Origin of the sequence: Bradyrhizobium huanghuaihaiense, from assembly GCF_025200885.1 — a bacterium.
Lineage (GTDB): Bacteria > Pseudomonadota > Alphaproteobacteria > Rhizobiales > Xanthobacteraceae > Bradyrhizobium > Bradyrhizobium huanghuaihaiense.
This window is the reverse complement of sequence record NZ_CP104172.1, coordinates 7146652-7260304: the sequence shown is the minus strand read 5'-3', so window position 1 is coordinate 7260304 and position 113653 is coordinate 7146652. Positions and strand designations below refer to the sequence as shown.

The window sequence follows — 113653 nt, the reverse complement described above, 5'->3', positions numbered from 1 at the left end:
TCGAGCCGATCACGTCGTCCTCGCTGCGCAAGAGATCGCGCCGCCCGTCGCCGTCATAGTCGACCGCGTAGTTGACGTAGTGCACGGGCAAGAATTGCGTCTGGCCGAGCTCGCCGGCCCAGGAGCCGACCATCTCGTCGGGCGTGAGATCGCCGCGGTCGATGATCTTCAGCGCGGCGATGGTCTCGTTCACGAACATCTCCGAGCGGCGGCAGTCATAGGCGAGCGAAACCAGCGATTTCAGCGTCGGCAGGTTGCCCATGTTGGCGCCGAAATCGCTCTCCAGGCCCCAGAAGGCGGCGATCACGGCCGGCGGCACGCCGTATTCCTTTTCGGCGCGCGCGAAGGCAGAGGCGTGGTTCTTGATGTGCTGCTGGCCGTTCTGCATGCGATAGGGCGCGGCCATCCGTCCCGCGAACTCGGTGAAGAGCTGGCCGAACACGCGCTGGCCGCGGTCGCGGTTGACGATGCCCTGGTCGTAGACGAGGTAGGGCGAGGCTTCCGCGATCGTCCGCTGCGAGACGCCGGCTGCGACGGCTTGGCTCTTCACGTCGGCGAGGAAGCGATCGAAGCTCGCGCCGCTATGGCACGAGGCTGCGCGCGGCGACGGCGCGCTGGCCTTGGGCGCCGCGGGTCTTGCGGGCGCCGGTGCGAACTGGGCAGAGGCGGTGGCGGAGCATGCGAGGAGCGCGACGGCTGCGATCGCAAATCGGGTCTGGTGCATAGGGGTTCCGGCGGGGAGGGCAGGCGTGGATTCGCCCGAAGTCTAAAGCATGATCCGGAAAAGTGCGAAGCGGTTTTCCGAAAAGATCATGCCTATCCGAACAGCCGCATCAGCAGCGCTTTCCCGACCGGAAGCGCCCTGACGCCCTGATAGGCGCGAACATACTCGCCGGCATAGAACGCCCTGATGGCATGCACGCGCGTGTCCATGCCCTCCTCGAAGCGCACCGCGAATCCGTCCGTCGTCCGCCGCACCACGATCGCGGCGATCGCGCGGCCATAGATCCGGCATTCGATCGTGCTGCCGGCCGCCGGCGGATCGGGGTCGACCAGCCGGGCGCCGGTGATGGAGATGTCGGCGAGCCGCGCCAGATGCGACCTGCCGTCCTGGCGCAGCAGCACCGGCTCGTTGCGATGAAAGCGCTCCGCCTTGCGCTTGCGCGGCTGCTCGATGCAGACAAAGCAGACCACGGTGAGAATGAGCGCGTTGTAGAGGCTCCAGGCCAGCGCCAGTCCGCCATAGGCGATGTTCTCGCCGCGCAGATGCAGGATGAAGGCGTAGGCGATGGCCGCCAGCGTGATGAGAAGCGCGCTGCCATAGAGCCGCAGCAGCGGCCATTCGACGAACCGCCGGTCACGGTCGCCGCCTTTCGCGGTAACCTTGAACTTATGTCCTTTCGGCCTCAAGAGGCCGGTTGCCACCGCCATGAGCACCGCAGGCGCCGCGATGAGTTGCGACACGTCCGTCATCATGGCGAGCGAGCGGCCGCGCGACAGCCAGGCCATGGTGAGACCGTGCCAGACATAGAACGGCAGAAAATAGCGCAGCAACTCGGTGAGGTCGGCCCGGACCGCCTTGATGCCGAACAGCAGGAACAGCCACGGCACCACGAGGCCGGCCACCTTCGAGGTGTAGACCGCGGCCCAGCTCATGAAGGCATCGGCCAGCGAGAGGCGGTCGATGAAGGAGAGCTTCGACGTCCGCGACAGCGGTCCGCTGCGGCCGCGCACGATCTGCATCAGGCCGAGGCACCAGCGGGCGCGCTGGGTGATGTATTCCTTCAACCCTTCCGGCGCGAGCCCGATCGTCAATCGCTCGTTGAGATAGATCGTTTTGAGGCCGCATTCCTTCAGGCGCAGCGTGACGAGATAGTCCTCCGTCACCGAGTCGGTCGGAAAGCCGCCGATCCGCACCAGGCCGGCATAGCGAATGAGCGACGAGGTGCCGCAGCAGAAGGCGACGCCCCAGGCGTCTTTCGCCGGCATCAGGATGTCGAAGAAGAAGCGCTGCTCGTCGGGCCAGACGTCGGTCGCGGCAAGGTTGGTCTGGATCGGATCGGGATTGATGAAGTGCTGCGGCGTCTGCACCACGCCGACCGAGGGATCGTCCATGAGCGAGATCGTTCGCGCCAGGAAGTCGGGCCGCGGCACGAAGTCGGCATCGAGGACGGCCACGAAGTGCGGCGGCTCCGGCAGCGCGCCGACATGCCGGAGCGCGTGATTGATGTTGCCGGCCTTGGCGTGGCGGTTGTCGGGCCGCGTCAGATAGTGGCAGCCGAGTTCGCCGGCGAGCCGTCGCAGCCAGGGCCGCCGACCGTCGTCGAGCACCCAGACGCGATAGTTGCCGTACTCCATGCCGGTGGCGCCGATGATCGTGCGCTCGAGGATCGATCGCTCCTCGTTGTAGGTGCAGATGAAGACGTCGATCAGCGGTGCGCGCGGATCCCTGGCGCGGCCATCGATCCGGGCCGCCTTGGTGCGGTCGAGCGTGCGGCTCAGGAACAGCAGCGACAGTGAGACCGCAACGAGCGACGCCGCCTCCAGCAGCATGAAGGGATAGCCGATCACGGCATCCGCCGTCAGGTGCGGCGGCGGCAGCGTTGCGGTCAAACGCCAGTGGAGATAGCGCAGCAGCAGAACGAGCGACGCGATGGCCAGAAACGAGCGGGCCATCGTGCTCTCGCGCCGGAGCAGCGGCACGATCGCCATGAAAGCGCCGAGCGCGATCAGGCCGGGCGTCAGCGCGCTCGTCACGGCGCGGTCTCTTGCCTTGCAAACACGACGCGGCCGGTGCGCCCCACCGTGCAGCCATGGGCGGCGGCATCGGCCAGCGCAACGGTCACGCGATACGGCTCCTTGCTCAGCGCGTCGGGATTGATGGCGAGATTGGCGGGCGCGCCGGCGGCGCCGGTCAGATTGACCACGGTGCCGGAGATCGGCGCACCGCCGTCGTTCGGCTCGAACGTCGCGTGGTCACCGAGCTGCAGGCGGTTGTAGACGTTCTCGGTGACGTTCGCGGTGATGACGGCGCCGCTGCAATCGAGCACCTTGAGCAGCGGCTGGCCGGCCTGCACGTCCTCGCCCGGCGAGGTCATCATCTCCCAGACACGCCCTGAGACAGGCGTCGTGATGTTGGCCTCGGAGAGATCGGAGAAGCGGACCTCCTCGATGATGATCTCGTTGGCGAGCCAGGCGATCTCGGTGTCGATGCGTGCGAGGTCGGCCTCGAGATCGCCAGCACGCTGGCGCATCTCCTCCTCGCGCTGCACCGAGCTTGGGCGGTCGTTGTAGCTGTCGCCGAGGAAGGAGCCGCTCCGTGCCGCGGTGAGCTCGACCTTGGCGGCGTCCAGGCGCTTGCGCGCACCGAGCTCGGTCTGCTGCGACACCGAAAGCTCGCGCGTCAGCCGCGCCAGCTCGACGGTCGAGACATTGCCGGTTTTCGCCAGCGAGGAGGCGCGCTCGACGGCGGCGCTGGCCTCGTCCCGCCGCGCCGCGGCCGCTTCGATCGAGGTCTGGATCTCGGCGATGCGGGCCTCGAGCTGCAGCACGCGTCCGTCGCGGAATTGCGCGGCCTGTCGCGCCAGGTCCTTTTGCGCGGCTTGCGCGGAGGCGAGCTTGGCGGCGAGGCTCGGCCGCTCGTTCTCCAGGCGCGATTTCTGCCGCCGGAGGTCGTCGAGCCGGGTGCGATCGCCGCGCGAGTTGACCACGCGCAAGACCACGGCGCCAGCGTCTAACCTGGCCTGGTCGGTCAGGCGCTGGGCGGCTACCACGCGCCCGCCGATCGGCGTGCGCAGGGTGACGAGGCGGGAATTCAGCACGGCCTCGACGCTCGAATATTCCCATATCGCGCGCAGCGGCAACCAGCCGAACACGGCGAGGAGGGCAAGGCCGATGGCGATCTTGGCGCCACGTCGCAGATGCGGCCAGCGCGGCTGCGATTCCGTCGTGGTCTGCGCCTCTGGCGAATGATCGGGCTCGTCGTTGGCGAACAGCTGTTCGTGCAGTGCCTCCTGCAATCCCTTGGCGTCGCCTCTGGCGTCCTTGGCGTCGTGAGGCGGGGCAGCGGATGCTGGATCGGTGGAAGCGGCGCGAGAGCGATCGATCATGACGGTCACCGTGCTGACGCAATGTCAACGGAACCAGGTCAATGCACGACAACCGTGCGGTGTGCCCGGTTACCGCCAATTTAGCCCAGGCTGCACTTTCCAGGTTCCTAAGCCTCCGCGTGTGTTTTTGCGCAAATCCCGGTCAAGCTTTAACAACGCAGGAAAGGCTGGCCGCGCATCCAGGAATCTGCGGCCCGGCGACGCACGAACCTTGCAGCGGCTGCCTGCATTCATACCTCGGAGGTGCCGGCCGGAGGCTTGCCCGCGGCCGCTCCAGGAGACGGCCATGAACTATCTTCGTACCGCAATGCTGCTTGCAGGCCTCACCGCCCTGTTCATGGGCGTGGGCTATCTGATCGGCGGCGCCTCCGGTGCCATGATCGCGCTCGTCATTGCTGCCGCGACCAATCTCTTCACCTACTGGAACTCCGACCGCATGGTGCTGCGCATGTACGGCGCCCATCAGGTCGATCGCGCGAGTGCGCCGGAACTGATCGGCCTCGTTGCGGAACTTGCGGGCCGCGCCGGCCTGCCCATGCCGCGCGTATTCGTGATGGACGAAGCGCAGCCGAATGCATTCGCGACCGGCCGCAATCCCGAGAATGCCGCGGTCGCCGTCACCACCGGCCTGATGCAACAGCTCAGCCGCGAGGAGCTCGCCGGCGTGATCGCGCACGAGCTCGCGCACATCAAGCATCACGACACGCTGTTGATGACGATCACCGCGACTATCGCCGGTGCCATCTCCATGCTCGCCCAGTTCGGCATGTTCTTCGGCGGCCACCGCGACAACAACAGCGGCCCGGGCATCGTCGGCTCGATCCTGCTGATGATCCTTGCCCCGATCGGCGCCATGCTGGTGCAGATGGCGATCAGCCGCACCCGCGAATATGCAGCGGACAATCTCGGCGGCCGCATCGTCGGCCAGCCGATGTGGCTCGCCTCGGCTCTGATGAAGATCGAGGGCGCCGCGCACCAGGTCCCGAACTTTGAGGCCGAGCGCAATCCCGCGACCGCGCACATGTTCATCATCAATCCGCTGTCGGGCCAAGGTATGGACAATCTCTTCACCACCCATCCCTCGACGCAGAACCGCATCGCGGCGCTTCAACAGCTCGCCGCCGAGCTCGGCGCGCATGCGGCGCCGTCGCTGGGCGCCAACGAGAACTATCCGCCGCAAGGCCCGTGGGGCCGCTCGTCCTGGCGCGGTCCTTCACGCGGTCCGTCTCGCGGTCCTTGGGGCTGACGGAACCCTCGGGTTTTACGCCGGGGTTTGTGACCTGGCGCACACAGGATCGTCGCGGCGGGTGTTAACACCTCGCCGTGAGATTTGCTTCGAAAGGGGATGCATGGCCGGCCCTCAGCCGGCCAGCGTCGAAGATGACCAGAATTGCCGTACCATTGCTGATCGTCCTGGCCGTGCTCATTGGCCTGTCCACGCATATGGTGGTCAATTGCGGGGACGAAGACGATCCCGACATCTGCGCGGCCGTGATCGGCTTCTCGCCGCTGCGCGGCTCGCTGATCGCCTTTGCTTATGAGGGCCGCGGACGGATCGCGCTGCGCCGCGGCGACTTTCGCCGGGCGATCGCCGATTTCGACGAGGCCATCCATCTCAATCCCAACCGCGCCTCGCTCTATCGCGACCGCGCGCTCGCACGCCGGCAGAATGGTGATCTGGAACTGGCCATCGAAGACTATGACGAAGCGATCGCGCATGATCCCAAGCACGCCGCGCCCTATCACCAGCGCGGCCTCGCGCTCGCGGCCACCGGCGATCTCGATCGCGCCATCCTGAGCTACAACACGGCGGTGCGCCTCGATCCCTCGGACGCACAAGCCCGCCTCGATCGCGGTCTCGCATTCCTCGCCCGCGGCCAGATCGACGACGCGCGCGCCGATTTCGAAGCCGCCCTGACGCTGCCGGCCGGCAAAGACGTCCGAACCCGCGAAGCCGCCCGCGCCAAGCTCGCCGAACTCGCCAGTGCCGAGCCGACCCGGCTCACCACGCCAAGGCGGTGAGGGAAGGTCTCTCTCCCTCTCCCCGCAAGCGGTGGGGCAATCGCAGATGGCTTCCTGGTGACGGGCAGAGCAAGCGCCTCGTCCTTCGAGACGACCGCTTTTGATGAGGCTCAGCGGCATTGGCCCGTTGAAATTGCCGCCGCGCACTCCGCCCTCATCCTGAGGGCCCGCCATCGGCGGGCGTCTCGAAGGATGGGCTGCGGGCGAGCTATCTGCCACACTTCTTCATATGCGATAGCCCTGCCGCAAGCGGGGAGAGGTGAAGCGCGCGAGCCGCGCCTACTTCGCCTTCTTGGTCTTTGCCTTCTTCGCCTTGGCAGCCTTCTTCGCCGGCTTCTCTTCCTTCGCCTTCTTCTCCACCTTCACCGTGACAGGCGTGCTGGCGGCGAGGCGCATCGCGCGGGCATAGCTGTCGGCGACGTTGTCGGCGGACATCTGCAGGCGCTTGGCGGCGGCGGTGGCCTGCTCCATGGTGGCCTTGGCCATCATCTTGAAGCGGTCGCCGGTCTCCTTGCCCTTGGCCTTGGCCGCGAGGCCATTGAAGCGATCCCGCCGCTCCTTGGCGCGGGTCATCAGGCCCGTATGCAGCTGTCTGGCCAGTTGCCGGATCACGACATCCAGGTCGGCGTCCGCCATGTTCTTCCATCCTCTTGAAAACAGGTATCGATGCGGGCGGGACTATGCAGATCGGGCCCCACCTTGGCAATTGGTGGCCGCCCGTCATCCGCAGCTTCCGGTACCCAAAACAAGAAAGCCGCGCATTTTGCGCGGCTCTTGTGTGTCCGGCGGTGTTTCCGCCTCACTTCAGCGAGGCAACCGGGCCGCTCGACGCTGCCGGGTCGGGGTCGAAGCCGAACACGCCCACCAGGTATTTGTAATAGTCCGGCATCTTCTCCTTGAGCACCTCGCGCGACTTGGGGTCGTGGAATTCGCTCTTTCCGGAGAGGAAGATGCTGGCGGTCACGGCGAAGAACTCCATCGGGTTCTTCATCGCATAGGATTCCTTGGGCAGCATCTCCTTGGACTTGGCCAGGGCATAGTAGCCGATGACGCCCTTGTTGGCGTAGCCGTCCGGCAGAAGCCGCGCGTGGAAGGCGTGCAGCATCTCGTGCAGCAGCACGGCCTCCTTTTCGTAGCGCATCATATCCGGCCGCAGCATGATCACGCCGAGACCGGAATCGACCGCGAGGTCGACGGCATTGGGATTGCTCCAGCGCTGCTTGGCGGGATCCCAGACCGTCAGGGTCCGGGGCGCGGTGCGCTGCATGTCCGGCGTGACCCGGCCGTAGCAGGCGGTGGCGGCGCCCTCGTCGAGGCAGGCGAGCTCGCTCGCGACGATCGGAACGGTGTGGAAGAAGCGCAGCACGCGCGGGGAGAGGCCGACGCCTTCGACGACGTCGATCTGGCTCTTCAGGTTCTCGGTGAGCTTGTCGACGTCCTTGCGGTCGCGGTTCTCGGAAATGTCGAACATGTAGCCGCGATAGCTCTGGAAGCCCGGCGGCAGCGCCTGCGCCGCGTCGGCATCGAGCGAACCGGCATTGGACGGATTGGCAAAGAGCGCGCCGACAATGGTCGCGGTCAGCAGCAACGCAATGCGCATGATGAACCCCCTGATGTCACTTCGCCCGGCAGGATAGGCCGCCGTTGTTTGCGAAAAGTGAGTGGGGCGAGACTAAGGCAGCGATGTTGAGGCGTGCTTAACCGTTGGTTGCAGATCGCGGAGGCGGATTAGGGCCGGGTTAACCAAGGAGGGCCAGCTCGAAGTGGCCATTGGCGAGACCCAGCAAACTGTTTCCCCGTCATCCTGAGGTGTGAGGCCGGTGATGCGGAAGCATCGCCGGCCGAGCCTCGAAGGATGCACGGCCCGGCTGCTGCACCCGGGCCCTCCTTCCTTCGAGGCTCACTATGGGGCGCTCTGCGCCCCATAGTGAGCGCCTCAGGATGACGGGGTTGGCTATCCGGTGTAAATTGACGCCACCAAGCTTCAGACAGCCGGAAGGGGAGGATGCCATGTATGCCGCCATCCGTCAGGCCAAGGCGAAAAGCGGGAGTGCGGAAGAGCTGACGCGCCGCATCAAGGACGGCGCCGTTCCGATCATCAGCGATGTCGAAGGTTTCCGCGCCTATTACGTCGTCTATGCCGGCGACGACACGGTCACCGCGATCTCGATCTTCGACAAGTTCGAGCAGGCCGAGGAGGCGAACAAGCGCGCCATCGCCTGGATCGAGAAGGATCTCGGCCCGCTGCTCGCCGGCGACGCCCGCGCCGTGGCGGGGCCGGTGATCGTGCATACGCTGGCGTGATTTAAGCGCGAGCTATGTCCACGAGTCGTCCCGGCGAAGGCCGGGACCCATAACCACAGGCCGCGGTTTGGCGAAGATAGGTAACTCCGAACTCGCGCCACAACTTCCGCCTGGGAGTATGGGTCCCGGCCTTCGCCGGGACGACAGTGAGTTTGTGGTGAGCGCCTTCCGCCAGACGCACATCGCCTCACAACTCCCTGGCATTCGAGAACGCGAAGCTCGACACCCTTCTCGTCGTCTCATCCAAAATCAGCGTGCGGGTGATCGGCGGTTCGGCGCGCTGGGCGCAGTTTTCTCGCTCGCAGAGGCGGCAGTTGACTCCGATCGGCGTGCCCTCTGTTTTCTCCAGATCCATGCCGGCGGCGTAGGTCAGGCGCGCGGCGTGACGGATCTCGCAGCCGAGGCCGATGGCGAAGCGCGGCTGTGGCAGCGGATGCGGCGCGACCGGGCGGCGCACCATCTGCGCGATCGAGAAATAGCGCGTGCCGTCGGAGAGCTCGATCACCTGCTTGAGCAGGCGGTCCGGCGTGTCGAAGGTCGAATGCACGTTCCAGAGCGGACAGGTGCCGCCGAATTTCGAGAACGGGAACGTGCCGGACGAGAAGCGCTTGGAGACGTTGCCGGCATTGTCGACGCGGAGCAGGAAGAACGGAATGCCGCGCGCGTTCGGCCGCTGCAGCGTGGTGAGGCGGTGGCAGACCTGCTCGAAGCCGGAATTGAAGCGTTGCGCCAGCACGTGGATGTCGTAGTTGAGCGCTTCGGCGGCCGCGAGGAACGCGGGGTAGGGCATCATCACGGCGGCTGCAAAGTAATTGCCGAGCGTGATGCGGAACAGCCGCCGCGGCGCATCGTCGAGCGGGCCGGCGCGGCCGATGATTGTCTCCAGGGCTTGCGCGCATTCGCCAAGCCCGAGCTGGAAGGCGAGCTGGAACGCGCGGCCGGGCGGGTCGACCAGCTCGGAGATGAGGAGCTGCCTGCGGTGCCGGTCGAAGCGCCGTAGCGTCTCGCGCATCACATCCACCGGCATGATGCGGGTCTGGATCGAATGCTTTTCGCGCAATCGCGCAACGAGTGCCGCATAGAGTCCCTCGGCCGGCACGTTCAGCTCGTCGCGCAGGTTTTCCGCGGCCTGCTCCAGTTCCGGAAAATAGTTGCGGTTGGCTTCGATCAGCTCGCGCACGCGCTCGACCGGATTGGCCTCAAAGCGGGTGCCGACGTCGCGGTCGGCCATCTGGGCGGCGGCCAGCGTCTCGCCCTGGCGCGCCTCGGTATAGGCGGCGTAGAGCCGCTGCAGCGCATGGGTGACGCCGGGACAGAGCTCGGCGAGGTCGCGCAGTTCCTGCTTGGGAACGTCGATCTGGCGGAACAGCGGGTCGGAGAAGATCTCGTTCAGCTCGGCGAAGAAGCGGTCCTCGTCCGCGGTGGCGAGGTCGCGCAGGTCGAGGTCATAGGTCTCGGCCAGCCGCAGCAGGATCTGCGCCGTCACCGGGCGCTGGTTGCGCTCGATCAGGTTGACGTAACTCGGCGAGATCCCGAGCCCCTCGGCGATCTGGGTCTGCGACAGCCCCAATTGCTGCCGGATCCGCCGGAAGCGCGGACCGACGAACAGTTTCTTCCCGGATTCGGCGGGCATGTTTCAGATCTCCTGACGCATCAAGGACAGTCTTGCTGACCTATATTTTTACAATTTACAAAATAACATCTGTTACATGTTCTGATGTTACATGACATCACCAATAAAAAACAAGCCATCTATACGAAGTTTCTGTTTTCGCGTTTAGCTCCTGACACGCATCTCGCAATGCATTGTCAAGAATGTCGATGGCCAGCCATCGGTCATCGTCAGCGAAAGGATAGGCACATGAATTACCAGCCCCGCGGCATCAACGCGCTCCAGCGCCCGGCCTCGTATCAAGACGAGATCAAGGCGGCTCAGGCGCTCCTCGAGACCAAGCCGACCTGGAACGGGGTGTCCGCCGAGGCGGTCGCACGCATGCGCCTGCAGAACCGCTTTAAAACCGGCCTCGACGTTGCCCGCTACACCGCGGCGCTGATGCGCGCCGACATGGCGGCCTATGACAACGATCCGACCAAGTACACGCAGTCGCTGGGCTGCTGGCATGGCTTCATCGCGCAGCAGAAGCTGATCTCGGTCAAGAAGCACTTCGGCGGCAAGACCGATCGCACGTATCTGTACCTCTCGGGCTGGATGATCGCGGCGCTGCGCTCCGAGTTCGGACCGCTGCCCGACCAGTCGATGCACGAGAAGACCTCGGTGCCGGCGCTGATCGAGGAGCTCTACACCTTCCTGCGTCAGGCGGACTCGCGCGAGCTCAACGACATCTTCCGCAGCCTCGACAAGGCGCGCAAGGAAGGCGACAAGAACCGCGAGAAGGAGCTGATCGAGAAGATCGACAACTTCCAGACCCATGTCGTCCCCGTCATCGCCGACATCGATGCCGGCTTCGGCAACGCGGAGGCGACCTATCTGCTCGCCAAGAAGATGATCGAGGCGGGCGCCTGCGCGCTCCAGATCGAGAACCAGGTCTCGGACGAGAAGCAGTGCGGCCATCAGGACGGCAAGGTCACCGTGCCGCATGAGGTGTTCATCGCCAAGATCCGCGCCTGCCGCCACGCCTTCCTCGAGCTTGGCGTCGAGGACGGCGTCATCGTCACCCGCACCGACTCGCTCGGCGCTGGCCTGACGCAGCAGATCGCCGTCAGCCACAAGCCGGGTGATATCGGCGACCAGTACAACAGCTTCCTCGATTGCGAGGAAATCACCGCGGAGAACGCCCGCAACGGCGACGTCATCATCAACCGTAACGGCAAGATGATGCGTCCGAAGCGGCTACCCTCCAACCTCTATCAGTTCCGTCCCGGCACGGGCGAGGACCGCTGCGTGCTCGACAGCATCACCTCGCTCCAGAACGGCGCCGACCTGCTGTGGATCGAGACCGAGAAGCCGCATATCGAGCAGATCGCCAAGATGGTTGACCGCATCCGTAAGGTCATCCCGAACGCCAAGCTCGCCTACAACAACTCGCCCTCGTTCAACTGGACCATCAACTTCCGTTGGCAGGTCTACGACGCGATGAAGGAGGCCGGCAAGGATGTCAGCAAGTACAACCGCGCCGAGCTGATGAAGCCGGAATACGACGATACGCCGCTGGCAATTGAAGCCGACGAGCGCATCCGCACCTTCCAGGCGGATTCGGCCAAGCGCGCCGGCATCTTCCACCACCTGATCACGCTGCCGACCTACCACACGGCTGCGCTGTCCACCGACAACCTCGCCAAGGAGTATTTCGGCGAGCAGGGCATGCTCGGCTACGTCAAGAACGTCCAGCGCCAGGAGATCCGTCAGGGCATCGCCTGCGCCAAGCACCAGAACATGGCCGGCTCCGACATCGGTGACGACCACAAGGAGTACTTCGCGGGTGAAGCTGCCCTGAAGGCGGGCGGCGCTCACAACACGATGAACCAGTTCGGCTAACGCACCACGCAGTTCGAGAGGAGACTGACATGACCAAAGGCAGCAATTTCTGGGTGATCGGCGGCGAGTTCGGTTCGATGAACTTCCACAAGCTCGTGGAAGGCTCGGCCCAGGTCAAAGGTCCGTTCAAGACCCGCAAGGAAGCCGAGGACTGCTGGCGCGAGGTGTCGGAAGAGAGCCGCCACAAGGCCGGCGTCCGCTTCTCGATCGTGGAAGAACCGTCGCGCGTCCCGGCCTGAGGGCCGACCTGCCGACCTGAACTAAGAAGACGTCCAAGGACGGATGGTCCCATCCAGGCTCTGCCTGGGTGGGATCGTCTGTTTTTGGCACAGGTCACGCGCCTGTGGGCGCCGTAAGTATTTGGAATTATGGGCCCTTTGCGCAGGGTTTGGTTGCTGATAGGTTAACGGGAATAAGTCGAGGACGAGGCCGACAATGTCAGAGCCCGAGACCAGCGGGACCCATCCCAGCCAGCCGCGCCCGGTGCGGCTGCGCGATGCGCTGCTGCGCGCACGGATCGAGGCCGCGGACCGGACTGGCGTCGTCGTCGACCTCCGCGACGCCGAGGTGGCGCGGCTCGAGATCCTCAATGACGCGCTCGATCCGCTGTTCGCCCAGGTGCCGGAGCAGATCGACCTGTTCGACCGTGGCATCAGCCAGGGCGATACGCCGAGACTCTGGATCGACGTCGTCGCGCACATCATGATGGGGCGCGACAAGCGGATGTACCGCTTCGTCCAGGACACCCGCTTCGGCCGCATCGTGCTCGCCGAATCGCACGATACCGCGGTCATCGTCGAGGCCGTCACCGACTATGTCGCCCGCCGCATGATCGAGCGCGAGCATGCGATGGTGGTCCCGCCCGAGCCGCAAGCCCCAGCCGCCGAGCAGCCAGCCCGCTCGCGGGTCTGGCCGTTCATATTCGGCTTTGTGCTCGGTGCTGCTGCCTTGTTCGGGGTTGCCGCGCTGGCGGTCTTGCGGAGCTGGTGAAGGTCTTTCCGTCGTCATTGCGAGCGCAGCGAAGCAATCCAGAAATGTCTCCGCGGAGGGAGTCTGGATTGCTTCGCTGCGCTCGCAATGACAGCGAACTAGATCAACCTCGCCTGCTTGATCTGCCCGATCTGGAATCCCGCCCCCAGCGCCCGCACCGTCTGCTCGCAGCGCCAGCCCGCATTGTCCTTTTCGATCCTGAATAGATTGTACGCCGCCGCCGGATAACGTCCGTGCGCGAGCGCCGAGGCCGAGGGCACCCCCAGCGCGGGAATGTTGCCGTTGGGCCCCTCGAACCACATCGTCGAATGAATGTGGTCGTGTCCGTGCAGGATCAGCTCGACGCCGTGGCGCCTCAACAGCGCCAGGAGATCGGCAGAATCCGTCATCCGCTTCTGACGCGCAGCCGACTTGAGGGGATGATGCACCAGCAGCACGCGGAAGACGTCTTCGGCCGCGAGCCGGTCGAGAACTTCGGCGAGCGCGGCGAGCTGATCGCGCCCGAGCGTGCCCGTCGCCATCAGCGGCAGGGTCGGCACCGCCGTGGACAGGCTGATCAGCGCCAGCGGCCCGCGCCGGCGCAACGCAGGAAAACCGATGCGGCCGTCGTCGCCCGCGAGATAGGGTGCAAAGGTCTCGCCGAAGCGATGAAAGGTGGCGCGGACATAGGCGTCGTGATTGCCGGGAATCGTGGTGACGCGATCGGGCGGCCCGACCTCGTCGAGCCAGGCGCGCGCCGGCGCGAACTCGGCTTCCAGCGCCAAATTGACGAGATCGCCCGTCACTGCGATGTGGTCGGGCGCCTGCGCCTTCATGTCGGCAACGAGCGCGTCGAGTACCTCGCGGCGCTGGTATTTGTGGCGGTTGCGCGTCCAGTTGACGTAGCCGAGCGCGCGCTTGCCGGCGAGTTCGACCAGCCGCGGCTTCGGCAGCGGTGCTAGATGCGGGTCGGACAAATGGGCGAGCGTGAAGGGGGCCATGGTGCGCGATTGCCTCGCTATTGGTCCACTGTAATGGCAAGGTCGCGAGGACTGTGCAAGCGTGGCCCGGACAGGGGCCTGTTGGGAGCCTGATGGGGGATCGTCTGAATCGCGTTCGACGCAAATTCGAGCCGCTGCTGCGGCGGATCTTCCACGCCTATTTCCTGCTGGTGCGCGGCATGACCCTCGGCGTCCGCGCCGTGGTGCTGGACGCCGACAACCGCGTGTTCCTGGTCAGGCACAGCTACATCAGCGGCTGGTATCTGCCCGGCGGCGGCGTCGATCTCGGCGAGACCATGGAGCAGGCAATGCGGCGCGAGCTCAAGGAGGAGGGCGACATCGATCTCACCGGCGAGCCCGTGCTGCACGGCATCTTTTTCAACAGCCACATCTCCCGCCGCGACCACGTCGCGGTCTACGTCGTCAGGCATTTCCGGCAGGACCGGCTGCCTGAGCCCAACCACGAGATCGTCGAATGCGGGTTCTTCGCAATTTCCGCATTGCCCGAGGGGACCACGCTCGGCACAAGGCAAAGACTCGCGGAGGTGCTGGATGGCCGGCCGCTGATTGCGACGTGGCGGTGAGGGCGGCCTGTGCTAGTAGTCACTGCGTACGCGGTCTCGACGTATGGACGGGGGATGGAGATTGTCTGAAGCGACGAGGTCATGGCCATTTCGGGTCGCCGTGCTGGTCCCCTGCTACAATGAGGAAGCCGCCGTCGCGACGGTCATCGCGGATTTCCGCAAGGCACTGCCTGCGGCCGAAGTCTACGTGTACGACAACAACTCGACCGACCGTACCGCGGCGATCGCGCGCGAGGCCGGAGCGATCGTGCGTAGCGAATGGCGCCAGGGCAAAGGCCACGTCGTGCGCCGCATGTTCGCGGACGTCGAGGCAGACATCTACGTGCTCGTCGACGGAGATGCGACCTACGATGCGCCGAGCGCGCCGGGTATGATCGACAAGCTCCTCGATGAGCATCTGGATATGGTTGTGGGGCTGCGTGTCGATCGATCGCAAGCGGCCTACCGGCGCGGTCATCGCATGGGCAACCGGCTGTTCACCGGTTTCCTGGCATCAACCTTCGGCCACGCCTTCAAGGACATGCTGTCCGGTTACCGCGTTTTCTCGCGCCGCTTTGTCAAATCATTTCCAGTTTTGTCCGACGGTTTCGAGATCGAGACCGAATTTGCGGTCTATGCGCTGGAATTATCGCTCCCGGCCGCCGAGATCGAGACGCCCTATTACGCGCGCCCGGAGGGTTCCTTCTCCAAGCTCAATACCTGGCAGGATGGTTTGTGCATCTTCAATATGATGCTGAAGCTCAACCGATCGGAGCGGCCGCTGCGCTTCTTTTCGGCGATCGGCATCGTCCTCGCGCTGCTGTCGATAGCTCTCGGACTGCCCGTCGTAATCACCTTCCTCGAAACCGGCCTCGTGCCGCGCCTCCCGACCGCCATGCTTGCCATGGGTCTGATGATCATGGCGCTGCTTTCGGCTTCGTCGGGGCTCGTGCTCGACACCGTGACGCGCGGCCGGCGGGAAATGAAGATGCTCGCCTATCTGTCCCAACCGCCGCTCGGGAGGAACTGAAATTGCCTCTGAGGCGGGCCTAATCCCATGGACCACCGCCCTCCGAGGTGATATCCCGCCCACGCCGGTCGACCATTTTTTCCCGACGTGAACCGATGACTCCGCTTGAAGACGCATTGAGGCGATGAACGATCTCTCACTCACCATCCTGCCGGAAGCTGCCGGCGATGCTCAGGCGATCGAGCGGCTGCACGAACGCACCTTCGGACCCGGCCGCTTTGTGCTGAGCGCCTACCGCATCCGCGAGCACGTGGATCACGTGCTCGAACTGTCCTTCACCGCCCGTATCGGGACGTTGCTGGTCGGATCCGTGCGGCAATTGCCGATCTGCGTCGGCGATACGCCGGCGCTGCTGCTCGGGCCCCTGACGGTCGAACCTCCGTTCCGCGGCCGCGGCGTCGGCCGGCTGCTGCTCGAGCGCGCGCTGAAGGATGCGAAGGCGCTGGGCCACCGCCTGGTGCTGCTGGTCGGCGACGAGCCCTATTACAGCCGCGTCGGCTTCAAGCCGGTGCCGAAGGGACGGGTCACGATGCCGGGCCCGGTCGATTACGCCCGGATCCTGGTCCTCGAGCTCGTCGAGGGCGCGTTCGAAGGCGTGTCTGGGCCGGTCGGTCCGGACTGGAGCAAGACGCCAACCTGACGCGCCATCGCTTTGCAGCTCCCGTGGGGTAACGTAGTGCCGGTCGATCAGCAATATTACCGGGAGGTGGCGTCCGGGAGCACGGCGGAAAAGCTGCTCATCACGGCGCGCGACCGCATATACCAGGATTTCATCGCTCACATGCAGCCGTCTGCGTCGGACGAGGTCCTGGACGTCGGCGTGTCCGACGTGATCAACGACGGCGCAAACGTGCTGGAAAGAAGCTACCCACATCAGCACAAGATCACGGCCTGCGGGCTCGGCGAAGGAGTCGGGTTCAAGGCGGCTTTTCCGCTTTGCCGTTACGTGCAGATCGAGCCGAATACACGGCTGCCGTTTGCCGACAACGAATTCGATGTCGCTACGTCCAATGCTGTTCTCGAGCATGCCGGCAGCCACCAAAATCAGATGCTCCTGGTCAAGGAGCTTTGCCGCGTCGCGAGGAGGGTATTCATCACCGTGCCCAACAGGTTCTTTCCGGTCGAGCACCACACGGCCATCCCGCTGGCGCACTACCTGGACGGCACTTTCAGGATCGCCTGCATGATCACCGGCAAGTCGGAATGGACCGACGAGCAGAACCTGATCCTGATGACGCGGAAACGGCTGCTGGCGTTCACCGCGCTGATCGCCAAGTCAGCGGCGGTGGGTTACACCGGCTTGTCGCTCGGCCCGTTATCGTCCAATCTCTATCTTGCATTCCGCTGAAGCGGAGCCAGCCTCCCGCCGCGGCATGATCCCAATGAAGCGAAACGGCACGAGCAAAGTCATCTTCGCCGTCTTGTTTATCGCGGTGCTGGTCGGCCATTTCTGGACCATGTTGCGATGGAATGAGGCTCGCGGCGTCTACGACGACATCTGCTACCTGCGGCAGGCGCATCTGTTTCAGAGGTTCGGGCTGGCGGGAGGCTTCGACACCAACCTCGCCCTCGACGACGATGACTATCTGAAAGCAAAGCTGAAGGAGATCGACTACCCGAACTGGGACGATACGACCGATGCGCCCTGTCACAACTTGATGCCGGCCACAGGGAAGGTCGTCGTCCAGTACCCGCCGGGTATCGGCCTCGTGTTGGCGTTATTTCCGAGAGGTCACCAGGTCGTACCCATGTACATGATGGCGACCGTTGTCGTCTTCGGGTTCGCGCTGTTTGCCCTTTCTATCGCGCGCACCGCGAGATCGATCCTGATGGCTGGAACGTTCGGCTGTCTTGCAATCTACCTGATGGTCAATCCGGTCAAGGCGAGCTATTCGATGGCCCCGACGGTCGTCGTGTGTGCGCTTGCAGGATGTCTCACGGCGCGATGGTTGGCGAGCCCGCAATCTCAACCGAGGATCGGGCTGTTGGCGTCCGTCGGCTTCCTGCTCGGATTGACGGTCGATTTCCGGTTGGCCAACCTCTTCCTGGCGTCCGGCTATGGCATGTTCCTCCTCGTCGCGTTCCTTGCGGAACGCACGATGTCCCGGTTCTTGCAGGGGGCCGTGTTCGGCATTGCGTTGCTGGCCGGTGTGATGCCGACCATCGTCTCTTACGCCGTCAATGCCGGCAGTCCTTTCGCGTCGACCTACGGCAACAACCCCGATGTCAGACCACTCGATTTTTCGTTCGCGGTGATCCGGGACTACCTCGCCGACCCGCTCCAGACGTTGTTGCTCATCATCGGAATTGCGGGATCGATCTGGCTGTTGCGGCAGGCGAATGGCCTCCGCCGTGTCGCGCAGCTTACGATCACCAATCTGGTGATGAATCTCGCCTTTTTCTTCACCTATCCGATCGCGACGCCATACTACACCATTCCCATTTCTCTCCTGACGCTGTGGAGCCTGTTGTTTGCCTTCCTTTTTCAGGAGGAGGCAAAGGATGCTCCCGAAGCGGCCGCCGCTTGGGCCAAAGCGCGATGAATTCAGCCTGGTCAACGCGCTTCGGCTTTGCTTGAGTGATCGTCCCGGAAGACTGGTGCGTTTCCGGATCGTGCCTGGCACTTGAAGTCCGTAGCCCGGATGAGCCAACGGGTCGGCGCGAAGCGCCGCCCGATGACAGGCTCCGCGATATCCGGGAAACCTGTCACGCAGATGCACGCCCCGGATGTCGCTTCGCTCATCCGGGCTACGACCCTCTCATACGGAGTATCGCCAATGCAGGTGCGTCCCGCTGATGCCGGTGAGATCGATCATCTCGCGCAGCTCTGGCACGATGCCTGGCATGGATCGCATGCCTCGCTTGCGCCGCCCGAACTGGTCCGCCTCCGCACCCTCTCGAGCTTTCGCGACCGGCTCGCGGTCATGCTTCCCACGATCAGCGTCGTCGGTCCAGCCGGTGCGCCGCTCGGCTTCTGCGCCATCAGGGGCGATGAATTGTACCAGCTCTTCGTATCGTCGCAGGCGCACGGCGCGGGCGTGGCGGCCGCGCTGATCGCCGACGCGGAGGCACGGCTCGCCGCGGGAGGTGCGGAGCTGGCGTGGCTTGCCTGCGCCGTCGGCAACAACCGCGCCGCGCGCTTCTACGAGAAGAGCGGCTGGCGCAACGCCGGCACGTTCGTGATGATGTCGGAGACGTCGAACGGGCCTTTCCCGGTCGACCAATGGCGCTTCGAGAAGCGGCTGATGCGAGCGGCGTAAGTTGGAAGCGCAGCGGCGTCACCTCATACTCCGTCATTGCGAGCGCAGCGAAGCAATCCAGAGTCTTTCCGCGGAGGGATTCTGGATTGCTTCGCTTCGCTCGCAATGACGGAACTGGTCGGGGCCCGCAGGCGCGGGCCCCGACACGATCGTGCCTAGAACTTGAAATTCGCGAATGCCCTGACGCCGATGCCGGGCATCAGCACCTCGTCCTTGGTGTAGGACACGGAGTTGCGGATGCTCTCGTTGAGGAGATTGTTGCCGACGATGCCGGCAATCATCTCGCGCGCGCCGAACCGGCTCGGATCGAGCTTGGTCTTGTAGCTCACCTCGGCCTTCAACAGATTGTAGCCCGGCGTCGGCGTCTCCGCGATTGCCGCGATGTTGTTCTGGGCGAAGGCGTGCAGCAGGTTGACGCGCATCAGCCAGTTGTCGTCGCGCCAGAACACGCCGCCGCCCAGTCGCACCGGCGGAATCCGCGGCACGTTGGTGCCGTCGGTGAAGGTGGCGCGGACGAAATCGAGCTGGTTCTCGATGCCCCAGATGCCGCCCTGGAATGCGCCGACATCGAGCTGCGACTGGAATTCGCCGCCGCGGAAGTTGGCATTGCGCTGCGAATAGACCGCCTGATTCAACTCGGCACCGGGCGTGCCGCACGAGGCGAAATCGTCATCGCACATCACGCCGGTGAGGCGGCGAAAGATGAAATTGTCGAAATGCGTGTAGTAGACGGTCGCCTCGAAGCGGAACGGCCCCGTCGCCTTGCGCACGCCGACCTCGACGGACTTCGCGGTCTCGATGGTGAGGTTGGGATTGCCGATGTCGAAGGTCGCGGTCGCATCATGTGCGCCGCGGGAAAACAGCTCGGCCGCCTTCGGCGCGCGCTCGACATATTGCGCGGTGATGCTGCCGACCATGCCGCCCGGCAGGTCCTGCAACAGGCCGATGCTGCCGCTCTTCGGCGTGTAGGCGGGATTGCGCGCGATCGCCACCTGCGGCGTGCCGTCGGGCAAATAATCCGCCGGGAAGTTCGGCGTCGTGCCGTGCAGCTCGACATGCTCGATGCGCCCGGCGATTTGCGCCCGCGTCTGTTCAGTGAACTTGAACTCGTTGAAGGCGTAAGCCGCGACGCGGGTGTTGTTGTTGGGGTCCCACAGGCCGTTGAACAGCGTGCCGGGATTGTCCGGGCTCGGCGCGCTCAATTCCTGATGGCCAACCTGGAAGCCCAGCGCCGTCGTCACCTCGGCGAAGCGCGCGTTGAACGGCATCAGCTGCACCTCGGTGCGGATCTCCTGCTCCTTGTTGGTGAAGGTCTGCCGCACACCGTCGGTGTTGGGATCGGTGGGATCGGCAAGGCCGATCTCGTTGTGCCGATAGTCGGTCGCGCCGGCCCAGAAACGGACGGCGTCGATCGCAGCGCTGTCGGGATGGTACTCACCCTTGACGTTGATCTTGGTCTGGTGCGCGTCGATCCGGGTGTTGTGGTCGGCGCCGTCGATGCCGGGGATGTGGTAGAGCGAGTCGTTCTGCGTGATCGACGCGCCGATATAGCCGCCCTGGAAGAAGTACGAGCCGCCGATCGATGCGCCGTCCGATCGCGTCGCCGAATTGGGCTGGCGCCCGTTGGCGACGGTCCGCGTCTGGTCATTCAGATACGGGTAGCTCGGGATGCCGTAGTCGGTGGTGTTTCGGCCGTAGACGTCGGCGTGGAACGCGAAATTGCCGCCGCCGGTGTCGAGCAGCACGCCGCTCTCGACGCCGCGGTCGACCGAGCTGAACGCGCTACGCGTTTCGGCGGTCACGCAGGGCGTCCCGGCGCCTGCGAGCGGCGCCTTGACCGGCAGGCCATAGCTCTGGAACGGCTGGCCGCCGCAGTTCGGCAGCGCGTCCGGAATCCGGTTGTTGGTGGCGCTGACGACGCCGCCGATCGAGGTCGAGCCGTAGCGTAGCGCAGCCGGCCCGCGCACCACCTCGACCTGGTTGGTCGCGAGCGTATCGACCGGGACGAAATGATCCTCGCCGAGATCGGATGCGCCGTTCGAATTGGTGCCGTTCTCGACGATGCCGACGCGGTTGACGTCGAGACCCCGGATGATCGGCCGGCTGGAGGCGCCGGGCGCGAAGCTCGATCCGGTGATGCCGGGCTTGGAGAACAGGAGATCGCCGAGCTGACCGCCGCCCTCGCGGCGGATCTCCTCGTTCGGCACCACGGTGACGGTGGCGAACTGGTTGGTCACGATGGGCAGCACGCCCTGCTGAGGCGCGGCCGCCGCAGCCGCTGCGGGCGCTGCCGGCGTCGCTTCCGCCGTGCGCTGCTGGCTGCGCGAGCGTCCGGTGCGCGCGACGCGGACCGGGCTGCGGGTCGGCACCACCCTGCGCACGATCGGGCTCGGCGCCGTCACGGTGACGGCGGGGATCTCCGTCGACGACTTGTCCTGCGCAGGCGCTTGTGCAGGTGCCTGTGCAAGCTCTTGGGCGAACGCAGATGTGGCGGCGGCGCCGAGCAGGAGCAGGCTCGCTCCGCCCAGACGCTGCACGCGTCGCAATTCAAATGACATGGTCCTGATTCCATCAGGCGCCGTCCGCATGTGGGTGTGTTGATCGGACGCGGCCTGCCGTCGCAGCGCGACGGAATTCGACTTCAACTTCTCCCGGCCGATCGCCGGCGTGCGGCGGGTCCGGGCGTGATCACGAGATGTTGGAAGTCAGGACGCAGGAGGGGCGCGCGGCTGGAACGCCGTGCCGGCCGAATTCAGGTGGATGAATTCGGCATCAGTGGTGCGGTGGAGCAGCTCGATCGCCTGTGGCAGCTGCAGAAGTGGCGGCGTCGCGAACAGGACGGTGCCCGCCATCGCGACCAATGCGCAGATCGCGCAATTGTCGTCGCCCGGCTGCTCCCGGTCGGGGGCGGAGGGCGATTGCTTCTGGACCGCGGCGCGGTCGGCCGAAGCGATGTCCTTGCCGCTCTCCGTCTGCTGGAGCGAGGACTGGGCGAGGGGAGCGGCCTGGGCAAACCAGTGGCTATGGCCGAAGGTCAGCGCGAATTGCACCAGCATCGCGAACAACGCGAGCCGTGCACCGTGCCTGATATGCGACCGGAACCACTTCATCTGCAGACGCCACCCCGCATCGCGAGGCGCCAATCCGCGGCACCTGCGATGTTATAATGTAACATCGCAGCATCGGTCAGTGGATGTCAACGGCGGGCGGCCCCGCGAGCGCAGGCAGCCGGCCCGATGTGTCGTTCGGGCAACTAACGCCTGATGGAACGGAGGTGCGCTCCCTCTCCCGCTTGCGGGAGAGGGGTGGGGAGAGGGTGTCTCCGCGTCGGGATTGTCGCGGATCGCGGAGGATGTCCCTGCGTGGCGAGAGCCCTCACCCGCCGCGCTCCGCGAGCGCGTCCGCCTCTCCCGCAAGCGGGAGAGGCGGAGCAAGCCCGCGGACAGTCCTCGCGAGATCCGTTTGCGATCGCCCTCCCGCACCATATGGAAGGAAGGGCGAGAGCGCTGCCGGCGACTGAAGTCGATCCAACAGATCGCGCTTTAGCGCCCCTCGCGCGCCCAGGTCGCCGCAAACGCGCCGAGCAGCAGCAAGAGACCGATCAGGCCGGCGAAGATCGGCAGCACGCCGACGCCCTTCACGACGCTGGCGTCGCGCATCCTGACGCCCATCCAGCCGTCGCCGGCGAAGACGCTCGCCGAGCGCGACGGCACGATGCGCGGCAGCTCGACGGTGTTGCCGTCGACCACGCGCACGGCATTGCCGCCGGTCGCCTGCGTCAGCGGCCTCAATGTCTCGGTGGTGGAGGTGACCTCCGAAAACTCCTTCGGATTGGTCGGGCCGACATTGATCAAGGCCTTCAGCGTGCCGTCGGTCGCCTGCCACAGGCCGAGCTCGTTCGCCGGCAGGCTGGCGCGCCACTCGCCGGGATCGCCGGCGCTCAGCGTCAGGTCCTGCGACACGCCCGACGGCGAGGTCACGCTGACAGGCTGGACGCTGTCCGCCATGGTCTGGCGCACCACGACGAGGTTCTTGCCCTGCACCTGGAGGCGCAACGCCTCCTCGTCGAGGTCCGGCTGCTTCATCAGCCAGTGCGACATCCGCCTGAGCAGATCGAGATGCGGCCCGCCGCCCTCATAGCCGCGCGCCCACAGCCAGATGTGGTCGGACAACAGAAGCGCGACGCGCCCCTCGCCGAAGCGCGACAGGAACAGCAGCGGCTTGCCGTCGAGGCCCGTCATCACCGGCGGGTTGACGGAATTGCGGGTGTCGACGGTACGGAAGAAGCGGCTCCAGTGCGGCGGCTCGAAGGCCGAGCCTTCCAGCCCGCGCGTGACCGGATGCCGTTTGCCGATGTCGGACAGATGCGCATAGAACGGCTTCTCGGTCACGCCGACCGGTTCGGCCGGCAGCACCGAATCCAGCGGCGTGCGCCAGATGCTGGTGTTGGAAGCATAGTCGGGCCCGGCCGAGACCAGCACCGCGCCGCCCGCGCGCACATAGCGCGCGATGTTGTCGAAATAGGCGATCGGCAGCACGCCCTGGCGGGCGTAGCGGTCGAAGATGATCAGCTGGAATTCGTTGATCTTCTGCTGGAACAGCTCGCGGGTCGGAAACGCGATCAGCGACAATTCGTTGATCGGCGTGCCGTCCTGCTTCTCCGGCGGCCTTAGAATCGTGAAGTGCACGAGGTCGACGCTGGCGTCGGACTTCAGGAGGTTGCGCCAGGTGCGCTCGCCGGAATGCGGCTCGCCCGAGACCAGCAGCACGCGCAGCTTGTCGCGCACGCCGTCGATGGCGACCACGGCGCGGTTGTTCACCGGCGTCAACTCTCGCTCGAGCGGCGAGGCCTCGATCTCGACGATGTTCGGCCCGGCATGCTTGATGTCGACGTCGACGCTCGCGCTCTGCCCGCTCGAGAGCGTGCGCTCGTTGATGACCTCGCCGTCGCGGCGCACCGTGACCCTGGCGCGCTCGCCGGTGACACCCTGGTCGTCGAGCCGGTAGGTGATGGTCTGCATCTGGCCGACGATGCCGAAGCGCGGCGCCGCCGTGATCGCGATACGGCGGTCGCGCTCGTCCTTCTGTCCGGTGATCAGCGCATGCACCGGCGCCTGGAAGCCGAGCGCGGCGGCGCTCGCGGGAATGTCGTGGACGCGGCCGTCGGTGATCAGGAATGCGCCGGCGACGCGGTCGACCGGCACGTCCGACAGCGCCGAGGCGAGGGCGCCGAACAGCCTCGTGCCGTCGGTCTCGCCGTCGGCTTGTCCGGCCTCGACGACGCGGACGTCCAGGCCCTTGATCTTCTTCAGGCCGTCGACCAGCGCTTCCTGCGCCTGGGCGGCCTCGCGATTGCGGTTGCCGAAATTCTGGCTCGGGCTCTTGTCGACGACGATGGCGGCGACCGAGGTGAGCGGATCGCGGTCCTCGCGGGTGAAGGAGGGATTGGCGAGCGCCAGCAGGAACAGCGCCAGCGCGGCCACGCGCACGGCCGCACCGCGCGCACGCGCCACCGCCAGCAGAAGCGCGATGACGACGATCGCAGCCAGCGCCAGCCAGAGGACGATCGAAGGAACAAGCGGCGTGAACGCTATGCCGTAATTCATCAGACTGACCTATCAACGTCATTCCGGGGCGCCTCGAAGAGGCGAACCCGGAATCTCGAGATTCCCCGGTGCGCAGTGCGCACCTGTGGTCTGGTCCTTCGGACCATCCCGGAATGACGAGGCGTGTGGCTCAAGTTCGTCACGCGCATCTTTATTGCCCGAGACGTTCGATCAGGGCCGGTGCGTGCACCTGGTCGGCCTTGTAGTTGCCGGTCAGCGTGTACATCACGATGTTGGCGCCGGCGCGGTAGGCGAATTCGCGCTGGCGGGGGTCGCCGCTGGTCACCGGCAGCATGTACTGGCCGTCGGGGCGCACGGCCCAGGCGCCGGCAAGATCGTTCGAGGTGATGATGATCGGCGAGACGCCGTCGCCGCCGCGCGCCGGGCGCTGCGCGCTGTCCTCGTCCTCGTCGCGCGGCAGGGTCTCGACCCAGGTCTGGCCAGTGTTGAAGCGGCCGGGGAAGTCGCGCAGCAAATAGAAGGTCTTGGTCAGCACGTGCTCGCGCGGCACCGGCTCGAGCTCGGGCACGTCGAGCGAGGACAGGATTTCGCGCAAGGCCCGCATGCCCGGCGTCTGCGAGGCGCCGTTGTCGCCCGGCGGCGCCTCATAGGCGTCGCGGGTGTCGAACAGCACGGTGCCGCCCTGCTTCATGTAGGCGTCGATCTTGTTGATGGCGTCCTGCGGCGGCTTGGGCGCGCCGGGCACGATCGGCCAGTAGATCAGCGGGAAGAAGGCGAGCTCGTCGCGCGCCGGATCGATGCCGACGGGATCGCCAGCCTCGAGCGCGGTGCGCTGCGCCAGGAACAGCGTCAGTCCGGTGAGGCCGGCCTTGACGATGGAATCGACGTCGGCATTGCCGGTGACGACATAGGCGAGGCGGGTCTGCGACACCGCCTTCATCGCGAACTCGTCGGACGCGCTGTCGGCGCGCGACGGCGTGGGCGACAATGCGACGGCGCCCGCAAGGACGAGTCCGAGGACGATCATCGCCGGCGCGGCGCGGCGGCGCAGCAGCGCGGCGAGGCCGCCGCCGAGCAGCGCGACGATGATGGCGTCGATCAGGAACAGCCCGAGCGCGGTGGACAGCAGCCAGCCGCGCAAATCGCGCGGCTCGGCATTGGTGTAGGTGGCGTGCCGGGCGCGCAAGCTCGCGGTGCTCAGGGCTGCGATGCGGTCGGCGCTGGCAAGCGTGTTCACGGCGAGCGGTCCTTCTGCAGGACCATAGAAGCCCGGCGGATGATCTGATGTGGCGCGGTCGCGGTAATCCGCGGGCAGCGGCTTTGCGGTGGCCGGCGGCGGACCGAAGGCACCGAAGCCGTCGAGGATGTGCAGCGGCGCCACCGTTTCAGTGGTCGCCTCGCTGGCAACGCCGGGGCCGGGCTTGGTGGTGTAGCCGGACATGTCGACGACCCGCCGCAGCATCTCGACGAAGATGCCCGACATCGGCAGATCCGACCAGCGCATGTCGGCGCTGACATGGAACAGGCTGACGATGCCCTTGCCGCGATGCTCGCCGGTGACGAGCGGCGTGCCGTCTTCGAGCGAGGCCCAGCTCTTGGTGGCGAGCACGGCGTCGGGTTCGGCCAGCACCTGGCGGCTCACGGTGACGTCCTTGGGGACCACGACGCCGGCGAACGGGCCGTCGGCGGCGAACGAGGCGAGATGCTGCGGCTTCTCCCAGGTCAGGCTGCCGCCGAGTGTGCGGCCGCCCTTGCGCAGCTTGACGGGCACGAGATCGTCCTCGGCCTGCGCCAGGCGGGGCCCTGCGAAGCGCACCAGCACGCCGCCCTGGTCGATCCAGGCATTGAGACGCTCGCGGATTTCAGGGGCGATGGTGCCGACATCGGCGAGGATGATCATCGGCAGCTTCTGGTCCAGGAACTGCGTGATACCCTGCTGCGGCGAGCCCTTGTCGGCGAGCCGCACGTCGGCGAACGGCGCCAGCGCGCGGGTGAGGTAGAAGGTCGGCGCCAGCAGCGGCTGCGCGGTCTCGCTGGTCGCCCCCGAGACGATGCCGATGGCGCGGCGGCGCCAGCGCTTGTCGAGCAGCTGCACCGCGCCGGCGGAGCGCTCGCCCGAGATCTCGAGCCGCGTGATGTCGTTGCGCAGCTCGACCGGCAGGTCGAAGGCGGCGTCGGTTTCCTTGTCCTGCGGGCCGAACGAGAAGCGCGCCTCGCCGATCGGCGAGGCCTTCTGGTCCAGCGCGCGCACGGTGCCGGCCGCAATGCCGCTGTCGGTGCGCAGCACCTTCACCGTCATCTTCGCCGCGGCGTTCTCGGCCGCGACCAGCGCCAGCGGCGAGGAGGTGCCGCCTTCGAAGATGGTCAGGCTGCGATCCCCTAAGGTCTTGCCGAGGCCGGCCACGAACTCCTCGCCGCGGCCGGTGTCGACGCCGTCGGACAGCCAGGCGATCTCGCAATCGCCGGTCGCTTTCAGGAAACGATCGACCGCAGTGAGCGTGTCGACGCGGTCGATCGAATAGGGCTTTGGCGCGAGCTGGCGCAGCGCGACGCGCGCGGCACCCGCCGGCATCAGGGTGATGTCGCGGTTCGGCTCGGACAGAGGCACCAGCGCGATGGCGCGGCGGTCGTTGTCGGCGTTGGCGATCAGCTCGTCGGCGGCTCTGATCCTGATGTCCCAGTTCGACGCCGCGCTCCAGCCGTCGTCGAGCATGATCATCAGCGGCGCCTTGCTATTGGCGGCACCGACCTGCGGATTCCAGATCGGCCCGGCGGCGGCGAAAATGACGAGGGCCGCAGCCAAAAGGCGCAGCGCCGTCAGCCACCACGGCGTCCGCGACGGGGTCTCCTCGCGCGGTGCGATGTCGAACAGCAGGCGCGTCGGCGGAAACTCGATGCGGCGCGGCCGCGGCGGCATCACGCGCAAGAGCCACCACAGCACCGGCAGGCTGACGAGGCCGATCAGGAGCAGCGGTTCGGTGAAGGCGAGCGGCAATCCCATCATGCGGCCGGCCCCACCTTGATGGTCGTGGTGCGCGCGCCGGATTTGCTCACCTGCATGCCGGCGTGCAGATACAGCAGCAGCTCGGCGGCGGAGCGGTCGGTCGCATGGGTCGTGAACAGCCAGTCGAGCCTCGAGGTCTCGGCGCGGATCTGGTCGCGATGCAGCGCAAGGCGCGCGGTGTAGTCCTGCGCCCAGCTCTCGGCGCGGCCGGCGGTGATCACGCCAAAGCCCTCGGGCTCGACGAACTCGATGCGGCCGGAATAGGGGAACGATTCCTCGGCGGGATCGACGACCTGCACCATCGTGCCGTGCGCGCCGGAGCCGGAGAGCCCGGCGAGCGTCGCGCTGATCTCGGAGATCGGCGACCAGAAATCCGACAGCACGATGATCTCGGCCAGCGCGGACGGAACGAACGAGGGCGGCAGGCTGAGGCGGTCGGCGTCGTCATGCAGCATCACCTGCGCCATCTTGTCGATGACGCTGCGGCTCGCGGTCGGTGCCATCAGCCCGGGAATGCCGACGCGTTCGCCGCCCGACACCAGCAGCTCGGCCAGCGCGAAGGCGACGATCAGCGTGCGCTCGAGCTTCGACTCGCGCGCCGCCTTCGAGGCGAAGGCCATCGAGGGCGAGCGGTCGGGCCAGATCCAGACCGTGTGCGATGCCTCCCATTCGAGCTCGCGGACATAGAGATGGTCGTCGCGCGCCGAGCGGCGCCAATCGACGTTCTGCGCCGGCTCGCCGGAGACGAAGCGGCGGTATTGCCAGAAATTCTCGCCGGATCCGGCGCGGCGACGGCCGTGCAGGCCGTGGATGACGTTGGCGGCAACACGGCGGGCTTCTAGGACAAGGCGCGGCAGCGAAGCGGCGAGCGTACGGCTTTCGCCATCGGCACGTCGAATCGCGATGATCTCCTTCGCTGCGTGCCCGGTCTCTGCGGCCATCAACCGATCCGTGTCTTCAATTGCCGGATCACGTCCGGAATCGTGCGGCCTTCGGCGCGCGCCTGAAACGTCAGCGCCATGCGGTGCTTCAGAATAGGTTCGGCGAGGTCGAGCACGTCGTCGATCGAGGGCGCGAGACGCCCGTCGATCAATGCGCGTGCGCGCACCGCCAGCATCAGGGATTGGCTCGCGCGCGGGCCGGGGCCCCAGGCGATGAACTTGCCGGCTTCGCCGCTCTCCTCGCCCGGACGGGCCGAGCGTACCAGCGACAGGATCGCCTCCACCACGGAATCGCCGACCGGCAGGCGGCGGACCAGCCGCTGCGCGGTGATCAGCGCATCCGCGGTCATCGAGCCCTTCGCCAGCGTCTCCTCGGCGCCCGTGGTCTCGAACAGGATGCGGCGCTCGGCCTCGCGGTCGGGATAGTCGACGTCGATCTCCATCAGGAAGCGGTCGAGCTGCGCTTCCGGCAGCGGATAGGTGCCTTCCTGCTCCAGCGGGTTTTGCGTGGCGAGCACGTGGAACGGTTTCGGCAGATCGTGACGCGCGCCGGCCACGGTGATGTGCTGCTCCTGCATCGCCTGCAAGAGCGCCGATTGGGTGCGCGGGCTGGCGCGGTTGATCTCGTCCGCCATCAGGAGCTGCGCGAACACGGGACCGGCAATGAAGCGGAACGCGCGCCTGCCGGCGGTGCTCTCATCCAGCACCTCGGCGCCGAGGATGTCCGATGGCATCAGGTCGGGCGTGAACTGGATGCGCTTGGCATCGAGACCGAGCGTGACGCCGAGCGTCTCGACCAGCTTGGTCTTGGCAAGGCCGGGCACGCCGATCAGCAGCGCATGGCCGCCGGAGAGGATCGTGACCAGCGTGTTCTCGATGACGCGGTCCTGGCCGAAGATGACGGAGCCGATTGCCTCCTTCGCCGCGCGAATCTGGGCCGACACCTGCTCGGCCGAACGGACGATCCCATCCTCGAGTTTCTCGACACTCTCCGCCATTTCGCTCGCTCCTTCAGCCTGCCATGCGGCTTGCTTGCGCGGTCACTTCCTGCGTCGTCGCGCCGTCACATGGGCCCTATGCTAGACTTGCAGGAAGGCCATGTATTCGTTGAATTAACCTATCCCCACCTTATCGGCTTAAGGGTATGTAGGGCATCACGAAGTGGCGACCTCCACACCGGACTAATCCGGGGTGGAACCGAGCACCAATCGACAACGTAGACCTGCACCAATCGTGCCAGATGACAAAGTCAGGGCAAACCATGGCGAACCAAGGGCAGAGCGCCGATCGCGGTCTTGAGGGGCTGACTGCCGCCGCCAAAAGTGCTGCCAATGCCGAAGGCGCCAAAAAGGGCCTGCCGCCGGTGCATCTGTGGAATCCGCCGTTTTGCGGCGATCTCGACATTCGAATCGCCTCGGATGGTACATGGTTCTACATGGGGACGCCAATCGGGCGTCACGCCCTTGTGCGCCTGTTCTCGACCATCCTGAAGCGCGAGGGCGACAAGCACTTCCTCGTGACGCCGGTGGAGAAGGTCGGCATCCGCGTCGATGACGCGCCGTTCATGGCCGTTGAAATGCAGAAGGACGGCGAGGACAACCATCGCGTGCTGAGCTTCCGCACCAATGTCGACGACTGGGTGAGATGCGATGCCGCGCACCGGCTGCGCTTCGAGCAGGCGGCGGACGGCGGGCTGACGCCTTACCTGCATGTCCGCGCCGATCTCTGGGCCAAGGTAACCCGTGCGCTCTACTACGATCTGGTTGACATGGGCGAGGAGCGGATGGTCGATGGCCAGCCGATGTTCGGCGTCGAGTCGGCCGGCGAATTCTTCGCCATGGCCGACGCGGAGCAGGTGAGGGCCGCGCTTTGAACAAGCCTATCCCCGATAGCAAGCCTGAGCGCGAACCCGTCGCGCTGGGAGCTACGGATTTCTTCGCCCGCTCGCGGGCGCGGCTCGGCTTCGACGTGCCGGCCGGCCTCTACGATCCCAACATCATTCCGGCCTCGGGCTATCCCGGCACCGACAAGATGCTGGAGATCATCGCGCGCGAGCAGCCGGTGCGGCCGGCAGCGGTGCTGATCGCCGTGGTCGACCATCCCGAGCCGACCATCCTCTTGACGCAGCGCTCGGCCCATCTCAACGACCACGCCGGCCAGATCGCCTTTCCCGGCGGCAAGATCGATGCGACGGACGCCTCGCCACTCGATGCCGCGCTGCGCGAGGCCGAGGAGGAGGTCGGCCTGTCCAGAGACTTCGTCGAGCCGATCGGCTATCTCGATCTCTACGGCACCGGCTTCGGCTTCCGCATCCTGCCGACGGTCGCAAGGGTCAGGCCGGGCTTTGCGCTCACCATCAACCATTCCGAGGTTGATGATGCGTTCGAGGTGCCGCTATCCTTCCTCATGAACCCGGTGAACCATCAGCTGCACAGCAAGGAATTCCGCGGCATGGAGCGCTTCTACTACGCGATGCCGTTCGCGGAGCGCTACATCTGGGGTGCGACGGCTGGAATGCTGCGTGTGCTGTATGAGCGGATCTACTCGTCATGATCCGGACGGTCCTGACCGAGATCGGAATTTTCCTCATCCCTTTTGCCGTCTATGCGTTGTTCCTGGCCGCCACCCGCTCCGGGCTGTTCGCGCGATCGTCCTGGCCGGTCACGATCGTCTCCCGCCTCGCCCTGGTCGCGCTCGCGCTGGTGATCGCGGGCCTGATTGGTCTCGCACAATTCTCCGGCGGCGGACCGGATTCGACCTACGTTCCCGCCCATATCGAGGACGGCAAGTTCGTGCCGGGCACGGAAAGATAGGGGCGGGACGATGAGCGCGGAGCCGATCCTTCCGCCGATTCTTGCCGATGCGCCCTGGCTGACCGCCGGCGGGACCGCGCGCGTCCTGCAATTGCTCGGCGCTGATGGCGAAGAGGCACGGGTGGTCGGTGGTGCCGTGCGCAACGCGCTGCTCGGCCTCGTGCCCGGCGACATCGACATCGCGACCACGGCGCTGCCGGAGGAGGTGATCCGCCGCGCCAAGGCCGCCGGCATCAAGAGCGTGCCGACCGGCATCGAGCACGGCACCATCACGCTCGTCATCGACGGTCACCCTTACGAAGTGACGACGCTGCGCGAGGACACCGAGACCTTCGGCCGCAAAGCGAGGGTCGCGTTCGGCCGCGACTGGGTGAAGGACGCCGAGCGGCGCGACTTCACCATGAACGGCCTGTCGGTCGACGCACGGGGCGTGGTCTACGACTATGTCGGCGGCATCGCGGATGCGAAAGCGCGCCGCGTGCGCTTCATCGGCGATGCCGACCAGCGCATCGCCGAGGATTATCTGCGCATCCTGCGCTTCTTCCGCATCCACGCCGCCTTCGGTGCCGGTGAGCCCGACCGTGACGGCTATCTCGCCTGCATCTGCGGACGTGCTGGGCTTGCCAGCCTGTCGGCCGAGCGCGTGCGCATGGAGATGCTGAAGCTGTTGGTCGCGGGCGGCGCCTCCGCGGCCGCGCTGGCGATGGCCGACGGCGGATTGCTGCAAACGCTGATCGGCGGCGTCGCCTATACCGGCCCGCTGGAGACGATGATCGCGATCGAGCGCGAGCTTGGCCTCACCCCCAGCGCCACGCGGCGCCTCGCCGCGCTGACGGTCGCCGTGACCGAGGACGCCAAGCGCGTCGCCGCGCGCCTGCGGCTCTCCAATGCCGAGGCCAAGGCGCTGGACTCGATGGGCCATCGCTGGTGGCGCTTCGCCGCCAAGGACGAGGCCCATGCGCGGCGGCTGCTCTACCGGCTCGGCCCCGAGCGCTATCACGATCGCGTGTTGCTCGGCTGGGCGCGCGCCGCCGGCGAGGTGCATTCGCCGCGCTGGCGCGCGCTCGCCGAGCTGCCGCAGCGCTGGACTGCGCCGAAATTCCCGCTGCGCGCCGCCGACTTCATCGCGCGCGGGTTGGCGGAAGGACCTGCGCTCGGACACGTGTTGACACTCGCCGAGGACGCTTGGCTTGCGGCGGATTTTCCCCTAGAGGAAGCCGCGCTCGCCTCCATCGCCGATCAAGCTGCGGCACGCGTCAGCCGCGACGGGAAAACGTGACCATCGTTTCAGGCTTCGCCGACATCTCGATCCTTCAGCTTTTGCCGGTCGCGTTGATGGCGTTGTTTGCTTCGATCATCGGTGGTCTCGCCGGCTACGGCACCGGCGCCTTGATGCCGCTCGTGCTGGTGCCGCTGGTCGGCGCGGAGCCCGTGGTGCCGATCATCGCGATCTCCGCGATGCTGACCAATGCGAGCCGCGCCGTCGCCTATCTGCGCTATGCCGATCGCCGCCGCGCGCTGATCGTGCTCGCCTGCGCGGCGCTGACGACCGCGCTCGGTGCCTACGGCTACACGCGTCTCACCAATGCCGGCGCAGCCCTCGTGATCGGCACCATGCTGATCCTGAGCGTGCCGCTGCGCCGCGTGCTGCGACGGCGCGAGGTCAGGATCGGCGACACCGGCCTTGCCGCCGGCTCGGTCGGCTACGGCGTGCTGGTCGGCGGCACCTCCGGCTCCGGCGTGATCCTGCTCTCGCTGCTGATGGCCGCGGGCCTCGAAGGCGCCGCCGTGATCGCGACCGACGCGATGATCTCGCTCGGCACCGGCCTCATCAAGATCTCGGTGTTCGGCCTCGCCGGCGCCGTCACCGCGCAGGTGCTCGCCTTCGCGCTGCTGATCGGAGCGATCGCGATCCCCGGCGCGTTTCTCGCAAAGGCGTTCGTGGAGCGGATGCCGGTGCACATCCACACCGCGATCCTCGATGTTGCGGTGATCACAGGCGGGCTGGTGATGATCTCGGCTGCGGCAAAGCAGCTGATCGGATAACGAGGATCGAAGCCTGTCGGGCGTGTACGCACAGACGTCGGCTTTCGATTCCCAGCCGGGACGCGTCAGCAGCCCCGGCACACGCCCTTCAGCCGGTTACGAAGACTGATCTCATCTCGTAGGAGGTCACAACTTCGCTTAAAGTCTTGCTCTGTAACATCAGGCGGCCTTGCGAAGACAAGCAAGACTGCCAAGCTCAGGTCACTGTCGGGAAGTTCGGGAGGCGCGGGAGGAAATGGTTGAGCGCTAATCACCGCGGCCAAAGCTGCAGCATCAATTGAAGCGACCCCTGACCCGCTCAGGAGCCTGCTGGAAATCACTTTGCCGGAACGATCAAGAGCGAAGCCCAATTTCGGTTCACCGCTCCGACCGCACGCCTCTGCCGGAAATCGCGCATGGGACTTCAGTTGGAGATGAACTTTTTGCTTCCACGCGCTTATCGCGTCCGACTGTCCCCAACAGGGCGGGCTAACGATCGCCAGAAGCAAGAGCCAAGGCCCCAATTTTTTCGTCAATCGACCACGCACCAAAAAGCCCCGTCCCAAACGACAAACTTCATATCACAACTGTTGGTCGGTGTCGCCTTCCGGCCTATACCCGAGCAGCATCGTCAGCCGAACGCGACTATTGGGCGATCGATTTGCGCATTGAATCTGGTTAACTTACGCAAATACTGGCGCCTGAAGAACATGAAGAGCATCGACGGCCTGCCGACCGAGTTTGCTCCCGACAGCATGGTTCCGCCTGGCTGACAGGCCGGGGATTGCGCGCCATGCCGGAGCGGGCTGGCCTTGCGGGCGATAGCAGCTCGGCGGCTATTATTGTCGGGCTTCCAAGTCTCCCGCCCGAGGTTTACGCTGCTGTCGTCAGTCCAAACCAGCAGGGGCAGCGGTGGTCACGGCGCGCGTTGAGAGGCGGTTGGCGGCGGTGCTGGCGGCGGACGTTGCCGGCTATTCGCGGCTAATGGGCGCTGACGAAGTCGGCACGCTCGAAGCCCTCAAGGCCATCCGCCGCGAAATCGTCGATCCAGCCATTGCGGAGCACAAGGGCAGGATCGTCAAGACGACTGGCGACGGCCTCCTGGTCGAATTCGCCAGCGCTGTCGACGCGGTGACTTGCGCCGTGGCTGTTCAAGAGAAGATGGCTGGCCGCGAAGCACAGATTGCCTTTCGCATCGGCATCAACATCGGCGACATCATCAGCGACGAAAACGACATCTTTGGTGATGGCGTGAATGTCGCCGCGCGCGTCGAGAACGAGTGCTCGCCGGGGGGCGTGTGTTTGTCCGGAAGTGCGTTCGAGCAAGTCAGGGGAAAAACGAAATTCGAGTTCGACGATCTCGGTGAACGATCACTGAAGAACATTGACCGGACGGTTCGACTGTATGGCGTCAAACTTGGCAACGCGCCGAAGGCCACGATTGCGGACAGCAATCGACCGCTGCCGCTGCCGGAGAAAGCCTCGATCGCAGTTCTGCCGTTTCAGAACATGTCCGGTGACCCCGAGCAGGAGTATTTCGCCGACGGCATGGTGGAAGACATCATCACCGCGCTGTCCCGTTTCAAATGGCTGTTCGTGATCGCCCGCAACTCGACCTTCACGTACAAGGGGCGGTCCGTCGACATCCGGCAGGTTGGGCGCGAACTGGGTGTTCGTTACGTGCTGGAGGGCAGCGTGCGACGGGCAAACGATCGAGTGCGAATCACTGCGCAGCTCATTGACGCCGAGACCAGGGCTCATATCTGGGCGGATCGCTACGATCGCGCCGTCGACGACATCTTTGCCTTGCAGGATGAGATTACCGTGAGCACGGTCGCCGCGATCGAGCCCAGCCTGCGTCAAGCCGAAATCGAACGGGCGAAGCGCAAGCGCCCTGACAGCCTCGACGCCTACGACCTTGTGCTCCGTGCGACGCCTCTGGTGGATACCGGGATGCCGGAGGGCGCGTCGCAGGCCGTGCCACTCCTCGCGCGCGCACTTGAACTCGAGCCGAACTACGCGCTAGCGCACGGACAGACAGCGTTTTGCAATGAAATCCTGTATCTCCGAGCGGGCAGGCGTGAAGAAAATCGCGCAGCTGCGATACAGCACGCGCACACTGCAGTGGCACTCGGCCCCGACGATGCCCCGGCACTTGTCTACGCCGCGATCGCTATCGGTCTTGTCGAGCACAACCGCATGCTGGCTCTCGAAACGTTCGAGGCTGCGCTTGCAATCTCCCCATCAGCTGCCTGGGCATATTCCTGGGGTGCGTTGATCTTGGGCTGGGGAGGCGAAGCCGAGCGTGCCATCGAATGGGGCGAGCGAGGTATCCGGCTTAGTCCGCTCGATCCGTGGATTACGGCGGCGCTGCATGGCATCTGCATGGGCCATTTTCTTCGCGGGCGCTATGAAGAAGCTGCGGCGGCGGCACAACGGGCCATTCGGAGCAAGCCAGGTTTCAGCGTCTCGCACATGTTTCTGGCGGCAGCGCTTGCCAAACTCGGACGAATGCAGGATGCGAATGCGGCCGCCGAACGCGTCATGCAGCTTCAACCCAATTTCAGCAGCAATGGTCAGTGCTCCGCCATCGGTTGCGTCCCGGTGCTTGCAGCGCCTCTTATCGAAGCAATGCGCGCTTCAGGTCTTCCGGACTGATCGGGATCGGCCACCGAACGAGCTGACCTCGCGGGCAGCCTGTTCCTCGTCGAACAGGCGCGAACGGCGATAACGGTGTCGCATTTTGGTGACAGTCAGCTTCGCTAAAGCATCGGCGTGACCACCTCGCCTTGGACAGCGGGGAATATGCGTGTAGCTTTCTCTTGGGAACCCTGCCGCGGAGTTGGGGGCAATGAAAGCCTTGCAGGCCGCCTGCATCGTGGGTGTCATTGCATTCACGGGGATGATTCATCGCGCCGTAGCGGAGATATCTGCCGCACCCGGAGCGTCGCCTGGAGCAACGCGCGGGCCGGTCTCCAGGGCGGCTTCTGGTCGGTCACTGGTCGCCCAAGCCAAAATCGATGACGATTCCAGCGCGACGAAAGCGAACGCAGTGGACCACATTGATGCTGCGCAGCCGGTGCCGGCAATGCGCGATGCATTGGATGATGCGTCCAGCCCCGCGCCGGTGAGCCAGGATTTCCGGTATCTGATCTATTACATTTGGTCAGAATATCCGCCCGCAGAGAAGCCGGCCGATATCGTGTTGAGGTCGCTCAAGGACACCCTGGTCGGAACGCCGATCGAGGAGATCAAGCGCGCGTCCGATGCGTTCGGTCTCGATTTCAATTTCATGAAAGCGGTCGCGAAGGTTGAGTCCGGGTTCGATCCCAAGCAACGCACCGGGTCGTATATCGGCCTGTTCCAACTGAGTGAATATGAGTTCAACAAGTTCGGCTCGGGGCAGATTCGTAGTCCCCGCGACAATGCCGTAGCGGCGGCCTACAAGGTCATTACCGAAGGCGTGCTGTTCGAGTGGGTGACGCACCAGAAGCCGACCTTGAGCGATCTTTACTTGATCCATCAACAGGGCTGGGAAGGCGCCGCCGAGCACATCAGCCAACCTGATCGCATCGCCTGGAAATCAATGTGTGCCACCGGCGAGGGCAAGGAAAAAGGCGAGAAATGGTGCAAACGTGCGATCTGGCGGAACACTCTTCCGGCCGTCAAGCAGGCATGGAAATCGGTCGACAAGCTGACATCCGGAGCGTTCGTCGGCATGTGGCGCGCGCGGATTGCTGAACTCTATTCGAAATATATGGCTACGGCCGCCGCCGAAGGGCCGAAGCAGTAACTTTCGTTGAGTGGTCGGCTGCAGACAGTGTGAGCAATTCAAATGACGATGGAGCTGAGAGGCGCGAGAGGCGAGGGATTTGCGACGATTGCCGCTGACGGTCGCGTGTTGGATTCCTGGTTTCTTCAGCTGAGCCTGGTCGAGGAGGCCGGCAAGGCGGCAACGGTGCGGCTGACGACGGACGAGATCATTGGATCGTTGGGTGAGCCGGCGGACGGATATGCGCGACACGACGACATTCGCAATGTCGACATCGTTCCAATCCGCACAGAGATTGAGTCTCTCGCGTCTGCGCCGACTGATGTCCACGACGCGTATCTTCGACTCCATCTCCTGAGCCACCGGCTCGTCCAGCCCAATTGCCTGAACGTTGACGGAATTTTCGGTCTGTTACCCAACGTTGCCTGGACGACCCTCGGTCCCTGCGAATGCTCTCGTGTGCCGGAAGCGCAAATGGTCGCGCGAAAGCGGGCCCTCGCGTTCGAGGTGACGGGCGTGGACAAGTTTCCGCGCATGACTGACTATGTGACGCCTGCGGATGTGCGAATTGCGGATGCGGATCGCGTAAGGCTCGGAGCCTATTTAGCGCCGGGCACGACCGTCATGCATGAAGGCTTTTGCAATTTTAACGCAGGTACGCTCGGTCCCTGCATGGTCGAAGGTCGGATCAGCGCCGGTGTGGTCGTGGGACGTGGCAGCGACGTTGGTGGCGGGGCCTCGATCATGGGCACGCTATCAGGAGGAGGCAAAGAGAGGATTACGGTTGGTGAGCGCTGCCTGATCGGAGCCAACGCCGGTATCGGCATTTCACTGGGTGACGATTGTGTCGTCGAAGCGGGCTGTTACGTCACGGCAGGCGCGCGCATCCTTTTGGAGGACGGCCGAGTGCTGAAAGCCAAGGAACTTTCAGGGCAAAAGGGTCTTCTTTTTCGCCGCAACTCCCAGAGCGGCGCTCTTGAGGCAGCCAGACGCACATCCAATTGGGACGGCCTCAACTCGCAACTTCACGGCTAGGCAGCGCCAGCGTCGGCGCCTGCCGAGTTTGAAGCGGCGGGCCGATTGAGTGCGCCGTCACGCTGCGTCACACCGCCGCTTGCGACCCAACTCGGACATCGTTTGCCGGGAGTTTGAACGCTTGCACGACACAATTAGGAACTGAAGCGGGACCAGCCTGTTGGTTCGATCAGCCAAGCGGAGTCTCGCAATGCGGATCATTCTGATAACGGCGGTTGGCTGGGCGTTGTCGTGCGGATTTGCGACGGCACAGACCGATCCCAAGGACATGACAACTGGACGCTCGGCACCTGAAGAAAAAGGTCAATTGCAGCCACAAGGTTGGACCGGACCGCTCGACACGAAGTCGGGTGGCGCGCCGCCGGAAAGCCCGCAAGGTCAAAGCCCACCGGGAATGCAGGCAGCGCCGGACGGATCAACCAAAGTGGTGACCGAGCCACGGAAGTAAGTCTGACTTGATTTGTCGTTGGGAGGTCGGCTTCGCCCGCGATGAGCCGACCCGTAACGTCTGCCTGTGGCCCGAGACTGCCTAGCTCAGTGCTCGTCCAAGTGCTCATCCAAGTGCGGCTGCCAAGTGTCGAGCAGAAGTGGCCGGCAAGGATCCGCGCCGGTTACTGATGTATCTTGCAGTCGTTGATCTATCGCAATGGTCTCCTCGCGCCGGGACGGACGGTCGGGCCCAGGGAGCTTGCGATGAACACGGATTACATGGCGGAAGCCGCCCGGCATCGGCACGTAGCCGAGGAGTACCGAACGATGGCGTCATGCACCTCGGACGAGGGACTGCGTAAGGTCTACCTTAGGCTTGCAGACGATTACGATTCGCTCGCCACAAACGAAGATAGGGTTGCCTGCAATCGCAGGCTCGCAAACTAGAGGCCGAGTGGTTGGCGATCTTCAGTCGTATCGATGTTGGGATTCTGGCCCATCTGCGAAGTCGCGAGATAAGTCATTTAGGTCCGCTTGGCAGGGCCAAAGCGCGGCGCGATTTGGATGAATCGTCATCGCGCTTTGGATGTTGTTGACGCATGATCCTCCCGGAAAACCGCTTACCGCTTTTCCGGATCATGCTTGAGCGCTAGCGCTTTGACCGCTTGAGATCGGCGACTTGAAACTTGTTGCCGGCGGAGAGGCTGCTGCAGAGCCAGTAGGCTCTGTTGCGGTAGTCTCCCAGGAACACCTTGGTCTCGACGCAATCCACGTAGTTCTTGTGAGTGATGGTGTCTGTGCAGGTCGGCGAGAAAGGTGCATCTGTTTGTCCGCCGCCCGACTCGCTGCACCCGACCCAGGGATCCTTGCCGTGTCTGAAGCTTGTTTGACAGCCACCGTTGCAACTGCTGGCGCGCTTCTCCAGCGCGGCAATCCTCGCCAATGGTGAACCCGGTGCTGGCGATGGCGTTCGACCGGATGATGGTTGAGCGGTTGCCGATCGGATGTGGCGGGTTGACGAGGTCGGGCGAGATGCCCCGGTGTTGACCGCCTGCTTCGGCCTTGCCGCCTGCTTCGGCGCATCGACCGTGACGGAGGGAACCTGGGTGGGGGAGCTTGTTGCGGTTTGCGACACCGCCGGGCTGCACAGCAAGACCGTTGACAAGAAAGCGAAGGCTGAAGGCGCGACAAATCCTGGCGACAATCTCATGATATGTCCTTTCGGGGACGGACATTCCGTCCCAATGCCGGCACGCCGCAAAATGCTAGCCGAAACTTCCGAACCTGACTACCGGGGGTTGAAACGATTTCTGCGGATGACTGCCATGCGCATGTGGCCGAGGCGAATGCGGACGATGCGCCCGGAGCGGTTGCCATGTCGGCTGCCGGCTCTTCCGTGACATACAGTGATGTCCGCTATAGCGCTGTCATCGGCGGAGCAGCGGACATCAGGAGCGCTGGAGCGGAACGCTCCGATCTGACGAGGGTGCGGTCCTAGAGGCGCCTACTCCTCGTCTTCGTCCTCGTCGTCATCCTCGTCTTCGTCGTCCTCTTCTTCCACCTGCACAAGCGCGGCCAGCGGCAGCGTCTCGCGGAAGAGATCGCCTTCCATGCCCATCCAGAGGCACAGCACCTCGTCCTCCTTCACCTCCGCAACCGTCAGCGGCTGGCCGCCGGATTTCAGCATCACGACATCGCCGGCTTTCAAGTCCATGGATTGTCCTTTCGGGTTGATCGACCGGACAGGAGGCTAGCAGGCGGTCATGACACGGGGAAAACGGACGGGGCGGCGATGGCCAGCGCGGTCTATGCGCGGACCGCTCGAATGAGGCGAGATGGCTCACACGGGAAGCGTCTTCATCGCACGCATCCCGACGATGGCATTATGCCCCTGTTTTGCCCGACGGGTCAAACGCGATTCGTAAAATCCGCAAACCCTTGATCTTGCAGCAGCCCGCTACTGTGCATGGGGTTGTTTTCGCAGTTTTGTTTGCGAGCCCCGTTACGGCTGGTCCGGCACCAGCTCGGTCAGCGAGCGGATGATGCGGTCGGGCTTGACGGTCGAGCCTTCGGGCAGGCCGTCGCCATGCACGTCCATCCAGATCGCATAGATGCCGAGACGCTGCGGGGTGACGACTTCCCATTCCAGATTGTCGCCGATCATCCAGGTGTCCTTGGCGGTGACGCCGAGCGCCTCCATCGCGTGCAGATAGGCGCGCTCCTCGGGCTTGCCGAAGCCGTGCTCGCCCTCGATCTGGATGTGGTGGAAACGGTGCGCGAGCTCGAAGCGCTCGACCTTGGCGCGCTGCATGTCCGCGGCGCCGTTGGTGACCAGCGCCAGCTTGATGCCGAGCGCCTTCAGTCTGTCGATCGCCTCATGCGCGCCGGGGAACACGAACATCTCCTCCTCGCGATAGGCGGTGAAGCGGTCGGCGAGGCGGATGGCGAGATCGTCGGGGAGGGCGCGATGGCCGGCCGCCGCGAGCGCGGCAAAGCCGCCCTTGACCGTCAGGTGCCGCGCTTCGGCGAGCTTCATCCGCCACGCGGCTTCCGCGTTGGCCCAGAAGTTTCGCGCGAAGGCCAGAACGGCGGTCGCGACCTGCGCCGGAGGCAGCGGCGCGAGCTCCTCGGCGAACTCGTTCGCGATCGTGTTCCAGGCGATCTCGGGCCGGCCATAGGCCGACAGGATGGTGTCGTCCATGTCGATCAGCATGGCGCGGGGGAGCGGACGCATCACAGCGCTCATGGCCACTTCACCTCCGGCGGCAGCGACGACAGGATGGAGTCCACGTTGCCGCCGGTCTTGAGCCCGAAGATGGTGCCGCGGTCGTAGAGCAGGTTGAACTCGACATAGCGGCCGCGCCGGATCAATTGCTCCTCGCGGTCCGCAGCCGTCCAGGCGCTCGCGAAATTGCGCCGGACGATGTCGGGGTAGATCTTCAGGAAGGCGCGGCCGACATCCTGCGTGAAGGCGAGGTCGGCGTCCCAGTCGCCGCTGTCGTGCCAGTCGTAGAAAATGCCGCCGATGCCGCGCGCCTCTTTCCGGTGCGGCAGATAGAAATATTCGTCGCACCATGTCTTGTACTTGTCGTAATCGGCAACGCCGTTCGGCTGCGCACAGGCTTCCTTCATCGCCGCATGGAAGGCGATGCTGTCCGCATCCTCCTGCGTGCGCCGGCGATCGAGCACCGGCGTGAGATCGGCGCCGCCGCCGAACCAGGCTTTTGTCGTCACGACGAAGCGCGTGTTCATGTGCACGGCAGGGACGTTCGGATTGCGCATGTGTGCGATCAGCGAGATGCCGGAGGCCCAGAATTTTGGATCCTCCGCGGCGCCGGGGATCTGGGCGCGAAACTCGGGGGCGAACTCGCCATGCACGGTCGAGCAGTGCACGCCGACCTTCTCGAACAGCCGGCCATGCATGATCGACATCACGCCGCCACCGCCGCCCGCGCCAGTGTGGTCGGTGCGCTGCCAGGGCGTGCGTTTGAAGCGGCCGGCCTCGCCGGGATAGAGGCTTTGCGGTGCATCATCCTCGAGCCGCTCGAAACTCGCGCAGATGTCGTCGCGCAAGCGCTCGAACCAGGTTCGGGCGCGCGTCTTGCGATCTTCGATGGCTGAAGCGTCCATATCCAATTCCCAAACTGGCTCTCGTAGGGTGGGCAAAGGCGCCCTTGCGCCGTGCCCACCATCCTTCATCGTCGCACTCGATGGTGGGCACGCTGCGCTTTGCCCACCCTACGAGACCGCGATCGTAGCTAACCTTGCGGACCGTAATAGGTGCAGCTCTCGTTGCAACTGTCGCGGTGGATGCTGACGCGGGTCAGCTTGCCGATATGCTGTAGCCGCTCCCAAACGAAGCGCGACAGGTTTTCCAGCGTCGGCTTGCCCAGCGCCTCGATCTTGTTGAGGTACTTGTGGTCGAGCGTCAGGCGCACGTCCTCGATGGCGCGCTGGAGCAGGCCGAGATCGACCACCATTCCGGTGTCGGGGTCGGGCGTGCCGCGCACGGTCACCTCGGCGCGGAAGGAGTGGCCGTGGATCTCTTCGCTCGCCGCGCCAAACGTCGTTCCCGACAGCGAATGCGCCGCCTCGAAGCGGAACGATTTCGTCAATTCCCACATCTGTTCGAAAACCAATCCTATCTGATGCCGAGCGATTTATGCGTCTGCACGCTGAGCCGCCATTGCGGATGATGCAGGCAGTAGTCGATCGCCCGCGCGGTGTTCTCGGCGACCTCGGGTCCGTCCATCGGCTGCAGCGAGAAGCGCTCGAAGGCGAGGCCTTCGAAGGTCTCGGGCGCGGCGAGGGCTTGCGGATAGACCAGCTTCAACTCGTGGCCGCGGCGCAGCACCAGCTCGCTGCCGCCCTTCGGGCTGACGCAGATCCAGTCGAGCCCTTCGGGCGCCTCGATCGTGCCGTTGGTCTCGACGCCGATCTCGAAGCCTCTCGCATGGAGCGCCTCGATCAGGGCGGTATCGACCTGGAGCAGCGGCTCGCCGCCGGTCAGCACCACGTAGCGGTTGGCGGCCGTTGCCGTCCATTGGGCCGCGATGGTGTCCGCGAGGTCCGCAGCCGAGGCATAGCGGCCGCCGAGCGTGCCGTCGGTGCCGACGAAATCCGTGTCGCAGAACTTGCAGGTCGCATCCCCGCGGTCGGCCTCGCGGCCGCTCCAGAGGTTGCAGCCGGCAAAGCGGCAGAACACGGACGCACGCCCGGCATGGGCGCCTTCGCCTTGCAGGGTCAGGAAGATCTCCTTGACCGCGTAACTCACTGGTCTCTCCTCAATCCTGTCGACCGCAATCCTGTGGACCGTTCGGGTTCCGGATCTGCCGCAGCGCCTCGCCTGCGGCCATCGCCGCGCTCATGGCGACATTGAGCGATCGCAGCCCTGGCATGACCGGGATCACCAGCCGCGCATCGGCGGCCTCGACCACGGCGTCGGTGACGCCGGCGCTCTCGCGTCCGAATAGCAGGATGTCCGACGTCTGGTAATGAAAATCGCGGTAGTCGGTGGCGGCCTTGGTGGTGAACAGGATCAGGCGGCAGCCCTGTGCCGCGCGCCAGTCCTCGAACTTCGCCCAGGAGTCATGGCGGGTAATGCTGACCTGGTCGAGATAATCCATTCCCGCCCGGCGGAAATGCCGGTCGGAGACCGGGAACCCCGCAGGTTCGATGATATGGGCGGCGATGCCCAGACAGGCGCACAGCCGGAGAATCGTGCCGGTGTTCTGGGGGATGTCGGGCTGGAAAAGCGCTATCTGCATGGGCGGCGGCGGGTGGGTTGCGGGCCGGAAATGTCTCAATAAAACATCGCCTGCCCGGGAATTCGTGCATTGCACGCTTCCCCGCCGTTAGCGGGCTTGCGCTCGCCCGGCAAGGGTGCCAATAGAACGATTCTGGACTGCTGTTTTCGCCCTATTCTGGTGGGGACAAGCGAAGTTCTGCCGCCGCGGGGGGCCGCGGGCGCCGGCAGCACTGTTCTAGGGACCTTTGGGGGACTCCTGGAGCGGTTCCACCGGCAGCATAAGAAGAAAGGGTTGGAATCGTGACGACAGCGTCTTCGGCGGACCATCCGACACGCCGTGATTTCTTATTCGTTGCAACGGGGGCAGCTGCAGCAGTAGGGGGCGCGGCCGCGCTCTGGCCCTTCATCTCTCAAATGAATCCTGATGCCTCGACCATCGCCGCCGGTGCGCCGATCGAGGTCGATCTCAGCCCGATCGCCGAGGGCCAGGACATCAAGGTGTTCTGGCGCGGCAAGCCGATCTACATCAGCCACCGCACCAAGAAGCAGATCGACGAGGCGCGCGCCGTCAACGTCGCGAGCCTGCCCGATCCGCAGTCCGACGAGGCCCGGGTCAAGTCCGGCCACGAGCAGTGGCTGGTCGTGATCGGCATCTGCACCCATCTCGGCTGCATCCCGATCGCCCATGAAGGCAATTACGACGGGTTCTTCTGCCCCTGCCATGGTTCGCAGTACGATTCGTCCGGCCGCATCCGCCAGGGGCCCGCGCCCGCGAACCTGCCGGTGCCGCCGTACCAGTTCGTTTCCGACACCAAAATCCAGATCGGCTGAGCTTCGGACCCGCGTCCGAAGCTTCGCGCCGTCTCGTCGTACTATTTCCTCAGGATCGCATCATGAGCGGACCATCCGACTACCAGCCGAGCAATCCGGCCCTGCAATGGATCGAGCGACGTCTGCCGATCTTTGGTCTCATCCATTCCTCCTTCGTCGCCTATCCCACCCCGCGCAACCTGAACTACTGGTGGACCTTCGGCGCCATCCTCTCCTTCATGCTGGGGATGCAGATCCTGACCGGCGTGATCCTGGCGATGCACTACACGCCGAATGCCGATCTCGCCTTCAAGTCGGTCGAGCTGATCGTCCGTGACGTGAACTACGGCTGGCTGCTGCGCAACATGCACGCGGTCGGTGCCTCGATGTTCTTCGTCGCCGTCTACGTCCACATGTTCCGCGGCCTTTACTACGGGTCGTACAAGGAGCCGCGCGAGGTGCTGTGGATCCTCGGCGTCATCATCTACCTCCTGATGATGGCGACCGGCTTCATGGGCTACGTGCTTCCCTGGGGCCAGATGAGCTTCTGGGGCGCCACCGTCATCACCAACCTGTTCTCCGCCATTCCCTATGTCGGCGAGAGCATCGTGACGCTGCTGTGGGGCGGCTATTCGGTCGGCAACCCGACGCTGAACCGCTTCTTCTCGCTGCACTATCTCTTGCCGTTCGTGATCGCGGGCGTCGTGGTGCTCCACGTCTGGGCGCTGCACGTCGCCGGCCAGAACAACCCTGATGGCGTCGAGCCGAAGACGGAAAAGGACACGGTGCCGTTCACGCCGCACGCGACCATCAAGGACATGTTTGGCGTCGCCTGCTTCATGCTGCTCTACGCCTGGTTCATCTTCTACATGCCGAACTACCTGGGCGATGCCGACAACTACATTCCGGCGAACCCGGGCGTGACGCCGCCGCACATCGTGCCGGAATGGTATTACCTGCCGTTCTACGCGATCCTGCGCTCGATTCCGAACAAGCTCGCGGGTGTCATCGCGATGTTCGGGGCGATCATCATCCTGTGCTTCCTGCCCTGGCTCGATGCCGCCAAGACCAGGTCGTCGAAGTACCGCCCGCTGGCCAAGCAGTTCTTCTGGATCTTCGTCGCGGTCTGCATCCTGCTCGGCTATCTCGGCGCGCAGCCGCCGGAGGGCATCTACGTGGTCGCCGGCCGCGTCCTGACGGTCTGCTACTTCGCCTACTTCCTGATCGTGCTGCCGCTGCTCTCGCGCATCGAGACGCCGCGGCCGGTGCCGAACTCGATCTCGGAGGCGATTCTCGCCAAGGGCAGCAAGGCCGTGGCTTCCGTCGCGGTCGCGCTGGTCGCCGCCGGCGCGCTGTTCCTCGGCAGCTTGCAGGACGCCCGCGCCTCCGAAGGCAGCGACACGCCCCCGGGCAACAAATGGTCGTTCGCCGGTCCCTTCGGCAAGTTCGACCGCGGCGCGCTCCAGCGCGGCCTGAAGGTCTACAAGGAAGTCTGCGCCAGCTGCCACGGCCTGTCCTATGTCGCCTTCCGCAACCTCGCGGAGCCCGGTGGACCCAGCTATTCCGTGGCGCAGGCGGCGGCCTTCGCCTCCGAGTACAAGGTCAAGGACGGCCCGAACGACGCCGGCGACATGTTCGAGCGCCCGGGCCGGCCGGCGGACTATTTCCCCTCGCCGTTCCCGAATGAGCAGGCCGCGCGTGCGGCGAACGGCGGCGCGGCGCCGCCCGACCTGTCGCTGATCACCAAGGCGCGCTCCTACAAGCGCGGTTTCCCCTGGTTCATCTTCGACTTCTTCACCCAGTATCAGGAGCAGGGCCCGGACTACGTCGCGGCGGTGCTTCAGGGGTTTGAGGAGAAGGTGCCGGAGGGCGTCACCATCCCGGAGGGCTCGTACTTCAACAGGTACTTCCCGGGCCATGCCATCAAGATGCCGAAGCCGCTCAGCGACGGCCAGGTGACCTATGACGACGGCTCCCCGACCACGGTCGCGCAGTACTCCAAGGACGTCACCACGTTCCTGATGTGGACCGCCGAGCCGCACATGGAAGCGCGCAAGCGCCTCGGCTTCCAGGTGTTCGTGTTCCTGATCATCTTCGCCGGCCTGATGTACTTCACCAAGAAGAAGGTCTGGGCCGACTCGCACTGAGCGGCGCGAGACGAGACGATATGAAAAAGCCCCCGCAAGGGGGCTTTTTTGTTGGGCCCGTGTCCCGGACGCGCGAAGCGCGAGCCGGGACCCAGAATGCTCGTGGCTGGGCCCCGGATCAGCAGCGCATCACGCCGCAAGGGCGGCGCGCCGCGCGGCATCCGGGGCACGAGAGTGTGTTGTTTGGCGCGATTGCGTATCGCTCGCTCACCCGCCAAAATACCGCCAACCGCTCCCCCAAAAACTCACCCGGAGGACACCATGGGAACCGCCATCACCTTCAAGCGCCCGGACGGCAAGGACGCATCGGGCTATCTCGCCAATGCCGCGCGCGGCAACGCGCCGGGCGTGGTCGTGATCCAGGAATGGTGGGGCCTGTCGGACCAGATCAAGGGCCTGTGCGACCGCTTCGCGCTCGCCGGCTTCGATGCGCTGGCGCCCGATCTCTACAAGGGCAAGGTGGTGCCGTATCACGACACGGAGAGCGCCAACAAGGAGATGAACTCGCTCGACTTCATGGACGCCACCACGCAGACCGTGCGCGGCGCCACGCAGTACCTGTCGCGCAACGGCGCCAAGGTCGGGCTCACAGGCTTCTGCCTCGGCGGCGCCGTGACCATCATCGGCGCGACCAAAATCCCGGAGCTCGCCGCCGGCGTCGTGTTCTACGGCATCCCGCCGGAGCAGGCGGCCAAGCCCGCCGACGTCAAGATCCCGCTGCAGGCCCATTTCGCCAACAAGGACGATTGGTGCACGCCGGAGCTGGTGGGCGGCTTCGAGAAGGCCATGATGGCCGCCGGCAAGTCGCTCGAGCTGTTCCGCTATGACGCCGAGCACGCCTTCGTCAACGAGCAGCGCCAGGCCGTGCACGACCGCGTAGCCGCCGAGCTCGCCTGGGGCAGGGCGACGGAGTTTTTCAGGAAGCATCTGGGGTGAGACCGGAGCGACCGATCGGGAGCAACGGAGCATGTCGACGTCGTCTTTCACGCGCCTTCTTGGGCTGATCATTGGATCGATGGTCGGCGTTGCCAGCGTCACCGCGCTGACGACGGCTCAGGCGGCGGCGCAGCAGGCATTCGTCACGCTGAACGGCGACCTCAAGAAGGAGGCCTGGTGGGTCATTGCGGATTTCCATCCATTCACGACCGAGGTTCGCGGCATCCCCGCGAACCAGATCCGCAAGAGCTGGTGCAAGGCGACTGAATTCCGCAAGGACCTGATTCCGAAAGAGCTTCTGTTCGAAGGTGGCGTCGATGTGATGCAGTCAGCCGGCATGTCGTTTGCCGTCGAAGGCCGCTTCGACGACACGGCGGCAAGACAGGTCGCGGTGGTTGGCGTTTTTCAGGATTGCGCCGGTCCGAAGGGCCGGTTCATCCTGATCCTCGATCACCCCGCCGACGGAAAGCCCAAGGTCCGGTTTGTCAACGCTGTGCACACGGACCGTCAGTTCGGCGCGCTTCGGAAGGGGAAGGGCGGCACGCTGGTCGCCTCGGCGTGCATGGAATGCGACGAGAGCTCTGTCCTGAAATGGGATCGGAAGAAACGCAAATTCGACTGGGTGCCTCAGGCCGACGAGCTTTAGTCACGCGCAGCAATCCCCGGCTGGCGGGCACTTCAGTCCGAACCGGCCCAGGTTCCGGCCCTTGACGCCGCCCCCGAGCCATGGTGAGTATCCCGCCCATGAGCACCGCCGTCCGCCCAGCCCGTCGTTGGTGGCGCACCTCCTGACGAGGTGGCCGGTGCGATTTCTTTTCTCAAAATCGTCGAAGGTCGCCAGCACAGCGCGGCGGCCTGATCGTTTGTCCTGTGTGGCGTTCCCTCGGCAAGTCTCGTAAGAGGACCCCAAGAGGATCACATGAACAGGACAGTCTTTGCCCTCCCGGCCAGAAGTGAATACGCGACCCGCGCCGGTCTCGCGATCACGCGCGTGGCGGAGCAGTTCACCGGCGGCGCCAACAGGCTCGACGATCTCGTAAGCCTGCTCGACCGCCGCCGCGGCGTGGTGCTGTCCTCGGGCACGACCGTGCCCGGCCGCTACGAGAGTTTCGACCTCGGCTTCTCCGATCCGCCGCTCAAGCTCGAGACATCAGGCGTCAATTTCAAGCTGGAAGCGCTGAACGCGCGCGGGCAGGTGCTGATCGCCTTCCTCGCTGACGTTTTGCGCGAGCCCTGTGTCGTCATCTCCGAGAAGACGGCGACGCGGCTTGCCGGCCACATCATCCGCGGCGATGCCCCGGTCGAGGAAGACCAGCGCACGCGGCGCGCCAGCGTGATGTCGCTGGTGCGCGACCTCGTCGCCGCCTTCTCCACCAACGATGACGGGCTGCTCGGCCTGTTCGGCGCCTTCGCCTACGACCTCGTGTTCCAGATCGAGGACCTCGTGCAGAAGCGCGCGCGGGAAGCCGACCAGCGCGACATCGTGCTGTACGTGCCCGATCGCCTGCTGGCCTATGACCGCGCCACCGGCCGCGGCGTGGTGCTTTCCTACGACTTCGCCTGGAAAGGCAAATCCACGGAGGGTCTGCCGCGCGAGACCGCCGACAGCCCGTATCTGAAGACGCCGCGCCAGGGCTTTGCCGATCACGCCCCCGGGGAATATCAGGCCACCGTCGAGACCGCACGCGCCGCTTTTGCCCGCGGCGACCTGTTCGAGGCCGTGCCGGGCCAGCTGTTCGCCGAACCCTGCGATCGCTCGCCGGCCGAAGTGTTCCAGCGCCTCTGCGTCATCAACCCGTCGCCTTATGGCGCGCTGATGAATCTCGGTGAAGGCGAGTTTCTCGTCTCGGCTTCGCCGGAAATGTTCGTGCGCTCGGACGGCCGGCGCGTCGAGACCTGCCCGATCTCGGGCACGATCGCACGCGGCCTTGATGCGATCGGCGATGCCGAGCAGATCCGCCAGCTCCTGAACTCGGAGAAGGACGAGTTCGAGCTCAACATGTGCACCGACGTCGATCGCAACGACAAGGCGCGCGTCTGCGTGCCCGGCACGATCAAGGTGCTGGCACGCCGCCAGATCGAGACCTACTCAAAACTGTTCCACACCGTCGATCACGTCGAGGGCATGCTGCGCCCCGGCTTCGATGCGCTCGATGCCTTCCTCACCCATGCCTGGGCCGTCACCGTCACCGGTGCGCCGAAGCTGTGGGCGATGCAGTTCGTCGAGGATCACGAGCGCTCGCCGCGGCGCTGGTACGCCGGCGCCATTGGAGCTGTGAATTTCGACGGCAGCATCAACACCGGCCTCACCATCCGCACCATCCGCATGAAGGATGGCCTTGCCGAAGTGCGCGTCGGCGCCACCTGCCTGTTCGACTCCGATCCCGCCGCGGAAGACCGCGAATGCCAGGTCAAGGCGGCAGCCCTGTTCCAGGCGCTGCGCGGCGATCCGCCGAAGCCGCTCTCGACCTTCGCGCCCGATGCCACCGGGTCGGGCAAGCAGGTGCTGCTGATCGATCACGACGACAGCTTCGTGCACATGCTCGCCGACTATTTCCGCCAGGTCGGCGCCAGCGTCACCGTGGTCCGCTATGTGCATGCGCTCGACATGCTCAAGCAGAAGAGGTGGGACTTGCTGGTGCTGTCACCCGGCCCCGGGCGCCCTGAGGATTTCGGGATCAGGAAGACCATCGATGCGGCGCTGGAGAAGAAGCTGCCGGTGTTCGGCGTCTGCCTCGGCGTGCAGGCGATCGGGGAATATTTCGGCGGCGAGCTCGGCCAGCTCACCCATCCCGCCCATGGCCGTCCCTCGCGGGTCCAGGTGCGCGGCGGCCGCCTGATGCGCAACCTGCCGAACGAGATCGTCATCGGCCGCTATCACTCGCTCTTCGTCGAGCGCGACAGCATGCCGGAGGTGCTTGATGTCACCGCGAGCACCGAGGACGGCGTCGCCATGGCGCTCGAGCACAAGACCCTGCCGGTCGCCGGGGTGCAATTCCACCCGGAATCGCTGATGTCGCTCGGCGGCGAGGTGGGACTACGTATCGTTGAGAATGCGTTCCGGCTGGGTGCTGGGGCGAGTTGAGTAAGGGCCGTCATTGCGAGGAGCGAAGCGACGAAGCAATCCAGACTGCTGCAGCGGAAGAACTGGATTGCTTCGCTTTGCTCGCAATGACGGTGGAAAAGCCAGAGCGAGATAACCATGACCTTTGACCACGATCTGAAGGCGAGCGTCCGCACCATTCCCGACTATCCCAAGCCGGGGATCATGTTCCGCGACATCACGACCCTGCTCGCGGATGCGCGCGCCTTCCGCCGCGCGGTGGACGAGCTCGTCAATCCCTGGGCCGGCAACAAGATCGACAAGGTCGCCGGCATGGAGGCGCGCGGCTTCATCATCGGCGGCGCGGTGGCGCATCAGCTCTCGGCCGGCTTCGTGCCGATCCGCAAGAAGGGCAAGCTGCCGCACACCACGGTGCGCATCGCCTATTCGCTCGAATACGGCATCGACGAGATGGAGATGCATGTCGACGCGATCCAGCCCGGCGAGCGCGTGATCCTGGTCGACGACCTCATCGCCACCGGCGGCACCGCCGAGGGCGCAGTGAAGCTGCTGCGCCAGATCGGCGCCAACGTCGTCGCCGCCTGCTTCATCATCGACCTGCCCGAGCTCGGCGGCGCCGCCAAGCTGCGCGCCATGGACGTGCCGGTGCGCACGCTGATGACGTTCGAGGGGCACTAAAGGTCGGCGCGATCGTCAGATCGCCTCTGCCTTCAACTCGGCCTGCCAGTGCAGCACGCGATCCTTCAGGAGTGCGTTCCTGACATAGGCGCTGTCCTCATCCTCCAGACGCTCGCATTCGCCGAAGGTCAGGCCTGCCTCGCCATGCGCGTTCCAGGCCGCCTGGAGGCCGCGGCAGGTGTGGCTGCCCTGGCGCAGCGAGAACCAGATGCGGTTCTGGATCGTCTCCAGGTTCGGCGCTTGGCCGACCCAGGCCTCGCCTGAGGCCGCGCAGCGGACGACGTAGATGCCCGCAACGGTCTTCCGCTCCTTGTAGGCTGCGATCGCTGCTTTCCGGTCGATGCTCACGGGGATAGGACCTTGTTGAGGAATACCGATGTCGGCCTCAATAAGCCCGCTCCAGCCCGCAGTCAATATTATCCGGGTAAAATAATCTACGACCTCTGCAGGATCAGGTTGAGCTCCAGCTCGCGGAACGCGAGGTAATTCCTGCGGGTCCACTGGTGCAGCTCGGTGGAGTGGTCCTTCTCCTGGCGCAGATAGCCGGTGAAGGAGAAGCTGAGCCGGTCGATATAGGTCTTGAGGAATCCCGGCAGCGCGGGCAGGCGGAACAGCCGCCCGCCTTCCATCGCAGGCGGCAGCTCGCCGCGCACGACATATTCATTGTCCACCGTGATCAGGTTCATCCGCGGGATCTGTCCGCGCAGCATCTCATGCGCGCGGGCCGAGACGCGGTCGGTGTCGGCGACGAACAGGATCTGGGGCGCGACATGGCGGCGCGCCGCTTCCTTGAGCAGGCCGATCTCCTCGGTCATCTTGAAGAACTCGTCGAAGGCGTGGAAGCCGAGGTCGATCACCTTGGCGAGGCCGTCGTCGACGATGACGCGGTCCATCAGCTGCATCTTGCCGTAGGTATCGATCACGTCGGCGGTCTCCGTGATCTTCGGCAAATAGTCCAGCAGCGACGGTTCCTTCAGGTTGACGTCGAAGGCCGCGACGTTGCCGTTCTTGAGCAACAGGAATTCGCTCAACAGCCGCGCCAGCAGGGTCTTGCCGACCTGCGGGCGGGGCGAGCAGATGATGTAGACGGGCGTTGCGGACATTGCAGGCTATTATTTGAGCGAACTTGTCGCCCAATCCAGCCGAATCCGTCCGGGGTCCGCAACTATTTTTCGGTGTTGCGGGTCGCAGGCTTCGAACCGACGATGTCGGTCAGGCGGATGCGGTCGAACTCGCTCCAGACATTGGCCAGCCAGTGCCGGACGTAGCCGCGCAGCACGAAGGAATAGTTCGCGGCCTCGTCGCTGATGCCCTTGTTGGCGACGAATTTCAGGAACGGGACGGAGGACACCTCGACCTGCTCATAGGCCATTTCGTTGAGCTTGGGGATCGTGAGCTCGGTCGCGTCCTTGATGCGATGGAAGTAGGAATTATAGGTCGCCTGGTCCCACTGGAAGAACTGGGTGTCGTTGATGAAGTTCTTGACCAGGAAATATTTCGCACCGGTCATGAAGCCCGCGGTCTCGGCGATCTCCTCCAGCGAGGCGATCGAGGGTCCGAGGATGTGGAACACCGCGAAGGTGATCTGGCCGGCCTTGGCGGCGTCGAGGAAGCCGATGTCGCGCAGCGAGGCCAGCGCCGGCGAGAGCAGGCCGGCGCGGACGTCAATGACAGTGACCGAAGGGCTGACGGCGTTGAGCGTGTCGAAGATCTTCATCTGGTCCGACGTCGTCGTCATGTCGACGATCTCGGTGATGTCAGGGTGGAAGCGCTTCAGGGTTCCGCGCGGCGACTCCGTGTCGAAGGCGCGCGTCGGCACGTTGTTGGCTGAGAAATAATCGAGCAGGGTGCGCGATACCGTGGTCTTGCCGACCCCGCCCTTGTCCGCGCCCACCACAACCACTGCCGGCTTTGCCATTGCTGTCCCCTAACGCGCGCCCCCGATCGCGAGGTCGCAATCGGCCGGGCCCCAAATCGATGTCCCGAAAGACGTCCCAAGTCTGCTGTTGGGCGCGAAGATGGCAGAAACAAGGGAGAATTCAATTCCTTGCGCCCCGGTTGCGGCAATTCCCGAGGTTTTTCCCGATCGGTGTCAAACCCGCAACGAACCGCGGTCGATCACATGGCTCAGTGACGGCCCCACGGTCCCATCGGATTGGCTGTCGGGGCCTCTGAGGGGTGTGGTGCGGGAACGGGCGGCGGATTGGCTGGACCGGCTGCATCGCCCCATGGCCCCTGCGACAGCGGCGGCGGGGCATCCTTCGTCTCGGGTTGCTCCGTCTCGGGCTGATCCGTCTCGTCAGTGGGGTCGGGCAGCGGACCGGGATCATGGCCGCCGGCGAACTTGACCAGCGCGTCGACCCGGGACTGCACGGAAGGGTGGGTCGCGAACAGGTCGGCAAAGCCCTCGCGCGGATTGTCGACGCAGAGCTCCATCACCGCCGAGGTTGCGCCCGGCAGCTCGCCGCGATTCTCGATCTTGCGCAGCGCCGAGATCATGGCATCCGGATCTTTCGTCAGCTCGACCGAGCCGGCGTCGGCGAGATATTCGCGCGAGCGCGACAGCGCGAGCTTCACCACCTGCGACATCAGCCAGGCCACCACGATCAGCACAACTGCGATGATGATCACGATCACCGCACCGCCGCCGGAGCTCTTGCTGTCGCTCGACGACGAGGACGAGCGCGACGACGAGGAGGAGCCCGAGGACCAGGAGCCGCCGGAGTTCCAGCTCAAATTGGTGAACAGGCGGAAGAACAATTCGCCGAAGAAGCCGACCACGCCGGCGATGATGACGGCGACCACCATCAGCTGCACGTCGCCGTTCCTGATGTGGGTCAGCTCGTGGCCCAGCACCGCCTCGATCTCCTTGTCGTTCAGCGCGTTGAGGAGGCCGGTGGTGACGGTGACTGAATATTGCCGCGGGTTGAGGCCGGTCGCGAACGCGTTCAGCGCCGGGCTCTCCATGATCTTCAGCTTCGGCATGGTGATGCCGCGCGAGATGCAGAGATTTTCGAGCAGATTATAGAGCCGCGGCTCTTCCTGCCGGGTGACGTCGTGGCCGCCGGTCACCGCGTCGATCATCGACTGGTGGAAGAAATAGGCGATCACGACCCAGACCGCCGTCACGATCGTCGCAACCGGTGCGGCGACTTTCAGGTCGTAGAAGGCGTGGCTCAGGTAGAAGGCGACGGTCCGGTTTCTGTCGATCAGAACTTCGGCGACCAGTGCGCCGGCATAGACCAGTACGTAGACCAGCGCGAACAGGCCGGCGAGCAGCAGCATCGAACGAAACTTGTTCGAGGCGATGTGCGTGTAGAGACCATACGCGGCCATGGCTGCTTCCGTTTAACTCCTGTCATTCCGGGGCAGGCCCGAACTCGGGTTTACCCGAGTTCGGTAGTATTGGTGTTCCAAGTCGGCAACAGCCGACTTGGACGGCCTGAACCCGGAATCTGGAGCTTAGTGTCTCGGTCGAGGTTCCGGGTTCGCGTCTTCGACGCGCCCCGGAACGACAAAGGTGAGAAGCCGGCTACGCAGCAATCAGAACTTCACCTGAGGCGCGGCCTCGACCTCGGTGCGGCTGGCGCCGAGATCGAAGAAGTCCTTCCTGGTGAAGCCGAACATGCCGGCGAACAAAGCGGCGGGCATCTGCTGGATGCCGGTGTTGTATTCCTGGACCGCGTTGTTGAAGAAGCGGCGGCTGGCCGCGATCTTGTTCTCGAGGTCCGACAGTTCGCTCGCGAGCTGCTGGAAGTTGGCGTTGGCCTTGAGGTCGGGATAGGCCTCCGACAGCGCGATCAGCCGGCCGAGCGCGCCGGAGAGCTGGGTCTCGGCCGCGGACACCTGCGCCGGCCCCTGCGCGGACATCGCCGAATTACGTGCCTTGATGACGTCGTCGAGCGTGCCGCGCTCATGCGAGGCATAGCCTTTCACCGTCTCGACCAGGTTCGGGACCAGATCGTGGCGCTGCTTGAGCTGCACGTCGATATCGGCAAAGGCCTGGCCGACGCGCTGGCTCAGCGCCACCAGACGGTTGTAGGCACTGAAGGCCAGGAACACGAGGACGACGACAACGCCGAGAACGATCCAGCCGGTCGACATGGAGAACTCCTGAAGGGGGGAAGAGAGCAGGCGCTAGAGTAGACCAAATTGGCGCAGGGCGAGAGCCCCGGCGCAGAGGGGAGGCAAGACTTGGTCGGATCAGGAACCGTCCGAGTTCAAGGCAAAAGCGCGGATCGGGGTTAACTTTCGGCAATGGCGGGTGGCTGCCGGTTACGCCACGGTATCGAACCTGGGGATGCCGGTGGCACGCACCAGATGCGATACGGCGAGACTGACATCGCGAAGCGTCCCGTTTGGTAGGGGAATGGAATATTTCCCACCCTGCTTCAGCTCGACATAGGCACCGTAACTGGCTCCGCCCTCGTTGCGGTATTCCATCGTTCCAACTCGGATGCATTCGTCGAGCGGACAATCGAAAACGATCGTGTTCGGGCGGCCAAGCAGGCTTTGCGAAATCGTCAACTTTTGACCGGTGAGATCGAACTCCACGGTCCAGCGTCGCATGACCGTCAGAAGCAGAGAGATCGCGAGCACGACGAGGGCGATGAGAAGCCCAGCCGCGCCTGCAGGCGTCACGACCGTTCCGGTCGCGCCCTTTGCGAAAACCAACATCAAGCCGAGGGCAATGACGATCCCGCCGATGGCTGCGCCCGAACTGGGTTTGGACGAAACGTAGGTGAGCTTTCCGTCCAGGACGGTTGGATGAGGTTCGACCATTGTGCGGTGATCCGACCGAAGTGCGGCCCATGATAGCCGGTAATCGGCAAGAGTTGTAGCCGGCACCAGTCTCAATCTTTGATACTTAGCTCGTCGTATCACCCCAGCGCCAACGCCTTGCGTCCGCATAGGCCAGCTTGTCGCGCCGCGGCACCTTCGTGATGACCACACCTTCCCCGGTGCACAGCTTCGCGGTGATCTCGGCCTTGCCGACATCCGGCGGCGCCAGCACGCGCGTGGCGCGCGTTGCCGGTGGCATGCGGGTCAGCGCGACGTAGATGAAGCGCTCGTCCTCGAACGGCACGTCGGCGCCCTTGATCTGCCTGTGCGCTTGCGAGCGCGGCAGGCGCTGGGAGAAATGGCACCAGTCGGGCGTGGCGAGCGGGCAGGGCTTTTCGTGCGGGCAGGGGGCGGCGACGTAGGCCCCGGCCCTGATTAGCTGCTGGCGCAGCGCGAGGATGCGGGCGTAGCCGGCGGGCGTGCCGGGCTCGATCACGACCAGCGCGTGGCGCGCCTTGGCCCACATCGCTTCGGTGAGCTTGCGCTGATCGCTCTCGCCGAGCTCGCCGATGATGTAGCTGGCCACGACGAGATCGGCCTGCGAGACCTCGGCGAGGTTGCCGCCGGCATCGCCCGGCAGATGGCGGCACTCCGCGAGGCGCGTGCTGTCGCGAGCCAGTTCGAGTGCGAGCCGACTCAGCGTGGCATTGGCGTCGAGCAGTGTGAAATCCTGCAGCGACGGAAACGCCTCCGCGGCGGCCCAGCTCGCGGTGCCCGGGCCTGCGCCGACGTCGAGCAGCGTCTCTGGGGCGAGGTCCGGTACAATCTCGGTTAGTGCGTTCAGGCTCGCGGCCACGGCCGCGTAGGTCGCGGGCATGCGCGCCAGTGCGTAGGCGAGCGCGTCGGCCTCCGACTTGATCGTGCCGGAGCCGCCGCCGGCACGGTAGGTGGTCGAGATCTTCTGCGATCGCTGCGCCGCGTCGGTGCGGGAGAAGCCCTGCAGCTTGCCGTCGAGGGCGGCTTTCAGTTCGGCGGGGAGGGTGGGCGAGACCATTTTCATTCGCCGTCATTCCGGGGCGCGCGCCTGGCGCGAACCCGGAATCTAGAGATGGTGGCACGAGATTCCGGGTTCTCGCTTCGCGAGCCCCGGAATGACGGCAAAGATATCACGCCACGTTCTGGTCGAGAATGTCCACCGCCTCGGCGAGGCTCACCGACACCAGCTGCGACACGCCGCGCTCGGCCATGGTGACGCCGAACAGACGGTTCATCCGCGCCATGGTGATCGGGTTGTGCGTGATGATGATGAAGCGCGTGTCGGTCGAGCCGGTCATCTCGTGCAGGAGGTTGCAGTAGCGTTCGACGTTGTGGTCGTCGAGCGGCGCGTCGACTTCGTCCAGCACGCAGATCGGCGAAGGGTTGGTCAAGAACACCGCGAAGATCAGCGCCATCGCGGTCAGCGCCTGCTCGCCGCCCGAGAGCAGCGACAGCGTCTGCGGCTTCTTGCCCGGCGGCTTTGCGATGATCTCGAGACCGGCTTCGAGCGGATCGTCGCTCTCGATCAGGTGCAGCGCGGCCTCGCCGCCGCCGAACAGCTCGACGAACAGGCGCTTGAAGTGGTTGTTGACGACCTCGAACGAGGTCAGCAGCCGCTCGCGGGCTTCCTTGTTGAGGCTCTGGATGCCCTGGCGCAGCCGCTTGATGGCTTCCACCAGGTCGTCGCGTTCGGTGACGAGGCCGGTGTGCTGGGTCTCGACCTCGCGCAGCTCTTCCTCGGCGCGCAAATTGACGGCGCCAAGGCGCTCGCGGTCGCGACGCATCTTTTCGAGGTCTTCCTCGATGTCGTGCAGCGGCGGCAGCTCCGCGCCCGGCTCGATCTCGGCGAGGCCGGCAACGGCCTGCGGCTCGACCTCGAGCATGTCGCGGATCTCGCGCTCGATGTCCTCCAGGCGCCGGCGGGCGCCTTCCATGCGCTCCTCGGCGCGCGCGGTGGCCTCGCGCGAGCTGGAGAGCGCTTCGAGCGTCAGCTTGGCGACGCGGTCGGTCTCGGCCATCGCGGTCTCCGCGGTCGCGAGCGCGTCGGCGGCCATGCGGCGGTCGTTCTCGGCGTATTCGATCTCGGTGATCAGCGCGCTGCGCTTCTCGGCGAACACTTGCGGCGCGTTTTCGAGGTCGCTGCGCTCGATCGTGAGCTCGGCGATACGGGCCTGGATGGTGTCGATATGGGAGGCTGCGCTCTCCTTGCGGTTCGCCCACTCGGTGCGCTCGGCGAGGATCGCCTGCACGCGGCGGTCGGCAAGCTCGGCCTCACGCGCCAGCGCCTGCGCCTCGGCGCGGACCTGGGCGGCCATGCGGCGATGAGCCTCGATGTCGCTGCGGACGGCGGCGAGACGGGTCTCGGTGTCCTCGCTCGACGGCAGCTCGCTGATGCCGGCCTCGGCGTATTCATAGGCGGCCTCGGCCTCGGCACGGTCGGCGGCGAGACGGCTGTGCGCTTCCGACAGCGTCGCCTTGCGGGCGGCGTGGCGGCTGATCTCGCGCTCGGCGGTGGCATGACGCTCGCGCGCGACGTTCAGCTCGCGCTGCGCGGCACGCCAGGCTTCGCGGCTGGCACCTTCGGTGCTCGCGGCCATCTGCAATTCGGACTCGGCATTCTCCAGCGCCTGACGCTTGATCTGCGCGTCGATGCGGGCCTGCTCCAGCTCGTTCTCGATGTCGACGAGGCGGGCGCGCTCGGCAAGGCGACGCGCCGCGCCGGTCGGGGCATGCGCCGCGGCGACAAAACCGTCCCAGCGCCAGACGTCGCCCTCAGGCGAGACCAGCCGCTGACCGGTCTTGAGCTGCGAGACCAGCTCGGCGCCGCGCTCGCGCGGCACCACGCCGATCTGGGCGAGGCGGCGGGCCAGCTCGGCCGGCGCCTGCACATGGTTGGACAGCGGAACGGCGCCTTCGGGCAGCTCCGGATCGCCTTCGGTGTGTCCGACATTGGTCCAGCGCATCGGCGCCGACGGGTCGATCGGCGCGTCGAGATCGTCGCCGAGCGCGGCGCCGATCGCCTTTTCAAAACCCTTGTCGACGGTGATGCCGTCGATGATCGGCGGCCACAGATTCTTGGTCTCGCCGTTGACGATCTTGGAGATCGTGCGCGCCTCGGTCTCCAGGCGCTGCACGCGCTTGTCGGCCTCGTTCAGCGGCGAGCGCGAGGATTCCAGCGTCTGGCGCGCCGCGACATGGGCGGCTTCACTGGCCTGCGCCGCGGCTTCCGAAGCCGCCAGCGTCTGCTCCGCGGTCTCGACCAGAGCGGTCAGCTCGTCAAGATCGCCGAAGCCGCCGGTCGCTTCAGTGAGCTTCTGCTCTTCGGCCGCAACGTTCGCGATCTCCTGGTCGAGCCGGGCGAGCTTGTCGCGATGGGTACGGACGTTGGCCTCTAACTGATTGCGCTTGGCGGTGAGGTCGGCGAGCGCCGTGGTGAGCTCGGCGAATTGCTGCTCGGTCTCGGTCAGCACCGCCTCGGCCTCGCCGACGCGCTCGTCGACGCCGGAGCGCTTCTCGACGCGCGACTTGATCTCTTCCTTCAGCTCGGCGTCTTCGGTGTCGAGCCGCTGCAGCGCGACGTCGGCATCCATGGTTTGTTGCTGAGCACGGGAAATGTCGCCTTCGAACTGCGCGAGACGGCGCTCGAGTTCGGCGACACGCTCCTTGGCGCGCTCTTCCTCGCGGTCGAGCAGCTCGCGGGCATTGGTCAGGCGCTGGAGGCCGGCGGCGGCGCGCGCTTCGGCATCGCGCAGCGCCGGCATTTCGGCGGCGCGGATCGCCTGGATGCGGGCGGCTTCGGCCTGGTGCTGGGTGCGCTCGGCCATCTCGCGCACCGCGAGATCATGGGTCTGGCCGGATTCGTTGACGTCGGCATGGGCGCCGATCCAACGCAGGTGGAACAGGGTGGCTTCGGCCTTGCGGACCTTGGCGGCGACCTCGCGATAGCGCACGGCCTGGCGGGCCTGCTTCTTCAGGCCTTCCATCTGGCCCGAGAGCTGGCCGATCACGTCCTCGACGCGGGTGAGGTTGGTTTCGGCGGCCTTCAGCCGCAGCTCGGCCTCGTGGCGGCGCGCGTGCAGGCCGGCGACGCCGGCGGCATCTTCCAGCACGCGGCGGCGCTGCTCCGGCTTGGCCTGGATGATCTCGCCGATCTTGCCCTGGTGGACGAGGGCGGGCGAGCGCGCGCCGGTGGCGGCATCGGCGAACAGGATCTGCACGTCGCGGGCGCGCACGTCGCGGCCGTTGATGCGGTAGACCGAGCCGGCCTCGCGCTCGATGCGGCGGGAGATTTCGAGCAGCTGGCTGTCGTTCATCGCCGCAGGCGCGGTGCGATCGGCATTGTCGATCGTCATCGTCACTTCGGCGTGGTTGCGCGCGGGACGGTTGCCGGAGCCGGCGAAAATCACCGCGTCCATGTCGGCGGCGCGCAGCGACTTGTACGACGTTTCACCCATCGCCCAGCGCAGCGCTTCGACGAGATTCGACTTGCCGCAGCCGTTGGGACCGACCACGCCGGTCAGGCCGGGCTCGATGACGAAGTCCGTGGGCTCAACGAAGGACTTGAAGCCGTGAAGTCGCAGGCGGGTGATTTTCATAAGCACGCATCTCTGTTGGCAGGCGCGAATCCCCCTGCCGGGACAATACCATGGAAGGCAATGTCGCTATCCGGGGCGAGTCGCGCGAGGCGCCTCATGCGGCTGGACAATGGCCGCGGTGCGCCGCGAGGGCAACCGGCGAAAGCCGCTTTTCCCAAGGGATTTATGCCGGGAAAGATACGGCTTTCGAGATGCGAATCAGGATCTTGACGAGCGAATCAGCTCTTCAGCAGCGGGTTGATCTTCTTGGCGAACTCCTCGAACGAGGCCTCGCCCTTGATCTTCTCGCCGTTGATGAAGAAGGTCGGCGTCGAATCCACCTTCAACACGTCGCTGGCATATTTCTGGTCGGCGGCGATCTTGTCGAGCAGCGCCTGGTCCTTCAGGCAGGCTTCGACCTGCTGCTGGGTGAGGCCGGCCTGCTTGCCGATCCGCGTCAGGGTCTCGGTGGTGTTCTTCAGCACCCAGTCGCTCTGCTGGCGGAACAGCATGTCGGTGACGGCGAAGTATTTCGGCGCGTCGTCCTTGGCGATGCAGCGCGAGAGCATCGAGCCGGCGGCCGCTTTGATGTCGAGCGGGAACTCGCGGAAGATGTAACGCACCTTGCCGGTGTCGATGTACTCCGACTTGATCTTGGGGAACACCTGCTCGTTGAAGGCGGCACAATGCGGGCAGGTCATCGAGGCGTATTCGGTGATGGTGACGGCGGCATCCTTCGGGCCGAGCGCCATGTCGGGCAGCGACACCGGCTTCGCCACATCGGCGGCAGATTGTGCCATCGCCTCGGAGATGAACCGCAGCGGCGAGAGCCCGGCGACCGCGGCAAGCCCGGTCAGCGACAGCATCGTGGTGAAGGCGCGGCGGGTGATGATCAAGGTCGGCTCCCGGATTGGCAAAGTGTCGCCCAAAGGATCGGGTCAAGGTTCCCGCCCGGGCGGCCTGTCGCTAGCTTGAAACGTCGCTTGAGGCAATGGCGCGCCGCAAGGACGGGTCCAGATTGCCCGCGAAATGAGGCTCAATTTCGCTTGATGGCGGCCCCGAGCCGCGCCAGCGCCGACTTCAATTGTTCATCTTCGATGTCGGTCAGGCTCTCGGCTACCTTGGCGACCGCCTTGGGGTCCGGCGGGCCGGGCCGCTTCCGGGCCCTCGGCCGCGACAGGGGGGCCTGGCGGAAGGCCAGCTTGCCGACCGCGCTCCAGCCGAAGAAGCGGTTGACCCGCTCCAGGATCACGTCGGCCGAGTGCTGGATCTCCAGCGCCATCGGTCCCTCGACCCGCAGCACAAGCGTCGCCGGCTCCTGCGGCTGGCCCTCGACCGGCCGCGGCCATTGCATCTTGAGCGGCTCGGCATGGGCGGCGATCTCGGGTCCCGCGATCTGCGCCCACCGCGTCACCAGCTCGCGCGCGGCAAAGCCCTGCTTGGCGTAGGCCTCGGCAAAGACGTCGTTGAGCAGGATCCCGAGCGGTTTTGCGCTGATGGGACCGGGCTTGAAGATGGGGCCGGATTTGGACATGGGGGCTTTATAGCACCGCGGGCGCGCCGCCACGAAGAAAGACGTGGATGCCCACGGCCAGCGCGGGCATGCCGTGGAGAGATTGGCGTGGCGCCGTTACAGTGAGCGCATGAGCCGCAGATCCGCCCTGAAAGTGAAATCGGAACCCGTTCTACCGGAGACCTCAGCGCGTCCGACGCTGCTCCTCCAGTGGTACGACCGTCATCGCCGCCGGTTGCCCTGGCGCGCCGCGCCCGGCGAGGCGTCGGACCCTTACCGCGTCTGGCTGTCCGAGATCATGCTGCAGCAGACCACGGTGAAGGCGGTCGGCCCCTATTTCGAAAAGTTCGTCGCGCGCTGGCCTGACGTCACGGCGCTCGGGCGGGCCTCGCTGGACGACGTGCTGCGGATGTGGGCCGGGCTCGGCTACTATTCACGTGCACGCAATCTCCACGCCTGCGCGGTCGCGGTGACGCGCGAGCATGGCGGCACCTTTCCCGATACCGAGGAGGGCCTGCGCGCGCTGCCGGGGATCGGACCCTACACGGCGGCGGCGATTGCGGCGATCGCGTTCGATCGCCACACCATGCCGGTCGACGGCAATATCGAGCGCGTGGTGTCGCGGCTCTTTGCCGTTGAAGACGAGCTCCCGCAGGCAAAGCCGCTGATCCAGCAGTTGGCGGCGACTCTGCCCGCCAACTCGCGCGCCGGCGACAGCGCTCAGGCGCTGATGGATCTCGGCGCCTCGATCTGCACGCCGAAGAAGCCGGCCTGCTCGCTGTGCCCGTTCATTGAGGATTGCACGGCGCGCGCGCAAGGCACCCAGGAGACGTTTCCGCGCAAGGCACCGAAGAAGAGCGGAGCGCTGCGGCGGGGCGCAGCCTTCGTGGTGACGCGCGGTGACGAAGTGCTCGTCCGCTCAAGACCCGAGAAGGGCCTGCTCGGCGGCATGACGGAAGTCCCGGGCTCGGACTGGGTCGCCGGACAAGAGGATGCGACGGCGAAGCAGCAGGCGCCGGAGCTGAAGGCGCTGTCGCGCTGGCAGCGCAAGGTGGGCGTGGTCACCCACGTCTTCACGCATTTTCCGTTGGAGCTGGTGGTCTACACCGCGAAGGCCGAAGCCCGCACCCGCGCGCCCGCAGGCATGCGCTGGGTGCCGATCGCGACGCTTGCCGACGAAGCGCTGCCCAACGTCATGCGCAAGGTGATTGCGCACGCGCTGGATCTTTCGTCGGGCGCATCCTCCTGACAGCACGCTGGCAGCAGCGTTAAGCTATCAGGGCGCGACACGGAGGCTGCCAATGGTCAAGACCGCGCTCGACAATTTTCCAAGGCCGCCTTGCGCCGAACTGCTCGGATGGCGCCTGCTCGATGCTCGCCCCGAGGAGGGCTGGATCAGGCTCGCCTTCGAGGGCAAACCCGAGTTCTGCAATCCGGCGGGCTTCATCCAGGGCGGCATGCTTTCGGCCATGCTCGACGACACCATGGGTCCCGCCGTGCTGGTGATGAGCGAGGGCCGGCTCTACACCACCACCATCAGCATGACCGTGAATTTCCTCAGCCCCGCCAAGCCTGGGCCGATCATTGGTGAAGCGAAGGTAACACAGCTCGGCAGGACGATCGCGTTCGTCGAGGCCAAGCTGATGGCGGAAGACGGCACGGTGCTGGCGACGGCCAGCGCGAGCGAGCGGCTGCTGGAAGCGGCGAGGGTGGTGAAGTAAGGCGGGCGCCGCTCTCTCGCTCCCTCGCCCCGTTCTTACGGGGAGAGGGCGGGGTGAGGGGCCTCTCTCCGCGCATACGATTGTCGTGAGACCTGTACCCCCTCACCCGGATCGCAAGAGCGATCCGACCTCTCCCCGCAAGCGGGGAGAGGTGAAGAGCAGTCCGCGTCTGAGTGGCTAACTCACACTTTCGCGCGCGCATCCTTGCTCACGATCGGCGGCTTCGCGTTCAGCGCCTCGACCTGGAATCCCGCCACGCGCTTATAGTTCGCGGCGATATTCTCGAGCTCCTGTTGCGACAGCACGTCGGTGACCATCTTGTAGCCGTCCGGCGCGCGCTCCTCGACGAGCTGCATCACCTGCTCGGGGCCGTTCTTGCGGTTGAGCAGGACGAGGTCGGTGGTCGCGGGCCGGCGTTCGGCTTCATAGGCGAGCAAGGCCGCTTGCGTCGGGCCGTGCGCCAGGATCTCGCGGGTAATGGTTCGTGCATCGAGGATCGCCTGCGAGGCGCCGTTCGAGCCGATCGGATACATCGGATGCGCCGCATCGCCCATCAGCGTGACGCGGCCGAAGGTCCATTGCGACACCGGATCGCGATCGACCAGCGGATATTCATAGGCGTGCGGGCAGTTCCTGATGAGGCCGGGCACGTCGAGCCAGTCGAACTGCCAGCTCTCGAACCAGGGCAGGAACTCTTCGAGCCGCGCGGTGCGGTTATAGTCCTCGCGCCGCCACTGATAGGTCGGCGGCATGTGGCGCTCGGCGACCCAGTTGATCAGGTGGTTGCCTGCCGCATCCGGCTCTTTCGAGATCGGATAGCAGACGAATTTCAGGATCTCGTGCCCGGCCATGATCATGGTGCGGCCGGTCAGGAAGGCCTTTGCCGGCGTGACGCCGCGCCAGAGGATGCGGCCGTTCCAGATCGGCGGGCCTTCGTTCGGATAGAGCTTTTCTCGTGCGGCGGAATGGATGCCGTCGGCGGCGATCAGGATCGCGCCTTCGTAGGTCCCTGCGGCCTTGCCGGTCGCCTTGTCGATGAAGTCGGCGCGGACGCCGTTCGCCGTTTCGGTCCATCTGGTCAGATGATGGCTGGTCAGGATGTTGTCGCCGCCGAGCCGCTCGACCGCGGTGTCAAGCAGGATCTGCTGCAGCGTGCCGCGATGAATCGAGAATTGCGGCCATTTATAGCCGGCCTCCAGCCCGCGCGGCTCGCTCCAGATCGGCTTGCCGTGCTTGGAGAAATAGGCGAGCTCGCGCGTGCGCACGCCGCTGGCATCCAGCTTGTCCATCAGACCGAGCTCGATCAGCTCGCGCACCGCATGCGGCAGCACGTTGATGCCGACGCCGAGCGGCTTCAGTTCCGCGACGCTCTCGAACACTTTCACGGGAACGCCGATTTGATGCAGGCTGAGCGCAAGCGTCAGCCCGCCGATGCCGCCACCGGCGATGAGTACCGTCATGACAAGACCCCTCCAATTGCAGGCGTCTTGGCACAGGCGGGCGGATGTGGGCAACTGCGAAGAGAAGGGCGTGCTATGGACCTGGGTGCCGGCAGCGGGTATTTTCCAATTTTCCCATGAGGTCCGACATGCTCAAGCTCTACTACGCCACCGGCACCTGCGCGCTCGCCACCTACATGACCCTGGAGGAGGCCGGCGCCGACTACACCGCCGAACGGCTGAGCTTCAAGGACAACCAGCAGAACAGCCCGGACTATCTCGCCATCAATCCGAAGGGCCGCGTGCCGGCCCTGGTGACCGACCGCGGCGTCCTGACCGAGACGCCGGCGATGCTGGCGTATATCGCGCAGATCTTCCCCAAGGCGAAGCTCGCGCCGTTGGACGATCCCTTCGACTTCGCCCAGGTACAGTCGTTCAACTCCTATCTCTGCTCGACCGTGCATATCAACCACGCCCACAAGATGCGCGGCGCGCGCTGGGCGACGGAGGAGAGCTCGTTTGCCGATATGAAGGCGATGGTGCCGAAGACCATGGCCGCCTGCTTCAAGCTGATCGAGCAGAAGATGTTCAAAGGCCCCTGGGTGATGGGCGATCAGTTCACGATCTGCGATCCCTACCTCCACACGCTCTCGAACTGGCTCGAAGGCGACAGCGTCGACATCAACGCCACGCCCAAGATCGCGGAGCATTTCAAGCGCATGTCGGATCGCCCGGCGATACGCAAGGTGATGGACGCGCAGAAGGCGTAATAGCCCGGCTCTTGTAGGGTGGGCAAAGGCGCGGCAGCGCCGTGCCCACGTTCTTTCTAGACAACGGCGGGATGGTGGGCACGCTTCGCTTTGCCCACCCTACGGGAGCTAATCCGCCTTACGACGCCCTCCGCTTCTCCAACCCCCGTCCCGTCTCCAGCATCAGCCGCCGCAGCCAGATCGAGCCCGGGTCCATCTGCGCCCGCGTCGGATGGAACATGAACTGCTCGTCGATCCCGGGATCGAGCGGCGGCGTCACCGTGACGAGCCCGAGCTGCTTCGACAGCGCCGCGATCAGCCGGCGCGGCACGAAGGCGACGAGGTCGGTGCGGGCGGCGACATGCAGCGCCTCGAGATAGCCTGGCACGACCAGCGAGATGTGCCGTTCGATGCCTTTGGCGTGCAGCCAGGTGTCGATCAGATCCTCGGGCTGGCCGCGAATGATCACGCCGACATGGCGCGCGGCCAGGAACGTCTCGTGCCGTTTCAGCTTCGCGGCCATCGGATGGCCGCGCCGCACCGCCAGCGCGTCGCTGTCGGTGTAGAGCAGCTGGCGGTGAAACCCCTTGAAGGCATTGCCGATCGAGATCACGAGGTCGATGGTACGGGCGAACTCGGCGTGGAAGATCGCAGGTCCCCGCCACGGCACGACGTCGATGCGGACATTGGGCGCAAGACGTGTCACTTTCTCCATCAGCGGCGGCATCAGCAGTTCGACCGCGAGATCCGGCATCATCAGGCGAAACTGCCGCTCGCTGCGCGCGGCGTCGAAGTCCTCAGGCACGAACAGCCCGCGGACCTGGTCGAGCGCCTGCGCCAGCGGCGCGCGCAGGGCCTGCGCCCGCGGCGTCAGCTCCATCCGAGCGCCGGTCCGTACCAGCAGCGGATCGCCGCAGATGTCGCGCAGGCGTTGCAGTGCGTGGCTCGTCGCCGGCTGTGACAGGCCGATCCTCATGGCCGCGCGGCTGACATTGGCCTCGCGCAGCAGCGCGTCCAGTGCGGTCAACAGGTTGAGGTCAAGCGAATTCAAATTCATCAGGCGAATAGATATCATATTCTCTATCGATTTGAAGAATGCCGATCGCCCGACGATGATCTCTGCGTTGCCATGACAAGGAGATGCCGCCATGAGTGCGAGCGCCAACAAGAAACTGATGCAGGATATCTTTGCCGCCGCCGCAAACCGCGATCCGGCCGCGCGCGACCGCGCCCTGTTCACCGCAAGCCTTGCCGACGATGCCAGATGGGTCGTGACCGGCCAGTATTCCTGGTCGCGCACCTTCACCGGCAAGGAGGCGATCCTCAACGACCTGCACGGCTACGTGCGCACCCGCCTGCGCGGCCGGACGCGCACCGTGGCTCACCGCTTCATCGCCGATGGCGACATCGTCGTGGTGGAGGCCAAGGGCGACAACGTCACGCCCGAGGGCGTGCGTTACGACAACGACTATTGCCTGGTGTTCCAACTCGAGGACGGCAAGATCAAGGAGATCCGCGAGTATTGCGACTCGGTGCTGACCGAGAAGGCGCTCGGTCTGTTTCCGCAGGCACCGGTGAGGGCCGCGAGCTGAGCGGATTGGACGACGTCGCGGCCACCGACCGATCCCGTCCGTTACAGCCGGTGGTGTTCGTGCGGCTTTGGCGGGCGCTGGTGGATCTCATGCGTATCAGGCGGGAGCGGTCCCGGGCCCGATGCCAGCTCGAGGCCATGACCGAACGGGAGCTGCAGGACTGCGGCATGACCTGGTCGGAGATTGCCTACAAGCTGCGTAAGCCCCGCCGCGGAAAATGAAGAGCGGACCGGCCATGGAAAGCGTGTGCCGGTCCCGGTCGGGCCGGCCCCCTGCACGTTGGAGAGCGCACCGGGCAGAGTGACGCAGGCAACCGCCGAACCAACGCCCTTTGGGGGGCCCGATGCGACGATCTGCCCGCGGCTGCAGGGCCATGCGCCAAAGCCCTGCGCAACTGCCGATAAAATCAGCAGATTTTGTATGAGCCCGGGCGCGCTGACGCGAAAAATCAGAAGGTTCAATTAACGAGTGTCCCCCATTGTGTCGCGGTGCAGCGTGGGTCGCAAGGACGTGACGCGCGGCTGCCAGGGTGGCCGACGACGATCCTCGAACGGATTCGGCCGCTCGAAGTCGCATGCATCTGGTGGACAGTGGGAATGCCGAAATTTCGTTTGCGGATCAGGGGACGCCTGTACGCAGGCTTCATGGCCCTGGTGGCGGTTGGTCTCGTGATGGCGGTGGTTGCCGTCTGGAATTTGCGGGCCGTGCAGGATCAGGTCGCCAAGCAATCGGCGCTATCGGACAGCACCGCGCGGGTGCTGGAGATATCAACTCACCTCCAGGCGATCCAGCGGGCCAATCTGCGCTACATCTACGACGCCAGCGAGCCTGCGATGAAGGAGGCTCAAGAACGGGAAGCCGCGGCGACCGAGCTGTTGAAGGTCGGGGCGCAAGGGACGGCCTCCGAGGAGCGGCGCAAGCTTTACGAAGATCTCATCACCGACATCGCCAGGATGCGGAGCCTGCGTGACAATCTCGGGGACGCCGTCAACGAGGCGAGAACCGGCAAGGCGACGCTGCTGCCGAGTGGTGACGAATTGACCGTCAAGATGGGCAAGCTGGTCGATGTGGCCCGCGCGGCCGTCGATGAGGACACCGCGGCGCTCGTCGCGGACCTCGAATCCAGGCTCCTTCAGGTTCAGATCGCCAACTGGCGTTTCCTGGCGCTGCGCGACACCAAGGGCCCCGCCAACTTCAGGACCAATGTGGACAGGGCGATGCAGCGCCTCTCGGCGCTCGAAAAGAGCCCGCAGGCGACGGAGCTGCGGACCACGCTCGCCCCGGTGAAGACCTCGCTCGGCATCTACAAATCCGCGTTCGAGACGACCTCCGCTGCGATGCTCCAGGCCGATGAGATCTACCACAAGAACCTCGCCCCGCTCATCGTCGAGAGCATTGGCAAGCTCAAGGTCGCGGAAACCACGTTGAAGAAGGACTACAAGGCGTCGCGCTCCGCCGCCGAAGCCGTGATCGAGGGCACGACATCGGTGCAGATGATCGCGGGCGGCCTCGCCGTCCTGTTCGGATTGATCGTCGCCTTCCTGATCGCCCGCAGCATCGTGGGTCCATTGACCTCGATGACGCGCGCGATGGGGCTGCTTGCCGGCGGCGATCTCAAGGTCGAGATCCCCGGTCGTGGCAATCGCGACGAGATCGGTGACATGGCCAAGGCGATCGAGGTGTTCAAGGACAACATGGTCGAGACCGAGCGTCTGCGCCACGAGCAGGTCGAGATCGAGGCGCGGCAGGCCGAGAGCCGCAAGGCTGACATGAGAAACCTGGCCAACCAGTTCGAACGCGCGGTCGGCGAGATCGTGAACACCGTGTCGTCGGCCTCGAACGAGCTCGAAGCCTCCGCCGGCACGCTGACCACGACTGCAGCGCACGCCCAGGATCTGTCGACGGAGGTCGCGAGCGCCTCGCAGGAAGCTTCGGCGAATGTGCAGGCCGTCGCCTCCGCGACCGAAGAGCTCTCGTCCTCGGTCTCGGAGATCGCCCGCCAGGTGCAGGAATCCGCCCGCATTGCCAGCGAAGCGGTCGGTCAGGCGAGCCGGACCAACGAGCGCGTCGGCGAGCTGTCCAAGGCCGCGGCCCGCATCGGCGACGTGGTCGAGCTGATCAACACCATCGCCGGCCAGACCAATCTCCTCGCGCTGAACGCGACCATCGAGGCCGCGCGCGCCGGCGAAGCCGGCCGCGGCTTTGCCGTGGTCGCCTCCGAGGTCAAGGCGCTGGCCGAGCAGACCGCGAAGGCGACCGGCGAGATCGGTCAGCAGATTTCCAGCATCCAGGCCGCCACCGAGCAATCGGTCGGCTCGATCAGGGAAATCAGCGGCACCATCGAGCGGCTGTCGGAGATCTCGTCGACGGTCGCGGCCGCCGTGGAGCAGCAGGGCGCAGCGACGCAGGAGATCTCCCGCAACGTCCAGCAGGCCGCGCACGGCACCCAGCGCGTCTCGACCAATATCGGCGACGTGCAGCGCGGCGCGTCCGAGACCGGCTCGGCTTCTTCGCAGGTGCTGTCGGCGGCGCGCTCGCTGTCTTCGGACAGCAACCGGCTGAAGCAGGAAGTCGCAAAATTCCTGAGCTCGGTCCACGCCGCCTAAAAGCAAAAGGCCACGCGCATGCGCGTGGCCTTCAAATCGCGGCGAGGTGTGATCAGGCGACCTTGGTCGTCATGTGCTTGAACATGTTGGCGCGCGCCTCGTCGTCCATCTCGGCCTTGAAGGTGAACTTGTCCTTCAACGCGATCGCGCGTACGGCCGCCGGCCGCGCCGAGATCTCGTCCACCAGCCGCTTCACGTTCGGGTAGCGCGCAAAGGCGTCGTCGCCGAGCTTGAACGGCACCATCCGCGCCCAGCCCCACAGCGCCATGTCGACGATCGAATAGCTGTCGCCGACCATGTAGCTGCGGCCTTTGAGGTGGCCGTCGAGAATCTTGTAGTGGCGATCGGTCTCGTACTGGTAGCGGTTATGGGCGTAGTCGTGGTTCTGGTCCTTCGGCGCGAAATGCTTGAAGTGCACGGCCTGGCCCGAATACGGCCCGACACCGGTGGCGATGAACATCAACCATGACAGCGTCTCGCCGCGCCACGACGCGGCGGGCAGGAACTTGCCGGTCTTCTCGGCGAGATAGAGCAGGATGGCGTTCGAGTCGAACACGATGGTGCCGCCATCGTCGATCGCCGGCACCTTGCCGTTCGGATTGATCTTGAGGAATTCCGGCGTGAACTGCTCGCCCTTGCGGGTGTCGATCTTCACCGGCTCGAAAGGCAGGCCGGACTCTTCGAGATAAAGCGCCACCTTGGTCGGATTCGGCGAGCCGTTGAAATAGAATTTGAGCATCCATCATCTCCCCAGTGTTCGTTGGCCGAGCGCGAGCGCGGCGTCATTGCCGCTGGTGCCCCTCTCTTGCCTGAACCGCGTCGGAGAGAGCAACCGGCGAGTTTGCCGGGCGGTATCTGCGCGCCACGCAGATCAGCCGGCGTAACAAAGGCCGATCGCCGCCGTAAGGATCATCGCCGCGCCGACCGCTTCCAGGCGCAGCCCGAGCTTTGCTGCGAGATGCATGTCGGAGGCGCGCGCCGCGCGCTCCGATCCCCGCGCATAGCCGTGGACGATGACGTCGTGATTGAAATTGTCGTGCGCCTCGTTGCTGCTGGCGAGCCCGACGCAGACCACGAGCACGCCGAACAGCGCGAGGCCGAAAAACCCGAGCAGGGCGATCAGGAACATCGGAAACATGCCGAGCAGGAAGATCGGCAGCAGCGGCACCAGCAGCAATGTCTCGGACTGTCGTCGCATGGGGCCCAACCGGTCAGGACGGGGCTGATTGGGCGAATTTAGTCCTGGCTATCGCGTCATTCAAGACGCCGTAGGGTGGGCAAAGCGAAGCGTGCCCACCAAATCTGTATCCCCGGGAGAGATGGTGGGCACGGCGCAAGGGCGCCTTTGCCCACCCTACGAGAGCGGAGGAAAATTACTCCGCCGCCATGCCGGCGCGGATCTCCGCGCGGAGCTCGTCGATCAGCTTGAGACCTTTCTTGGTCTCGACATGCCAGAAGGTCCAGCCGTTGCAGGCCTGTGCGCCTTGCGCAACGGCACCGATGCGGTGGATCGAGCCGACCTTGTCGCCGAGCATGATGGCGCCGTCGGCACGGACCAGCGCGCCGAGCTTTTTCTTGGCGTCGAACAGTTTCGTGCCGGGCATGATCATGCCGCGCTCGATCAGCTCCGAGAACGCGACGCGCGGGGCTTCGCGTGCGGTCATGAACGGCGCGAGACTTTCTTCCGGCAGCGGCTCGACCGCCGCGATGCGGGCTTCTGCCGCTTTCGCATAGGTCTTGTCGCGCTCGAAGCCGATATAGGAGCGGCCGAGGCGCTTGGCGACGGCGCCGGTGGTGCCGGTTCCGTTGAAGGGGTCGATCACGAGGTCGCCGGGCTTGGACGAGGACAGCAGCACGCGCGCGAGCAGGCCTTCCGGCTTCTGCGTCGGATGCACTTTCTTGCCGTCGGCGCCCTTGAGGCGCTCCTCGCCGGTGCAGAGCGGGATCAGCCAGTCGGAACGTGCCTGCACGTCCTCGTTGGCGGCCTTCAGCGCTTCGTAGTTGAACGTGTAACCCTTGGCCTTTTCGTCGCGCGCGGCCCAGATCATGGTTTCGTGCGCGTTGGTGAAGCGGCGGCCGCGGAAATTCGGCATCGGATTGGTCTTGCGCCAGACGATGTCGTTCAGGAGCCAGAAGCCGAGGTCCTGCATGATCGCGCCGACGCGGAAGATGTTGTGATAGGAGCCGATCACCCAGATCGTCGCCGACGGCTTCATCGCGCGGCGCGCGGCAAGCAGCCAGGCGCGGGTGAAATCGTCGTAGGCGGAGAATGAATCGAACTTGTCCCAGTCGTCGTTGACGGCGTCGACATGGGATTCGTCGGGGCGCTTGAGATCGCCCTTGAGCTGAAGATTGTAGGGCGGATCTGCGAACACCAGATCGACGCTGCCTGCCTGAAGCTTCGACATCTCGGCGACGCAATCGCCGAGGATGATACGATGCGACGGAGACTCAAAGTTTGTGCGGGGCGCCCTTGCAGACGCCCCGCGACGCGACTCTACCATGACTCAAGAACTCTGACTCAGGCGACGCTGTCGGCGACGCGGGACCAAACAACCGACTGACCGTTACATTGAAGCGGCAAAGTAAAAATCGACTTAACCCGCTGCTTTTGTGAGCAGGCCGCGCGTCGTGCGTCGCGTGCCGTCGTCTGTTTGCATTCGCCGTGTTTTACAGCGTATTTCGCGGTTCTTCGCGTTGCGGGAGCGGCCACGGCGCCAGAAAGACTGCAAATTTCTCTCGGAAAAAATTGCACGTTCCTCGGAAAAAATTGCTGGCAGGCGCATGCTGTCGCACTAGGCAATTTTTGCCGAGCGCGATATTGATAAAGGCAACGGAAATTTTACGTATGTGGCGCGTTGAGCTTTCGCGCTTCTGCGCCCAAATGATGCCAATCGAGGATTTAAGGGAAAGCCCGCCATGCGCTACGATGATTTCCGCCGCAGCGACGATGTCGAGGATCGTCGCGACGAGGGTGGCGGTGGATTTGGCGGCGGCGGAGGCGGCGGCTTCGGCCTGCCGATGGGCGGCGGCGGGCTCGGCATCGGCACCATCATCGTGCTCGGCCTGATCGGCTATGCCTTCGGCATCGACCCGCGCATCCTGATCGGCGGCGCCGAGATCCTCACCGGCGGCGGCCAGGCGCCGAGCTACCAGACCGATCGCCAGTCGTCCTCGACCTCGGCCAAGCGCGGCGCGCCGACCGACGAGGTGGGCAGCATGATCGCCGGCGTCCTCGGCGAGATCGACGATCGCTGGAGCGAGATCTTCCAGGCCAGCGGCCAGAACTATACCGGTCCGAAGGTCGTGCTGTTCCGCAATGCCACCAATGGCGGCCGCTGCGGCATGGCGCAGTCGGCGATGGGCCCGTTCTATTGCCCGCCGGATCGCACCATCTTCCTCGACACCGCCTTCTTCCGTGAGGTCGAGACCCGCTTCCGCGGCTGCTCCGGCAAGTCGGCGTGCAATTTCACCACCGCCTACATCATCGCGCATGAGGCCGGCCACCACATCCAGAATCTGCTCGGCATCATTCCGCGCGTGACGCGGCTGCAGCAGCAGGCCGGCAGCAAGGCCGAAGCGAATGCGCTCCAGGTCAAGGTCGAGCTGCAGGCGGATTGTCTCTCCGGCGTCTGGGTCAACCGCGAGGCGAAGAAGCGTCCGAACTTCCTGGAAGCAGGCGACATCGACGCCGCGCTGACCACGGCGAGCGCCATCGGCGACGACACGCTGCAGCGCCAGGCCACGGGCCGCGTCGTGCCCGACTCCTTCACCCACGGCTCGGCCGCGCAGCGCAAGCAGTGGTTCATGACCGGCTACCAGCAGGGCACGGTGCAGGCCTGCAACACCTTCGGCGGCGGTGCGTTGTAGGCACGAGTTTGTGCCCCGGACGCAGCGCAGCGCTCTTCAGCGGTGCGCTGCAGAGCCGGGGCCCACAATGCCGGTCTCCCAAGCCTCTGAAATGGGTCCCGGCTCTGCGGAGCAGCGCTGAGGCGCTGCACCGCGTCCGGGACACGAGAGGAAAGCGCAATGGCCTCGATCGACGAATCCAAACAGTTCATCCCCCTCAACATCGCGGTGCTCACCGTGTCCGACACGCGCGCGCTTGCGGATGACAAGTCCGGCCAGACGCTGGCCGATCGCCTCACTGCCGCCGGTCATCATCTCGCCGCGCGCGAGATCGTCACCGACGATGTCGAGGCGATCCGCGCCGTGATCCGTCGCTGGATTGCCGATAGCGGCGTCGACGTCGTCATCACCACCGGCGGCACCGGCTTCACCGGCCGCGACGTCACGCCGGAAGCGATCGAGCCGCTGTTCGAGAAGCGCATGGACGGTTTCTCGATTGCGTTCCACATGCTGAGCCACGCCAAGATCGGGACCTCGACGATCCAGAGCCGCGCCACCGCGGGCGTTGCGGGCGCGACCTACATCTTCTGCCTGCCGGGCTCGCCCGGTGCCTGCCGCGACGGCTGGGACGGCATCTTGGCCGCCCAGCTCGACTACCGCACGCGCCCCTGCAATTTCGTCGAGATCATGCCAAGGCTGGACGAGCACCTGCGGAGGCCGAAGGCGCAGGGCGCGACGGTGTAGCTACGCGCGCTGGTGCGCGGGCATCATTCGTAAGCCAGGCATAAGGTATCGTAGGGTGGGCAAAGCGACTTGTCCGCCGTAGCTCGAAGAGCGAAGGCGGAAGCGTGCCCACCAATTTTACCGTAACGCTGGATTGGTGGGCACGGCGCTGACGCGCCTTTGCCCACCCTACGATATCAGGCTCGCGGAGAGATACCCCTCACCCAAGCGAGGTTGTGTCTGACGGCGTCGCGCAGCTAGAGATCCCGCTCCCACGTCTCGCCGACGAGATCGGCACCAAAACTGTGGTGCTTCTCTTCCTTCACCAGCTTGAAGCCGGTGCTTTTGTAGATGCCGCGCGCGGCGACCAGGATGCTCTGCGTCCACAGCGTCATCTTGCTGTAGCCCCTCTCGCGGGCGCCCTGGATGCATTGCTCGACCAGCGCGCGGCCGACACCGAGTCCGCGTGCTTTCTTCTCCACCTGCAACAGGCGGAGCTTGGCGATCTCGTCGGTGGCCTTGACCAGAAAGATCGAGCCGACCGGCTCGCCACCGACTTCGGCGATCCAGCAGTGCTCGCGCGCGGCGTCGTAGTTCCTGATGAACTGCGCACAGATCTCGGCGACCAGCGCCTCGTAGCTGATGTCCCAGTTGTAGTCAGCGGCATAGGCGGCGCCCTGCCGGGAGATGACCCAGCCCATGTCGCCGACGCGGTGGCTGCGCAGCACGACGGAAGCGGGCCGGCTTCGCCGTTGCTCCAGCACGGCCTCGATCGTCGCCATGGCCTGCGTGAGCTGCGTTGCATCGTCGGCTGAAAGCTGGGCCAGCATTGCGGCAACCTCGTTTTGCGAGCTCAGGTTCAGCTTGGCGAATGTCTGCCGGCCCTTGGCGGTCAGGCTGAGCTGGTATTGCCGGCGATCTGCGGGCAGGGGCTTGCGCGTGATCAGCCCCTTTTCGTCAAAGCTCTGGACGATGCGGCTGAGATAGCCGGGGTCGAGACCAAGCTCGATTCCGATCTCCTTTGCCGCAAGGTCGTCGCGATGCGCGAGCTCGTAGAGCACTCGGGCCTCGCTGAGCGAAAACGGGGTTTTGCCAAGGTGCTGGTCGAGCACGCCGAGCTTGCGGGTATAGAAGCGGTTGAAGGCGCGGACCGCCGCGATGGGGTCTTCGGTACCGTTGAATGACATGGCTCACCTCGATACTTGCCATTGTCAAATAATTATTTGACTTTGGCAAGTATCAAGGGCGCGGAGCAACTGGCCTCAGCCGACCATGACGATCCGGCTGCGCAGCATGGTCCGGGACGAGCGGCCGAGCCGCCGCAGCAGCCGTGCCTCGGAACGGCGGGCCTGGGGCGGATAGCCGCCGATCCGGTCGTAATGATCACGCGCGATCAAAAGGCCCTGATCGCCGAACGGACCGACCAGCTTGCGTGCCACGGCCCGAAGGACGTCGCGCAACCCGGTATCGGCGTAAGGTGTACGTGCATAGCGGAACACCGCCGCCCGGTCCCGGCCGCTGGTTGCGACGCTCTGGATGAATTGGGTGGTCTCCTCGATCCAGCCGGTTTCCAGCACCGCGCCTGCGGGGAGGAACATCAGCCAGGGCGAACGAGCCTGAAGCGCGCCGGCGGCGAGCGCCGCGCCCTGCGAGGCCCCCTCGATGCCGACGAAACGGCAGCCTGCGACGTCGGCAACGCGCTCGATGACGCCGTTGCGGGTGCCGTCGACCAGCAGGACTTCCCGGATGATGCCGGCGGCGGCACCGGGGACCAGCGCGGCCAGGGTTGCGACCGTCGTCTGCTCGACGCCTTCGGTCGGAATGATGACGCTCAGCATGATTGAGGCTTCAGTGTCGGCGCTTCGGGAGAAGCGCAATTCGTTATGATATTGTCATAAACACGCGGCATTGCCGAGTGCAACTTTTCGACGGGGCTTCGCCGTTCGATGGTAAACTGCCAGAGCCATCGCATCCAAATATGTCTCCTGCGGGGTGGCAATGTTGCCGAATATTTCGGCGCGAATTCGCGGTGACGGTATTATCCCCGAGTTTCGCTGCGATCCTTGTGCGGCATGCAGGCCACCGCAATCCTGCATGCGGAGGATGCGAGCGGACCGACACCGGGGAATGGGAAGCCTGCAATCCACGGTGCTGACGAGGGCCTTGCATGAACGCCGATCAACTCGCCGTTAGCGCGCCGACAACATCGCCCAGGCCGGACGCCGCGCCGAGCTTGCGGATCCGGGCGCTGATGCTGGGGGACCGCATCAATGCGTCCGGCCTCGAGATCGGCACGCTGGTGTCATCGACGCCCGCCGCCTTCCGCGTTCACGCCGGCCTCGCGGTGATCTTTCGCTACGGCGTCGTGGTGCTGATCGGCCTCTTGCCTTCGGAGGAGAAGGTGCTGATCGACAGCCTGAAGTCGCGCGTGATCGGCGAGTTCAGCCCCTACGAGGAGGAGATCGCGCAGGCGCAGTTGTGCAAGGATGAAAACAGCGAGGCGATCCAGCCGGGCGGGCCGATCTGCCTCTCCAAATTCTCCGACGACCGGCTGCTTCTGGTCGCGGACGCGCTCGCCAAAAGCACCTCGCTGGCCCGCGACGAGCGGCGGGTCGCCGCGGTGTTCGACGTGATCGAGCCGTTCGCGCGCGAGCTCGCCGAGTACGGCCGCACGCCGCGCCGCCGCAAGGGCATTTTGCAACTGATCGGCAACGCGCTTCTCGTCCAGCAGCGCGTCGCCGGCCGCGTTGCGGTGGCCGAGAAGCCCGACGTGCTCTGGGAGAAGCCCGAGCTCGACCGGCTCTATGCCCGCCTCGAGGACGAGTACGAACTGAAGGAGCGCCTCGACACGCTCGAGCGCAAGCTCACCGCCGTCTCCGAGACCGCCAACGCGCTGACCGACATCATCGACACCCAGCGCTCGCTTCGCCTCGAGATCGCGGTGGTGGTGCTGATCGTGATCGAGGTCGTGATCGGCTGCGTCCAGATCCTGTCAGGGACGCATTGAGAGCTAGCTCCGAGCGAGCTGCGCGTTGCTGTGCCCTCTCCCCCTTGTGGGAGAGGGCAGCACCACTGGTGGACGCGGGCTCACTCGGGTGAGGGGTATCTCTCCGCAGACTCATTTGCAAATAAGTGCGCGGTGAGGGATCCCTCATCCGGCGCTTCGCGCCACCTTCTCACAAGGGGAGAAGGGAAGAGCCGCCGCCGCATATCTCATTTAGCTCTCAGCACCGTCGCACAATGCCGCGCGATCGTCAGTTCCTCATTCGTCGGAATGACGAGCACATCGATAGCACTGTCGCCAGCGTTGATCCGCTCGCGCGCTTCGGCATTCGCCGCTGCATCGACACGCACGCCGAGCCAGCCGAGATGCTCGCCGATCGCGCCGCGGACCTCGCTGGCATGCTCACCGATGCCGCCGGTGAACACGAGGCAGTCGAGCCCGCCAAGCGTGGTCGCCATCGCCGCGATCGCCTGCGCCGCACGAAGGACGAAGAGATCGATCGCCTCGCGCGCCGCTGGCCTGCGGCTCGCGAGCAGCGTGCGCACGTCCGCCGAGAGGCCGGAGACGCCGAGCAGGCCGGACTGGTGATAGAGCAGGTGCTGGACCTCCTCGACCGACATCCCCTCGTGTTGTTGCAGATAGAGCAGCACGCCGGGATCGATCGTGCCGCAGCGCGTGCCCATCACGAGGCCATCGAGCGGCGTCAGTCCCATCGTGGTGTCGACGCTGCGGCCGTCGTGAAGAGCACACAGGCTTGCTCCGTTACCGAGATGCGCGATGACGGTGCGTTTGGCCGCAAGCTCCGGCGCGATCTCGGCAAGACGGCCCGCGACATATTCGAAGGACAGGCCGTGAAAGCCGTAGCGCCTGATGCCGCGCGCCTCGAAACGCCCGGGAATGGCGAAGCGGCTCGCCGGCGGCTTCAGGCCGTGGTGAAAGCCGGTGTCGAAACAGGCGATCTGTATCAGCGCGGGCCGGATCGCCGAGACGGCATGGACCGGCGCAAGGCACCGCGGCTGGTGCAGCGGCGCCAGCGGCGTCAACGCCTCCAGCTTCGCGGTGACGTCGTCCGTCAGGACGAGCGGACCCGAATAATTCGGACCGCCATGAACGATGCGGTGACCGACCGCGCGCAAGCTGCCTTGGCCGAACCGGTCCTCGATGAAGGCGAGCACCTCGGCGAACAGATGACCGCCGTCGGCATCCGCGCCTGCTCGCTGCTTGTCGAACAGGGTATTGCCTGCGGCGTCTCTCACGACGAGCCGCGGGTTGTCCTCGTGCTCGTCGAGCAGGCCCTTGCAGAGCAGGACCGGCTCGGCCGCGATATCGAACAGGCCGAACTTGATGCTCGACGAGCCCGAATTGAGGACCAGAACCGCCTCGGGCGCCGGCATGACGTCACCCCGCCTTGACCGGCCAGACCCAGTCGCGGACCTCGGGCATGTCCTCGCCGTGCTCGCGCACATAACGCGAATGCTCGATCAGCCTGTCGCGGAATTGCTGCTTCACCTGCGCGGCCCTGGTCGCCAGATCAGGCACGCGTTCGATCGCCTCGATGGCGAGGTGATAGCGGTCGAGCTCGTTGAGCACGACCATGTCGAACGGCGTCGTCGTGGTGCCTTCCTCGGCAAAGCCGCGCACATGCAGGCCGGCATGGTTGGTGCGGTTATAGGTGAGACGGTGGATCAGGTAGGGATAGCCGTGGTAGGCGAAGATGACGGGCTTGTCGCGCGTGAACAGGCTGTCGAAGTCGCGGTTGGACAGGCCGTGCGGATGCTGCTCCCTGGGCTGCAGCGTCATGAGGTCGACGACGTTGACGACGCGGATCTTCAGATCGGGCAGCGCCTTGCGCAGGAGATCGACGGCGGCGAGCGTCTCCAGCGTCGGCACGTCGCCGGCGCAGGCCATCACCACGTCGGGCTCGGTGTTCGTGCCCTCGTTGCCGGCCCAGGTCCAGATGCCGATGCCGGCATCGCAATGCGTCGCGGCCTCCTGCATCGACAGCCATTGCGGCCCCGGTTGCTTGCCGGCGACGATGACGTTGATGCGGTTGTAGGTGCGCAGGCAGTGGTCGGCGATCCACAGCAGCGTATTGGCATCCGGCGGAAAATAGATGCGGACGATGTCGGCCTTCTTGTTGGCGACGAGATCGACGAAGCCGGGATCCTGATGGCTGAAGCCGTTGTGATCCTGGCGCCACACATGCGAGGTCAAGAGGTAGTTCAGCGAGGCGATCGGCCGCCGCCACGGCAGATGCCGCGTCACCTTCAGCCATTTGGCGTGCTGGTTGAACATGGAATCCACGATGTGGATGAAGGCCTCGTAGCAGGAGAAGAAGCCGTGGCGTCCGGTCAGCAGGTAGCCCTCGAGCCAGCCCTGGCAGAGATGCTCGCTCAACACCTCCATCACGCGCCCGTCCTGCGCGAGATGCACGTCGTAAGGTTCGGTCGGCTCCATCCAGACGCGTTCGGTCGCCTCGAAGACCGCATCCAGCCGGTTTGATGCGGTCTCGTCCGGGCCCATGATGCGGAAGTTGCGCTCTTGCGCGTTCAGGCGAATGACGTCGCGCAGGAATTTGCCGAGCTCGCGCGTCGCTTCTCCAACGACGCCGCCAGGCTGCGGCACGTCCACGGCAAAGCTGCGGAAGTCCGGCAGCTTCAGCTCCTTCTTGAGGAGACCGCCATTGGCATGCGGATTGGCGCCCATGCGCCTGTTACCTTCAGGGGCGAGCGCCTGCAGTTCGGGGACGAGCGCGCCGCTCGCGTCGAACAGTTTGTCCGGCTCGTAGCTGCGCATCCAGTCTTCAAGGATCTTCAGATGCGCCGGATTCTCGCGGCAGCCCGCAACGGGCACCTGATGCGCGCGCCAAAAATCTTCGACCTTCTTGCCGTCGACCTCCTTCGGACCCGTCCAGCCCTTCGGGCTGCGCAGCACGATCATCGGCCAGCGCGGACGCTCGACCGTCTTGCGTCCGTCGCGAGCGTGTTGCTGGATCGAGCGGATGCTGGCGAATGCGACGTCGAGCGCGTCCGCCATGGCCTGGTGCATCAGTTTGGGATCGCCACCCTCGACGAACAGCGGCTCGTGGCCGAGCCCGCGGAACAGATCGCGGATCTCGCTGTCGGGCATCCGTCCAAGCACGGTCGGGTTGGCGATCTTGTAGCCGTTGAGATGCAGGATCGGCAGCACTGCGCCGTCATGGGCAGGGCTCAGGAACTTGTTGGAGTGCCAGGACGCCGCGAGCGGACCGGTTTCGGCTTCACCGTCCCCGACGACGCAGGCGACGACCAAATCAGGATTGTCGAACGCCGCGCCATAGGCGTGCACCAGCGCATAGCCGAGCTCGCCGCCCTCGTGGATCGAGCCGGGGGTCTCAGGGGCGGCGTGGCTCGGAATGCCGCCGGGGAAGGAGAACTGCCTGAACAGCTTGCGCAATCCGTCCGCATTGCGCGCGATATCGGGATAGATCTCGCTGTAGCTGCCTTCGAGATAGGTGTTGGCGACCATGCCCGGACCGCCATGGCCGGGGCCGCAGACATAGAGAACGTTGAGATCGAGCGCGCGGATGACGCGGTTGAGATGGGCATAGATGAAGTTCAAGCCGGGCGTCGTGCCCCAATGTCCGAGCAGACGCGGCTTGATGTGCTCGGGCCGCAAGGGCTCGCGCAGCAGGGGGTTGTCGAGCAGATAGATCTGGCCGACCGAGAGGTAGTTGGCAGCGCGCCAATAGCGATCGAGGAGATCGAGGTCGCCGCTCGCGGCGGCCGTTTTTTGCTGGATTGTCATGTTCCTGCCGACCTTCACACAGCGATCGTCACCAACCCGGTTCCGGCGCGATCGATCCGTCGGTCATGAAACGGGATGGCCGCGACGCCGGTGTTGCGAGAGGTCAAAGGAGGGGGCGCGAAGTTTGGGGCAGCTCTACTGTGCATGGGGTTGTTTTCCTGTTTTTTGTTTGTGTTCTTGATTTGTTCCTTTGGCGTGCTATCTTGGCTGCATGAGTCCAGCATCTTCTTCTGCTCTCAAGCACCCGCCGGTCACGGCGCCCTCCGAGCCGGCGGGTGCGCCTTCCGACTTTCCTGAGCTGGCGGTCGCCATCGACCGCCAGCGCAGGCGAGGTCGGGGTGCCCAGTCCAACGCCAGCGGCCGCTATGAGGCCGAGGCGCGCGTCGCCTTCGACGACGGCTGGCAGAGCCTTGAGGATTTGCCGCCGTTCAAGACGACGGTGGCGGTGGACGCCTCACGCAAGGTGATCACCCGCAACGACTCCCCCGATATCGGTTTCGATCGCTCCATCAATCCGTATCGCGGCTGCGAGCATGGCTGTGTCTATTGCTTCGCGCGGCCGACCCATGCCTATCTCGGCCTGTCGCCGGGGCTCGACTTCGAGTCGAAACTGTTCGTGAAGCCCGAGGCGCCGGCGCTGCTGGAAAAGGAGCTCGCCGCCCCCGGCTACGAGCCGCGGATGATTGCGATCGGCACCAACACCGATCCCTACCAGCCGATCGAGCGCGAGCGCAAAATCATGCGCGGCATTTTGGAGGTGCTGGAGCGCGCCGGGCATCCCGTCGGCATCGTCACCAAGTCGGCGCTGGTCGTGCGCGACATCGACATTCTCCAGCGCATGGCCAAGCGCAACCTCGCCAAGGTCGCGATATCGGTCACCTCGCTCGATCCCAAGCTGGCACGTACCATGGAGCCGCGCGCCTCGACGCCGCCGAAGCGGCTGGAGGCGCTGAAGCAGCTCTCGGAGGCCGGCATTCCCACCACCGTGATGGTTGCGCCGGTCATTCCCGCGCTGAACGATGCCGAGATCGAGCGCATTCTCGATGCCGCCGCCCATGCCGGCGTCAAGGAAGCTTCCTACGTGCTGCTGCGGCTGCCGCTGGAGGTGCGCGATCTCTTCCGCGAATGGCTGATGGCGAACTATCCGGACCGCTACCGCCACGTCTTCACGCTGATCCGCGACATGCGCGGCGGCCGCGACTACGATGCGAAATGGGGCGAGCGGATGAAGGGCACCGGACCGATGGCCTGGACCATCGGCCGCCGCTTCGAGATAGCCTGCGACAGGCTCGCCCTCAACAAACGCCGCTCCAAGCTGACCACGGATCACTTCGCGCGGCCGAAGCGGAACGGCGAGCAGCTCAGCCTGTTCTGACCGGGCAAGTTCTGATCGGGAAAGTGGAAGAGGCGTCCCATGAGCAAGGAAGTTCCGGCTCCGATCCCGCGACTCACCGTCATCACGCTCGGCGTCAGCGACATCCGTGCCAGTATCGTCTTCTACGACGCGCTCGGCTTTTCGCGCCGGCTGAAGGCAACCGGCGAGGCGGTCGCGTTCTACGACACGGGCGGTCCGGTGCTCGCGCTGTTTCCCTGGGACCTGCTCGCAGCGGACGCATCCCTGCCAGATGAGCCGAGACCAACGACCTTCCGCGGCACCACGCTCGCCTGGAACTGCCGCACGCGCGAGGAGGTCGATGCGGTGCTGGCTTTCGCCGTCGGCAAGGGAGCAAGACTGCTCAGGCCTGCGTGCGAGACCGATTATGGCGGCTATCGCGGCTATTTCGCCGATCCGGACGGTCATGCCTGGGAGGCCGTGGTGGCGCCCGGCATCGAGGTCGGCGAGGACCGGCGGGTGCATCTGGCGGAGTAGGGCGGCCGACCTGAATAACGGGAATTATCCGGGGTTCCCGGTTGCGCCGGCGAGGCCGCTTGCGCACGATCCCGGCCATGATTCGAGACAAGTCCGCCAGGAAGCCGGCCAAGGGCGTGCCGAAAGAGGATGCTGCGAAGAAGGCAGCGCCTGCCAAGGCCGCCAAGCTTTCCGACGTCAAAGCTCCCGCCGGCAAGAAAGGCATCATCGCGATTGCGCCGCCGAGCTTTCGCCGCGAGCGCGCGCTGATCAAGCGTGGCGTCTGGCCGGTTGCGGGCTGCGACGAGGCCGGCCGCGGACCGCTGGCGGGACCCGTGGTGGCGGCCGCGGTGATTCTCGACCCCGACCGCATTCCGCGCGGCATCGACGATTCCAAGCGCCTGACCGCCGAGGAGTGCGAAAGACTGTTCGACAAGATCTGCGCCACTGCGCAGGTCTCGGTGGTCGTCGCCTCACGCGCGCGAATCGACCGCGACAACATCCTGCGCGCCTCGCTATGGGCGCTGAAGCGCGCTGTGGTGGCGTTACCCGAGGCGCCCCGCCATGTCTTCGTCGACGGCCGCGACCGCCTCGACACGACTTGCGACTGCGAGGCCGTGATCGGCGGCGACGGCATCGTGCTGTCGATCGCGGCGGCCTCGATCGTCGCCAAGGTGACGCGCGACCGGCTGATGTGCGCGCTGGCGCAGGACTGCCCGGGCTACGGTTTCGAGCAGCACAAGGGCTACGCCGTCCCCGAGCACCTCGATGCGCTCGACCGCCTCGGCCCCACCGTCCATCACCGCAGCTTCTTCGCCCCGGTTGCGGCGGCGCGGGCCAAGCACATGCCCTGGACCGTGGAGCCGGTGCGGGATCTGTTCGAGGTCACCGAGGTCGAGGTGCAGGCGGATGCGGGCGTTGAAATTGATGCTTCTGCCGGCCTCTAGGGCAGACGGTCGTTGCCACAAAGCGTGACGCCCCTTATCAAAGTATACGTGAGCGAATAGGGCCGGCTGGACGGGTTGGCTGCATCTTTCGGACGTTGCATGCGGTTTACCTCCCTGGTCATCGAGCTCATTCGCGCCCGGCCGCGGCTGATCGTGTGGATCGCCGTGCTGCTGCAAGCCGCGATGTGGCTGTTCGTGGCCTTGGTGTTTTACCGCAGCCCGCCTGGCTCCCTGGCGACGCTGCTGGCGTTCGGCAGGGAATACCGGGTCGGCACCGATCTCGGCCCGCCCTTGCCGGTCTGGCTCGCCGACATCGCCTATCGCCTCGCCGGCGGCCACATGTTCGGCGTCTATGTCCTTGCCCAACTCTGTGAGATCGCGACCTTCATCGCGCTCTACCATCTCTCCCGCGCCGTGGTCGGTTCGCAGCAGGCGGTGCTCGCCGTACTCCTGACCATGACGGTGCTGGCCTTCTCCTCGCCCGCGCTCGATTTCGGCCCGCTCGTGCTGGCCCGCCCGCTCTGGGCGCTGCTGCTGCTGCACTCCTGGCTGATCATCGGCCAGCGCCGCGGCAATGCCTGGTTCGCCTGGTCGATCGAGGCGGGTCTGCTGCTGCTGACGACGCCTGCGGCGATCTTCCTTCTCGCCCTGCTCGTCATCTTTGCGCTCGCAACCGCCGGCGGCCGCCGCACGCTGCGCGCGCTCGACCCGCTGTTCGCTCTGATCGTCGTCGCCGTGCTGGCGCTGCCCTATGCGGTCTGGCTGATCCGCGCCGAGACGCTGGTGCTGCCGGCCCTGCCGCAGCTTACCGAGCTGAGCACCCGCGCGATCCACGCGGCCTGGCTACTCGGCGGGCTCGTGCTCGGGGCGGCCGCGATCCCGGCGCTGACCTTCCTCAACACCCGCCTGTTCGTCGCCAAGGGCGAGGAGGCGCCGATCATCTACCGGCCGCCGGTCGAGCCGCTCGCGCGCAACTTCGTCTATTTCTTCGCGCTGGCGCCGGCGCTCGGCGCGGTGCTGATCTCAGGCCTGCTCGGGCTCGACTCCGTCGTCGGCGGTGCGGGCGTCGTGCTGGTCATGTCGGGGCTTGCCGTGGTGGTCGCGGCCGGCGACCTCATCGCGATGCGCCGTGCGCGAATGCTGCGCATGGTCTGGGCTGCCGCCGTCGTCGCCCCCGCCGCCGGCGTGGTGCTCGCCGTGCTGTTTCTGCCCTGGACCGGCGCCAATGAGATTACGACCTCGATGCCGGCGCGCGCGATCTCGGATTTCTTCGACGAGAGCTTTGCCCGCCGCACCAACCATCGCCTGCGCGCGGTTGCCGGCGAAACCCAGCTCGCCAGCCTGATCACGCTGCATTCCGGCCGGCCGCATCTCTTCATCGATGCCGACCCGGCGCGTACGCCGTGGATCAATCAGGCCAGATTCGCCGAGACCGGCGGCGTCGTGGTCTGGCGCGCCTCCGACACCGCCGGCACCCCCCCGCCCGAAATTCTCAAGCGCTTCCCCGGCATCGTGCCGGAAGTGCCGCGTGCCTTCGAATGGCTCGTGACCGGCCGGCAGCAGCTGCTGCGCATCGGTTGGGCCATCGTGCGGCCGAAGGGGACGTGAGGCGCTCTCTCCGCCGTCATTGCGAGGAGCCCTTGCGACGAAGCAATCCAGAGTCCCTCTCCGGAAAGATTCTGGATTGCTTCGCTGCGCTCGCAATGACGGGGAGAGAGCGTTCTGCCCCTCACTACCCCGCCAGCACCTTCGCGATCGCCCGCAGGTCCTGCCAGGCCAGGCGTTTGTAGGACGGCGAGCGCAGCAGATAGGCCGGATGGAAGGTCGGCAGCGCGCGGATGGTGCGCTGGCCCGTCTCGTACTCGAACCAGCGCCCGCGGGTGCGCATGATGCCCTCGCGCGTCGCCAGCAGCGTCTGCGTCGAGGGATTGCCGAGCGTCACCAGCACATCCGGGTTCACCAGCTCGATCTGGCGCTGGATGAAGGGCAGGCAGATTTGCGTCTCCTGCGGCGTCGGCGTGCGGTTGCCCGGCGGCCGCCAGGGAATGACGTTGGCAATGTAGGCGGTGGTGCGGTTGAGCCCGATCGCCCCGATCATGAGATCGAGCAGCTTGCCGCTGCGCCCGACGAAGGGCAGTCCCTCGATATCCTCGTCGCGGCCCGGCGCCTCGCCGACGAACATGATGCGCGCCTGCGGATTGCCGTCGGCGAACACCAGCCGCGTCGCCGTGTGCTTGAGCGCGCAGCCCTCGAAATTCTGCATCAGCTCGCGCAGCGCTTCCAGGGTCGGCGCGGTGCGCGCAGCCTCGCGCGCCGAAGCGATGGCGACGTCGGGTGCAGGGGCGGCCTCGCCGCGCATCACCGCGGGCGCGGCGACCGGACGGGGCGCCTCGACTGGCGCCGCGCGCGGGGCCGGCGGTGGCGCATCGATTTCCGCCAGGCGGTCTATCGGTTCCTCCGCCAGCGCGCAGTCGACTCCGGCCTCCAGATAGAAGGCAAGCAGCTCTCGGACGGTGGGTGCGGGTTCGGGGATCATGGGAAAGTCTGACTTTTATAGCATAGCGTTTTCAAGCGAAGTGGACACCGGTTCGCGTGAAGAAAACGCGTCAAAAAATGATCGGGACCTCCCCGGTTCTGGGTACCGGGGCCGGGGAGGCCCGTTTGGACGGCCTTGCATCCCGGCGGAACGCGATTCCGAGGTTGTCCTACCCGGAAAAATCGGAAACAAGAGGGCGCAAACGACCGAGGACCATCTCAAGGGCTGAGATCAGATGAGCACCGAAGAACTTCCCCCGCGCGAATCCATGGAATTCGACGTCGTCATCGTCGGCGCCGGCCCCTCGGGCCTGTCGGCCGCGATCCGGCTGAAGCAGCTCAACGCCTATCTCAACGTCGTCGTGGTGGAGAAGGGCTCCGAGGTCGGCGCACATATTCTCTCGGGCGCGGTGATCGATCCGGCCGGGCTCGACAAGCTCATTCCGGACTGGCGTGAGGATACCGACTGCCCGCTGAAGACGCAGGTGAAGGACGACCGCTTCTACTGGATGACCGGCGGCGGCGCGATCAAGCTGCCGAACTTCATGATGCCGCCGCTGATGGACAACCATCACTGCTATATCGGCTCGCTCGGCAATGTCTGCCGCTGGCTGGCGCGGAAAGCGGAAGCGCTCGGCGTCGAGATCTATCCGGGCTTTGCCGCGGCCGAGGTGCTCTATGACGAGGAGGGCAAGGTCAAGGGCATCGCCACCGGCGACATGGGTATCGGCCGCGACGGCAAGCCGAAGGACTCCTTCACTCGCGGCATGGAATTGCTCGGCAAGTACACGTTGTTCGCCGAAGGCGCCCGCGGCAGCCTGACCAAGCAGCTCATCAACAAGTTCGCGCTCGATGCCAAGAGCGAGCCGCCGAAGTTCGGCATCGGGCTCAAGGAAGTCTGGCAGATCGATCCCGCCAAGCATCAGAAGGGTCTGATCCAGCATTCGTTCGGCTGGCCGCTCGATCTGAAGACCGGCGGCGGCTCGTTCCTCTATCATTACGACGACAACCTCGTCGCCGTCGGCTTCGTCGTGCATCTCAATTACGACGATCCCTATCTGTCGCCGTTCGACGAATTCCAGCGCTTCAAGACCCATCCCTCGATCCGCGGCACCTTCGAGGGTGCCAAGCGGCTCGCCTATGGCGCGCGCGCCATCACCGAGGGCGGCTATCAGTCGGTGCCGAAGCTGAGTTTTCCCGGCGGCGCGCTGATCGGTTGTGCCGCGGGCTTCGTCAACGTGCCGCGCATCAAGGGCGTGCACAATGCGATGGGTACCGGCATGCTGGCTGCCGAGCATGTCGCCGCGGCGCTCGCCGCCGATCGCGCCAATGACGAGCTCGTCGAATACGAGAACGCCTGGCGCTCCTCGTCGGTCGGCAAGGATCTGTTCCTGGTCCGCAACGTCAAGCCGCTGTGGTCGAAGTTCGGCACCGTGCTCGGCGTCGCGCTCGGCGGCTTCGACATGTGGTGCAACACGCTTTTCGGCACCTCGCTGTTCGGCACGCAATCGCATTCCAAGCCCGATCGCGCGACGCTCGATCCGGCCAAAAGCCACGCGCCCAAGAACTATCCGAAGCCGGACGGAAAGATCTCCTTCGACAAGCTGTCCTCGGTGTTCCTCTCCAACACCAATCACGAGGAGGACCAGCCGGTCCATCTCAAGGTCACGGACATGAACCTGCAGAAGACGTCCGAGCACGACGTGTTCGCCGGTCCCTCGAATCGCTATTGCCCGGCCGGCGTCTATGAGTGGGTCGAGGAGGGGGCGAGCCCGCGCTTCCAGATCAACGCCCAGAACTGCGTCCACTGCAAAACCTGTGACGTGAAGGACCCCAACGGTAACATCACCTGGGTTCCGCCGGAGGGCGGCGGCGGTCCGAACTACGAGGCGATGTAAAAACGCGATCAGCCAGAGCGGACGACGTCACAAAGCGTGATCTGGCGCACGTTCGCGTGAGAACCGGGCCGCGGCCACCTGTCGCGGCCACGATAAGGCCATAGTAGCAGCGTCTTGGGGCGGTCTTGACCGGTCAGTAGGCCGATTTGGGGCGTGCGGAGGGGATCGCCCGGTCCGAATCCTTGCGGTGAACCGCCAAAAGCGGCATTGTCCGACCCGACGGTTCCGGGTCCCGATGCCACTGGCCGCGTTCGCATGCGAGACGGCCTTCTGCTGCAAACCCAGGCACTACCAACTCAAGGCGAGCCCTGATGTTCTCAAATCGTTTCAACCGCTGGACTGTTGCCGCCATCGCCCTCATGGGCACAGCGATCGCGACGGTCCCCGGCGCGGTCCTGGCGCAGACGCCGGATCACCCGGCCGATACAGCGGCGCAGTTTCCGACCAGAAACGATCTGAAGTCGCTCACCGGCGCCGGCAGCTATCTTGCCGCCCGCCACGCCAGTGTCGAACGCGACGCGGCTTCGGCGGCAGCGTTCTACCGCTCGGCGCTTCGCACCGATCCCAAGAACAACGAGCTGCTCGACCGCGCCTTCATCTCGTCGGTCGCCGACGGTGACATCGACGAGGCGGTCAAGCTCGCCGAGCGCATCCTCACGATCGACAAGACCAACCGCGTCGCGCGTCTGGTCGTCGGCGTGCATGATCTGAAGTTCAAGAAGTACGCGACCGCGCAGAGCAACATCAACCAGTCGATCCGCGGCCCGATCACCGATCTCGTCGCCACGCTGCTGTCGGGCTGGGCCGCTTATGGCGCCGGCGATGCCAAGGGCGGCGTTGCCACCATCGACAAGCTCGCGGGTCCCGAATGGTATCCGCTGTTCAAGGACCTGCATGCCGGCATGATCCTGGAGCTCTCCGGCAAGGAGAAGGATGCCGGCACCCGCTTCGAGCGCGCCTACAAGCTCGACGATTCCATGCTGCGCGTCACCGAGGCCTATGCGCGCTGGCTGTCGCGCAACAAGGATTCGGCTGCGGCGACCAATGTCTACCAGGCCTTCGACAAGAAGCTCGCCCGCCATCCGCTCATCGTGGAAGGTTTGCGCGACACCAAGGCCGGCAAGAAGCTGCCGCCGCTGGCCGATTCCGCGCAGGCCGGCGCCGCCGAAGCGCTCTACGGCATCGGCGCCACGCTGACCCGTCGCGGCGGCGAGGATCTGGCGCTGGTCTACCTCCAGCTCGCGCTCTACCTGCAGCCCAGCCATCCGCTGGCGCTGCTCTCGCTTGCCGATCTTTATGAGTCGGTGAAGCGGCCGCAGATGGCGATCAAGGTCTATGAGCGCGTGCCCGCGACCTCGCCGCTGAAGCGCAACGCGCAGATCCAGCTTGCCATCGACCTCGATTCGGCCGACCGCACCGACGAGGCGATCAAGATCCTCAAGGGCGTCACGACGGAGGATGCCAAGGATATCGAAGCCATCATGGCGCTCGGCAATATCGAGCGCGGCCGCAAGAAGTTCGGCGACTGCGGCGCGACCTATTCGCAGGGCATCGAGGTGCTGACGCCCGGCAACGAGAAGGCCAACAGCGTCTGGTACTATTATCGCGGCATCTGCGAGGAGCGCTCCAAGCAGTGGGCCAAGGCCGAAGCCGATATGAAGAAGGCGCTCGAGCTGCAGCCCGACCAGCCACATGTCCTCAACTATCTCGGCTATTCCTGGATCGACCAGGGCGTGAACCTCGACGAGGGCATGAAGATGATCAAGCGCGCCGTCGAGCAGCGTCCCGACGACGGCTACATCGTCGATTCCCTCGGCTGGGCCTATTACCGCATCGGCAACTACGAAGAGGCGGTGAAGAACCTCGAGCGCGCGATCGACCTCAAGCCCGAGGATCCCACCATCAACGATCACCTTGGCGACGCCTATTGGCGCGTCGGCCGCACCCTGGAAGCCAAATTCCAGTGGTCGCACGCGCGCGATCTCAAGCCCGAACCGGATGAGCTTCCGAAGATCGAGGCCAAGATCGCCAACGGTCTGACCGACGACAATTCCAACTCTTCCGCGGCGCAGGCCGAGAAGAAGAAGGACGACGGCAAGGGCGGCTGATCTACGCGCATGATCCGGAAAAGTGTGTAGCGGTTTTCCGATCAGATCATGCGCAAACACGTGAGTCATTTGGGGGCTGATCGCCGATGTCGGCGCTGATTGAAGAAGGGCGGGCGAAGGTCAATTTGAGCCTTCGCGTCGTTGGCCGTCGTGCGGACGGCTATCATGATCTCGAAAGTGTGGTCGCGTTCGCCGATTGCGCCGACCGGCTCACGCTGGAGCCGGGCGGCGAGCTGAAGCTCACGACCACCGGGCCGCTGGCTGCAGCCTGCGGCGAGACATCGGACAATCTCGTGTTCAAGGCGGCCAAGCTTCTGGCCGAGGCCGTGCCGGGCCTGAAGCTCGGCGCCTTCGCGCTCGACAAGGTGCTTCCTGTGGCCGCCGGCATCGGCGGCGGCTCGGCCGATGCCGCGGCGGCGCTACGTCTCCTGGCGCGCCTCAACAATCTGTCGCTCGACGATCCCCGTTTGCAGAAGGTTGCGCTCGCGACCGGCGCCGACGTGCCGGTGTGCCTGCTCTCGCGCGCCTGCGACATGACCGGCGTCGGCGAGCAGCTGCTGCCGCTGGCGTTGCCGAGCATGCCCTGCGTGATGGTCAATCCGCGCGTGCCTGTTGCCACCAAGGACGTGTTCCAGGCGCTTGGCCTGCGCAACGGTGAGCTTCTGGTTGGCGCCACCTCGGTTCTCGAAGCGCCGGCCTGGCCGGAGGAGGGCGGCTCCATTTCCGACTGGGTCGAGGTTCTCGAAACCGTCGCCAACGATCTCGAGGCGCCCGCGCTGCGGATCGAGCCGGTGATCGGTGAGGTGCTGGAGTCCTTGCGCGATTCCGCCGGCGTCAAGCTCGCCCGCATGTCCGGCTCCGGCGCGACGTGCTTTGCGATCTATGGTGCGCCCACCGACGCACATGCCGCCGCCGAAAAGATCCGGCGCGATCACCCCGGCTGGTGGGTGCATGCGGGGACGTTGAGCTAGGTCTTTCCTCGACGAGGCTGCTGTAGGGTGAGCAAAGGCGCGAAGCGCCGTGCCCACCATCTTTCAGATAGGCGACAGAAGCGTGGGCACGCTTCGCTTTGCCCACCCTACGGCAGCGGCGCTAGAGGCTTTCTTCGCCGATCCCCAAAAACTGCCGGATCGCACCCAGCACCTCCTGCGGCTTGTCGTGCTGCAGCCAGTGTCCTGCCCCGGCGATGGTCTCCACACGCGCCTGCGGGAAATACCGCTCCAGGCCTGCGGCCCTGGCGCCCGCGAGGAAGCTCTCCCCTGCATTGAGCAGCAGCGTCGGGCAGGCAATGCGCGACCACAATGCGACGTGATCGTCCGGCCACAGCCGGTGCGGTGCACTGGCGCGCTGATAAGGATCGAACTTCCAGCTAAAGGTGCCGTCCTCGTTCTGCCGCGCGCCGTGCGTGGCGAGGTGCAGCGCAAGCTCGCGGGACAGCCGCCTGTTGTGCAACACCATCTGCGCGGCGGCGTCCGCGAGGGTCGCATAGCGGCGCGGCGTGCGGTCGTGCAGTTTGTCGAGCTGGCCGACCCATTTGCCGATGCGCTCGTGCACCGGCGGCTTGGGCGCGTCCGGCAGCATGGTCACGCCGTCGAGGACCACCAGTTTCGCGACCTGCTCCGGGAAAGACCCGGAAAAGATCAGGCTCACCATGCCGCCCATCGAGTGACCGATGAGGGTGATCTGGGACGCAGCGATGGTGCGGACCAGCTGGACGAGATCGTAGACGTATTCGGTCAGCGCGTAGCTGCCGCCCTGCGTCCAGTCGGAATCGCCGTGGCCGCGCAGATCGGGCGCGATCACGTGATAATGCGGTTGCAGCGAGCGCGCGACGACGTCCCAGCTGCGGCAATGATCGCGTCCGCCATGGACCAGGATGAGGGGCGGAGCGCTCTCGTTGCCCCAGTCGGCGTAGTGCAGCCGCAGGCCGTGAGATTCATAGAAGCGGTCGTGCGGGGCGCTAGCCATTTGCCGGCCGCCGTGCCAGCGCGAGCGAGAGGCCGAGGCCCGCGATGAAGACGCCGGAGCCCTGCGTGAGGCGCCGCATCAGACGCGGCCTTCCGATCAGCTGCGTGCGCGTCGCGGAGGCTATCAGCACCACGACGATATCGGCGAGCGTGTTCAGCGTCACCGAGATCGCACCCAGCACGATGAATTGCAGCATCGGGTTCGGTCCCGCGGTATCGAGGAATTGCGGAATGAAGGCGAGGAAGAATGCCGCGGTCTTCGGGTTCAGCGCCTCGACCAGCACGCCGTCGCGAAATGCGCGCTTGTCGCCGGGGGCTTCGCTCTCGAGCGAGATCGTCCGGCCGGCGCTGCGAAACGTCTTGATGCCGAGCCAGACCAGATAGAGCGCGCCAACAAACTTCACCGCGGTGAACAGTTCCGCGCTGGCGAGGATGATCGCGGAGATACCGAGGCTGCCGGCCACGACATGGACCATCCCGCCCAGCGCCGTGCCCGCCGTCGAGGCAAAGCCGCTCGCGCGGCCCTCGGACAGGGTTCGTGCCGCGACGTAGAAAATGCCGGGGCCGGGAATTGCCGCAATGAGGAATGCTGCGGCGAGGAACAGCCAGAAATTGGTTTCGCTCATCCTGTTTTCGTAACGCAGGCTGCCGCGATTGCAAGGCCTCTCGTTCAGCCCATCCGGCGGAAGATCGCGCTGGCATTCACCCCGCCGAAGCCGAACCCGTTGGAGATGGCGTATTGCATCGGCATTGGCCGCGCGCGGCCCGAGACGATGTCGATGCCGTCGGCGTTCGCATCGGGGTTTTCGAGATTGAGCGTCGGCGGCGCAATCTGGTCGCGCAAGGCGAGCACGGTGAAGATGGCTTCCAGGCCGCCGGCGGCGCCGAGCAGATGGCCGGTCGCGGATTTCGTCGCGCTCACGGCGATGCCGCGGTTGCGGCCGAACAGCGTGGCGATCGCGCCAAGCTCGCTCTCGTCGCCGGCCGGCGTCGACGTCGCATGTGCGTTCAGGTGCTGCAGATCTGCAGGCACGAGGTTCGCCTGCCGGAGCGCGATCTCCATGGCGCGGCGGGCGCCGTCGCCATCGGGCGGGCCCGACGTCATGTGGTAGGCGTCCGCCGTCGTGCCGTAGCCGACGACCTCCGCGATCGGCGTCGCGCCGCGGGCAAGCGCATGCTCGAGATCCTCGATCACCAGGATGCCGGCGCCTTCGCCCATGACAAAGCCATCGCGGTCGCGATCGAACGGGCGCGAGGCGCGTGCGGGTTCGTCGTTGAAGCCGCTCGACAGCGCGCGCGCCGCGGCAAAGCCGCCGAGGCTGACGATGTCGATGCAGGCCTCCGCGCCGCCGCAGATCGCGACGTCGGCTTCGCCCGCGCGGATCATGCGCGCGGCATCGCCGATCGCCTGTACGCCCGCGGCACAGGCCGTGACCGGTGTGCCCAGCGCGCCCTTGTAGCCGTACTTGATCGAGACGTGGCCGGCGGCGAGATTGGCGAGGAACGAGGGGATCGTGAATGGCGAGAGCCGGCGCGCGCCGCGCTGCTCGGTGATGCGCACCGCCTCCGCCATCGCCGGAAAGCCGCCGACGCCGGAGGCGATGATCGTCGCTGTGCGTTCCAGCGAGCCTGCATCCTGCGGCGTCCATTTGGCCTGCGCGACTGCTTCTGCGGTGGCGAGCAGCGCGAACAGGATGAAGCGGTCCATCTTGCGCTGGTCCTTTGGCGCGGCAGCCTGCGCCGGATCGAAGCCGGCTTCGGCATCATCGGCCTTGTCGGGCACCAGCCCGGCAATGCGCGCCGGCAGCGCCTGCGACCATTCCGGCAGGTCGCGCAGCCCGCTCTGGCCGGCGAGGAGCCGGCGCCAGGACAGTTCGACACCGCAGCCGAGCGGCGACACCGCGCCCATTCCCGTCACGACGATACGACGCATGTCAGTCTCCCACCGGGGCGATGGCCGGGTTCATGGCCTTGAGTGAAGCGAGCCGCTTGCGCATCAAGCGGCTGGCGCCCGGGCCTGCGATGACCACGGCATTGGCGAGTGTGATCGGCTGCATGTCGGTGGCATCGACCACGACGGGATCGAGCGGGCGGACATCTTCACGGCTCGCCAGCAGGATGGCTTCGCCTTTGGGGGCGAGATGCTTGTTGCCCCAGGCGAGCAGCGCCGCGACCACGGGGAAGAAATCCCGGGCCTTGTCGGTCAGCACATATTCGTAGCGCGGTGGCCGCTCCTGATAGCGGCGGCGGACGAACATGCCGCTGTCAGTGAGATGGGCAAGCCGCCGCGACAGGATGTTCGGTGCAATGCCGAGGTTTTTCGAAAACTCGTCGAACCTCGTCGCGCCCTGGAACGCATCCCGCAGGATGAGGATGCTCCACCACTCGCCGACCGTCTCCATGGCGCGGCCGACCGGGCATTCGAGGATGGAAGGAGATTTGGGCTGCATGGCGGGAAGGTAGGGTAGTTACTTGCAAAATGCAAGTTACTAGGCGGGCAAGTGCGAAGGCGGGTGGCGAGGCGGTCCAAATGGGGAAATGGATCTGTGATATGAAGTGCGAGTTGGCGAACGATGGCCTCGCGCCAGACTCCGTCATTGCGAGCGCAGCGAAGCAATCCAGCGTCTTTCCGCGGAGGGATTCTGGATTGCTTCGCTGCGCTCGCAACGACGATGGTGAAGCAGCGAGTACCTATCTATCACCGTCACCCTGAGGCGCTCGCGCGGCGACGCGAGAGCGGCGCTTGTCGAGCCTCGAAGGGCGACGGCCCGGCTGCATCCCGGCCGCACATCCTTCGAGGCTCGCTACGCGAGCGCCTCAGGATGACGGGCTGATAGTGGTGCGGAAGCGATGGAAGCGCTTCGCCTAATGCGACCGCGCCAGGCAGAACGCCACGACCTGCTCCAGCGCGCTCTTCATCGGCGAGGACGGGAACAGGGCCAGTGCGTCGACGGCCATGGCGCCGTAATGCTGGGCGCGGCTCAGCGTATCCTCGAGCGCGCGGTGCTTGTTCATCAGACCGATGGCGTGATCGAGATCGCTGTCGCCGATCTCGCCGCGCTCGAGCGCCCGGATCCAGAAGGCGCGCTCGGTGTCGTTGCCGCGGCGGAAGGCGAGCACGACGGGCAGGGTGATCTTGCCTTCGCGGAAATCGTCGCCGGTGTTCTTGCCGAGCTTTGCGCTCTTGCCGCCATAGTCGAGCACGTCGTCGACGAGCTGGAAGGCGATGCCGAGATTCATGCCGACCGAGCGGCAGGCGGTCTGCTCCGCCTTCGGGCGGTTGGCGATGACAGGTCCGACCTCGCAGGCCGCGGCGAACAGTTCCGCGGTCTTGCCGCGGATCACGGCGAGATATTCGTCCTCGGTGGTCGCAGTGTTCTTGGCGGCGGCAAGCTGCATCACCTCGCCCTCGGCGATGGTGGCGGCGGCCGCGGAGAGGATGTCGAGCGCGCGCAGCGAGCCGACCTCGACCATCATGCGGAAGGCCTGGCCGAGCAGGAAGTCGCCGACCAGCACGCTGGCCTCGTTGCCCCAGAGCATGCGCGCCGACAGCTTGCCGCGGCGCATCTCGCTCTCGTCGACGACGTCGTCGTGGAGCAGGGTCGCGGTGTGCATGAACTCGACGGAGGCAGCTAACTTGATGTGGCCGTCGCCAGTGTAACCGGCGAGGTTGGCCATGGCCAACGTCAGCATGGGACGCAGGCGCTTGCCGCCGGAGGAGATCAGATGGTTGGCCACCTCCGGGATCATGGTGACGTCCGACCCGGTCCGCGACAGGATCGTGGCGTTGACGCGCTCCATATCAGGGGCGACAAGGGCAACCAGCTCTTCGATCGACGCGCCGGGAGTTTCGAAAGGTACGATGACGGCCACGCCGGTCTCCAATATTTGCCCCGGAGGGGCTATTCTGATGGAAATACAATAGAAACTGGCGGCGGATGCGGCAAGGCCTGCGGAACCATTGACATTTGCCGCTTTAGCCCCCTTCAGGCAGGAGACCTCAGTTTTGCGTGAACTGGTTCGGACCAACGATATGGTGCTGGTGTCGGCGATCGGCGCGCTGCTCGACGGCGCCAATATCCATCATCTGGTGCTGGACCAGAACATGAGCATCATCGAGGGCTCGCTCGGCATTCTGCCGCGGCGGATCCTGGTCCATGAGGACGACGCCCTCGAGGCCCGGCAGATCCTGACCGACGCCGGCCTCAGCCACGAACTGCGCGGCGATGATTGAGGCCGCAGCAGATATCACCGAGGACGCCTTTCTCGGTGGACAGTTGCTCCTGAAGCAGAAGCGGTCCGGCCATCGCGCCGGACACGACGCGATCCTGCTGGCGGCGGCGACGCAGGCCCAGGCAGGGGGCCGCGTGGTCGATCTTGGCGCCGGTATCGGCACGGCGGGGCTCGCGCTCGCCCGCCGCGTCGCAGGCATCAGACTGAGCATGGTCGAGATCGATCCGGAACTGGCGGAGCTGGCACGCGCCAATGCGGAGGCGAATGCGATCGCCGCCGAGGCGATCGTGCTCGACGTCACCGCCGACGCGCAGGCGTTCGCGGCACATGGGCTGGTGCCCGACAGCGTCGACGTGGTGCTGGCGAATCCGCCCTTCAACGATCCGGCGCGGCATCGTGGATCGCCGGATCAGTCGCGCCACACCGCGCATGTCGCGACCGGGGAGACGCTGCATGCGTGGGTGCATGCAGCGCGGCGTATCCTCCGATCGAACGGCGTGCTGACTCTGATCTGGCGCGCAGATGGAATCGCCGAGGTTTTGGCAGCGCTGTCACGCGGCTTCGGCAGCCTTGTGGTCCTGCCGGTTCATGGCGAAGCGGGAAGGCCTGCGATCCGCGTGCTGGTGCGCGCGGTCAAAGGCGGCCGGGCTCCGACACGATTGCTGCCGGGCCTCATGCTTAACGAAGAGTCAATCGTGCCTAAAAAAGAGGTGAGGGATATTCTGGAAGGGAGGGCGGTGTTGCCGCTGGCGGAGCCGTGACGGCTTACTGCGGAAGCGATTCCGTCTGCTGTTCTTGCGGGGACGTAAAGCGAATCGCCGTGAAAAGCACACCGATCAGCAGCAGCAGCAGATAGATCTTCATGGCGTTTCCTCCGCTGCCTATTGCAGCTTCCCAACGGGAATTCTGCAAAACACGTTCCAGGCACTTTCAATGACACTCGCGTGATAAGAAATGGTTAAACAGAGGTAACGGCATGGCCGAACAATTGAACGATCGTGGGAGTTCCGGCCTGGCCGACAAGCTCATGCAATACCTGCCGGCGCGCTTTCGCCCCGGCACGGCGGTCGTGCCGGTGGTGCGACTGTCGGGTGTGATCGGTGCGGTGACGCCGCTGCGGCCGGGCATGACGCTCGCGGGCGTCGCGCGGATACTGGAGCGGGCGTTTTCGTATCGGAATGCCAAGGCGGTGGCGCTGGTGATCAACTCGCCCGGCGGCTCGCCGGTGCAGTCGCGCCAGATATTCTTGCGCATCAAGCAGCTCGCGGCCGAGAAGAAGCTGCCGGTGCTTGTCTTCGTCGAGGACGTCGCGGCGTCCGGCGGTTACATGATCGCCTGCGCGGGCGACGAGATCTTCTGCGATCCGTCCTCGATCCTCGGCTCGATCGGCGTGGTCGGCGGCAGCTTCGGCTTCCAGGACGCGATCAGGCGGCTCGGCATCGAGCGGCGCCTCTACACCGCCGGCGCGCACAAGGCGATGCTTGATCCGTTCCTCCCTGAGAACCCCGACGACGTCGCCAAGCTGAAGGCGATCCAGCGCGAGATCCACCAGATCTTCATTGCGCTGGTGAAGGAGAGCCGCGGCGCGCGGCTGAACGGCGCCGACGACACCCTGTTCACGGGTGAATACTGGGCCGGCGAGAGCTCGATCGCGCTTGGCCTCGCCGACGGCATCGGCGATCTCCGCTCAACTCTTCGTGCCCGCTACGGCGAGAAGGTTCTCACCCCCGTGATCGCGCAGCCGACAGGACTTTTGTCCGGCCTTCTCGGGCGGAAATCGCCCGGTGCAGGCCAGCTTTTGGCCCTGGAATCAATGGCCGGCTTGCCGGACGATCTGATCTCGGCGGTCGAGACGCGGGCGATTTGGGCGAAATTCGGGTTCTAGGCGGCGTCCTCCCGCGCCATTTGGTCCGGCGCGAGCCAATTGCGGCGTAGCCCCGACTGCGCGACAATGCGTGTGGGGGCTGAGCACTAGACAAGGATCGACAGATGCCGCCGTTCGTCGCTTTCGCGGGCGTCCTGGGCGGGCTTGCCGTGGTCCGCTGGGCCTACAAGACCGCCGTCCGGATCAACCAGGAGCTGGAGGAGATGCGCCTGTCACGCGTCGCCGAGGCCGCGCACATGGGGGAAATCCAGACGTTGAAGCGCGACCCCGTGACCGGAGCTTACCGGCCGGGCTAGCCGCGCCAAAAACCGCTGCCGTAGGGTGGGCAAAGCGAAGCGTGCCCACCACCAGCATCGGAAGTCCCCGGAAAGATGGTGGGCACGGCGCAAGAGCGCCTTTGCCCACCCTACCGCACCGTCCAAGATCGGCCCGAATCCACCCCCCTTTGCCTTGATTCCCATCCCTGCCGTCGATACGGTCCCGCGCGATTCAAAACCCCCCGCGAGAGCCTGATCTGACGATGGACGCCTCATTGCCCGCCCATATGCGCCCGGAACGCTCGTTCCAGGGCTTCATCCTCGCGATCCAGCGGTTCTGGGCCGAGCAGGGCTGCGTGATCCTGCAGCCGTACGACATGGAGATGGGCGCGGGCACCTTCCATCCGGCGACCACGCTGCGCGCGCTCGGGCCCAAGCCCTGGAACGCGGCCTATGTGCAGCCCTCGCGCCGGCCCAAGGACGGCCGCTACGGCGAGAATCCGAACCGGATGCAGCACTACTACCAGTTCCAGGTGATCATGAAGCCGTCGCCGCCGAACCTTCAGGAGCTGTACCTGAAGTCGCTCGCCGCGATCGGCATCGATTCCGCCGTGCACGACATCCGCTTCGTTGAGGACGATTGGGAGAGCCCGACGCTGGGAGCCTGGGGCCTCGGCTGGGAGTGCTGGTGCGACGGCATGGAAGTCAGCCAGTTCACCTATTTTCAGCAGGTCGCCGGTTTCGAATGCGCGCCGGTTGCGGGCGAGCTCACCTACGGGCTCGAGCGCCTCGCGATGTATGTGCAGGGCGTCGACCGCGTGTACGACCTCAACTTCAACGGTCGCGAGGGCGACGCCAAGGTCACCTATGGCGATGTCTTCCTGCAGGCCGAGCGGGAATATTCGAAGCACAACTTTGAAGTCGCCGACACCGCGATGCTGTTCGAGCAGTTCAAGATGGCGGAAGCGGCGTGCAGAAAGTACCTCGACGCCGGCTGGAAGGACGACAAGCGCGAGGCGCACCTGATGGCGCTGCCGGCCTATGACCAGTGCATCAAGGCGAGCCACGTCTTCAATCTGCTCGATGCGCGCGGCGTGATCTCCGTGACCGAACGGCAGAGCTACATTCTTCGCGTGCGCGAGCTGGCCAAGGCCTGCGGCGAGGCCTGGATCCATACTGAAGCGGGCGGAGCGGCCTGATGCCCGAACTTTTGCTTGAACTGTTCTCGGAAGAAATCCCCGCCCGCATGCAGGCCAAGGCGGCCGACGATTTGCGCCGCATGGTCACCGACAAGCTCGTTGCCGAAGGCCTCGTCTACGAGGGCGCCAAATCCTTCGCGACGCCGCGCCGCCTCGCGCTCACCGTGCACGGAATCCCTGCGCGCCAGCCGGACCTGAAGACCGAGCGCCGCGGCCCGAAGGTCGGCGCGCCCGATGCGGCCGTGCAGGGCTTTCTGAAAGCGACGGGCTTGAAGTCGCTGGACGAAGCCAAGATCCAGCGCGACCCCAAGGGTGATTTCTACATCGGATTGATCGAGAAGCCCGGCCGTGACGCGATCGATGTGCTCGCGGAAATCCTCCCGGTCATCATCCGCACCTTCCCCTGGCCGAAATCGATGCGCTGGGGCGCGCGCTCGGGCAAGCCCGGCTCGCTGAGCTGGGTGCGTCCGCTGCACGCGATCACCGCGACCTTCGGGCTCGAGACCGAAGAGCCCGATGTCGTGAAGTTCGAGGTGGACGGCATCGAGACCGGCCAGACCACCTACGGCCACCGCTTCATGGCGCCGGAAGCTATCTCCGTGCGCCGCTTCGAGGACTATGAAGCGAAGCTGAAGGCTGCAAAAGTCATCCTCGATCCGCAGGCGCGCAAGGACATCATCTTTGCCGACGCCAAGGAACTGACCTTCGCGCAAGGTTTTGAGCTCGTCGAGGATCAGGTGCTGCTCGACGAGGTCTCCGGCCTCGTCGAATGGCCCATCGTCATGATGGGATCGTTCGAGGAAGAGTATCTCGCGATCCCGGAAGAAGTGATCCGTGCCACCATCCGCAACAACCAGAAGTGTTTTGTGGTCAGGGATTCCAAGACCGGCAAGCTGACCAACAAGTTCGTGCTCACCGCCAATATCGAGGCGACCGACGGCGGCAAGGTCATCGTATCGGGCAACGAGCGCGTGATCCGTCCGCGCCTGTCGGATGCGAAGTTCTTCTACGAGACCGATCTGAAGACGAAGCTCGAGGATCGTCTGCCGAAGTTCGAGCAGATCGTGTTCCACGAGAAGCTCGGCACGCAGGCCGCGCGCATCAAGCGCATCGAGCGGCTCGCCGCCGAGATCGCGCCGCTGGTCGGCGCCGATGTCGCAAAGGCGACGCGGGCCGCGCATCTGGCGAAGGCGGATTTGCTGACCGAAGTCGTCGGCGAATTCCCCGAGGTGCAGGGCCTGATGGGCCGGTACTACGCGAAGGCCCAGGGCGAGGATGATTCCGTCGCCGCCGCCTGCGAGGAGCATTACAAGCCGCAAGGACCCGCCGATCGCGTGCCGACCGATCCGGTCAGCGTTGCGGTGGCGCTCGCGGACAAGATCGACACGCTTGTTGGCTTCTGGGCGATCGACGAGAAACCGACGGGATCGAAGGACCCGTATGCGCTGCGCCGTGCCGCGCTGGGTGTGATCAGGCTGATCGCCGAGAACGCACTGCGTCTGTCGCTGATGAAGGTGGCGGCGTCCGCGCTCGCCGGCTTGTCGGTGAATCCTGCCGACGCCCAGAAGCTTCCAAGCGATCTCCTTGCCTTCTTCGCCGATCGACTGAAAGTCCAGCTCCGCGAGCAGGGCGCGCGGCACGATCTCGTCGATGCCGTGTTCGCGCTTGGCGGCCAGGACGACCTCCTGATGATCGTCCGCCGCGTCGATGCGCTCGGCAAATTCCTCGACAGCGACGACGGCAAGAACCTGCTCGCCGGCACCAAGCGTGCCAGCAACATCCTCTCGATCGAGGAGAAGAAGGACAAGCGCAGCTTTGACGGCGCGCCCGATGCTGCGCTCTACAGCCTCGCTGAGGAGAAGGCGCTGGCCAAGGCGATCGGCGAGGTCAAGGCGGAAGCGAGTGCTGCCGTCGCCAAGGAGGACTTTGCCGCCGCGATGAGTGCGATGGCGAAGCTGCGTCCGCCGGTCGATGCGTTCTTCGACAAGGTCCGCGTCAACGACGACGATGCGAAGGTGCGCGAGAACCGCCTGAAGCTGCTGAACGAAATCCGCAGCGCCACGCGTGCGGTCGCGGATTTTTCGAAGATCCAGGATTGAGGCGCGGGTATCGCGGCTCTCGTTCCCCGGACGCTGCGCAGCGCTTCTTAGCGGTGCGCTGCAGAGCCGGGGCCCATATTGCCTCGTGCTCGGAGCTTCTGGGTCCCGGGTCGCGCTTCGCTTGCCCGGGACACGAGAGAAAAAAGCCCCGCCCGGCGGGGGGAGACCGGGCAGGGCCTGATGTCCGATTTAACACTGCTCACGCCAGCCTGATTGAAGTGGCGCGCCGGACATCTAGTCGATCAGCGGCGTTTTGATACCAGTTCGCGTGCGAAAACACGTCCGGACAACAAGCTAGTCCAGCACCTCGACGATGCGGCGCGAGCGCGGCTCGACCAGCACGGTTTCGCCGTTCACGACGGTGTAGCGATAGGTGGTGGCGCCGAAACGTTGCGGCACGTCATAATAGGTGACGCCGCTTTCGGGTAAGGTGGCGCCGACCACCACGCGATCCGGGACACGGAAGGCTGGCACACGTTGCTCGACCACATAGTCGCGGAAGGCCGGTCGCTGTTCGACCGCAATCGTCGGGCCGCTCTCGACCACGACAGGTGCGCGTCCGACCGTGCCGCTTTGCGCCTGCGCCGCCAGGGGCGAGCCGATCGCGGCCGCGAGCGCTGCAAGGGCAAGAATCCTGTTCTGCATGCAAAACTCCTTCGCATGTTTCGGAAAGCGCCAGTGGCGCGACTCGTTGCCAATGCATGCGTCTTGGCAATGTTCCGGCAAAACGCCCGCCGCATTCGCGGCAATTTCAGGCAGTTTTCGCGAAAGGAGGAACCCGCATCGCGCCTTGTGCGTCTCTACTCGCGGAACCGGGGCCGCTATGATCCGCCCGCGATTCGCGCCACCTCCACAGAAAGATAATTCATGCACATCACCGTCGCCCACATTTCGCCGATCCTGTCGTTGATTGCGGGCGTGCTCATCCTGATCATGCCGCGGCTGCTCAACCTGATCGTCGCGATCTTTCTCATCGTCAACGGCGCGATCGGGCTCGGGCTCCTGAAGTGGCTCCACCTCTAGGGGTTCATTTTCCGGAACTGTCCGACTTGCGCGGGCCCCTCCAAAGTGGTGTAAGGCCCGCGATTTCCCATTCCTCTCGCAGGTTGTGTGCAAGCTATGGCCAAAGCCGCCTCGAAGCCTAAGAAAATACCAGCGAAATCAAAGTCCTCCGCCAAGGCGAAAGCCGCGCCGGCGGCCCGCAAGACGCTTGCCAAGAGCGCCTTGAAGAGCGCCCCGAAGCCGGTGGCCAAACCCGTGGCGAAGCCTGCCGCGAAGGCCGCAACCAAGCCGGCTGCGCCGAAGGTTGCCGCCAAGGTCGCGCCGAAGAAGGCTGCACCAGCCAAGGCGGCGCCAGCTGCCCCCAAGGCCGGCAAATGGGTCTACACATTCGGCGACGGCAAGGCCGAGGGCCGGACGGAGATGCGCGACCTGCTCGGCGGCAAGGGCGCCAACCTCGCCGAGATGGCCAATCTCGGCCTGCCGGTGCCTCCCGGCTTCACCATCCCGACCTCGGTCTGCACTTACTTCTACGCACACGACAAGTCCTACCCGAAGGAATTGCAGTCGCAGGTTGAGAAGGCGCTCGACCATGTCGGCAAGTTGACCGGCAAGGTGTTCGGCGACACCAAGAACCCGCTGCTGGTCTCCGTGCGCTCCGGCGCGCGCGCCTCGATGCCGGGCATGATGGATACCGTGCTCAACCTCGGCCTGAACGACGAGACCGTGGAAGCGCTGTCGGAGCTGTCGGGCGACCGCCGCTTCGCCTATGACAGCTATCGCCGTTTCATCACTATGTATTCCGACGTGGTGCTCGGTTTCGAGCATCATCACTTCGAGGAAATCCTCGACACCTTCAAGGACAGCCAGGGCTACACGCTCGACACCGACCTGTCCGCCGACGACTGGGTCGAACTGGTCGGCAAGTACAAGGACGCGGTCGCGCGCGAGACCGGCAAGGACTTCCCGCAAGATCCGCACGACCAGCTCTGGGGCGCGATCGGTGCGGTGTTCTCATCCTGGATGAACGCGCGCGCGGTGACCTACCGCAAGCTGCACGACATCCCGGAATCCTGGGGCACCGCGGTCAACGTGCAGGCCATGGTGTTCGGCAACATGGGCGAGACCTCGGCGACCGGCGTTGCCTTCACCCGCAACCCCTCGACCGGCGAGAGCAAGCTCTACGGCGAATTCCTGATCAACGCGCAAGGCGAGGACGTGGTGGCGGGCATCCGCACGCCGCAGGACATCACCGAGGAGGCGCGGAAAGAGTCGGGCTCCGACAAGGCGTCGATGGAATCGGCGATGCCGGAAGCCTTCAAGGAGCTGACGCGGATCTACACGCTGCTCGAGAAGCACTACCGCGACATGCAGGACATGGAGTTCACGGTCGAGCAGGGCAAGCTCTGGATGCTCCAGACCCGCGGCGGCAAGCGCACCGCCAAGGCGGCGCTGCGCATCGCGGTCGAGCTCGCCAATGAGGGCCTGATCTCGAAGAAGGAAGCGGTGACGCGGATCGATCCGGCCTCGCTCGATCAGCTGCTGCATCCGACCATCGATCCCAACGCCAAGCGTGACGTGATCGCCACGGGCCTGCCGGCATCCCCGGGTGCGGCCTCCGGCGAGATCGTGTTCTCCTCGGATGAAGCCGCCAAGCTTCAGGGCGATGGACGCAAGGTCATCCTGGTCCGCATCGAGACCAGCCCGGAAGACATCCACGGCATGCATGCCGCCGAAGGCATTCTGACCACCCGCGGCGGCATGACCTCGCACGCGGCGGTCGTCGCCCGCGGCATGGGCAAGCCCTGCGTCTCCGGCTGCGGCACCATCCGCGTCGATTACGGCCGCGGCACCATGAGCATCGGCTCGCGCACCTTCAAGACCGGCGACGTCATCACCATCGACGGCTCGCTCGGCCAGGTGCTCGCCGGCCGCATGCCGATGATCGAGCCGGAGCTCTCCGGCGAGTTCGGCACGCTGATGAACTGGGCCGACCAGGTCCGCAAGATCGGCGTCCGCGTCAACGGTGACACGCCGGATGACGCGCGCACCGCGATCAAGTTCGGTGCCGAAGGCATCGGTCTCTGCCGCACCGAGCACATGTTCTTCGAGGAGACCCGCATCCGCACGGTACGCGAGATGATCCTCTCCGAGGACGAGCAGTCGCGCCGTGCCGCGCTCGCAAAGCTGCTGCCGATGCAGCGCGCCGACTTCGTCGAGCTGTTCGAGATCATGAAGGGCCTGCCCGTCACGATCCGTCTGCTCGACCCGCCGCTGCACGAGTTCTTGCCGCACACCCATGCCGAGGTCGAGGAAGTGGCGCGCGCCATGCACACCGATCCGCGGCGCCTCGCCGACCGTGCGCGCGAGCTCTCGGAGTTCAATCCGATGCTCGGCTTCCGCGGCTGCCGCATCGCGATCGCCTATCCGGAGATCGCGGAGATGCAGGCACGCGCGATCTTCGAGGCGGCGGTCGAAGCCGAGAAACGTACCGGCAAGGCCGTCGGCCTCGAGGTGATGGTGCCGCTGATCGCGACCAAGATGGAGCTCGACCTCGTCAAGGCGCGCATCGATTCCACCGCGAAGGCGGTGATGCGCGAGACCAACACCAAGATCGGCTATCAGGTCGGCACCATGATCGAGCTGCCGCGCGCCTGCCTGCTTGCGGCAGAGATCGCGGAGAGCGCCGAGTTCTTCTCCTTCGGCACCAACGACCTCACGCAGACGACCTACGGCATCAGCCGCGACGACGCGGCGAGCTTCCTCGGTCCCTACGTGACGAAGGGTATCCTTACTGTCGATCCCTTCGTCGCGCTGGACCAGGAGGGCGTCGGCGAGCTGGTCAAGATCGGCGTCGCGCGCGGCCGCAAGACGCGTGCGAAGCTCAAGGTCGGCATCTGCGGCGAGCACGGCGGCGATCCTGCCTCCGTCGCCTTCTGCCACAACATCGGCCTCGACTATGTCTCCTGCTCGCCGTACCGCGTGCCGATCGCACGCCTCGCGGCGGCGCAGGCCGCGCTCGGCAAGGCGGTCGCCAGTCAGGCGTAAGGCGAAGCGCAGAATTGAGTTTGAAAGAGGCGGGCCAAGCCCCGCCTCTTTTCATTTGTGCACCGCTCTCTTCACGCCGTCATTGCGAGCGCAGCGAAGCAATCCAGAATCTTACCGCGGTGGCAGTCTGGATTGCTTCGCTGCGCTCGCAATGACGAGTGTGTTGCACACCAGGAACCCATCACGCGTCCCGTAATGATACGCGCGAGCAAGAGTTCCTTCACCATTCGCGTTGACCAGATGTTTACTGCTTTACGTGAGGCCGCATTTACCAATGCGCAGCATCGCCCCGTGAAAACACCTGCAATCGCTTGAGTGTGCCGCGTGCGCAACGCCGATTAACGCCCCGGCAACCTAAATTGGATACTTACGATAAAGATCGAATTGCACGGATGTACTGAGTTCGATCAGACGAGCGTAAGCGTAGCGTGAGCGTATCGATGTCAGTGTTGCGTAAGCATCCGAAGGGCGCGCGGTTCGCGTCCTTCGGCATCGGTCTCTGCATCTTCGCATTGATGCCGAGAGAGACCGGCTATCAGGACATTGCCTCTCTGCTGGCGCGTCAGCCCGGCGTCGCCGAGCGTTGGCAGAAGCAGGTGTTCTCCGCGGCGTCCTCGATCCAGCTCGCCACCTACAGTTTCTCCCGCCCCATCGGCACTTCGGTTCCGCAGAGCGCGATGGTTCGCCTCGCAAGCATCGACGGCCGCGACGTCACCGGTGCGATCAGCCGCAATCCCGCGCTCCAGGCGGCGCCGCGCTATCAGGCCGCAGATTTTCCCAAGGTCGATCGCTCGCTGAAGGGTGATCGCCTTGCAACCGCTACACCCGCGCAGGCTCCGGAGATCGCGCCGCCCGCCGCGACGCCCGCGCTGGAAGATCCCGCGACGTCGAACAGCTCGGTGTTCGGCGCCAAGACCGCTGCATTGCCGCAAGCGATGTCGCAAGCAATGTCACCTGAGTCCGCCGCCGCGCTCGACCCGGAGCTTGCAGAAGCGATGCGCGCGCCGCCATTGCCGCAATATGCCAATCCTCCGCAGGCCAGCGACGTTGCACGCTCGTTCGCGGTGCAGCCGCTGGAGGCGCTGAAGCGAGCGACTGCGCCGACGACACCCGTGCGCGATCCGTTCAGCGTCAAGACCTCGAACCTGTTCTTCGGCAGTTCCTCGCTCGGCGGCAATCTCGACAGCATCGAGAGCTGGCAGCCCGGCGCCGAGCCGCTGATTGTGATGCCCGACCCCGACATGAAGGTCATGGCCTCGCTGAGCCCGCCGACGGCGGAGATCGCCAAGGACATCGAGAGCGGCGAGAGTGTCGCGCCGAAGGGCGAGGTCAACGCCGACAACCAGCGCGCCAAGTCGCCGGCAGAGCGGCTCGCGCTCGACGACAAGTCGCGCGCGAAGTCGGAGAAGTGCCTCGCCGAGGCCGTCTATTTCGAATCCCGCGGCGAGGCCGTGCGCGGCCAGATCGCGGTGGCGCAGGTGGTGATGAACCGCGTATTCTCGGGTAAATATCCCGACACCGTGTGCGGCGCGGTCTATCAGAACAAGCACCGCCATTTCGCCTGCCAGTTCACCTTCGCCTGCGACAACAATCCCGATGTGATCCGCGAGCCCGAGATGTGGGAGCGTGCGAAGAAGATCTCGAAGGCGATGCTCGATGGCCAGATCTGGCTGCCCGAGGTCGGCAAGTCGACGCACTACCACGCTTATTGGGTGCGCCCGTCCTGGGTCGCCGAGATGAAGAAGATGTACAAGACCGGCGTGCACACCTTCTATCGGCCGCGCAACTGGGGCGACGGCAGCGAGGAACCCAGCTGGGGAACACCGGCGCAGACGGCAGCACTCGCGGCTGAACTCGCGCAGGAAGCCAAGAGCTCCGCCGAGATGGGCAACACGGAACGGCGGTAGTTGTCCTTCACCTCTCCCCGCTTGCGGGGAGAGGTCGGATCGCTTTAGCGATCCGGGTGAGGGGGTACAGGTCTCTCGACAGTCGCATGTGCGGAGAGAGGCCCCTCACCCCAACCCTCTCAGCGCGAGCGAAGCTCGTCGCGGCCCCGTAAGAACGGGGAGAAGGGGGTAGACCGTCTCACATCTCGATATCCAGCGCGCAGTCGAAGTTCGGCGCCGAATGCGTCAGGGCGCCGGAGGACGCATAGTCGACGCCGGTCGCAGCGATGGCCGCAATCGAGTCCAGCGTGACGCCGCCCGACGCCTCCAGCTTGAGGCGGCCCTCGTTGATCCCCACGGCCTCGCGCAGCGTCGCAAGGTCCATATTGTCGAGCAGCACGGCATCAGCCAATCCGGTGTCGAGCACCTCGCGCAGCTGGTTCAGCGTATCCACCTCGATCTCGATCTTGACGAGATGGCCGGCATGGGCGCGGGCCCGCTCCAGTACGGCACGGATGCCGCCGGCGACTGCGATGTGATTGTCCTTGATCAGGATCGCATCGTCGAGGCCGAAGCGATGGTTGAAGCCGCCGCCGCAGCGCACTGCGTATTTCTCCAGCGCGCGCAATCCCGGCGTGGTTTTTCGTGTGCAACAGATACGCATCCTGGTGCCTTCGGTGCGCGCGACGTAGTCCGCCGTGAGCGTGGCTATGCCTGACAGGCGGCCGACGAAGTTCAGCGCGGTGCGCTCCGCGGTGAGAATGGCGCGTGCGGGACCCGTGATGGTCAGCACCTGCTGCCCGCGGGCGACGCGCGCGGCGTCGCGGACATGCGCGCGCACCTCGATGTCGGTCGAGAGCTTTTGCAGCGTTGCCAGCGCCAGCGGCAGGCCAGCGATCACGCCGGACTGGCGCGCGACCAGGATGGCCTGCGCTCCTGTCGCTTCGGGAATCGTCGCCAGCGAGGTGATGTCGCCGGCACGGCCGAGGTCTTCGTCGAGGGCGCCGTTGACGGCCTCATCGATGGCGAGCGGCGAGAGGAAGGCATCGGGATAGAGCAGCGAGGTCGGGGTGATCATTGGGGGACTCCGTCAGGCGATCAGGGGTTGCGCAATGCGCGGCAGCGGACGCTCGCTCAGGCTCTCCGCGACCTCGCGCGCTGCGGCGAGCGTGGTCATCGTTCTCTGCGCCAGCGCGGGGTTATCGGCCGGATGATCGGCACGGAAATGCGCGCCGCGGCTCTCGCGCCGCATCCAGGCCGCAGCGGCAACGAGCAGGGCTGAAATCGCCATATTGCGAAGAGCGATGTTTCCAGTCTCGCGTTCCAGCGTGGCGAAGTGGCGCATGGCTTCCGCAAGCCCATCGCCGTCGCGGATCACGCCGACATGCGCGCTCATCATTGCGCGCAGCCATCTCATGTCAGCTGCATCCGGCGCGCCGCCGCGCGGCGTCACGATTGCGTCGGGGAGGCGGGCAGGCGAGGGCACCGTGCGGCCGGCGATGTCGTCGGCGATGCGTGCGGCATAGACCACGGCTTCCAGCAGCGAATTGGAGGCGAGGCGGTTGGCGCCGTGCGCGCCCGTGGAAGACACTTCGCCGCCGGCCCAGAGCCCGTCGATCGAGCTGCGGCCGCGCGCATCCACCGCGATGCCGCCCATGTGGTAATGCGCGGCCGGCGCGATCGGAATGGCTTGCTTCGCGGGATCGATCCCGGCGGCGATGCAGCTCGCATGCACCGTCGGAAATTTTTCGGCGAAGCGCGCGCCCAGCGCCTCCCGTGCATCGAGGAAGGCGCCGCGCCCGGCGGCGATCTCGGCGAACACGCCGCGGGCCACGATGTCGCGCGGCGCGAGCTCGGCGAGCGGATGGCGCACCAGCATGAAGCGCTCACCATGGCCGTTGATCAGCGTCGCGCCTTCGCCGCGCAGCGCTTCAGTCGCGAGCGGTGCCGGATCGCGGCCGACCATGATGGCGGTGGGGTGGAACTGCACGAACTCAGGGTCGGCAATTACCGCGCCGGCGCGGGCTGCGATCGCAAGGCCCGAGCCGCTGGCTTCCATTGGATTGGTTGTGACGTCATAGAGATGACCGAGGCCGCCGGTCGCCAGCACCACCACGCGCGAGGCGAGGAGGACCGGCTTTGCTGAGGGATTGCCGACTTCGCGCAGCTGAAGCCCGGTGACGGCGCCGTCCCCGGTCAGCAGCGACTCCGCGACCAGACTTTCGATGATGCGGATCGACGGCGTGCGGCGCACCGCCTCGCTCAAGGCTGCGATGATCGCAGCGCCCGCCCCATCGCCACGCACATGCACGATGCGCCGGGCCGAATGCGCGGCTTCCCGCCCCACGGCGAGCCGGCCTTCGAGGTCGCGGTCGAACGGCACGCCATAGGCAAGAAGATCGTGGATACGCGGCGCCGCCTCCCGCGCAATGCCGAGCGCGACGGCTTCGTCGACGAGGCCGCCGCCGACGGCCACGGTATCTGCGGCATGCGCCTCCGGCGTATCGCCTTCGGCTACGGCCGCGGCGATGCCGCCTTGCGCCCACGCGGACGAGGCGCCCTGGCCGAGCGGCGCCGCCGAGATCAGCGTCACCGGCCGCGGCGCGAGTTTCAGCGCGCAGAAGAGTCCGGCGAGACCGCCGCCGACGATGACGACGTCGTCGGTCGAGCGGGTGAGATTGTGGATGTTGTTTGTCATGGATATCTCCGTTCACTCCGCCGTCGTCCCCGCGAAGGCGGGGACCCATAATCCCAGGGAGGAGTTGTGGCGCGAACTCGTCACCACGAGTCATCGCCAAACATCTTCCTGTGGTTATGGGTCCCGGATCTGCGCGCGCTTGACGCGCGCTTGTCCGGGACGACGGCTGTGTTTGTGGCGACTTGTGTTGCTAGTTCTTCAGATTGATCATCCGCTCCACCGATCGCCGCGCCCGCTCCGCAAGCGCGGGATCGATCGTGACTTCCTCGCCGAGCGTGAGCAGGCTCTGCAGAATGTTGGCGAGCGTGATGCGCTTCATGTGCGGGCAGAGATTGCAGGGGCGCAGCATCTCCACATCCGGCAGCTCGGCGCGGACATTGTCGGCCATCGAGCATTCCGTGATCATCACCAGCCGCCGCGGCCGCTTGTTGCGCACCCAGTTGATCATGTGCGCGGTCGAGCCGGTGAAGTCGGCCTCCGCCAGCACGTCCGGCGGACATTCGGGATGCGCGATGATCTGCACCGACGGATCGGCCTCGCGATAGGCGCGCAGCTCCTCGCCCTTGAAGCGCTCGTGCACCTCGCAGGCGCCCTTCCAGGCGATGATTTTCACGTCGGTCTTCGAGGCGACGTAGGTCGCGAGGTAGCGGTCGGGCAGGAAGATCACGGTCGGCGCATTCAGGCTCTCGACCACCTGCACCGCATTCGAGGAGGTGCAGCAGATGTCGACCTCGGCCTTCACCTCCGCCGACGTGTTGACATAGGCGACGACAGGCACGCCGGGAAATTTTTCGCGCAGCAGGCGCACGTCGGCGCCGGTGATGCTGGAAGCAAGCGAGCAGCCGGCGCGCGAATCCGGGATCAGCACCGTCTTCTCCGGGTTGAGCAGCTTCGAGGTCTCCGCCATGAAGTGCACGCCGCACTGGACGATGATGCCGGCCTTCACCTTGGTGGCCTCGACCGCGAGCTGGAGTGAGTCGCCGCCGATGTCGGCGACGCAGTGGAAGATCTCCGGCGCCTGGTAGTTGTGCGCGAGGATCACCGCGCCGCGGGCCTGCTTCAGCTCGTTGATCGCGTGAATCGTCGGCGCCATCAGCGGCCATTCGATCGGCGGGATCACGTGCTTGACGCGCTCATAGAGCGGCGCGGTGGCGCGCTCGACGTCGTCAGTCCATTCCAGCGACGGCATCGGCAGCGCGGGCCGCGGCACGGGCACGGCGCGGGGAGAGGTGATGACCTTGCCCTGCGACCGGTTGGCAAAATCGTCGGGGCCGTAAATTCCAGTGATTGGCATCAAAGCCTCCGTTTCATGTCATTTATGCTCATATTGAGTATATATTGGGTCTGATTAATCCGGCCCGAGGGCCGGAGCAGACTTCATTGCCACTCTAATATGCTCAATATGAGTAAATCAAAGATAACACACGCCGCGATGGATCGCTAGGCCCAGTCGCACACATTCCCGTCAGGCGAGGCCTCATTGAAATGCAATGCTCCCGCGACAGCCCTTCGTGGAATGCAACCGCTTTTGACTTGGGGTTTTCATGCAAATGCATTAAACGAGCTGGCTCGCGGCTGCCTTCTCCGGACCGCCAACAACAGACAAGGAGCACACCATGTCGAGATCAGCGGGCGAGCTCGGTCCGGTCGCGCGTTCCTCCACCTGGCGCACACCGGCGATCATCATTCTCTGCGGCTGCGCCATCGGCATGCTCGGCTTCGGCCCGCGCTCGGCGCTCGGCTTCTTCGTGCAGCCGATGAGCCACGAGTTCGCCTGGGGTCGCGACGTGTTCGGTCTCGCGATCGCCGTGCAGAATCTGTTGTGGGGACTGGGCCAACCCTTCGCCGGCGCGGTCGCCGATCGCTTCGGCCTGTTCCGGGTGATGTGTGTCGGCGCGCTGCTCTATGCCGGCGGCCTGCTCCTGATGCGCTATTCCTCGACGCCGCTTTCGCTCAACATCGGCGCGGGAGTCATGGTCGGCTTTGGCCTTGCCGGCTGTTCGTTCAATCTGGTGCTGTCGGCCTTCACCAAGCTTCTGCCCGCGGAGAAGCGCGGCCTCGCGCTTGGTGCCGGCACCGCGGCAGGCTCGTTCGGCCAGTTCCTGTTCGCGCCGATCGGCGTCGCGCTCATCGACAATTTCGGCTGGCAGCAGGCGCTCACCGTGTTCGGCTTCCTGATGCTGCTGATCATTCCGCTGGCGCTGGCGCTCTCCACGCCGCGGGTCGCAGCCACCGGCAGCACGATGCAAGCGGATGACCAGACCTTCACCAAAGCGCTCGCCGAAGCTTTCGGCCATCGCTCCTACGTCCTGCTGGTGCTCGGCTTCTTCACCTGCGGCTTCCAGCTCGCCTTCATCACCGTGCATCTGCCGGCGTTCCTGGTCGATCGCGGCATCTCGACGCAAACCGGCGGCTGGGTGATTGCGGCGATCGGCCTGTTCAACATCA

Annotated in this window: 104 protein-coding genes (2 of these 104 running past the window's edge); 54 read left to right on the top strand and 50 right to left on the bottom strand. The window is 65.4% G+C overall.

Translation table 11 applies throughout. From position 1 onward, the window contains the following. The 3 genes from N2603_RS34285 to N2603_RS34275 all read right to left on the bottom strand — a co-directional run. On the bottom strand, positions 1–724 hold the 5' portion of the coding sequence (locus N2603_RS34285) for a lytic murein transglycosylase (protein ID WP_260385602.1). 578 nt of this gene lie to the left of the window's left edge; only the first 724 of its 1302 coding nucleotides appear in the window; its start codon is at positions 722–724; the stop codon falls past the left edge of the window. 92 nt (positions 725–816) lie between these two features. Further along, positions 817–2757, bottom strand: a complete 1941-nt coding sequence (locus N2603_RS34280) for a glycosyltransferase (RefSeq protein WP_260385601.1) — start codon at positions 2755–2757, stop codon at positions 817–819. Continuing rightward, the gene (locus N2603_RS34275; protein WP_260385600.1) at positions 2754–4109 is read right to left on the bottom strand and encodes an HlyD family secretion protein; all 1356 of its coding nucleotides are present in this window, start codon (positions 4107–4109) and stop codon (positions 2754–2756) included. The genes N2603_RS34280 and N2603_RS34275 overlap by 4 nt, the downstream gene beginning before the upstream one ends. Positions 4110–4395: 286 nt before the next feature. On the opposite strand from N2603_RS34275, the gene htpX reads away from it, so the two are divergent. Together htpX and N2603_RS34265 are read left to right on the top strand one after the other, a co-directional pair. After that, on the top strand, positions 4396–5355 hold the full coding sequence (gene htpX / locus N2603_RS34270) for a zinc metalloprotease HtpX (RefSeq protein ID WP_018648875.1): 960 nt from the start codon (positions 4396–4398) through the stop codon (positions 5353–5355). Positions 5356–5489: 134 nt separating this feature from the next. Next, complete coding sequence (locus N2603_RS34265) at positions 5490–6131, top strand: tetratricopeptide repeat protein (RefSeq protein ID WP_260385599.1); 642 nt, start codon at positions 5490–5492, stop codon at positions 6129–6131. A gap of 279 nt (positions 6132–6410) precedes the next feature. Here the strand turns inward: N2603_RS34265 and N2603_RS34260 are convergent, their stop codons facing one another. Beyond that, positions 6411–6767 carry a hypothetical protein gene (locus N2603_RS34260; RefSeq protein WP_260385598.1) on the bottom strand — a complete coding sequence of 119 codons (357 nt, stop codon included), beginning with the start codon at positions 6765–6767 and terminating at the stop codon, positions 6411–6413. Positions 6768–6930: 163 nt separating this feature from the next. Beyond that, on the bottom strand, positions 6931–7731 hold the full coding sequence (locus N2603_RS34255; RefSeq protein ID WP_260385597.1) for a hypothetical protein: 801 nt from the start codon (positions 7729–7731) through the stop codon (positions 6931–6933). Positions 7732–8141: 410 nt separating this feature from the next. Between N2603_RS34255 and N2603_RS34250 the strand changes: the two genes are divergently transcribed. After that, positions 8142–8435, top strand: a complete 294-nt coding sequence (locus N2603_RS34250; RefSeq protein WP_018648871.1) for an antibiotic biosynthesis monooxygenase — start codon at positions 8142–8144, stop codon at positions 8433–8435. Positions 8436–8622: 187 nt separating this feature from the next. Here the strand turns inward: N2603_RS34250 and N2603_RS34245 are convergent, their stop codons facing one another. Further along, complete coding sequence (locus N2603_RS34245) at positions 8623–10068, bottom strand: helix-turn-helix domain-containing protein (protein WP_260385596.1); 1446 nt, start codon at positions 10066–10068, stop codon at positions 8623–8625. A 228-nt stretch (positions 10069–10296) separates the two neighbouring features. Here N2603_RS34245 and N2603_RS34240 point away from each other — a divergent pair, with 228 nt between their 5' ends. The 3 genes from N2603_RS34240 (at position 10297) to N2603_RS34230 (ending at position 12921) form a co-directional block, all read left to right on the top strand. Then, complete coding sequence (locus N2603_RS34240) at positions 10297–11931, top strand: isocitrate lyase (protein ID WP_260385595.1); 1635 nt, start codon at positions 10297–10299, stop codon at positions 11929–11931. Positions 11932–11960: 29 nt separating this feature from the next. Then, the gene (locus N2603_RS34235; RefSeq protein ID WP_091898099.1) at positions 11961–12170 is read left to right on the top strand and encodes a DUF4170 domain-containing protein; all 210 of its coding nucleotides are present in this window, start codon (positions 11961–11963) and stop codon (positions 12168–12170) included. 196 nt (positions 12171–12366) lie between these two features. Next, positions 12367–12921: a hypothetical protein gene (locus tag N2603_RS34230; RefSeq protein WP_260385594.1), complete on the top strand. Its 555-nt coding sequence runs from the start codon at positions 12367–12369 to the stop codon at positions 12919–12921. 98 nt (positions 12922–13019) lie between these two features. Here the strand turns inward: N2603_RS34230 and N2603_RS34225 are convergent, their stop codons facing one another. Then, positions 13020–13901: a metallophosphoesterase family protein gene (locus tag N2603_RS34225; RefSeq protein ID WP_260385593.1), complete on the bottom strand. Its 882-nt coding sequence runs from the start codon at positions 13899–13901 to the stop codon at positions 13020–13022. Between the two features lie 92 nt (positions 13902–13993). On the opposite strand from N2603_RS34225, the gene N2603_RS34220 reads away from it, so the two are divergent. The 6 genes from N2603_RS34220 to N2603_RS34195 all read left to right on the top strand — a co-directional run bounded on the left by N2603_RS34220 (position 13994) and on the right by N2603_RS34195 (position 18754). Further along, a complete protein-coding gene (locus tag N2603_RS34220; RefSeq protein ID WP_260385592.1) occupies positions 13994–14485 on the top strand; it encodes an NUDIX domain-containing protein in 492 nt (163 codons plus the stop codon). A 43-nt stretch (positions 14486–14528) separates the two neighbouring features. Then, positions 14529–15494 (top strand): glycosyltransferase family 2 protein, encoded by a 966-nt coding sequence (locus N2603_RS34215; protein WP_260385591.1) that lies wholly within the window; start codon positions 14529–14531, stop codon positions 15492–15494. Positions 15495–15618: 124 nt separating this feature from the next. Next, positions 15619–16134, top strand: coding sequence for a GNAT family N-acetyltransferase (locus N2603_RS34210; protein WP_260385590.1), 516 nt, complete (start codon positions 15619–15621; stop codon positions 16132–16134). Positions 16135–16170: 36 nt separating this feature from the next. Next, on the top strand, positions 16171–16842 hold the full coding sequence (locus N2603_RS34205) for a class I SAM-dependent methyltransferase (protein ID WP_260385589.1): 672 nt from the start codon (positions 16171–16173) through the stop codon (positions 16840–16842). Between the two features lie 34 nt (positions 16843–16876). Next, positions 16877–18037 carry a hypothetical protein gene (locus N2603_RS34200; protein WP_260385588.1) on the top strand — a complete coding sequence of 387 codons (1161 nt, stop codon included), beginning with the start codon at positions 16877–16879 and terminating at the stop codon, positions 18035–18037. A 234-nt stretch (positions 18038–18271) separates the two neighbouring features. After that, positions 18272–18754 (top strand): GNAT family N-acetyltransferase, encoded by a 483-nt coding sequence (locus N2603_RS34195; protein WP_260385587.1) that lies wholly within the window; start codon positions 18272–18274, stop codon positions 18752–18754. A 155-nt stretch (positions 18755–18909) separates the two neighbouring features. On the opposite strand, the gene N2603_RS34190 is transcribed toward N2603_RS34195, so the two are convergent. The 6 genes from N2603_RS34190 to N2603_RS34165 form a co-directional block, all read right to left on the bottom strand. Next, entirely contained in the window at positions 18910–21312 is a 2403-nt protein-coding gene (locus tag N2603_RS34190; protein ID WP_260385586.1) for a TonB-dependent receptor, read from the bottom strand. A gap of 147 nt (positions 21313–21459) precedes the next feature. Continuing rightward, complete coding sequence (locus tag N2603_RS34185) at positions 21460–21864, bottom strand: DUF2946 domain-containing protein (protein ID WP_260385585.1); 405 nt, start codon at positions 21862–21864, stop codon at positions 21460–21462. Between the two features lie 432 nt (positions 21865–22296). After that, complete coding sequence (locus N2603_RS34180) at positions 22297–24360, bottom strand: hypothetical protein (RefSeq protein WP_260385584.1); 2064 nt, start codon at positions 24358–24360, stop codon at positions 22297–22299. A 151-nt stretch (positions 24361–24511) separates the two neighbouring features. Next, positions 24512–27325 (bottom strand): DUF4159 domain-containing protein, encoded by a 2814-nt coding sequence (locus N2603_RS34175; protein ID WP_018648856.1) that lies wholly within the window; start codon positions 27323–27325, stop codon positions 24512–24514. Further along, a complete protein-coding gene (locus N2603_RS34170; protein ID WP_260385583.1) occupies positions 27322–28266 on the bottom strand; it encodes a DUF58 domain-containing protein in 945 nt (314 codons plus the stop codon). The genes N2603_RS34175 and N2603_RS34170 overlap by 4 nt, the downstream gene beginning before the upstream one ends. Further along, positions 28266–29264 (bottom strand): AAA family ATPase, encoded by a 999-nt coding sequence (locus N2603_RS34165; protein WP_018648854.1) that lies wholly within the window; start codon positions 29262–29264, stop codon positions 28266–28268. Before N2603_RS34165 ends, N2603_RS34170 begins: the two co-directional genes overlap by 1 nt. A 263-nt stretch (positions 29265–29527) precedes the next feature. Between N2603_RS34165 and N2603_RS34160 the strand changes: the two genes are divergently transcribed. Genes N2603_RS34160 through N2603_RS34140 form a run of 5 tightly spaced genes read left to right on the top strand, consistent with a single transcriptional unit; the run spans position 29528 to position 33125 of the window. Beyond that, positions 29528–30139, top strand: coding sequence for a DUF1285 domain-containing protein (locus tag N2603_RS34160; RefSeq protein ID WP_260385582.1), 612 nt, complete (start codon positions 29528–29530; stop codon positions 30137–30139). Then, the gene (locus N2603_RS34155; RefSeq protein ID WP_260385581.1) at positions 30136–30819 is read left to right on the top strand and encodes a CoA pyrophosphatase; all 684 of its coding nucleotides are present in this window, start codon (positions 30136–30138) and stop codon (positions 30817–30819) included. The genes N2603_RS34160 and N2603_RS34155 overlap by 4 nt, the downstream gene beginning before the upstream one ends. Next, the gene (locus N2603_RS34150; protein WP_018648851.1) at positions 30816–31079 is read left to right on the top strand and encodes a DUF6111 family protein; all 264 of its coding nucleotides are present in this window, start codon (positions 30816–30818) and stop codon (positions 31077–31079) included. The genes N2603_RS34155 and N2603_RS34150 overlap by 4 nt, the downstream gene beginning before the upstream one ends. A 10-nt stretch (positions 31080–31089) precedes the next feature. Next, complete coding sequence (locus N2603_RS34145) at positions 31090–32358, top strand: CCA tRNA nucleotidyltransferase (RefSeq protein ID WP_260385580.1); 1269 nt, start codon at positions 31090–31092, stop codon at positions 32356–32358. Further along, positions 32355–33125, top strand: coding sequence for a sulfite exporter TauE/SafE family protein (locus tag N2603_RS34140; RefSeq protein WP_260385579.1), 771 nt, complete (start codon positions 32355–32357; stop codon positions 33123–33125). Before N2603_RS34145 ends, N2603_RS34140 begins: the two co-directional genes overlap by 4 nt. Positions 33126–33190: 65 nt before the next feature. Here the strand turns inward: N2603_RS34140 and N2603_RS44995 are convergent, their stop codons facing one another. Next, entirely contained in the window at positions 33191–33613 is a 423-nt protein-coding gene (locus N2603_RS44995) for a TonB family protein (RefSeq protein ID WP_425249015.1), read from the bottom strand. Here N2603_RS44995 and N2603_RS34135 point away from each other — a divergent pair. The 5 genes from N2603_RS34135 to N2603_RS34115 all read left to right on the top strand — a co-directional run bounded on the left by N2603_RS34135 (position 33521) and on the right by N2603_RS34115 (position 38359). Next, complete coding sequence (locus tag N2603_RS34135; protein WP_244635987.1) at positions 33521–33877, top strand: hypothetical protein; 357 nt, start codon at positions 33521–33523, stop codon at positions 33875–33877. The two genes, N2603_RS44995 and N2603_RS34135, sit on opposite strands and share 93 nt — an antisense overlap. Positions 33878–34052: 175 nt before the next feature. Then, positions 34053–35762, top strand: coding sequence for an adenylate/guanylate cyclase domain-containing protein (locus N2603_RS34130; protein WP_244635990.1), 1710 nt, complete (start codon positions 34053–34055; stop codon positions 35760–35762). A gap of 193 nt (positions 35763–35955) precedes the next feature. Next, entirely contained in the window at positions 35956–36897 is a 942-nt protein-coding gene (locus N2603_RS34125; RefSeq protein ID WP_260385578.1) for a lysozyme family protein, read from the top strand. A 42-nt stretch (positions 36898–36939) separates the two neighbouring features. Next, positions 36940–37911: a 2,3,4,5-tetrahydropyridine-2,6-dicarboxylate N-succinyltransferase gene (dapD, locus tag N2603_RS34120; RefSeq protein WP_260385577.1), complete on the top strand. Its 972-nt coding sequence runs from the start codon at positions 36940–36942 to the stop codon at positions 37909–37911. Positions 37912–38101: 190 nt separating this feature from the next. After that, a complete protein-coding gene (locus N2603_RS34115; RefSeq protein ID WP_145832006.1) occupies positions 38102–38359 on the top strand; it encodes a hypothetical protein in 258 nt (85 codons plus the stop codon). A 630-nt stretch (positions 38360–38989) separates the two neighbouring features. Here the strand turns inward: N2603_RS34115 and N2603_RS34110 are convergent. The 7 genes from N2603_RS34110 to N2603_RS34080 all read right to left on the bottom strand — a co-directional run bounded on the left by N2603_RS34110 (position 38990) and on the right by N2603_RS34080 (position 43607). Further along, positions 38990–39550: a hypothetical protein gene (locus N2603_RS34110; protein ID WP_260385576.1), complete on the bottom strand. Its 561-nt coding sequence runs from the start codon at positions 39548–39550 to the stop codon at positions 38990–38992. 294 nt (positions 39551–39844) lie between these two features. After that, positions 39845–40054, bottom strand: a complete 210-nt coding sequence (locus N2603_RS34105) for a YodC family protein (RefSeq protein WP_018648841.1) — start codon at positions 40052–40054, stop codon at positions 39845–39847. Positions 40055–40342: 288 nt separating this feature from the next. Next, the gene (locus tag N2603_RS34100) at positions 40343–41086 is read right to left on the bottom strand and encodes an HAD family hydrolase (protein ID WP_035668651.1); all 744 of its coding nucleotides are present in this window, start codon (positions 41084–41086) and stop codon (positions 40343–40345) included. Then, positions 41083–41970: an oxygen-dependent coproporphyrinogen oxidase gene (hemF, locus tag N2603_RS34095; RefSeq protein ID WP_260385575.1), complete on the bottom strand. Its 888-nt coding sequence runs from the start codon at positions 41968–41970 to the stop codon at positions 41083–41085. Before hemF ends, N2603_RS34100 begins: the two co-directional genes overlap by 4 nt. A gap of 128 nt (positions 41971–42098) precedes the next feature. Beyond that, the gene (locus tag N2603_RS34090) at positions 42099–42464 is read right to left on the bottom strand and encodes a 6-pyruvoyl trahydropterin synthase family protein (protein WP_018648838.1); all 366 of its coding nucleotides are present in this window, start codon (positions 42462–42464) and stop codon (positions 42099–42101) included. A gap of 17 nt (positions 42465–42481) precedes the next feature. Further along, positions 42482–43114 carry a 7-carboxy-7-deazaguanine synthase gene (gene queE / locus N2603_RS34085; protein ID WP_018648837.1) on the bottom strand — a complete coding sequence of 211 codons (633 nt, stop codon included), beginning with the start codon at positions 43112–43114 and terminating at the stop codon, positions 42482–42484. Positions 43115–43124: 10 nt separating this feature from the next. Beyond that, positions 43125–43607: a tRNA (cytidine(34)-2'-O)-methyltransferase gene (locus tag N2603_RS34080; protein WP_260424321.1), complete on the bottom strand. Its 483-nt coding sequence runs from the start codon at positions 43605–43607 to the stop codon at positions 43125–43127. Positions 43608–43888: 281 nt separating this feature from the next. Between N2603_RS34080 and petA the strand changes: the two genes are divergently transcribed. From petA to N2603_RS34050, 6 genes are all read left to right on the top strand, one after another. Then, positions 43889–44419 (top strand): ubiquinol-cytochrome c reductase iron-sulfur subunit, encoded by a 531-nt coding sequence (gene petA, locus N2603_RS34075; RefSeq protein ID WP_011085272.1) that lies wholly within the window; start codon positions 43889–43891, stop codon positions 44417–44419. Positions 44420–44481: 62 nt separating this feature from the next. After that, positions 44482–46545 (top strand): cytochrome b/c1, encoded by a 2064-nt coding sequence (gene fbcH, locus N2603_RS34070; protein ID WP_018648835.1) that lies wholly within the window; start codon positions 44482–44484, stop codon positions 46543–46545. A 261-nt stretch (positions 46546–46806) separates the two neighbouring features. After that, positions 46807–47481 carry a dienelactone hydrolase family protein gene (locus tag N2603_RS34065; RefSeq protein ID WP_260385574.1) on the top strand — a complete coding sequence of 225 codons (675 nt, stop codon included), beginning with the start codon at positions 46807–46809 and terminating at the stop codon, positions 47479–47481. A 31-nt stretch (positions 47482–47512) separates the two neighbouring features. After that, complete coding sequence (locus N2603_RS34060) at positions 47513–48127, top strand: hypothetical protein (protein ID WP_018648833.1); 615 nt, start codon at positions 47513–47515, stop codon at positions 48125–48127. A 273-nt stretch (positions 48128–48400) separates the two neighbouring features. Continuing rightward, a complete protein-coding gene (locus N2603_RS34055) occupies positions 48401–50566 on the top strand; it encodes an anthranilate synthase component I (protein WP_260385573.1) in 2166 nt (721 codons plus the stop codon). A 117-nt stretch (positions 50567–50683) separates the two neighbouring features. Continuing rightward, positions 50684–51223: an adenine phosphoribosyltransferase gene (locus N2603_RS34050; protein ID WP_011085277.1), complete on the top strand. Its 540-nt coding sequence runs from the start codon at positions 50684–50686 to the stop codon at positions 51221–51223. A 15-nt stretch (positions 51224–51238) separates the two neighbouring features. Here the strand turns inward: N2603_RS34050 and N2603_RS34045 are convergent, their stop codons facing one another. From N2603_RS34045 to N2603_RS34000, 10 genes are all read right to left on the bottom strand, one after another. Next, positions 51239–51571, bottom strand: coding sequence for a GIY-YIG nuclease family protein (locus N2603_RS34045; protein WP_260385572.1), 333 nt, complete (start codon positions 51569–51571; stop codon positions 51239–51241). An 86-nt stretch (positions 51572–51657) separates the two neighbouring features. Next, positions 51658–52326, bottom strand: coding sequence for a hypothetical protein (locus tag N2603_RS34040; RefSeq protein ID WP_260385571.1), 669 nt, complete (start codon positions 52324–52326; stop codon positions 51658–51660). A 62-nt stretch (positions 52327–52388) separates the two neighbouring features. Beyond that, a complete protein-coding gene (locus N2603_RS34035) occupies positions 52389–53141 on the bottom strand; it encodes a P-loop NTPase family protein (protein ID WP_018648829.1) in 753 nt (250 codons plus the stop codon). Between the two features lie 209 nt (positions 53142–53350). Next, positions 53351–54559 (bottom strand): M48 family metallopeptidase, encoded by a 1209-nt coding sequence (locus N2603_RS34030; protein WP_260385570.1) that lies wholly within the window; start codon positions 54557–54559, stop codon positions 53351–53353. Positions 54560–54766: 207 nt separating this feature from the next. Then, positions 54767–55327, bottom strand: a complete 561-nt coding sequence (locus N2603_RS34025; protein ID WP_260385569.1) for a LemA family protein — start codon at positions 55325–55327, stop codon at positions 54767–54769. Between the two features lie 171 nt (positions 55328–55498). Further along, positions 55499–56005: a hypothetical protein gene (locus tag N2603_RS34020; protein WP_260385568.1), complete on the bottom strand. Its 507-nt coding sequence runs from the start codon at positions 56003–56005 to the stop codon at positions 55499–55501. 85 nt (positions 56006–56090) lie between these two features. Beyond that, positions 56091–57059 carry a small ribosomal subunit Rsm22 family protein gene (locus tag N2603_RS34015; RefSeq protein ID WP_260385567.1) on the bottom strand — a complete coding sequence of 323 codons (969 nt, stop codon included), beginning with the start codon at positions 57057–57059 and terminating at the stop codon, positions 56091–56093. Positions 57060–57171: 112 nt separating this feature from the next. After that, on the bottom strand, positions 57172–60636 hold the full coding sequence (gene smc, locus N2603_RS34010; protein WP_260385566.1) for a chromosome segregation protein SMC: 3465 nt from the start codon (positions 60634–60636) through the stop codon (positions 57172–57174). Between the two features lie 218 nt (positions 60637–60854). Beyond that, entirely contained in the window at positions 60855–61511 is a 657-nt protein-coding gene (locus N2603_RS34005; RefSeq protein WP_018648824.1) for a DsbA family protein, read from the bottom strand. A 140-nt stretch (positions 61512–61651) separates the two neighbouring features. After that, on the bottom strand, positions 61652–62149 hold the full coding sequence (locus tag N2603_RS34000) for a DUF721 domain-containing protein (RefSeq protein ID WP_260385565.1): 498 nt from the start codon (positions 62147–62149) through the stop codon (positions 61652–61654). Between the two features lie 109 nt (positions 62150–62258). On the opposite strand from N2603_RS34000, the gene mutY reads away from it, so the two are divergent. Continuing rightward, positions 62259–63377: an A/G-specific adenine glycosylase gene (gene mutY / locus N2603_RS33995; protein WP_260385564.1), complete on the top strand. Its 1119-nt coding sequence runs from the start codon at positions 62259–62261 to the stop codon at positions 63375–63377. 52 nt (positions 63378–63429) lie between these two features. After that, positions 63430–63849: a PaaI family thioesterase gene (locus N2603_RS33990; RefSeq protein WP_260385563.1), complete on the top strand. Its 420-nt coding sequence runs from the start codon at positions 63430–63432 to the stop codon at positions 63847–63849. 182 nt (positions 63850–64031) lie between these two features. Here the strand turns inward: N2603_RS33990 and N2603_RS33985 are convergent, their stop codons facing one another. Beyond that, positions 64032–65309 (bottom strand): flavin-dependent oxidoreductase, encoded by a 1278-nt coding sequence (locus N2603_RS33985; protein WP_260385562.1) that lies wholly within the window; start codon positions 65307–65309, stop codon positions 64032–64034. A gap of 128 nt (positions 65310–65437) precedes the next feature. Between N2603_RS33985 and N2603_RS33980 the strand changes: the two genes are divergently transcribed. Then, positions 65438–66058, top strand: a complete 621-nt coding sequence (locus N2603_RS33980) for a glutathione S-transferase family protein (RefSeq protein ID WP_260385561.1) — start codon at positions 65438–65440, stop codon at positions 66056–66058. 118 nt (positions 66059–66176) lie between these two features. Here the strand turns inward: N2603_RS33980 and N2603_RS33975 are convergent, their stop codons facing one another. Continuing rightward, positions 66177–67094 (bottom strand): LysR family transcriptional regulator, encoded by a 918-nt coding sequence (locus tag N2603_RS33975; protein WP_260385560.1) that lies wholly within the window; start codon positions 67092–67094, stop codon positions 66177–66179. A 91-nt stretch (positions 67095–67185) separates the two neighbouring features. Between N2603_RS33975 and N2603_RS33970 the strand changes: the two genes are divergently transcribed. From N2603_RS33970 to N2603_RS33960, 3 genes are all read left to right on the top strand, one after another. Then, positions 67186–67629, top strand: a complete 444-nt coding sequence (locus N2603_RS33970; RefSeq protein ID WP_260385559.1) for a nuclear transport factor 2 family protein — start codon at positions 67186–67188, stop codon at positions 67627–67629. 5 nt (positions 67630–67634) lie between these two features. Continuing rightward, the gene (locus N2603_RS33965; protein WP_260385558.1) at positions 67635–67850 is read left to right on the top strand and encodes a DUF1127 domain-containing protein; all 216 of its coding nucleotides are present in this window, start codon (positions 67635–67637) and stop codon (positions 67848–67850) included. Between the two features lie 375 nt (positions 67851–68225). Then, positions 68226–70235 carry a HAMP domain-containing methyl-accepting chemotaxis protein gene (locus tag N2603_RS33960; protein WP_260385557.1) on the top strand — a complete coding sequence of 670 codons (2010 nt, stop codon included), beginning with the start codon at positions 68226–68228 and terminating at the stop codon, positions 70233–70235. Positions 70236–70287: 52 nt separating this feature from the next. On the opposite strand, the gene N2603_RS33955 is transcribed toward N2603_RS33960, so the two are convergent. The 3 genes from N2603_RS33955 to N2603_RS33945 form a co-directional block, all read right to left on the bottom strand. Next, positions 70288–70974 (bottom strand): glutathione S-transferase family protein, encoded by a 687-nt coding sequence (locus N2603_RS33955; RefSeq protein WP_260385556.1) that lies wholly within the window; start codon positions 70972–70974, stop codon positions 70288–70290. A gap of 132 nt (positions 70975–71106) precedes the next feature. Next, entirely contained in the window at positions 71107–71433 is a 327-nt protein-coding gene (locus tag N2603_RS33950) for a hypothetical protein (protein WP_260385555.1), read from the bottom strand. A gap of 175 nt (positions 71434–71608) precedes the next feature. After that, entirely contained in the window at positions 71609–72739 is a 1131-nt protein-coding gene (locus tag N2603_RS33945) for a site-specific DNA-methyltransferase (protein WP_018648812.1), read from the bottom strand. Positions 72740–73154: 415 nt separating this feature from the next. Between N2603_RS33945 and ypfJ the strand changes: the two genes are divergently transcribed. Continuing rightward, positions 73155–74105: a KPN_02809 family neutral zinc metallopeptidase gene (gene ypfJ, locus N2603_RS33940; RefSeq protein WP_260385554.1), complete on the top strand. Its 951-nt coding sequence runs from the start codon at positions 73155–73157 to the stop codon at positions 74103–74105. 159 nt (positions 74106–74264) lie between these two features. After that, complete coding sequence (moaB, locus tag N2603_RS33935) at positions 74265–74828, top strand: molybdenum cofactor biosynthesis protein B (protein WP_260385553.1); 564 nt, start codon at positions 74265–74267, stop codon at positions 74826–74828. 236 nt (positions 74829–75064) lie between these two features. On the opposite strand, the gene N2603_RS33930 is transcribed toward moaB, so the two are convergent. Continuing rightward, the gene (locus N2603_RS33930) at positions 75065–75994 is read right to left on the bottom strand and encodes a bifunctional helix-turn-helix transcriptional regulator/GNAT family N-acetyltransferase (RefSeq protein WP_145832010.1); all 930 of its coding nucleotides are present in this window, start codon (positions 75992–75994) and stop codon (positions 75065–75067) included. 75 nt (positions 75995–76069) lie between these two features. Beyond that, entirely contained in the window at positions 76070–76645 is a 576-nt protein-coding gene (locus N2603_RS33925) for a glycosyltransferase family protein (protein WP_260385552.1), read from the bottom strand. A gap of 329 nt (positions 76646–76974) precedes the next feature. On the opposite strand from N2603_RS33925, the gene N2603_RS33920 reads away from it, so the two are divergent. After that, complete coding sequence (locus N2603_RS33920) at positions 76975–77814, top strand: RMD1 family protein (protein WP_260385551.1); 840 nt, start codon at positions 76975–76977, stop codon at positions 77812–77814. 206 nt (positions 77815–78020) lie between these two features. On the opposite strand, the gene N2603_RS33915 is transcribed toward N2603_RS33920, so the two are convergent. Together N2603_RS33915 and N2603_RS33910 are read right to left on the bottom strand one after the other, a co-directional pair. Then, positions 78021–79205: an acetate/propionate family kinase gene (locus N2603_RS33915; RefSeq protein ID WP_260385550.1), complete on the bottom strand. Its 1185-nt coding sequence runs from the start codon at positions 79203–79205 to the stop codon at positions 78021–78023. 4 nt (positions 79206–79209) lie between these two features. Beyond that, the gene (locus tag N2603_RS33910) at positions 79210–81597 is read right to left on the bottom strand and encodes a phosphoketolase family protein (protein WP_260385549.1); all 2388 of its coding nucleotides are present in this window, start codon (positions 81595–81597) and stop codon (positions 79210–79212) included. Between the two features lie 211 nt (positions 81598–81808). On the opposite strand from N2603_RS33910, the gene N2603_RS33905 reads away from it, so the two are divergent. The 4 genes from N2603_RS33905 to N2603_RS33890 all read left to right on the top strand — a co-directional run bounded on the left by N2603_RS33905 (position 81809) and on the right by N2603_RS33890 (position 86001). Further along, positions 81809–82972: a PA0069 family radical SAM protein gene (locus N2603_RS33905; RefSeq protein WP_018648804.1), complete on the top strand. Its 1164-nt coding sequence runs from the start codon at positions 81809–81811 to the stop codon at positions 82970–82972. A gap of 39 nt (positions 82973–83011) precedes the next feature. Then, positions 83012–83467 carry a VOC family protein gene (locus N2603_RS33900; protein ID WP_260385548.1) on the top strand — a complete coding sequence of 152 codons (456 nt, stop codon included), beginning with the start codon at positions 83012–83014 and terminating at the stop codon, positions 83465–83467. Positions 83468–83544: 77 nt separating this feature from the next. Continuing rightward, entirely contained in the window at positions 83545–84393 is an 849-nt protein-coding gene (locus tag N2603_RS33895) for a ribonuclease HII (protein WP_260385547.1), read from the top strand. A gap of 99 nt (positions 84394–84492) precedes the next feature. Beyond that, positions 84493–86001 carry a glycosyltransferase family 39 protein gene (locus N2603_RS33890; RefSeq protein WP_260385546.1) on the top strand — a complete coding sequence of 503 codons (1509 nt, stop codon included), beginning with the start codon at positions 84493–84495 and terminating at the stop codon, positions 85999–86001. Positions 86002–86125: 124 nt separating this feature from the next. Here N2603_RS33890 and N2603_RS33885 read toward each other — a convergent pair whose 3' ends face one another. After that, positions 86126–86929: a uracil-DNA glycosylase gene (locus tag N2603_RS33885; RefSeq protein ID WP_260385545.1), complete on the bottom strand. Its 804-nt coding sequence runs from the start codon at positions 86927–86929 to the stop codon at positions 86126–86128. A gap of 235 nt (positions 86930–87164) precedes the next feature. Here N2603_RS33885 and N2603_RS33880 point away from each other — a divergent pair, with 235 nt between their 5' ends. The 3 genes from N2603_RS33880 (at position 87165) to N2603_RS33870 (ending at position 91905) form a co-directional block, all read left to right on the top strand. Next, the gene (locus N2603_RS33880) at positions 87165–88826 is read left to right on the top strand and encodes an electron transfer flavoprotein-ubiquinone oxidoreductase (RefSeq protein ID WP_260385544.1); all 1662 of its coding nucleotides are present in this window, start codon (positions 87165–87167) and stop codon (positions 88824–88826) included. A 311-nt stretch (positions 88827–89137) separates the two neighbouring features. Beyond that, complete coding sequence (locus tag N2603_RS33875) at positions 89138–90934, top strand: tetratricopeptide repeat protein (protein WP_260385543.1); 1797 nt, start codon at positions 89138–89140, stop codon at positions 90932–90934. Positions 90935–91020: 86 nt separating this feature from the next. Then, positions 91021–91905, top strand: a complete 885-nt coding sequence (locus N2603_RS33870) for a 4-(cytidine 5'-diphospho)-2-C-methyl-D-erythritol kinase (RefSeq protein ID WP_260385542.1) — start codon at positions 91021–91023, stop codon at positions 91903–91905. Between the two features lie 121 nt (positions 91906–92026). Here N2603_RS33870 and N2603_RS33865 read toward each other — a convergent pair whose 3' ends face one another. From N2603_RS33865 to N2603_RS33845, 5 genes are all read right to left on the bottom strand, one after another. Continuing rightward, complete coding sequence (locus N2603_RS33865; protein ID WP_260385541.1) at positions 92027–92902, bottom strand: alpha/beta fold hydrolase; 876 nt, start codon at positions 92900–92902, stop codon at positions 92027–92029. After that, entirely contained in the window at positions 92895–93527 is a 633-nt protein-coding gene (locus N2603_RS33860) for a LysE family translocator (protein WP_260385540.1), read from the bottom strand. Before N2603_RS33860 ends, N2603_RS33865 begins: the two co-directional genes overlap by 8 nt. Before the next feature lie 44 nt (positions 93528–93571). Further along, positions 93572–94834 (bottom strand): beta-ketoacyl-ACP synthase II, encoded by a 1263-nt coding sequence (gene fabF, locus N2603_RS33855; protein WP_260385539.1) that lies wholly within the window; start codon positions 94832–94834, stop codon positions 93572–93574. A gap of 1 nt (position 94835) precedes the next feature. After that, the gene (locus N2603_RS33850; RefSeq protein WP_260385538.1) at positions 94836–95351 is read right to left on the bottom strand and encodes a winged helix-turn-helix transcriptional regulator; all 516 of its coding nucleotides are present in this window, start codon (positions 95349–95351) and stop codon (positions 94836–94838) included. A gap of 415 nt (positions 95352–95766) precedes the next feature. Continuing rightward, complete coding sequence (locus N2603_RS33845; protein WP_026202916.1) at positions 95767–96774, bottom strand: polyprenyl synthetase family protein; 1008 nt, start codon at positions 96772–96774, stop codon at positions 95767–95769. Between the two features lie 133 nt (positions 96775–96907). Between N2603_RS33845 and N2603_RS33840 the strand changes: the two genes are divergently transcribed. From N2603_RS33840 to glyS, 6 genes are all read left to right on the top strand, one after another. Then, positions 96908–97135 (top strand): putative signal transducing protein, encoded by a 228-nt coding sequence (locus N2603_RS33840; RefSeq protein WP_018648792.1) that lies wholly within the window; start codon positions 96908–96910, stop codon positions 97133–97135. Further along, positions 97128–97895 (top strand): tRNA1(Val) (adenine(37)-N6)-methyltransferase, encoded by a 768-nt coding sequence (locus N2603_RS33835; RefSeq protein ID WP_260385537.1) that lies wholly within the window; start codon positions 97128–97130, stop codon positions 97893–97895. Before N2603_RS33840 ends, N2603_RS33835 begins: the two co-directional genes overlap by 8 nt. 215 nt (positions 97896–98110) lie before the next feature. Beyond that, a complete protein-coding gene (locus tag N2603_RS33830) occupies positions 98111–99019 on the top strand; it encodes a S49 family peptidase (protein ID WP_018648789.1) in 909 nt (302 codons plus the stop codon). Between the two features lie 104 nt (positions 99020–99123). Next, positions 99124–99315, top strand: a complete 192-nt coding sequence (locus tag N2603_RS33825) for a hypothetical protein (RefSeq protein ID WP_018648788.1) — start codon at positions 99124–99126, stop codon at positions 99313–99315. A 224-nt stretch (positions 99316–99539) separates the two neighbouring features. Continuing rightward, complete coding sequence (locus tag N2603_RS33820; RefSeq protein WP_260385536.1) at positions 99540–100475, top strand: glycine--tRNA ligase subunit alpha; 936 nt, start codon at positions 99540–99542, stop codon at positions 100473–100475. Next, positions 100475–102574, top strand: coding sequence for a glycine--tRNA ligase subunit beta (glyS, locus tag N2603_RS33815; RefSeq protein WP_260385535.1), 2100 nt, complete (start codon positions 100475–100477; stop codon positions 102572–102574). Before N2603_RS33820 ends, glyS begins: the two co-directional genes overlap by 1 nt. A 294-nt stretch (positions 102575–102868) precedes the next feature. Here the strand turns inward: glyS and N2603_RS33810 are convergent, their stop codons facing one another. Beyond that, positions 102869–103219, bottom strand: coding sequence for a DUF1236 domain-containing protein (locus N2603_RS33810; RefSeq protein WP_018648786.1), 351 nt, complete (start codon positions 103217–103219; stop codon positions 102869–102871). 222 nt (positions 103220–103441) lie between these two features. Between N2603_RS33810 and N2603_RS33805 the strand changes: the two genes are divergently transcribed. The 3 genes from N2603_RS33805 (at position 103442) to N2603_RS33795 (ending at position 108528) form a co-directional block, all read left to right on the top strand. Beyond that, a complete protein-coding gene (locus N2603_RS33805) occupies positions 103442–103597 on the top strand; it encodes a DUF3096 domain-containing protein (protein ID WP_018648785.1) in 156 nt (51 codons plus the stop codon). Between the two features lie 96 nt (positions 103598–103693). Next, positions 103694–106621, top strand: a complete 2928-nt coding sequence (ppdK, locus tag N2603_RS33800; RefSeq protein WP_260385534.1) for a pyruvate, phosphate dikinase — start codon at positions 103694–103696, stop codon at positions 106619–106621. 440 nt (positions 106622–107061) lie between these two features. Continuing rightward, positions 107062–108528, top strand: a complete 1467-nt coding sequence (locus N2603_RS33795) for a cell wall hydrolase (RefSeq protein ID WP_260385533.1) — start codon at positions 107062–107064, stop codon at positions 108526–108528. Between the two features lie 178 nt (positions 108529–108706). On the opposite strand, the gene nadC is transcribed toward N2603_RS33795, so the two are convergent. From nadC to nadA, 3 genes are all read right to left on the bottom strand, one after another. Then, complete coding sequence (gene nadC, locus N2603_RS33790; RefSeq protein ID WP_260385532.1) at positions 108707–109585, bottom strand: carboxylating nicotinate-nucleotide diphosphorylase; 879 nt, start codon at positions 109583–109585, stop codon at positions 108707–108709. A gap of 12 nt (positions 109586–109597) precedes the next feature. Beyond that, entirely contained in the window at positions 109598–111205 is a 1608-nt protein-coding gene (locus N2603_RS33785) for an L-aspartate oxidase (RefSeq protein ID WP_260385531.1), read from the bottom strand. Between the two features lie 190 nt (positions 111206–111395). Beyond that, entirely contained in the window at positions 111396–112499 is a 1104-nt protein-coding gene (nadA, locus tag N2603_RS33780) for a quinolinate synthase NadA (protein WP_260385530.1), read from the bottom strand. Positions 112500–112821: 322 nt separating this feature from the next. Between nadA and N2603_RS33775 the strand changes: the two genes are divergently transcribed. After that, positions 112822–113653: the 5' portion of an MFS transporter gene (locus tag N2603_RS33775; protein ID WP_260385529.1), read on the top strand. Its footprint extends 422 nt past the window's final position; only the first 832 of its 1254 coding nucleotides appear in the window; its start codon is at positions 112822–112824; its stop codon lies beyond the right edge, outside the window.

Excerpts from the sequence above, each read along its gene's own strand:
- N2603_RS34275 (WP_260385600.1), bottom strand. The coding sequence starts at position 4,109 with ATGATCGATCGCTCTCGCGCCGCTTCCACCGATCCAGCATCCGCTGCC.
- htpX (WP_018648875.1), top strand. The coding sequence starts at position 4,396 with ATGAACTATCTTCGTACCGCAATGCTGCTTGCAGGCCTCACCGCCCTG.
- N2603_RS34265 (WP_260385599.1), top strand. The coding sequence starts at position 5,490 with ATGACCAGAATTGCCGTACCATTGCTGATCGTCCTGGCCGTGCTCATT.
- N2603_RS34260 (WP_260385598.1), bottom strand. The coding sequence starts at position 6,767 with ATGGCGGACGCCGACCTGGATGTCGTGATCCGGCAACTGGCCAGACAG.
- N2603_RS34255 (WP_260385597.1), bottom strand. The coding sequence starts at position 7,731 with ATGCGCATTGCGTTGCTGCTGACCGCGACCATTGTCGGCGCGCTCTTT.
- N2603_RS34250 (WP_018648871.1), top strand. The coding sequence starts at position 8,142 with ATGTATGCCGCCATCCGTCAGGCCAAGGCGAAAAGCGGGAGTGCGGAA.
- N2603_RS34245 (WP_260385596.1), bottom strand. The coding sequence starts at position 10,068 with ATGCCCGCCGAATCCGGGAAGAAACTGTTCGTCGGTCCGCGCTTCCGG.
- N2603_RS34240 (WP_260385595.1), top strand. The coding sequence starts at position 10,297 with ATGAATTACCAGCCCCGCGGCATCAACGCGCTCCAGCGCCCGGCCTCG.
- N2603_RS34235 (WP_091898099.1), top strand. The coding sequence starts at position 11,961 with ATGACCAAAGGCAGCAATTTCTGGGTGATCGGCGGCGAGTTCGGTTCG.
- N2603_RS34230 (WP_260385594.1), top strand. The coding sequence starts at position 12,367 with ATGTCAGAGCCCGAGACCAGCGGGACCCATCCCAGCCAGCCGCGCCCG.
- N2603_RS34225 (WP_260385593.1), bottom strand. The coding sequence starts at position 13,901 with ATGGCCCCCTTCACGCTCGCCCATTTGTCCGACCCGCATCTAGCACCG.
- N2603_RS34220 (WP_260385592.1), top strand. The coding sequence starts at position 13,994 with ATGGGGGATCGTCTGAATCGCGTTCGACGCAAATTCGAGCCGCTGCTG.
- N2603_RS34215 (WP_260385591.1), top strand. The coding sequence starts at position 14,529 with ATGGACGGGGGATGGAGATTGTCTGAAGCGACGAGGTCATGGCCATTT.
- N2603_RS34210 (WP_260385590.1), top strand. The coding sequence starts at position 15,619 with ATGAACGATCTCTCACTCACCATCCTGCCGGAAGCTGCCGGCGATGCT.
- N2603_RS34200 (WP_260385588.1), top strand. The coding sequence starts at position 16,877 with ATGAAGCGAAACGGCACGAGCAAAGTCATCTTCGCCGTCTTGTTTATC.
- N2603_RS34195 (WP_260385587.1), top strand. The coding sequence starts at position 18,272 with ATGCAGGTGCGTCCCGCTGATGCCGGTGAGATCGATCATCTCGCGCAG.
- N2603_RS34190 (WP_260385586.1), bottom strand. The coding sequence starts at position 21,312 with ATGTCATTTGAATTGCGACGCGTGCAGCGTCTGGGCGGAGCGAGCCTG.
- N2603_RS34185 (WP_260385585.1), bottom strand. The coding sequence starts at position 21,864 with ATGAAGTGGTTCCGGTCGCATATCAGGCACGGTGCACGGCTCGCGTTG.
- N2603_RS34180 (WP_260385584.1), bottom strand. The coding sequence starts at position 24,360 with ATGAATTACGGCATAGCGTTCACGCCGCTTGTTCCTTCGATCGTCCTC.
- N2603_RS34175 (WP_018648856.1), bottom strand. The coding sequence starts at position 27,325 with ATGATGGGATTGCCGCTCGCCTTCACCGAACCGCTGCTCCTGATCGGC.
- N2603_RS34170 (WP_260385583.1), bottom strand. The coding sequence starts at position 28,266 with ATGGCCGCAGAGACCGGGCACGCAGCGAAGGAGATCATCGCGATTCGA.
- N2603_RS34165 (WP_018648854.1), bottom strand. The coding sequence starts at position 29,264 with ATGGCGGAGAGTGTCGAGAAACTCGAGGATGGGATCGTCCGTTCGGCC.
- N2603_RS34160 (WP_260385582.1), top strand. The coding sequence starts at position 29,528 with ATGGCGAACCAAGGGCAGAGCGCCGATCGCGGTCTTGAGGGGCTGACT.
- N2603_RS34150 (WP_018648851.1), top strand. The coding sequence starts at position 30,816 with ATGATCCGGACGGTCCTGACCGAGATCGGAATTTTCCTCATCCCTTTT.
- N2603_RS34145 (WP_260385580.1), top strand. The coding sequence starts at position 31,090 with ATGAGCGCGGAGCCGATCCTTCCGCCGATTCTTGCCGATGCGCCCTGG.
- N2603_RS34135 (WP_244635987.1), top strand. The coding sequence starts at position 33,521 with ATGGGACTTCAGTTGGAGATGAACTTTTTGCTTCCACGCGCTTATCGC.
- N2603_RS34125 (WP_260385578.1), top strand. The coding sequence starts at position 35,956 with ATGAAAGCCTTGCAGGCCGCCTGCATCGTGGGTGTCATTGCATTCACG.
- dapD (WP_260385577.1), top strand. The coding sequence starts at position 36,940 with ATGACGATGGAGCTGAGAGGCGCGAGAGGCGAGGGATTTGCGACGATT.
- N2603_RS34115 (WP_145832006.1), top strand. The coding sequence starts at position 38,102 with ATGCGGATCATTCTGATAACGGCGGTTGGCTGGGCGTTGTCGTGCGGA.
- N2603_RS34110 (WP_260385576.1), bottom strand. The coding sequence starts at position 39,550 with ATGAGATTGTCGCCAGGATTTGTCGCGCCTTCAGCCTTCGCTTTCTTG.
- N2603_RS34105 (WP_018648841.1), bottom strand. The coding sequence starts at position 40,054 with ATGGACTTGAAAGCCGGCGATGTCGTGATGCTGAAATCCGGCGGCCAG.
- N2603_RS34100 (WP_035668651.1), bottom strand. The coding sequence starts at position 41,086 with ATGAGCGCTGTGATGCGTCCGCTCCCCCGCGCCATGCTGATCGACATG.
- hemF (WP_260385575.1), bottom strand. The coding sequence starts at position 41,970 with ATGGACGCTTCAGCCATCGAAGATCGCAAGACGCGCGCCCGAACCTGG.
- N2603_RS34090 (WP_018648838.1), bottom strand. The coding sequence starts at position 42,464 with ATGTGGGAATTGACGAAATCGTTCCGCTTCGAGGCGGCGCATTCGCTG.
- N2603_RS34080 (WP_260424321.1), bottom strand. The coding sequence starts at position 43,607 with ATGCAGATAGCGCTTTTCCAGCCCGACATCCCCCAGAACACCGGCACG.
- fbcH (WP_018648835.1), top strand. The coding sequence starts at position 44,482 with ATGAGCGGACCATCCGACTACCAGCCGAGCAATCCGGCCCTGCAATGG.
- N2603_RS34065 (WP_260385574.1), top strand. The coding sequence starts at position 46,807 with ATGGGAACCGCCATCACCTTCAAGCGCCCGGACGGCAAGGACGCATCG.
- N2603_RS34060 (WP_018648833.1), top strand. The coding sequence starts at position 47,513 with ATGTCGACGTCGTCTTTCACGCGCCTTCTTGGGCTGATCATTGGATCG.
- N2603_RS34055 (WP_260385573.1), top strand. The coding sequence starts at position 48,401 with ATGAACAGGACAGTCTTTGCCCTCCCGGCCAGAAGTGAATACGCGACC.
- N2603_RS34050 (WP_011085277.1), top strand. The coding sequence starts at position 50,684 with ATGACCTTTGACCACGATCTGAAGGCGAGCGTCCGCACCATTCCCGAC.
- N2603_RS34040 (WP_260385571.1), bottom strand. The coding sequence starts at position 52,326 with ATGTCCGCAACGCCCGTCTACATCATCTGCTCGCCCCGCCCGCAGGTC.
- N2603_RS34035 (WP_018648829.1), bottom strand. The coding sequence starts at position 53,141 with ATGGCAAAGCCGGCAGTGGTTGTGGTGGGCGCGGACAAGGGCGGGGTC.
- N2603_RS34030 (WP_260385570.1), bottom strand. The coding sequence starts at position 54,559 with ATGGCCGCGTATGGTCTCTACACGCACATCGCCTCGAACAAGTTTCGT.
- N2603_RS34025 (WP_260385569.1), bottom strand. The coding sequence starts at position 55,327 with ATGTCGACCGGCTGGATCGTTCTCGGCGTTGTCGTCGTCCTCGTGTTC.
- N2603_RS34020 (WP_260385568.1), bottom strand. The coding sequence starts at position 56,005 with ATGGTCGAACCTCATCCAACCGTCCTGGACGGAAAGCTCACCTACGTT.
- N2603_RS34015 (WP_260385567.1), bottom strand. The coding sequence starts at position 57,059 with ATGGTCTCGCCCACCCTCCCCGCCGAACTGAAAGCCGCCCTCGACGGC.
- smc (WP_260385566.1), bottom strand. The coding sequence starts at position 60,636 with ATGAAAATCACCCGCCTGCGACTTCACGGCTTCAAGTCCTTCGTTGAG.
- N2603_RS34000 (WP_260385565.1), bottom strand. The coding sequence starts at position 62,149 with ATGTCCAAATCCGGCCCCATCTTCAAGCCCGGTCCCATCAGCGCAAAA.
- mutY (WP_260385564.1), top strand. The coding sequence starts at position 62,259 with ATGAGCCGCAGATCCGCCCTGAAAGTGAAATCGGAACCCGTTCTACCG.
- N2603_RS33990 (WP_260385563.1), top strand. The coding sequence starts at position 63,430 with ATGGTCAAGACCGCGCTCGACAATTTTCCAAGGCCGCCTTGCGCCGAA.
- N2603_RS33985 (WP_260385562.1), bottom strand. The coding sequence starts at position 65,309 with ATGACGGTACTCATCGCCGGTGGCGGCATCGGCGGGCTGACGCTTGCG.
- N2603_RS33980 (WP_260385561.1), top strand. The coding sequence starts at position 65,438 with ATGCTCAAGCTCTACTACGCCACCGGCACCTGCGCGCTCGCCACCTAC.
- N2603_RS33975 (WP_260385560.1), bottom strand. The coding sequence starts at position 67,094 with ATGAATTTGAATTCGCTTGACCTCAACCTGTTGACCGCACTGGACGCG.
- N2603_RS33970 (WP_260385559.1), top strand. The coding sequence starts at position 67,186 with ATGAGTGCGAGCGCCAACAAGAAACTGATGCAGGATATCTTTGCCGCC.
- N2603_RS33960 (WP_260385557.1), top strand. The coding sequence starts at position 68,226 with ATGCCGAAATTTCGTTTGCGGATCAGGGGACGCCTGTACGCAGGCTTC.
- N2603_RS33955 (WP_260385556.1), bottom strand. The coding sequence starts at position 70,974 with ATGCTCAAATTCTATTTCAACGGCTCGCCGAATCCGACCAAGGTGGCG.
- N2603_RS33950 (WP_260385555.1), bottom strand. The coding sequence starts at position 71,433 with ATGCGACGACAGTCCGAGACATTGCTGCTGGTGCCGCTGCTGCCGATC.
- N2603_RS33945 (WP_018648812.1), bottom strand. The coding sequence starts at position 72,739 with ATGGTAGAGTCGCGTCGCGGGGCGTCTGCAAGGGCGCCCCGCACAAAC.
- ypfJ (WP_260385554.1), top strand. The coding sequence starts at position 73,155 with ATGCGCTACGATGATTTCCGCCGCAGCGACGATGTCGAGGATCGTCGC.
- moaB (WP_260385553.1), top strand. The coding sequence starts at position 74,265 with ATGGCCTCGATCGACGAATCCAAACAGTTCATCCCCCTCAACATCGCG.
- N2603_RS33930 (WP_145832010.1), bottom strand. The coding sequence starts at position 75,994 with ATGTCATTCAACGGTACCGAAGACCCCATCGCGGCGGTCCGCGCCTTC.
- N2603_RS33925 (WP_260385552.1), bottom strand. The coding sequence starts at position 76,645 with ATGCTGAGCGTCATCATTCCGACCGAAGGCGTCGAGCAGACGACGGTC.
- N2603_RS33920 (WP_260385551.1), top strand. The coding sequence starts at position 76,975 with ATGAACGCCGATCAACTCGCCGTTAGCGCGCCGACAACATCGCCCAGG.
- N2603_RS33915 (WP_260385550.1), bottom strand. The coding sequence starts at position 79,205 with ATGCCGGCGCCCGAGGCGGTTCTGGTCCTCAATTCGGGCTCGTCGAGC.
- N2603_RS33910 (WP_260385549.1), bottom strand. The coding sequence starts at position 81,597 with ATGACAATCCAGCAAAAAACGGCCGCCGCGAGCGGCGACCTCGATCTC.
- N2603_RS33905 (WP_018648804.1), top strand. The coding sequence starts at position 81,809 with ATGAGTCCAGCATCTTCTTCTGCTCTCAAGCACCCGCCGGTCACGGCG.
- N2603_RS33900 (WP_260385548.1), top strand. The coding sequence starts at position 83,012 with ATGAGCAAGGAAGTTCCGGCTCCGATCCCGCGACTCACCGTCATCACG.
- N2603_RS33895 (WP_260385547.1), top strand. The coding sequence starts at position 83,545 with ATGATTCGAGACAAGTCCGCCAGGAAGCCGGCCAAGGGCGTGCCGAAA.
- N2603_RS33890 (WP_260385546.1), top strand. The coding sequence starts at position 84,493 with ATGCGGTTTACCTCCCTGGTCATCGAGCTCATTCGCGCCCGGCCGCGG.
- N2603_RS33885 (WP_260385545.1), bottom strand. The coding sequence starts at position 86,929 with ATGATCCCCGAACCCGCACCCACCGTCCGAGAGCTGCTTGCCTTCTAT.
- N2603_RS33880 (WP_260385544.1), top strand. The coding sequence starts at position 87,165 with ATGAGCACCGAAGAACTTCCCCCGCGCGAATCCATGGAATTCGACGTC.
- N2603_RS33875 (WP_260385543.1), top strand. The coding sequence starts at position 89,138 with ATGTTCTCAAATCGTTTCAACCGCTGGACTGTTGCCGCCATCGCCCTC.
- N2603_RS33870 (WP_260385542.1), top strand. The coding sequence starts at position 91,021 with ATGTCGGCGCTGATTGAAGAAGGGCGGGCGAAGGTCAATTTGAGCCTT.
- N2603_RS33865 (WP_260385541.1), bottom strand. The coding sequence starts at position 92,902 with ATGGCTAGCGCCCCGCACGACCGCTTCTATGAATCTCACGGCCTGCGG.
- N2603_RS33860 (WP_260385540.1), bottom strand. The coding sequence starts at position 93,527 with ATGAGCGAAACCAATTTCTGGCTGTTCCTCGCCGCAGCATTCCTCATT.
- fabF (WP_260385539.1), bottom strand. The coding sequence starts at position 94,834 with ATGCGTCGTATCGTCGTGACGGGAATGGGCGCGGTGTCGCCGCTCGGC.
- N2603_RS33850 (WP_260385538.1), bottom strand. The coding sequence starts at position 95,351 with ATGCAGCCCAAATCTCCTTCCATCCTCGAATGCCCGGTCGGCCGCGCC.
- N2603_RS33835 (WP_260385537.1), top strand. The coding sequence starts at position 97,128 with ATGATTGAGGCCGCAGCAGATATCACCGAGGACGCCTTTCTCGGTGGA.
- N2603_RS33830 (WP_018648789.1), top strand. The coding sequence starts at position 98,111 with ATGGCCGAACAATTGAACGATCGTGGGAGTTCCGGCCTGGCCGACAAG.
- N2603_RS33825 (WP_018648788.1), top strand. The coding sequence starts at position 99,124 with ATGCCGCCGTTCGTCGCTTTCGCGGGCGTCCTGGGCGGGCTTGCCGTG.
- N2603_RS33820 (WP_260385536.1), top strand. The coding sequence starts at position 99,540 with ATGGACGCCTCATTGCCCGCCCATATGCGCCCGGAACGCTCGTTCCAG.
- glyS (WP_260385535.1), top strand. The coding sequence starts at position 100,475 with ATGCCCGAACTTTTGCTTGAACTGTTCTCGGAAGAAATCCCCGCCCGC.
- N2603_RS33810 (WP_018648786.1), bottom strand. The coding sequence starts at position 103,219 with ATGCAGAACAGGATTCTTGCCCTTGCAGCGCTCGCGGCCGCGATCGGC.
- N2603_RS33805 (WP_018648785.1), top strand. The coding sequence starts at position 103,442 with ATGCACATCACCGTCGCCCACATTTCGCCGATCCTGTCGTTGATTGCG.
- ppdK (WP_260385534.1), top strand. The coding sequence starts at position 103,694 with ATGGCCAAAGCCGCCTCGAAGCCTAAGAAAATACCAGCGAAATCAAAG.
- N2603_RS33795 (WP_260385533.1), top strand. The coding sequence starts at position 107,062 with ATGTCAGTGTTGCGTAAGCATCCGAAGGGCGCGCGGTTCGCGTCCTTC.
- nadC (WP_260385532.1), bottom strand. The coding sequence starts at position 109,585 with ATGATCACCCCGACCTCGCTGCTCTATCCCGATGCCTTCCTCTCGCCG.
- N2603_RS33785 (WP_260385531.1), bottom strand. The coding sequence starts at position 111,205 with ATGACAAACAACATCCACAATCTCACCCGCTCGACCGACGACGTCGTC.
- nadA (WP_260385530.1), bottom strand. The coding sequence starts at position 112,499 with ATGCCAATCACTGGAATTTACGGCCCCGACGATTTTGCCAACCGGTCG.